Genomic DNA, 115,343 nt, shown 5'->3' with positions numbered 1-115,343 from the left:
CCGAGGACGAGCGCCGGGTCCGGGTCACCACCGCCGAATCCGACCCCGTCCTGCCGCTGCGGCTGTCCAACCCGTCCCTCGCGGTGTTCGCGCCCGAGGCGTACGACAAGAAGGGCACGGTGAACGTCGTCGGCACCGCCACCGGTCCCTTCGAACTCACCAGGACCGACGGCGACACCGCCGCCACGCTGAACCGTTTCGACGACTACTGGGGCGGCCGGGCCCAGGCCTCCGGCGTCACCGCCAGGTTCGTCTCCGACGGCACCGCCCGCGCCAACGCCCTGCGCACCGGCGAGGTCGACATCGCCGAGTCCCTGCCCGTCGCCCAGATCGCCTCCCTCGACAAGGACGACGTCCACGAGGTCGACACCGCCCGCAACACCAGCCTTTACCTCAACACCAGGTCCGGCGCCTTCACCGACGCGGGGCTGCGGGCCGCCGCACGCGAGGCGATCGACACCTCGGTCATCGCCAAGGGCGCCTACGAGGGGTACGCCGTCCCCGCGCAGGGTCTGTTCGGTCCGGCCCTGACCTGGGCGGCCGGCAAGCGCGTCGAACCGGCCGGGCGGGCGCGCGCGACCCGCCCCGACGGCGAGAGCATCACCCTCGCCACCTACAGCGACCGGCCCGAACTGCCGGAAACCGCCCAGGTACTCCAGCAGCAGCTGCGGAAGGCGGGGTTCAAGGTGAAGCTGGAGGTCCGCACGTACGCGCGTCTCGAAGGCGACCTGCTGGACGGCACGTTCGACGCGGCGGTCTTCTCCCGCAACATGATGCTGGACACCGGGGACCCGGTCACCGTCCTCGCGAGCGACTACACCTGCGACGGCTCCAACAACCTGTCGTTCCTCTGCGACAAGAACGTGGACAAGCTGGTCGCCGCCGCGCAGGCCGAGTCCGGCACCGCCGAGCGGCAGGACGCCGCCATGAAGGCGGAGGCGGCCGTCCTCGGCACCGACTCGGTGATCCCGCTGGTGCATCTGAAGCTCGTCGCGGGCATCGCGACGGAGGTGCAGGGCGCGCTGCCCGATCCGTACGAGCGCACCCTCATAGGGACGGGAACCCGGCGCTGAGCAGCTCGAAGACACCCTCGATGAACGGAGCGGCCGCCGCGCTGCGCGCCCTCGCGCGCAGCAGCGCCCCGGCGCTGCTGTGGCGGACCGTGCTCGTGGCCTGCCTGGTGTGCGGGATCGGTCTGCTGCCGTGGCTGTCGCGCACCGACCCCGCGCTGACCGTGCTCCGCGCCCGGTCGGCGGACCGCGACCCCGATCCGGAGACCCTGCGCGCCATCCGGGACCAACTGGGCCTCGACGACGGCCCGCTGACGCTGCTCGGCCGCTGGCTGGGCGGTCTGCTGCACGGGGACGCGGGCACGTCCTGGGTGTCCGGCGGCCCGGTGCTGCCGGGCCTCGTACCGGCGCTCGGCGTGTCGCTGCTGCTGATGGCCGGGGCCCTGGCGGTCGCCGCGGCCACGGCCGCCGCCGTCTGCGCCCGTACGCTCCGGCTGGGCGCGCGGGGCAGGCTCGCCGACCGTCGTCCCGGCGGGACGGCGACGGCCGTGCTGGCCGCCCTGCCCGAGTTCCTCGTCGCCTCGGTGCTGGTCTCGGTGATCGGTGTGCAGCTGGGATGGCTGCCCGCCCTGGGCTGGTACGGGCCGCAGTGGATGGTGCTGCCCTCGCTCGCTGTCGGCCTGCCCGCCGGAGCGGTCCTGGGACGGATGCTCGACGACCTGCTGCCCGGCGCGTTCGCGGAGCCCTGGGCCGTGGCCGCCGCGGCACGCGGTGTCCCGCCGAAGTCGGTGGCGGGGCAGGCGGTGCGCCGCTGCGTGCCCGGACTGCTGCCCAATCTGGCACTGTTCGTGGTCGGACTGACCGGCGGCTCGGTCGCCGTCGAGCAGATCTTCGACATCCCCGGCATCGGCCGGCTCACCCTGCACGCCGCCCTCTCCCAGGACCTGCCCGTCCTGCAGAGCGGCACCCTCGCCCTCGTCCTGCTCGCGGCCGCCGCCGGCGCTCTCGCCCGGGTCGCCGCCCGGCTGCTGATCGGCCCGGCGCTGCGCGACGGCGCCCTGCAGTCCCTGCACCGGCCCCGGCCGCCCGCGCCCCGCACGCTCCCCCTGCTCTACGCGGGACTGCTGGTTGCCGTCATCGGGTTCGGACTGCCCCGCGACCCGATCGCCCTGGACACGCTGGCCCGGCTGCAAGCCCCCACGCCGGAGCACCCCTTCGGCACCGACGCCCTCGGCCGCGACGTGCTCGCCCGGATCTCCCACGGCGCCCTGACCACCCTCGGCACCGCCTTGGCAGTGAGCGCCGCCGCCCTCGTCGTCGGGCTGCTGCTGGGGCTGCTGCCGAGGCTGTCCAGGCCGCTGGTCGACACCCTCAGCGCCGTACCGCCCGTACTGGCCGGGCTCCTGGTCACCGGCATCACGGGCAGCGGGTCCTGGACACCCGCGTTCGCCGTGGCCGTCGTGGCCTGGTCCCCGCTGGCCGCGCACACCTCCGCCCTGCTGCGGCAGGAACGCGCGACCACCCATCTGACGGCCACCCGGGCGCTGGGGGCCGGCCGCTGGTACCTGCTCGTGCACGAACTGCTGCCCGCCGTCGCGCCCCCGGTCGCCCGGCACGCCCTGCTACGGCTCCCCGGCATCGCGCTGAGCCTGGCCGCACTCGGCTTCCTCGGCCTGGGCGCCCAGCCGCCGTCTCCCGACTGGGGCCTGCTGCTCGCCGAGAACCAGCCGTACGCCGAGCGTGCCCCGTGGGCCGTCCTCTTCCCCGCCGCCGTACTCGCGCTGCTCGGGGCGCTCGCGGTGACAGCCGCGGGCGGCGCACGGCTGCCCCGGCGGCGCACACGGCCCTCCGGTCCGGCCGGACCGCCCGCGGACCGGGTCGCACCGGCCCCGCCGCAGCGACCGGGACGCCCCACCGCCCACCTGACGTCCGTATCCGCCTCACCGACGGAAGAACGATGACCGACCTCATCTCCCGTGTGCTCTCCCGAGCCACCCGAACCTCCGACGCCGCCACGCCCAAGCGCCCGCAGGAGAGCACCTGGCGGCTCTGCAAAGAGCTGTCGCCGCTGCTGCGGCTGCTGATCCTCACCCAGCTCGCCTTCAACATCGGCTTCTTCGCCGTCCTGCCGTTCCTCGCCGAGCACCTGGGCACGGCGATCGGCATGGCGGGGTGGCTGGTCGGCTTCGTGCTCGGGCTGCGCACGTTCAGCCAGCAGGGGCTGTTCGTGGTCGGCGGCTGGCTCGTCGACCGGTTCGGGGTGCGGCCCGTCGTGCTGGCGGGCTGCGTGCTGCGGATCGCCGGGTTCGCCTGGCTCGGCTACGCGGAGGCGAGCTGGACGGTGATCGGGGCGGTGCTGGTGATCGGTTTCGCCGCGGCGCTGTTCTCCCCCGCCGTGGAGTCGGAGGTGGCCCGCCAGGCAGTGGCCTGGGAGGAGGACGGGCACGGGCCGCGCACCCGTGTCCTCGCCCTGTTCAGCGTGGCCGGCCAGGCGGGTGCGTTCGTCGGGCCGCTGCTCGGCGCGCTGCTGCTCGCCGTCGACTTCCGCACCGCGTGTCTCGCCGGTGCCGCGGTCTTCGTGCTCGTCCTCGTCGGGCACCTGTGGCTGATGCCGCAGCACATCCCCGGCCGGGTCCGCGTCCGGGAGCGGGGCGGGGCCCGTGCCCTGCTGCGCAACCGCCGCTTCCTCGCCCTGTGCTGTGCCTATGGCACCTATCTGCTCGCCTACAACCAGCTGTACCTCGCCCTGCCGGACGAGGTGCAGCGCGCGGCGGGCTCCCAGGCGCCGTTGTCCTGGCTCTTCGCACTGTCCTCGGTACTGGTGGTGTTCACCCAGCTGCCGGTGACCCGCTGGGCGGGCGACCGGCTCGATCTGCGCCGCTCCATGACCGCGGGGCTGCTGCTGATCGCGTCCGGTTTCGCGGTGGTGGCCGCGGCCCGGCCGGCCGGCTGGACGGGGGCCGCCGGACTGCTCCCGGCCGCCGGCTTCGTGATCTTGCTCACCGTGGGGCAGATGCTGGTGGTGCCCGCCGCCCGCGCCTGGGTGCCCGACCTCGCCGCGGAGGGCCGGCTCGGGCTGTACATGGGGGCGCTGTCGTCCGTCTCCGGGCTGATCGTCCTGGCCGGCAGCGCGGCCACCGGCTTCCTGCTCGACCTGGGCCTGCCGGCCGCCGTGCCGTGGCTGGTCCTCGCGGCCGTACCGGCCCTGGCGGTGGCCGTGCTGCCGCGCCGTGAGAAGGGGGCGGGCGCGGCGGCCTGACACGGGCGCCGGTGTCCCAGGGCAACCGGGCGCGCGGGAGCGTCACCCCGGCGTGCGAGGTCTTCGCTCCGGGATTTTCCGGAACCGCACCCTGGGAAGACACCGCTGCGGAGATCGGTGGTCACGCCGCGCCAGTATCCTGGGTCGGCTGCGGCACCCCCCACCAATCCCCGTGCGTAAGCGGGGAGTTCGGCCTGCGGCGACGACCTTCCCACACGCATGAGACGAGGACGAGTGCTGCTAGCGGGCCGCTACCGGCTGGAAGTTGAGATCGGGCGCGGTGGAATGGGAGAGGTCTGGCGTGCGTACGACGAGACGCTCGCCAGAGCGGTGGCCCTCAAGCTGCTGCTGCCCCAGGACACCGACGCCACGGCAACCTCCCGGTTCCGTCTGGAGGCGCAGACCGCCGGGCGTCTCAACCACCCCAACGTGGTCGGCGTCCTGGACTTCGGCGAGTACGACAACCGGCTGTACCTGGTGATGGAGCTGGTCGAGGGCGACAGCCTCGCCGGGGTGCTGTCCGGCTCCGGCCCGCTGCCCGCCGAGCAGGTGGCCCGGCTCGCCGCACAGGCGTCCGCCGGGCTCGCCGCAGCGCACGGGCAGGGCATCGTGCACCGGGACGTCAAACCCGCCAACCTGCTGCTGGACACCCACGGCACGCTGAAGATCGGCGACTTCGGCATCGCGCGGTTCCTCGACGACCCCGGCGCCGCGCTCACCGCCACCGGCCAGATCGTCGGCACCGGCCTCTACCTCGCGCCCGAACGGGCCCTGGGCAAGCCCGCGGGGCCCGCCTCCGACATGTACTCCCTGGGCTGCGTGCTCTACCAGCTCCTCAGCGGCCGCCCGCCGTTCCAGGCCGACACCGCCGTCGCCCTGCTGCACCAGCACCTCGACTCGGCGCCCGTGCCGCCCCGCGAGCTCGGTGTCGCAGGGCTTCCCCCGGCGTTCGAGAACTACCTCCTCGGGCTCCTCGCCAAGCAGCCCGAGGACCGGCCCACCGCGGAGCAGGCCGCCGAGTGGTTCGCCGGGGGCGCCTGGCGGGGCCTGCCCGAGCCGCTGCCCGAGGTCTCACCGCCGCTGCGGCCGAAGCCCCCGTCCGCGCCGGCGCACACCGGCCCCGGCCCGTACGCGGCTGCCGAGACCAGCCACCCGACCACGTACGCACTGCCCGCGACCACGGGACACCGCACCGCCGCCCGGGCGGCCCAGGCGGGACGGTCGGGCCGCTCCCGCGGGCGCGGCGGGCTCGGCAGCCGGTCGAGAGTGGCCGCGACGGCCGCCGCCGCGGCGCTCTTCCTCGCCGCGATGCTCCTCGGCATGCGCTGGTTCTCGCCCGACACGACCACCGAGGGCACCGACCCCGACGCGTCCCCGACCGCGAGCAGCCCCGCCGCCACCCCGTCCGACGACTCCGCCTCGCCCATCACCTCCGATCCGGCGGCCGGCCGGCAGATCGCCACCACGCCGACCACCGGCACCGTGGCCGACGTCACTCCGTCCACGCCGCCCGCCTCCCCGACCCCTTCCCCGCCGGCGTCCGGCGCCCCGACCCCGACGCAGGGGGCGGGCGACGCCGGGCCGGAGCAGCCGAAGCCGGAGCAGCCGGTCCAGGCCGGGGAGGGCGACGACGGCGGGGACGACGGGGGCGACGACTGACGGGGGTCCCCGAAGCGTCCTCGCACCACGAGCGCCCGAGCACGTGGATCAGCCGGGGATGCGCCGGTGTGCGAGCGGGCGCCCCCTCGCGCGCCCCTTGGGCGGCTTGTCATCGCCCTTACCCCGGCCTTATTGTCACCAGGCCTTGGTGAACGGGAAATCCGGTGTGATGCCGGTGCGGCCCTCGCCACTGTGAATCGGGAAGTCCGGCTCCGGCCCCTCAGGGGGCAGCCACTGGGTCCTTGCGGCCCGGGAAGGCGGAGTACGGGCGGTGGTACCCGTCAGCCAGGAGACCGGCCAAGGCACGTCAACCATCCACGAGGTGCTGGAGAGGGTCTGCTGAGCCATGCACATAGCCGAGGGTTTTCTTCCTCCGGCGCACGCGGTCGCCTGGGGCGTCGCGTCGGCGCCGTTCGTCGTCCACGGAGTCCGGTCGCTCACCCGTGAAGTGCGCGAGCACCCCGAGAGCACCCTGCTCCTCGGGGCGTCCGGCGCCTTCACGTTCGTCCTGTCCGCCCTGAAACTGCCGTCCGTCACGGGCAGTTGCTCGCACCCCACCGGCACGGGCCTCGGAGCCATCCTGTTCCGGCCGCCCATCATGGCGGTGCTGGGCACCATCACCCTGCTCTTCCAGGCGCTGCTGCTCGCGCACGGCGGCCTGACCACGCTCGGTGCCAACGTCTTCTCCATGGCGATCGTCGGGCCCTGGGCCGGATACGCCGTCTACGCACTGCTGCGGCGCTCCAACGCGCCGCTGATGGTCGCGGTGTTCGCCGGTGCGTTCGTCGCCGACCTGTCCACCTACTGCGTCACCAGCGTGCAACTGGCGCTCGCCTTCCCCGACCCGGGCAGCGGATTCCTGGGCGCGCTCGGCAAGTTCGGTTCCATCTTCGCCGTCACCCAGATCCCGCTCGCGGTGAGCGAGGGCCTGCTGACCGTGCTCGTGATGCGGCTGCTGGTGCAGTCGAGCAAGGGCGAACTGACCCGGCTGGGCGTGCTCCTGGCCAAGAAGCAGTCACGGACCGAGACCGAGGCGGTGGCCCGATGAGCAGGAACACGAAGATCAACCTGGTGCTGCTGCTCGCCGTGGCCGCGCTGGCCGTGCTGCCCCTGGCGCTGGGCCTCGGCGACCACAAGAAGGAGCCGTTCGCGGGCGCCGACGCCGAGGCCGAGACGGCGATCACCGAGCTGAAGCCGGACTACGAGCCGTGGTTCTCGCCGCTGTACGAGCCGCCGTCGGGCGAGATCGAGTCGGCGCTGTTCGCCCTCCAGGCGGCCCTCGGCGCCGGGGTCCTCGCCTACTACTTCGGTCTGCGCCGGGGCCGCCGGCAGGGTGAGCAGCGGGCGCTGGAGCGCGAGGCCGGCAGCGCGCTCACCGGGGCCGCAGGGAAGTCCGCGGCGGAACGGGACTGAGCCGGGGTGCTGCCGATCGACGCGGCGGCGCACAGCAGTCGCTGGCGCCGCCGCCACCCCGTGGACAAGGCCGTGCTCGGACTCGGCCTCACCCTGCTCGCGATCTCCCTGCCGCCCTGGCCGGGTGCGGCCCTGGTGCTCCTGAGCGCCCTGGTGGTGCTGCTGGGGCCGGCCGGCGTGCCCGGGCGGCGGCTGTGGCGGGCCTACCGGGTGCCGCTGGGCTTCTGCGTGACCGGCGCGCTCACGCTGCTCGTCCAGGTGGGCGGTCCGGGCGGCTTCGTCTCCCTCGCCGCTGACGGGCCGGTCCGGGCCGGGGAGTTGCTGCTGCGGACCTCGGCGGCCTCCCTGGGCGTGCTGCTGTTCGCCTTCACCACGCCCATGTCCGACCTGTTGCCCCGCCTGGTCCGGGCGGGGATCCCCGCGCCGGTGGTCGACGTGGCGCTCGTGACGTACCGGATGAGCTTCCTGCTGCTGGACTCCGTGCGCCGTATCCGGGAGGCCCAGGCGGCCCGGCTCGGTCACACCGGCCGGGCCGCGGAGTGGCGTTCGCTGGCCGGGCTCGGCGCCACCGCGTTCGTCCGGGCCTTCGACCGGGCGACCCGGCTCCAGGCCGGACTCGCCGGGCGCGGCTACGACGGCACCCTGCGCGTCCTGGTGCCCGAGGCCCGGGTCTCGGTGCGCTTCACGGCCGCCAGTTGCGCGCTGCTCGCGATGCTGGCCGCCCTCACCTTCGTACTGGAAAGGCCGCTGACATGAGCGAGCCCGCCCTCGTCGCCCTGCGGGGCGCGTCCTACGCCTACGAGGACGGCCCCACCGTGCTCAGCGGGCTCGACTTCGAGATCCGAGCGGGTCGCGCGCTCGCGCTGCTCGGGCGCAACGGCAGCGGGAAGACCACGCTGATGCGGCTGCTCTCCGGCGGACTGCGGCCGCAGGAGGGCCGGCTGACGGTCGAGGGGCAGCCGGTGGCGTACGACCGCAGGGGTCTGACCCGGCTGCGGACCACCGTGCAGCTGGTGGTGCAGGACCCGGACGACCAGCTGTTCGCGGCCTCCGTCGAGCAGGACGTGTCGTTCGGGCCGCTGAACCTCGGCCTGGACGACACACAGGTGCGGGCGCGGGTGGCGGAGGCGCTCGCCGCGCTGGGCATCACCGCCCTGGCCGACCGGCCCACCCATCTGCTGTCCTACGGCCAGCGCAAGCGCACCGCCATCGCGGGCGCGGTCGCCATGCGGCCCCGCGTGCTCGTCCTCGACGAGCCGACGGCCGGACTCGACCCCGACGGCCAGGAGCGGCTCCTCACCACCCTCGACGGACTGCGTACCGCGGGCACCACGGTGGTGATGGCCACGCATGACGTCGACCTCGCCCTGCGCTGGGCCGACGACGCCGCGCTCCTCACCCCGTCCGGCGTGCGCACCGGGCCGGCGGCCACGGCACTGGCCCGCCCGGACCTCCTCCGCGAGGCGGGGCTGCGTCTGCCGTGGGGCGCCGCGGCGGCGGAACTCCTGCGCGCCCAGGGGCTGCTGTCCGGCACGGAGCCCGGGCCGCGTACCCCCGACGAACTCGCCGCTCTCGCGACCGCACGGCAGGGGGCCTCCGGAGGCTGAGGGGCGCCCCCCGGGTCCGGTCCCCCTCGCCTGCGGCCGTCGGGACGGCTCGGTCAGTCGAAGTAGGACTGGAGCGAGCCGCGGCGCCGGACGTCCAGGGTCGCGCAGTGGAACGAGCCGCCGAAGGGGGCGTAGTGCAGCAGGTCGCACGGGATCGGCTCGAAGCCCCACTTCTCCAGCGCGCGCAGCATCCCCGTGTGGTGCCGCTCCGCTATCACCTGCTTCTCGTCCAGCATGAGCACGTTCATGCTGAGCCACTTGCCGCACATCGACGTGATCTTGAGCAGCCGCTCGTCGATCGGGTCGGGCTCGGGAGCGACCAGGACGTCCCAGGAGCCGAGGACGTCCGGCAGGCGGTCGGCGTCGATGTACTCGGGGTTGATCAGCACCTTGCCGGGCGCGAGCAGGACGAACGTCGTGTCGATGTGCATGGGCGTGCGGCAGCGGCTCTCGATCTCGTGGATGCGGTACTCCGGGCCGAGGTGGCGGCGCAGCCAGTCGATACCCATCGCGTTGGTGACGTTGCTGCGGGTGACGAACAGGTCCCGTCCCGCCCGGACGAAGTCCGCCGCGTCGAAGACGGGCTCGAACTCGGTGAGGATGTACCGCATGGGCTCGCCCGGCCCCGGAACGCGAAAGTCCGGATCGAACAGCTCGTCGGTGAGCTGCGGCCTGGGGGCCGCCGTCCAGCGCGCGCCGCGCCGGAAGTAGTCCTTGAGGACCGGTCGGTAGGAGTGCGTCTCGAAGTACCGGCAGGGCCACGCCATCGGCGTCTCGATGATCTCGTCGCCGATCACGAGCATGCTGTCGCGCGGGCAGGTGTTGCAGAAGCCGCGCGAGGTCCAGTCGGGGGTGCCGAAGCGGCGCCGGTGGTCGACCGCCTCCGGCCGCCGGACCGTGACGCCGAGGGACTCCAGCAGGGCGACGAAGGCGTCGATCTCCTGCTGCGCCTGCTCGACGAGCAGCCGCGGATACCGGAGGCCGGACGCGAGCCCCTGCAACCGCCCCGCCCACGGCGGCACGTTGCAGGTCACCACCGCATGGTCGGAGGGGATCGTCGCGCCCTCCAGGCGCCCGACGATGATCTCCTCCAGCGGATCCCACTCGGTGTGCGAACGGACCGGCGACACGAGCTGCTCCGCGCCCTCGCCGCTCGCGGGCGGTACTCCGGGAGTGTGCAGGAGGGTCATGCTCACCACCTCTTGGATCGCAAGCCATGTGATACGCCGCCGCAATGACCGGATCACTCGACGTGACCCACCGGATACGCACGCGTCAACGGTCCCGGTAACCCTTCAGGTGCCCGCAAATGCGCTTGTCCACGCTCGCCGCACCGCACTACGGTGCCGAGGTGGATCGCTTCACACGTTCATGGGACGCACTGCGCGCGGCGGTTGACGACCTGTCCGACGAGGACTTCGGGCGGCCCTCGGGATGTACGGGCTGGCTGGTGCGGGACCTGGTGTGCCATCTGATCGTCGACGCCCAGGACGTCCTGATCACGCTGGCCACCCCGTCCGACCGGGAACCGACCCGTGACGCGCTGACCTACTGGAACATCTCCGACACTCCGCCCACGGGGGACGACCCGCTCGACGCGCTGACCGTCCGGCTGGCCGCCGCGTACGAGGATCCGCACCTGTTGAAGTTCCATCTGGACGACGTCGGCTCCGCCGCCGGGCGCGCGGCCCTGCTCGCCGATCCGGCCGGCCGGGTCGGCACCCGCGACGAGATTCTCACCGTGGGCGACTTCCTCGACACGTACGTCATGGAGTGGACGCTGCACCACCTCGACCTGATAGCCCATCTCCCGACCGCGCAGCAGCCGCCCGCGGAGGGGCTCGCCCGTTCCCGGGAGATGCTGGAGCGGATCGCGGGGAGCCCGTTCCCGACGTCCTTCCACGACGTGGACGCGCTGCTCGTCGGCACCGGGCGGCGGTCGCCGACCGAGGCGGAGCAGGCCGGGCTCGGCGAGGCGGCCGCCAGGGTGCCGCTGTACCTGGGCTGACTCCGCGGTCGCGAAGAGGCTGCCTCCGGGCCCCCGTCGAAGGACTCCGTCCGAGGTGGGAGCATGGTCCGCATGGACATCCGCCGCAGGAACAACGTCAACGTCACCGGCCCCGAAGGCGCGCCGGTGCTGCTCCTGGCGCACGGGTTCGGCTGTGACCAGAACATGTGGCGGCTGGTGGTACCGGCGCTTGCCAAGCGCTACCGAGTGGTGCTGTTCGACTACGTCGGCTCCGGCGGCTCGGACCTCTCCGCGTGGAGCGAGGAGCGCTACTCCTCGCTCCAGGGCTACGCCGCTGACGTCGTCGACGTCTGCGAGGAGCTGGACCTGCGGAAGGCGGTGTTCGTGGGGCACTCGGTGAGTGCCATGGTCGGGGTGCTGGCGGCGCAGGCGGCGCCGGAGCGGATCGGGGCGCTCGTGATGGTGACGCCCTCGCCCTGCTACATCGACGACGAGGGCTACCGCGGCGGCTTCAGCACCGAGGACATCGACGAACTGCTCGCCTCCCTGGAGGCCAATTACCTGGGCTGGTCGTCCGCCATGGCCCCGGTGATCATGGGCAACCCGGAGCGTCCGGAACTCGGGCAGGAGCTGACCAACAGCTTCTGCGCCACCGACCCCGACATCGCCCGGGTCTTCGCCCGTACGACGTTCCTCACCGACAGCCGGGAGGACCTCAAGGGCGTGTCCGTGCCGACCCTCGTGCTGGAGTGCGAGCAGGACGCCATCGCGCCCCGCGAGGTCGGCGCCCATGTGCACGGGGCGATCCCCGGCTCCCGCCTCGTCACGCTCGACGCCACCGGGCACTGCCCGCAGCTCAGCGCGCCGGAGGCCACCACCGGGGCGATCCTCGATTTCCTGGAGTACCTGAAGTGATGTGCCGTACGGGCGGCGTCCCGGAGCCCGCCGGAACAGGCGGCGAGGCGAGCACGGACGCGGCGTTCACCGCGCTGCTGGAGGACAGCGCGGAGGACCTGTACGAGTCCGCGCCCTGCGGTTACCTGTCCACGATGATGGACGGCACCATCGCCAAGATCAACACCACGCTGCTGGAGTGGCTGGGCCTGGACCGTGAGGCCGTCGCGGGCCGCAAGCGCTTCGCGGACCTGCTCACCGTGGGCGGGAAGCTGTACCACGAGACGCACTTCGCTCCGCTGCTGCGCATGCAGGGCGAGCTGCGGGGCATCGCCCTGGAGATGCGGCGCCGGGACGGTGGCCGGCTGCCGGTGCTGGTCTCCGCGGTGCTCAAGCGCGGTAGCGAGGGCGAGCCGCTGCTGATCCGGATCACCGTCTTCGACGCCTCGGACCGCCGCGCCTACGAGCAGGAGCTCCTGCGCCGCCGCGAGGAGGCCGAGCGGGCCCGCGCCGAGGCGGACGAGGCCCGGCGGCAGGCCGAGGCGGACCGGGCCAGGCTGGCCGACGCGCTCGCCGTGCTGCAGCGTTCCCTCGTGCCCGACTCGCTGCCCGCGGTGCCGGGCCTGGAGACGGCCGTGCACTACCACACGGCCTCGCCGGACCAGCTCGGCGGCGACTTCTACGACCTGTTCCCGGTCACCGGCGACCGGTGGGCGTTCTTCCTCGGCGACGTGTGCGGCAAGGGCCCCGAGGCCGCCTCCCTCACCTCGCTGACCCGCTACACCCTGCGTGCCGCGGCCCACCACGACCCGGACCCGGCGTCCGCCCTGGCCACGCTGAACGCCGTCCTGCACGAGCGGTACACCGGCGACGGCAACCCCCGGTACTGCACCTGCATCTTCGGGATCATCGAGCCGGGCGGCGAGCACGGGCGGACGGTGGTGCGCCTCGCCTCCGGCGGCCACCCGCCGGCGCTCGTCCTGAGGTCCGACGGCCGCGCCGAGTACCTGCCCACCCCGGGCGGCCTGCTCATCGGCGTCGTCCCCGGCGCGCCGATCGGCACGGCCGAGACCGTCCTCGACCCCGGCGACACGGTCGTGCTCTACACCGACGGCCTCACCGAGGCCCGCACCGGCCCCGGCCGGGACGACCTGTACGGCGAGGACGCCCTGCACACCTTCGCCACCGACCACGCGCCGGGCGCGCCGCACGAGGTGATCACCGCCCTGACCGGGCTGCTGGAGAGCTTCGGCGACGGTCTGGACGACGACACCGCGCTGCTCGCGCTCGGCGTTCCCACCGCCCCTTCCTCCCCAGGCCCCGTAACGAGTCACACCTCATGAACCCGCTCACCGTCAGACAGCACGACACCGCGGCCGGCGCCGTTCTGCACGTGGCCGGCGACCTGGACTACGACCAGGCCCCCGTCCTGCGGGGCAGGCTCGACCAGCTCTCCCTGTCACCGGGGCAGTGCCTGGTCCTCGACCTGTCCGGCCTGGGGTTCTGCGACTCCTCGGGCATCACCGCGCTCCTCGCCGCCCGCCAGCACGCGCTGGCCGCCGGGGCCGACGTCGTCCTGGCCGCCGTACCGGCGAACCTCATGCGCGTCCTCACCCTCGTCGGTCTCGACCACGTCTTCACGCTCCGCCCGGGCTCCAGCGCCGCGTCCTGAACCGCACGGAACGCCCCGGGGGCGGCGACCGCTCCCCCGGCCCGCCCGCCGTGCCCCCGAGCGCTCCCCGCACACCACCGCCCGGCCGGAAAACGCTTGGACTCGGCGGTCGGTATCGCGGGACACTTCCGGACTCGACCCGAAACCTCACGCATCCGTTGCGGTGATGGCCCCTGCCCGCACGCGCGGCGCGGCGGGCGGCCACAGGACGACACAGGGGTGGGATGGAAACGCCGGAAACACACAGGGTTTTACCGGGCAGGCGCTCGGTGCTTCTCGCACTTCGCCACTACGGACGGGAGTTGTCCCGGCTCCGCCGGTGGTCGGCTCCCGCGATGCTGCTCTCGGCGCTGGGCAACATCGGAATCAACTACGTGGCGCCGCTGATCGTCGCCAAGCTCGTCGGCGACATCGCCGGGAACGAGGACGTCACGGCGGGCTCGACACTGCCGTACGTGCTCGCCTTCGCCGGTGTCCTGCTGACCGCGGAGGCACTGTGGCGCGTCGCCCTGCACTGCCTCACCCGTCTCGAAGCCCTGGGCATCGAGCACCTCTACGTGATCGGCATGGACGAACTGTTCGCCAAGGACGCCACGTTCTTCCACGACAACTTCGCCGGCTCGCTGACCAAGCGGGTCCTCAGCTTCGCCTCCCGGTTCGAGCAGTTCGTCGACACACTGACGTTCCAGATCGTAGGGAGCTTCGTGCCACTGGTGTTCGGCGCGGTGGTGCTGTGGCGTTACGAACCGCTGCTCGTCGTCGGTCTCCTGGTGATGATCGCCCTGACGGCGGTGCTGGTCGTGCCGCTCATCCGGCGCCGGCAGGCGCTCGTCGACCGGCGTGAGGAGGCGATCGCGCGGGTGTCGGGCCATGTCGCCGACAGCCTGATGAACATGGACACCGTGCGGGCGTTCGCCGCGGAGGAGCGCGAGGCCGCCGAACACCGGTCCCGGGTCGCCGTGTCCCGACGGCTCACCATGCGGTCGTGGGACTACGGCAACCTGCGCATCGACACGCTGGTCGCGCCGATGTCCGTCCTCACCAACGCGATGGGCCTGCTGCTCGCGGTGACGCTGGGCGGCGGCGCGCACGGCGTGGAGGCCATCGTGGTGGCCTTCGCCTACTACAACAACGCGACCCGGATCATGTTCGAGTTCAACCAGATATACCGCCGACTGGAGAGCTCGATGACGGAGGCCGCGCAGTTCACCGAACTGCTCCTGACCCCGCCGACGGTGCTCGACCCTCCGGCACCGGAGCCGCTGCGGGCCCCGTCGGCCGACGTCCGCTTCGAGAAGGTGACCTTCGCGCACCGGGGCGGCCGGCCGCTCTTCGAGGGGCTCGACCTGGCCGTGCCGAGCGGGGCGAAGATCGGTCTCGTGGGCCGGTCCGGCGGCGGCAAGACCTCGCTCACCCGGCTGCTGCTGCGGATGACCGACATCGACAGCGGCCGCATCCTGGTCGGCGGCCAGGACATCAGCCGGGTGCGCCAGGCCGACCTGCGCGGCCGGATCGCGTACGTGCCGCAGGACCCGGCGATGTTCCACCGCACGCTGCGGGACAACATCGCCTTCGCCCGGCCGGACGCCACCGACGCCGAGATCCGCCGGGCGGCCGAGGCGGCCCATGTCACCGAGTTCGCCGACGCGCTGCCGGACGGCTTCGACACCATGGTCGGCGAGCGGGGCGTCAAGCTGTCCGGCGGGCAGCGCCAGCGGGTCGCCCTTGCCCGGGCGATCCTGCGGGACGCGCCGATCCTGCTGCTCGACGAGGCGACCAGCGCCCTGGACTCCGAGAGCGAACTGCTCGTCCAGGAGGCGCTGTGGCGGCTCATGGACGGGCGGACCGCGCTGGTGGTGGCGCACCGGCTGAGCACGGTCGCCGGCATGGACCAGCTCGTCGTCCTCGACCGCGGCCGGATCATCGAGCAGGGCACCCACCAGGAGCTGCTCGCGAACGGCGGTGCTTACGCGAAGCTGTGGCAGCACCAGTCGGGTGGCTTCCTGGACGACACCCCCGGTCGGGCCGAGGTGCTGTAGCGCAGGCGCTCACCTCCGCTTGAGGGCCCGCGCCCGGGCCGCCAGAGCCTCCAGCAGGAGGTCCACGGCCGGTTCGAAGGAGCTGTCCGCCATCGCGGGCAGCTCCCGGCGGACCATGGTCAGGGACGGGTACGTCGCCGGATCCAGGCCCTGGTAGACGTCCCGCCAGGACCGGTGGTCGGCCTCGCGCTGCTGCGGTGGGAGGGCGTGGAACGCGGCCTCCGTGGCGGCGTGGCTGAGCACGGTGTCGATGAAGGCCAGGTAGAGCCGGGCGGCGTCGGCCGGCGGGAAGCCCGCGGTGAGCAGCAGGCCGATGCCCGTCTCCACGGCGCGGATCTCGTTCGGGCGCCGGGTCACTCGGTGGGCCGCCATGGCCGCCGCGCGGGGATGGGCGAGGTAGCCCGCACGGACCCTGAGGGCCATCTCGCGCAATGAGGCCACCCAGTCGTCCCCGGCCGTGAAGCCGACCATCGCGTCGCCGATGATCCGGTCGGCGATGGCGAGCACCAGGTCGTCGGTGTCGTGGAAGTAGCGGTAGAGGGCGGTCGGGTCGCAGCCCAGGGCCGCGCCGAGGCGGCGCACGCTCAGCGCCTCGGGCCCGTGCTCGCCGATGAGCCGCAACGCGGTCTCCACGATCAGGTCCTCCGACAGCAGGACCCCCGAACGGGTCGGCCGGCGACGCCGTCGTTCCTGCGGGACACGGGTGGTCATGACCCGGACTCCTCTCCTCGCACACGGACGGCTCCGCGCACCGGCGGCGCCTCGCGCACGGACGGTTCCTCACGTGACGCAGTGAACGGCCCCGTTCGCCTTACGTCAACAGGGTTGACCCAATGTGGACACCGGCTGTTCCATCACAGTCCCGCGCGGCTCTTCCCACCCCTCCCCCCGAGGAGCCCTTCATGTCCTCCGCACCGCCCTCGCCACGCCCCGCGCTGCGCCGTTCCCTCGGCGTCGTCGACGGCGTCGCCATCGCCGCGTCCAGCACCGCGGCCACCACCAGCATCGCCATCGGCATGGGCACGATCGCCACCATCGTGGGCCTGCAGGCCCCGGCGCTCCTGCTGCTGGCGTTCCTGCCGGTGCTGGGCATCGCCCTCGCCTACGCCCGTCTCAACCGCTCCGAACCCAACTGCGGCAACGGCTACACCTGGGTCGGCAGATCCCTCGGGCCCTGGCCCGGCTTCCTGACCGGCTGGGTGACGCTGGTCGGCTCGGTCGTCTTCTGCGCCTACACCAGCGCCATCATGGGCTCGGTCGTGCTGGCCTTCGCCAACAAGGCCGGTCTGCGCAGCCTGGCCGGCATCGCCCTCGACCCGACGTCCACCGGCGTCTGCACGGGGGTCGGGCTGGTGATCCTGCTCGCCCTCACCGCCCTGGCGGTCACCGGTGTCCGGGGCGCGACCCGGTTCCAGTTCGGGTTGCTGGTCTTCGAGTACGCGGTGCTGCTCGGCTTCTGCGGCTGGGCCCTGGTCACCGGCGACCACGCGGTCTCCCTGTCCTGGTTCAACCCGTTCGAGATCTCCAGCGGCACCGCCTTCGCCCAGGGCATGGTCCTCGCGGTGTTCTTCTTCTGGGGCTGGGACGCGGCGTTCAGCGTCACCGAGGAGACGAAGGACCCGGGCGACTCGGCGCGGGGCGGACTCATCGCCCTGTTCGCGATGCTCGGCCTGTTCCTCTTCGCGTCGGTGGCCTTCCAGCGGGAGATGAGCCTGGCCGAACTCGTCCGCAACGGCCCGCAGGCCCTCGGCCACCTCGGGGAGAAGCTGGCCGCCGAACCCTGGGCCACCCTGCCCCTGCTCGCCCTGATGTTCTCCGCCGTCGCCTCGGTGCAGGCCACCCTGATCCCCACGGCGCGCGGCCTGCTCGCCATGGGCCGCGACCGCACCATGGGCCCGCTGTGGACCCGGGTCCACCCGCGCTACGGCACTCCGGCCGCCGGGACGGTCGTTTTGATGTCCGTCGCCGCCGTGATCGCCGTGGGCGCCTTCGCGATCCCCAAGCTGAGCGACATGCTGCTGGCCGCCGTCAACGCCATCGGCCTGATCGTGGCCCTCTACTACGGCCTGACCGCGATCGCCTGCGCCGTGCGCTTCCGCGCCGCGCGGCACGAGGGGATGCGCGAGGCACTGCTCGCCGTCGCCGTGCCCGCCCTGTCCGGGCTGGTGATGCTGGGCCTGGGCGGCTACCTCGGATACTCGTACCTGACGATGAGCGATCACTTCGAACTGAGCCCGGACAACGGCTGGTTCATGTTCTCGCTGCCCGCCGTGATCGTGCTCGCCGGTCTCGTCATGGCCGCCGTGGCCAAGTACGTCCGGCGCTCGTCCTACTTCACCACCGGGCGCGGCACCGACGCCGAAGCCCTCACCCTGCCGATGGACCGCACGGCGGTCTGACCCTCCTTGGAGTTCACCCCGATGTCACACTCCCCTGCCCAGGGACCCGCGGACCTCGTCCTGACCGGCGGTCCGGTGCACACCGTCGACCCGGCCCGCAGCCGCGCCACCTCGGTGGCCGTGCGCGGCGGGCGGATCCTCGCCGTCGGCCACGACGAGGTGCGCGAGCTGACCGGGCCGCGCACCGAGGTCGTCGACCTGGCCGGGAAGCTGCTGCTGCCGGGCTTCCAGGACGCCCATGTCCATCCGATGGGCGCGGGCCTCGAACTCGGCCAGTGCCACCTCGGCGACACCGTCGACGCGGGCGAGTACCTGCGCAGGATCGGGGCGTACGCGAAGGAGCACCCGGACGTCGAGTGGATCACCGGGGGTGGCTGGTCCCTGGAGGCGTTCCCCGGCGGCTCCCCCACGGCCGCCGCCCTCGACGCGATCGTCCCGGACCGCCCCGTCTTCCTGCCCAACCGCGACCACCACGGCGCCTGGGTCAACAGCCGGGCGCTGGAGCGTGCGGGCATCGACGCCCGGACCCCCGATCCCGTCGACGGCCGGATCGAGCGCGACGCCGCGGGCAACCCCACCGGAACGCTCCAGGAGGGCGCGGTCCACCTGGTCGGCAAGCTGGTGCCGCACCCCACGCCGGAGGAGCAGCTCGCCGGTCTGCTGCGCGCCCAGGCCGTGCTGCACTCCCACGGCGTCACCGCCTGGCAGGACGCCATCGTCGGCACGTACGCCAACCTGACCGACCCGGCCCCGTCCTATCTGACGGCGCTGGACCGGGGTCTGCTCACCGCGCGGGTCGTCGGCGCCCTGTGGTGGGACCGTGAGCGCGGCGCCGAGCAGATCGCCGAACTCGTCGCCAGGAGGGAGGAGCTGAGCCGGGACCGGTTCCGCGCCGGGACCGTGAAGATCATGCAGGACGGCATCGCCGAGAACCACACCGCCGCCATGCTGTCCCCCTACCTGACCGGCTGCGGCTGCACCTCGGACAACAGCGGCATCAGCTTCGTCGAGCCGGGCGAGCTGCGGAAGTACGTCACCGAACTGGACGCGCACGGCTTCCAGGTGCACTTCCACGCGCTCGGTGACCGCGCGGTGCGAGAGGCGCTCGACGCCGTGGAGTCCGCCCGGGCCGCGGGCGGCCGCCGCGACACGCGGCACCACCTGGCGCACCTCCAGGTCGTCCACCCCGACGACCTGTCCCGTTTCCGCGCGCTGGGCGCGAGCGCCAACCTGCAGATGCTGTGGGCCGCCCACGAACCGCAGATGGACGAACTGACCCTGCCCTTCCTGGGGGCGCAACGCGGCGCGTGGCAGTACCCGTTCGGGGATCTCCTGCGCGCCGGTGCGACCCTCGCCGCCGGGAGCGACTGGCCCGTCAGCAGCCCCGACCCGCTCCAGGCCATCCACGTCGCCGTCAACCGCCTCTCCCCCGAGGCTCCCGAGGGCACCCCGGCCTTCTTCCCGGAGCAGCGCATCGACCTGGGCACCGCCATCGCCGCCTACACGGCGGGCAGCGCCTACGTGAACCATCTCGACGCCACCACCGGCAGCATCACCGTCGGGAAGGCGGCCGACCTCGTCGTCCTCGACCGCGACCCGTTCGCGGGTCCGCCCGAGGAGATCGCCGCCACCCGGGTCCTGGAGACCTTCGTCGACGGCCGGCGGGTCCACACCGGCACCTGAGGCGTGGTCCAATGCTCTGCGGGTTTCCGTGCGCGGAGGGGGATGAGACACGGTGGGGTCGTCGGGGCACGGAGTCATGCGGTCCGTGATGTGGGTGCTGCTCGCGGTCGTGGCGCTCGGCATCGGGGTGGCGTCCGCCTTCCAGATCCGTGGGGCGCTGGAGCGGGAGCGGGAGTACCGGGGCGCACCGGCCTGCTCCGCGGTTCCCGTCGAGGCGTCGGGGTGCGTGTGGGAGCAGGAGTTCACCGTGCGGCGCGCCGCCATGAACCGCGGTGAGCGGGGCGAGTCCCCGGAGGCGGAGCTGGTGCCGGCGTCGGGCGAGCCGTGGGAGGTGACGTTCCTGCGCACCGAGCCCGTGATGTCCGAGATGCAGCCGGGCGAGAGGGTCGTCGGTGTGATCTGGCACGGTCGGGTCGTCGAGGTACGGGACGCCGAGGGCCGGCGGCAGCAGACGTCCGAAGGGCCGGTGGGATGGCCAGAGGACCGTCTGGGCGGTGCGCTGGCCTGCACCTCGTTCGGCCTGGCGGCCCTCGCGGGCGGGCTGTGGCCCCTCTTCGCGCGCGGGCGGCCACGGCACGCGACCGCGGCGAAGATGGTGCGGTGGCACGGCGTGGCGCTGGGCGGCACGGCGATCCTGACGCTGTGGGCGCAGGCGGCCAACGAGTGGCCGTTCTGGGCCCTTCCGGCGATCTGGGGGCCGCTCGCGCTGCTGATCCTGACGTCCATGACGGCCTTCACCCTCGGCGCGCTGCGCGGCGACCTGGACGACGACGCGCCCGCCCCGCTGGAGCCCCGGCCGCAACCCTCGTGAGGGAATGACGCTCAGGTCTGCCGGGCGTGCACGGGGCTGTGGGCGACGTCGTCCGGGCAGGCGCGGTGCTGCTCCCCGGTCCGCCGGTCGCGCCGCCAGTCGTACGCCGCCAGGGCCAGCGACGCGGCCATGCCGACGAGCCCGGCGACCATCGCGAGGAAGAGGGCACCGCGGTAGTCGTCGCTCCTGCTGCCCAGCACCAGGTAGTAGAGGCCGGGCAGGGCGGCGGTGCCCACCGCTGCGCCGAGCCGCTGCCCGGTCTGCAGGGCGCCGCCCGCCGCTCCCGCCATGTGCACGGGCACGTCCCGCAGCGTCATGGTGATGTTGGGGGAGATCACGCACCCGCCGCCGACGCCGCCGAGGAACAGGACCGGGGCGGCGATCCAGGGCGCGATGTCGAGGGGCGCGAAGCGCAGCAGCAGCGCGGCGCCGCCGAGGCCCAGGATCACGCCCGTGAGCCCCCCCACGGTGAGCAGCCGGCCGAGCCGGTCCACCAGCCGCCCGGAGACGGCGGCCGCGAACGCCGAGCCGAGGGCGAAGGGCGTCACGGCGAGGCCGGATTCGAGCGGGGAGAAGCCGAGACCGTGCTGGTAGAAGAGGGCGAAGACCAGCCAGACGCCGCTGAAGCCGATGAAGTAGAGCGTGCCGACGCCCGCGCCGACCGCGTACCCGCGCACGGTGGTGAACAGGCGCGGGTCGAGCAGCGGCTGGGTACCGCGCTCCACCAGGCGGCGCTGCCGGCGGGTGAAGACGAACAGCAGCCCGGCGCCGGCCGGGAACATCCACCACAGCCGGACGAGGCCACCGGTCTCCGCCTGCACCAGCGGATACATGAGGGCGAGGACACCGAGACCGAGAAGCACGACGCCGGGCAGGTCGACGTACCCCCGGCCGGAGCGCCGGGTGCGGGGCAGCAGGCGGCGTCCGAGGAGAACCGCGAGGATGCCGATGGGGACGTTGACGTAGAAGATCCACCGCCACCCCTGGGCGCCGTCGGCCAGCGCGAGGATCAGGCCGCCGGCCAGGGGGCCGACCCCGGAGGAGATGCCCACGGTGGCGCCGAAGAAGCCGAAGGCGCGGCCGCGTTCGGAGCCCCGGAACATCTGCTGGATGAGCGCGGAGTTCTGCGGGGCCATGAAGCCGGCCGCCAGGCCCTGGGCGAGCCGGGCCACCACCAGCAGCGTGATGTTCGGCGCCGCTCCGCAGGCCGCGCTGAACAGCACGAAGCCGCTGAGGGCGACGAGGAAGATACGGCGCCGGTCCAGCGCGTCGCCGAGCCGGCCGGCGGTGACGAGGGCCAGGCCGAAGGAGAGGGCGTAGCCGGACACCACCCACTGCACCTCGGCCGCGGAGGCGTGCAGCTCCTGCTGGATGGTGGGCAGGGCGACCGCCACGATCGACACGTCCAGCAGGCTCATGAAGCCGGCCACCAGCGTGACCCACAGGGCCCGCCACCGCTTCGGGTCCGGCTCGTACCCGTCCTGTGTCCCGCCCCGGTTACGGCCGCCCGCCGCCGACGCTGTCACTTGGGCTCCTCTCACCAGGCACGCACCGGCGAATCAAGTTCCCCCGCCGGGGCACGGGCACACACCCGTCCCGCAGATCCTCCCGGACGGTGCGGCGACCCGCCTCTCACACCGAGCACCCGCACATCACGTTCCGTGGTCGGCCGGACGCCGCGCGAAGGGGCTCGTTTGAGCGCACGAGATCTGTGCAGGCGTTGTGCTTGGAGTTGCGACCGGCGAAAGGAACCACGTGATGGCTGCGACCGACAACGACGAGTCGGTGGACCCCGCGGCTGTGAGACGACACCGGGTGCTGTTCCGGGCGATCGAGAAACGCCGTCACCCGAAGCTGCGCCGCAGCGACATCACGGTGACCGACGACGCGGCGGTCAAGCGCGCCACCAAGGCCGCCGCCCTCGGCAACGCCATGGAGTGGTACGACTTCGGCATCTACAGCTATCTGGCGTCGACCATCGGGAGGGTCTTCTTCCCCTCCGGCAACGACACCGCCCAGCTGCTCGGGTCCTTCGCGACGTTCGCCGTGGCCTTCCTGGTGCGCCCCCTGGGCGGCATGGTCTTCGGACCGCTCGGGGACAAGGTCGGGCGCAAGCGCATCCTCTCCCTCACCATGATCATGATGGCGGTGGGGACCTTCGCCATCGGCCTGGTCCCCTCGCACGCCGCGATCGGTCTGTGGGCCCCGGCCCTGCTGATCTTCTTCCGGATGGTGCAGGGCTTCTCGACCGGCGGGGAGTACGGGGGCGCCTCGACGTTCATCGCCGAGTACGCGCCCGACAAGCGGCGCGGCTTCTTCGGAAGCTTCCTGGAGCTCGGCACACTGGCCGGCTACGTCGGGGCCTCCGGCCTCGTCGTCCTCCTGCAGACCCTCCTCAGCGACGACCAGATGCTGTCGTGGGGCTGGCGCGTGCCGTTCCTGGTCGCGGCCCCGCTCGGCTTCATCGGGCTCTACCTGCGGCTCAAGCTGGACGAGACGCCCGCCTTCCAGAAGCTGGAGGGCGGCCAGGCGAGGGCGAGCGAGGCCGCCGACGCCGTGGAGACCTCGGCCGCCGCCGACCTCGGCAAGATCTTCACCCGGTACTGGCGGCCGCTGCTGCTGTGCCTCGCGCTGGTCGCGGCGTACAACATCACCGACTACATGCTGCTGTCGTACATGCCGACGTACCTGTCCGACGAGCTGGGCTACGGCACCAGCCACGGCCTGCTGATCCTGGTCGTGGTGATGGTGCTGCAGATGTGCCTCATCAACCAGGTCGGGCGGCTCTCGGACCGCTTCGGGCGCAAGCCGCTGCTGATGACGGGGATGCTCGGGTTCCTGTTCCTCTCCCTGCCGTCGTTCTGGCTCATCAGGCAGGGCGACGTCGTCCTCATCACCCTGGGCCTGCTGTTGATGGGGCTCTCCCTGCTGCCGATGCTCGGCACGATGTCGGCGGCGCTCCCGGCGATATTCCCCACGCAGGTGCGCTACGGCTCGCTCTCGGTGGCCTACAACCTGGCCACCTCGGTCTTCGGCGGTACGACACCGCTGGTGATCACCGCTCTGATCAGTACCTTCGACTCGACGCTCATGCCGGCGTACTACGCCACCGGCGCCGCGGTCATCGGCGTCATCGCCGTGCTGTGCATGCGCGAGACCGCCAACCAGCCGCTGGCCGGTTCCCCGCCGTCCGTGGAGACGGAGGCGGAGGCGCGGGAACTGGTCCGGGCGCAGTCGCCGCAGCCCAAGTTCTGACCGGTGTGCGGGGCCCCGTCCGCGACCGCGCGGACGGGGCCTTTCGTGGTTGGGCACGGGCAGACCGGGAACGCGGTGCGCGCTACGACCCCCGAGGCGAGGCCGGTGAGGCGATGACCGAGTACGAACGTTCCCGCACGATGCCCGCACAGCCCGAGCACGTCTTCGACGAGGCCGCGAACGTCGGCCGGCTGGACAGCTGGCTGCCGGAGGCCCTGCACGTGGAGGCCGGGCGGCTGCCGGCCGTCACCGTGCACGAGGACCGCACCGACGAGGACACGTCCGCCCTGTTCCGAGCCCGGCCCGACCAGATGCGGCTCGAATGGGGCACCCGTGACCAGGGCGCGTACGCGGGCTGGCTCCAGGTCGCCGGGCTCGACGGCGGGGCCAGTGAGGTGACCGTGCACCTGTCGTTCTTCGACGACGGCCACGACCCGGGCGAGCAGGCCGTCACCGACGCCCTGGACACCAGCCTGCGGCGGCTGGAGGAGCAGGTGCGGCTGCACGTCGACCACGCGGCCGGCTGAGCCACCGTGGCGCGTGGCAAGCGGTACGCCGTCGCGGCGTCCGGGCAGTGGACCGACGAGGAGGAGGGGCGGCGCCGGCTGCCCTCCGGTGAGGTGCACGCCTGGGAGCCGGGCCGCAACGAAACGGTCTGCGGCCTGTCCCTCAGCCGTTCCCGGCTGGTCCGCTTCCCGCACGTCGCATGGCCGGACACCTTCCCCGAGTCCGGCGGCGCCGCGGACCGGGTGCGGCGCCAGTGCCCGCGCTGTGCCTCGGTGGCGGGCCGCCGCGGCCCCGACGCCCGCCCACGGTGGCACCGCACCGACCCCCGTCCGTGAGCGCCGCCGCGCCGGCGGTGCCCGGCGTGACGGCAGCCCCGGCGACCGTCCGCGTCGGCGGACGCGGAAATCTCAAGGGGCGCCGGCGTCCGCCCCGGGAGCAGGTCCGCGGTCGTGGCCGTCGCACATCGAGGCGGCGCCGCACGCGGCGGCCCGGGGGCGGATCGGGACGCCGTTGGTGCGCAGCACCTCCCGGACGTCCAGGATCAGGGGGAACACCTCGCGATTGCGGTCCTCGCCCTGCTCGTCCCAGGCCCGCTGCTCGGCCTCGACGGCCATCCGGTCCTCGGCGAACACCCGCTCGGTGAAGCGCCTGATGAGCGGCCAGGCCAGCTGCAGAGCACCGGGAACCCGCGGCTTCTCGATCATGAGCAGGCCGAAGGTGTGACATCTGCGCTGCTCGGCGTCCTCGGGCACATAGGCGGCCCAGAGCCGGAAGGCCGGCCGCTCGGCGTTCTCCGGGACCAGGTCGAGGGTCTGGTACGGGTACTCGGTGCGGATCGTCATGACGTCGCGGGAGTCGCTGCCGCCGATGCCCTCGGCGGCCAGCAGGCCGGCCCCGCGGTTCCGTTTGCCCCCGGCGTGGCTGAACAGGTACCTGGCCTCCACCGACCGCTCGTCGGTCCGGGAGCCGAGCAGTTCGGGACGGAGTCTGCCCACCACGCCCCGGTGGAGGAACTGGTGGTTCATGTCGAGGAGGTTCTCGTGCATGAACGAGTAGTGGCAGCGCACGGTCCGGGAGTAGGTCATCGCCTTGTACCGCGGTGATCCGAAGGCCGGCAGATCGGGCAGCGGGGTGACGGCCGCCTTGTCCGGGTCGCCGGGGAAGGCGAACACCAGCCCGTACGCCTCGCGGACGGGGTAGCCGCGCACGCCGCGCGGCGGCCTGCCGTCACCTTTGGAGAGGTACGGGATCTGCGAGATGCGGCCGTCGCCGCGATAGGCCCACGCGTGGTAGCAGCAGCGCAGCGCCTCGCCCTCCACGACGCCCATGCTGAGCGGCACCTGACGGTGTGCGCACCGGTCCTCCAGCGCGTACACGGTGCCGCTCTCCCCGCGGTAGAGCGCGATGCGCTCGCCGGCGAACGCCGTCGCGAACGTCCGCTTGCTGCGCACGTTCTTCGACAGTGCGACCGGGTACCAATGGTCGGGGTTCGCCCCGACGCGCCGGAGGTCGACCATGCCGGTACTCGGATCGCGGTGCGCCGAGGGCCATTCGGTCCCGGCGGAGAAGGCCCCGGCCTCGTCGGTCTCGGTCATACCTCTCCCTCGCGCGTACGGGCAGCGACAACCGCGCGTCGCATCGGGCAGCACCGAGCTGCCGACGCGGGCGCCCGGCACCGTCCATCCTCACCGCGGCGCGCGGTTCACGCCCTCTCCGGCGCGTACGGACGGGTGAGCCCCCTCCGGGCCGCACGACGGCGGAGCGCCGGATCACAGGTCGAGCGCGGGCAGTCCTGCCAGACCGGTGTCGAGCATGATGCGGTCGACGGACTCCCGCAGCGTGCTGTCGGGGCCGATGACGGTCTCGACGCCACCGGGCAGCAGGTCCAGCTCCCGGTACCAGTCACGCAGCTCGGCCTCACCGAACTCGTTCGCGATCGGCTTGGTGGCGTGGCGCAGGAGGGTCTGCTCGAAGGGCACGTGCAGGTAGTACGAGTGGGTCGGCCCCCGGTGGTCGGCCCGCAGCCGGGCGAGCATCTCCCCGTAGCGGTCGGCGTACAGGAGCCCTTCGACCACGACGTGGTACCCGGCATCGAGGGCGTATCGGGCCGTCAGGTCGATCAGGCCGATGTTCGCGGCGCCGGGCCGGTCCCTCTCCCGCAGCACGACGCGGCGCAGGTTGTCCTGCCCGACCAGTGCCAGCCCACGGCCGAAGCGCTCACGCACCCCGGCCGCCACGGACGACTTCCCCGCCGCACTGTTGCCCCGCAGCAGGACCAGCCGGGTCTGTTCGGTCCCCACCATCACGCGCGCCATCCTACGAGCGGCGGTGACGGCGTTCAGTCGCTGCCGGCAACCGGCGACGGCCTCTCCCCCGGTGCCGGTCCCGACGCCCACAGCCAGGTGCGCCTGCGGGTGCGGCCGACGACGTCCGTGCTGTGCGCGGCCGCCACCGCCGTCATGAACGGCCATGCGAGGAAGGTCGTGCCGAGCTGGGCGACGGCCCCGTCCGTGCCGATCGCGACGACCGCGAGCTCGGCGGGGAAGACGAGCGCGCCGAGCAGCGCTCCCGTGAGGGTGAGCCCCCACGGACGGGTGATGACACGCGCCGCGGTGGCCAGTCCCCCGGCGAGGATCAGGCCCATCAGGGCACCGGCGAGCAGGCTTCCCCCGGTGAGCAGCACGCCGTAGCGCACGTCGCGGGCGGCGAGCTCGGTGTCCCCTCCCCCGGAGGAACTCCACCAGGGCCACCCCCAGGGCGAGAGCAGCCCACGGGACGCCCGGAACGCACGCCATGAGCAGGCCCACTCGCACCGCGCCCCGCCGGGCCCCCTCCACGCTCGACGTCAGGGCCTCACCAGTCCGCCGACCCACCAGTCGTGAGGCTTGCCGTCGTTGGCGATGCCGCGGTTGCGCAGCGTCCCTTCGACGGTGAACCCCAGCCGCTCGGCGACGGCACGCGAGCCGGTGTTCCCGGTCATGGCCCACCACTCGATGCGGTGGACGTCGAGCGTGGCCCACCCCCAGTCGCAGAGCGCCCGCGCGGCCTCGACCGTGTAGCCCCGGCCCCGCTGCTCCTTGACCGCCCAGTAGCCGAGTTCGTAGACGCCCAGGCTCACCCTGGTGAGGCAGTACGAGCCGACGAGGGCCGAGGTGTCCTTGCGGAACGCTCCGAGGATGTAGTTGTCGTCGCCGGCCCAGCCCTGGGGCCACTCCTCGCAGACCCGCTTCTCGGCGTCCTGGCGTCCGAAGGGCACGGGAACCGGTGTGTAGAACTGGATGTCCTCGTCCTGGCAGGCGTTGTACACCGCGTCCGCGTCGCCCGGCCCGAAGGGCCTCAGCACCAGACGCCCGGTCTCAAGAGTCACTGGATCCACCGCGTCAGTATGAGCGCGGCCCGTCGCCCTTCACCATCGATTTCCGCGGCGGTCCGGGCCGCCTTGCGTTGCCTGCGGGTGCCGGAGCCGCGCGGCCCCTCAGGGTCGAGGGGATGTCCCGCGCCCGGCGGTCCCGTTCGCGGGCGAGAACACCCTCTTCGTCCTCGACCGGCATCCGCTGCGGGGTCCCGGCATCCGGATGCACGGCCTCCCGGCGGACTACGTCGTCTCGATCCGCAACGGCATGATGCTGACGAAGCTGGCCCGGATCGCGGTGCGCGAGCACCGCGACGGCGTGGGCAGCGCGGCGCCGAGCACCCCGGGCGGATGAGGCCCGGCGCCCGCGTCTCGCCGGTTCCGGGTCAGCGCTCGGGGACGCGCAGGGCCAGGAGGGCGACGTCGTCGTCGTTGCCGGAGGGGCGGACGCGGCGCAGGAGCTGGTCGGTGAACGAGGCGAGGGGGCGGTGCGCGAGGGCGGCGGCGTGCTGACGCAGTCGGTCGAGTCCCTCGTCGATGGTGTGGCGGGGCGCTTCGATGAGGCCGTCCGTGTACAGCACCAGGGTGGAGCCGGGCGGCAACTGCGCGGTGGCGTCCGGGCGGCGGGTGCCGGTCTGGGTGCCCAGGAGTATGCCGTGGCCTTCGGTGAGGTAGCGGGCCAGGCCGTCGTGGCTGATCAGCAGCGGCGGCGGGTGGCCGGCGTTGGTCCAGGACAGTTGCCAGTGGCCGTCTTCGGCCGGCTCCACCCGGGCGAAGATCGTCGTGGCCATGGTGACGTCGGTGATGTGCTGGATCGCCTCGTCGAGCCGTTCGACGATGCGGCTGGGGGGTTCGTGCTGGGACCAGGCGTAGGCGCGGAGCATGTTGCGGACCTGCGCCATGCCGGCCGCCGCCTCCAGATCGTGGCCGACGACGTCCCCGATGGCGAGGGCGGTGGACGCGTCCGACAGGGGGAAGGCGTCGTACCAGTCTCCGCCGACCTGTGAGGCGTCCGGTGCCGGCAGGTAGCGGACGGTCATCTGCAGGCCCGAGACGCCCGGCATCTGCGGCAGCAGATGGTTCTGCATGGTCTCGGCGACCTTGCGCTGGCGCTGGTAGAGGCGGGCGTTGTCCACGGCGAGGCCGGCCCGGCGTGCGATGTCCTCGATGAGGGGGAGATCGACGGGCGTGAAGGGCGCCTGGTTCTCGTCGCGGCCCAGGGTCAGCGCTCCCAGGACCGCGCGGGTGCTGCGGATGGGCGCGATGGCCGCCGAGTGCATCCCCGTGACGTCGAAGAGACGGCGCTGCTCGACCGCGATGCCGGAGTCCGGCGGCCCCTGGTAGGTCAGCGGACCGGCCAGGTTGGAGGCGACCCCGCGCAGGGCCCTCGACAGGGGCATCGGGGACTCCTCCGGGATCGGCGGCATCGGTCCCTGCAGATCCTCGTGATGCGTGATCGTGTCACCGTCGGAGTGGACCACGACGGCGCGCCACACCTCGTCGCGCTCGGTGATCAGGTCGACGACCGCCCAGTCCGCGAGGCGGGGCAGGACCAGGGTGACCAGCCTGCGCAGCGCCTCGTCGACATCGAGTGTGGACGTCAGCTGCGCGGTGGTCTCGGCCAGCAGCGCCAGCCGGTGCAGCTCCGACAGGGGCTGCGCCACCGGTTCCGGCCGCGGCTCCGTGGCCTGCGGGTGGTGGGGTGTGTGGAAGACGACGAGCGTGCCGGCGTGCCGGCCACCTACGTCGTACGGCGTGATCAGCCAGGAGATCCGCAGCAGGGTGCCGTCGCCGCAGACGAACCAGTCCTCGTCGGCCTGGGCCGTGCGCCCGGCGTGGAAGGCCAGCCGCATGGCGCACTGGGTTCTCGGCAGGGGTTGCCCGTCCCGGCCGCGGTGCAGCAGATCGTGCGCGTCATGCCCGAGCAGGTCGTCGGCGGACCGGCCCAGGAGCTGCTCGGCGCGAGTGTTCGCGGCGATGATGCAGCCCTGCTCGTCCACGACGTAGGCGCCCGCGCCGATGGCTTCCAGGGTCCCGGCCAGCACGACGGACGCTGTCGGCACGGACAGCCCGTGAACGGCCTCCGTGTGCTCCGGCCCCGTCATCGCGGCCTCCCTGCTGATCGGGCCGGCGTCCCTGTCGCCGGCATGCCCTGGTTACCTGCCCTCCCCGTATGCCCATACGACGCGAGATTCCACGTCACGGAGCGGCACCGGGTCCTTGCGCGGGGTCCGTGATCACCGGATGCGAGCCGCTGACCTGTGGTTACCGGGCATCGGGCAGAGCCGGCGAGGACGCCTGCTCAGGTCGGTTTCACATCGGTGTGCAGCAGGTGGTGGTCCGAGGACGGCGTCGGTTGCACGCGATGCCTGAGCGGGACGAAGCCGCGCAGGAACACGTAGTCGAACTTGCTCTGCCAGTCGGTGGTCGGCAGGCAGGTGCCGGTGGGCGACGGCCGGCACTGCGGGTCCGCGTCCGTGGCCAGCGCCCAGATCCGAGCGAGCTCCGGGGCATCCGGCACGGCGTTGAAGTCGCCGAGGAGGATCGCGCGATCGTGCCGGGCGGCCTCCGCTGCGAGGACGCGCGTCTGCTCTGCCCGGACCGCCTCCTGACGCCGTTGCGCGAGATGCGTGTTGAAGACCCGGACGGGCTGTCCGGCCACGGTGGTGGTGACGGCCATGTACCCGCGGTCCTCGGATCCACCGTCCGGATACTCGACGTTGACGGGGTCCGTCATCGGTGCGGCCGAGAGGATCGCCTGGCCGAAGGCCCCCGGACTCCACGGCGCTCCCCCGCAGCGGCCCCATTTGCGCAGCACGGACCCGTACTCGACGTGGTAGGCCAGCCCGTGGAGGTTCTCCAGATACTCCCGGATCCTCTCCACATCACGCACGCACGCCTCTTGCAGGCCGATGACCTGGGGCGCGTACGCGGCGATGTCCGCGGCCCGGTCGACGTCGCTCACCTCGCAGGGGTTGCAGATGTTCCACGTCATGACCCGGTTCGATACGACGTCCCCGGCGGCTGCGGCATGCCGCGGCCCGGCGAAGAGGCCACCGTTCGGTGCGCTGGGACCGACGAGCACCATGCAGACCGCCAGTACGGCGCCCACCAGCAACCGCGCACTCGTACCTCTGCCGAGCACCCTCGCCTCCTCACCGGTGGACACACCTGGCCTCTGATATCTCCAGCACGAGGTTATGGGACCGGGGCGTCGGAAACACACGTGTACTCCCCTTTCACCTTCCGGCTCACCGGTCCTGGCGCCTTCGCCCCGGAGGGATCAGGCTGTGCGTAGGGTGGCCGGACTGGTGATCGACCCGGGTGGTGGCGATGGAGTGGCAGAAGTTCGCCGAGGAAATGGCCCTGCTCGCGCGGACCCTGCTGAAGCAGGACTCCGTGCAGCAGACGCTGGACGAGATCGCGGCGTCGGCCGTGAAGCTGGTGGACGGCTGCGACGCGGCCGGGATCCTCGCGGTGCGCAAGGGCCGCGCCGTGACACTGTCCTCCTACGGGGACATGGTCGAGGAATCCGACCGTCTCCAGGGCGAACTGGGCGAGGGGCCGTGCTTCGATCTCGCCCGTCGCGCGGACCAGGAGCGCGTGTTCCGGGTCGCGGACATGACCCTGCCCCAGCCGGACTGGCCGCGGTACGCCGAGGCCGCGCGCGGACTGGGTATCGGCAGCATGACCGGGGTCCTGCTCTACACCCACGAGGAGGACTTCGGCGCGCTGAACCTGTACGCCCGCCGCCCGGGGGCCTTCACCGAGGACATCGCGACCGCCGGCTGGCTGCTGGCCTCGCACGCCGCGGTCGCCCTCGCGGACGCGCGCACGATCGACCAGCTCGAACACGCCCTGGAGACCCGGCACGCCATCGGCGAGGCCATGGGCATGCTCATGGAACGCCACGGGATGAGCGACGAGGACGCCTTCAGCGTGCTGCGCAACATCTCCCAGCACCACAACATCAAACTGCGCGACGTCGCCCAGCAGATCCGGGAGAAGCACACCGACGGTCCGGCTTGATCGGCTGCGGCTGGGGGCCGCTGAGTCGTCGGTCTTCCTCCCGGTGACGATGCCGGGGACGGCGGTGAACTCGTGGGCGGCGGCCAGATGTCGGGGGGCGGTGAGCGTGGTGGCGCCCTGGCGGGTGATGTCGCGGGCCCAGGTGCGCCGCTGGTGGGCGGCAGGCTCGATGTCGAACGCGGAGGTGGCGGCAGGCTCGATGTCGGGCGCGGGAGTGAGGGTGTAGTGGGCGCGTCGTGCCGTTCGTAGGCGTCGGACCGCGCGACGACCCCGAGCAGGTGAAGCTCTGCATCTTCCTCGGCTGTTCGTCCGGGAAGTCGTCACTGGCGATGGGGGTGCTGTACGCCGAGGGCTCACGGCGCTACATCGAGGCGCTGTCCACGTACACCCGCCGACGCATGGCGCAGGCACCGCGCGTGGCGGTGGACAGCGTCGAGCACGTGCCCGCGGCCCTCGCCCTGCGACTGACCTGCCCGGTGTGCGCGGTGACGTTCTACCCGCCGGGCGCGGAGTCGCTGACAGCGCTCCCCTCTCTCGGGGCCGGATTCAGCTTCCGGGGTACGCGGGGCGGGCCGCCATGCCCCCAGCCCGGTGTCGGGGGTCCCCCGCGGTGCATCCGACGTCGTCAGTGGCCTGCGCTGAGTTCGCCGGTGAGCTTGCCGTGGAGCTGGGCGCTGGGGGTGTTGAGACCGGTGATCTCGACGGTCTTGCCGCGCTGGGCGTACTTGTTTTCGATGGCGTCGAGGGCGGCGACGGAGGAGGCGTCCCAGATGTGTGCGGCGGACAGGTCGATGATGACGTTCTTCGGGTCGCCTGCGTAGTTGAACTGGCCGACGAGGTCGTTGGAGGAGGCGAAGAACAGCTCGCCGGTGACCCGGTAGACGACGGTGGTGAGGTCGGGGTCGGTGACGGCGGTGACCTCGGCGAGGTGGGCTACACGCTTGGCGAAGACGACCATGGCGGTGACGGAACCGGCCACGACACCGATGGCCAGGTTGTGCGTGGCCACGACGACCGCGACGGTGATCGCCATGACGGTGATCTCCCCGGCGGGCATCCTCTTGAGGGTCTTCGGGGCGATGGAGTGCCAGTCGAAGGTCGCGAACGACACCATGACCATGACGGCGACCAGAGCGGCCATGGGGATGTCGGAGACCACGGGGCCGAAGACGATGCACAGCACCATCAGGAACGCGCCGGCGAGGAACGTGGACAGCCGGGTGCGGGCGCCGGAGACCTTCACGTTGATCATCGTCTGGCCGATCATGGCGCAGCCGCCCATGCCGCCGAAGAAGCCGGTGACGATGTTGGCGATGCCCTGGCCGACCGACTCGCGGGTCTTGTTCGAGTGGGTGTCGGTGATGTCGTCGACCAGCTTGGCCGTCATCAGCGACTCCATCAGGCCGACCAGCGCCGTCGCGAACGCGTACGGCGCGATCGTCGTGAGCGTGTCCAGAGTGAAGGGCACGTCCGGAAGGCCTGGCACGGGCAGGGAGGACGGCAGGGCGCCCCTGTCGCCGACGGTCGGGACCGCGATGGCCGCGCCGACGGTGATCACGGTCAGGATCACGATCGAGACGAGCGGGGCGGGTACGACGGTGGTGATCTTCGGGAAGAGGACCATCAGCGCCAGGCCGCCGATGATCAGCGGATACACCGGCCAGGGAACGTTCGTCATCTCGGGGACCTGGGCCATGAAGATCAGGATGGCCAGGGAGTTGACGAAGCCGACCATCACCGAGCGGGGGATGAACCGCATCAGCTTGGCGACACCGAGCGCGCCGAGGATCACCTGGAAGACGCCGGCGAGGATGACGGCGGCGATCAGGTGGCCGAGGCCGTGCTCCCGGTTCAGTGGCGCGATGACCAGGGCGACGGCACCGGTGGCCGCGGAGATCATCGCGCGCCGGCCGCCGACGATCGCAATGGTCACGGCCATGGTGAAGGAGGCGAACAGCCCGATCGCGGGGTCGACACCGGCGATGATCGAGAACGAGATCGCCTCGGGAATCAGGGCCAGGGCGACGACCAGGCCGGCCAGCACCTCGGTGCGCCAGACCTTCGGATCATTCAGCCAGTCGGGCTTCAGGCCGCGCAGACGCGCGGCCGGGGACACAGCAGAAGCGGCAGAAGACAAGGGAGACGGAACCTGTCGTGCTCGGGCACGCGCCGTTCGGCAGGCCGAGGCGTGCGGGAAGAACGCGAGGTGGCCGGGCCGGCACCCCACGGACGGCCCCGCGAAGCCGCGGGCCGGAAGTCGAAGGAGGGAGCGGGGACCTGACACGAGGGCGCGGCCGGGCTCACATCCGAGGTCGAAATGTCACGGCGGGCAGACGGCGGCGCCGGGCGTCATGGGCTGGCGCACGCTTCTCCCCTGCAACAATCCGAACTTCGCCGGGGGCACCATCGGCCCCGACACGGCAACGGCGGGGCAGCGGCACGCCACCCTCACCACCAAGAACTCTACCCTAACGTTAGAGTAGTGATCGGCGGCGCCCACCCGGTCCCGCTGACAGCAGCTAGAGAGGCCAGGGGATCACCGGCGTGGACGGCAAGCACATGCAGATCGGTGAGGTCGCCGCACGGACCGAGCTCTCCTTGCGTACGATCCGCCACTACGAGGAGACCCGTCTGGTCGTCCCCTCCGCGCGCTCCCAGGGCGGCTTCCGCCTCTACACCGAGACCGACGTGCAGCGGCTCATGGTCATCCGGCGCATGAAGCCCCTCGGCTTCACCCTCGACCAGATGCGCGACCTCCTGGACGCCACCGACCGCCTCGACGCCGACACCGGCCTCGACGCCGACGAGCGCGAAGCCCTTCTGGAGCGCATCCGCGGCTACGAGCAGACCGCCATCGAGCAGATCGACAAGCTCCGCGTCCAGCTCTCCCGTGCCGAGGACTTCGCCACCACTCTCCGCACACGCCTTGAGGACAGGGCGAAGTGAGCGGGGCGTTTCCGGCAGGCGGGTCGTCGGGCTGTGCCGCAGCGACCGGGATCTCTTCCCGCACCTCCTGGTCGACCCCCAGCTTCCACGGCTGGAACCAGTGGCGGCCCTGCGCCCAGGGCCGCCACTGACAAAGACGAGGCCAGTACAACCACTCCTGACGTCGGCTTCTTTCGCGTTCCTGTCGCGGATGCCTCACCTTCGTATGTGTGCACGGATGCTCGGTGCGGACGGCGCGAACGGGGCGGCGTGCTGGTGTCGTGGCCCGTCAGACCGCGGCGATGCCCTCCATGCCGGACTCGGCGAAGGCGGGCAGACCCTCGGCCGTCGTGACCTTGGTGAGGGCGCCGTTCGCCTCGACGCGGAAGCCGTCTACGGTGCCGGAGACGGCGTTCTGGACGTAGACGAACTCCTCGTCCTCGGTCACGGCGAGGTCGATGACGCCCTGCGAGCCGGCGGAGGGCGGGGTGGCGACGCCCACGTCGTTGGTCAGGGAAAGCGTGCCCTGCTGGTCCATGCGGTAGCCGGTGACGGTGGAGTTGCCGGTGTTGCCGCCGTAGAAGTAGTCGCCGGCACGCACCAGCCAGCACAGGGTCTCCTGGCCGCTGGCCAAGGGTTCCTGAAGGACCTTCAGCTTGCCGTCGTGCTTCACCTTGTACGTGGTGACGGTGGACTTCTCCGCCTCTGCTACCAGCATCCGCGTCCCCGTCTTGTCGAAGCTGATCGCGAACGGGACCCCACCGGCCGACTTGTTGACGACCGGTTCGGCGACGGTCGGCAGACCGTTCCGCTTCATCGGGAAGACCTGGACGGTGTTGTTGCCCTTGGTGGTGACCACCAGGTTGCGTCCGTCCGGGGTGAACTCGACCTCGCCCGGTGAGGTGTCGAAGCGCGGGATGTCCTCGTTGTCGAGGCCCAGGGAACGGTGAGAACCCTTCAGCGGCTTCAGCCCCCTGCTCGTGATCTTGAAGCCCTGAACGCTGCCCGCACCGCCCGCGTTCATGACGTACGCGATCCTGCCGCGCACCGTGAGGCTCGCCGGGAACTCCCCGCCCGATTTCACGACACGCCGGTCCTTCAGCTGCTGCCCCTCGACGCGGAACGAGGTCACCGTGCCGCTGCCCGCGTTGACCGCCAGCAGCATCCCCGAGGCGTCGTCGTAGACAAGTGAGCCCTGGGAGGCGAGCGAGTCGGTGGGGGCGTCGACCTGATCGCCACCCCTCCCGCCGGTCGCATAGGTCCCCGAGGGGCTGAGCTTTCCGTCGTCGCTCCGGGCGAACACGTGGATGGTGTTGCCGTCCAGCTCGTTGCCCTGGACGAAGACAGCGTGGTCGGCGCCGGCGACGCTCCCGGAGTACTGACTGGCCGAGGCCAGAGACACCGCCACCGTGGCGGCCCCGGCGATGGCGAGGGCCCCGCCACCGATCACGATGCGCCGTGTTTTGGACCTCGCCCGGTGACCGCCGCGCGTCCCGGCAGGCTGGCTCGTGCGGTGGTGACCACTGCTGTGCATGTTCACGTCCCGTTCCTCGATGGGTGTGCGCCGTCTGTGCGCCCTGGATCCGCGACCGCGGACGGCAACAGCGTTGCCGAAGGGAACAGCGTGACGACGCGGAACGGCGGTCGCGTCAGACTCTCGTAAGAGACTCCTCCTGCACGACGCCACTCAGGAAAGGGGGTGGCAGGTCGCGCAGCATCACGCCGATCGCCAGGGGGAACAATGGCTGCAGCCTGGGGCGTACTTGGGGAAGATCGCGCTGAAGCTGGTTCCAGGTGGCCGCGCCCGGGGGGCTGCCGTGTCAAGCCTGGGTAAAGATCACAGGCCAGAACTGCTGTTCCGCCCGAGGAGTCTGCCGCACAAGGTGCAACAGGTCCGCCAAGAGCCATACTTGACCTTGCGGGGGACACTCCGTGGTGGCTCGACACGGGAGAGGCAACAATCGGGTGGGCAACAACAGCCAGGGAGTGGGGAAGGTCGAGGTACGGCTCAAGTGGGACCCGAGTCCCTGGGACCAGCCACCTCACCATCTCGACATCATCGCCACGACGTACTCGACGGATGCTCCCCACGGGCGACCTGTCTACGTCGTCCACTTCGACAGCCGCTCACCGGACGGCACCATCAACATGAGCCGGCACAGCCAGACCGGTCAGGGCCTCGGCTACGTCGAGGTGATGACCCTGGAGCTCGATCGCCTCGCTTCCTCCTTCGCACGGGTGGTCGTGGGCGTGGCGATCCACCAGGACAGCGGCCCCAAGACATTCGGCGACATGACGAACGCCGGAGTGCTCGTTGTCGAGGGGTACAGGGAGCTTTTGAAGGACGACTTCGCGCGGGTCGCCGGATCCACCGCCGTGACCGTCGCGGAGTTCACCCGGGACACCTCCGGAGCGTGGCAGTTCCACGAGATGGTCCGAGGGTTCGACAGCGACCCCGTGGTCTTCGCCGCAGAGATGGGCAACGCCCCGTAACGCACCGAAAGCGCCACCGGCAGCGAGGCGGGTGAGCCGGGAGGCCATCGGGGCTGACGCCCTCGGCCTGGGCCGCGTCGGCGAGGGCCGCGGCAGCGGCTCTTCCGCCTGAGCCTTGTCGTCGGCGGCCTGGGCAACCATGTCGTCCGGGGTACAGGCGACGAACCGAACCGGCCGGGTTTACCGCGCGGGAGGACCCGTGTGCACGCTGTGGTCGCTTCCGCCGGACCTTACTGTCGGGGGTCGGTTCGCCGTTGTCCCGCCGGATTTGTGGTGGCCTGTTCCGCAGCCCTGGCCTGGGGTACAGGACGAGTGATCCACCAGCAGGCCGCGGTCCAGGGCCCGGCCAGGACCAGCGAGGCCAGGACGTCACTGGGGTAGTGGGCGCCCGCGTACAGCCGCTCGAGGGCGACTGCGGTCGTGATCACTGCGGCTAGGACCACGGATGTGGCGCGCCACCCCGTGTGGCGGGTCGCCCTGAAAACGATGATCGCCGTGCAGGCGGTGAGGGCCAACGTCGCCGTGACGTGACCGGAGGGGAAGCTCGCGGTGGGCGGCAGATCGCTGCTGAGGTGCGGTACATCCGGGCGGTCACGTGCTACCAGAGCCACGGTGACGAGGAACAAGGTCACCTGACCCACCAAGGCCAGGCCGAGCAGTGCGACCGGCCGCCAACTCCGGGTGACGGCCACGGCGAGCGGACCGACCACCGCCACCGCGGCGGTGATTCCCAGCGTGCCGCCGAGGATCTGCAGGCCCGTGGCGATATCGTCCAGCCGCGCCTCGCGCGCACCCGCCAAGTCGTGCACCACGGACCGGTCCCAGCTCGCCGGGCCCGAGCCCGGACCCGCGTCCTTCGCCAGGAGTCCCAGCCCATAGAGGGTGCCGAGGGTCAGCAGCCAGACCACTCCCAGTTCGGCCGCAGCGACAAGCGGACGCGGCAGCACGGGATGGTGGCGTTCGGGTACCGGGCGCAGTCCGGCTGCCGAGCCGAGAACCGGAAGTCCGGACGGCACGCGGGAGCGCTCCATCCCACCGCCCTGAGCGCCCCTCGGCAGCGGGTGCCCGAGCAGGCGGTCATGCGGCCAGTGCCGGAAGGCGACAGCGGTCACCGCCAGCCAGACGGCACCCAGCAGCCAGCCCGCGACGACGTCACTGAGGTAGTGCACCCCTAGGGCCATGCGGGTGACCCCGACCAGGACGACGACCATGACCGCCACGACGGTGGCGAACCGGCGCGCCGTCCGGTTCATCGCAGGGAGGAACACCAGCAGCAGAACACCGTAGGACACCAGGGAACTCAGAGCGTGCCCACTGGGAAAGCTCAGGCCGGAGGATGCGACCAGGGGCTCGTCGACAACCGGCCGCAGCCGGCCCACCAACGCCTTGACCACTGAGATCAAGATCCAGGCGCCCACTGCGGCTACCGCCACGTACAGGGCGGCACGTACCTGACGCCGCAGCAACAGCCACACGACGCCGACGCTGGTCACCCAGGCAAGTGCCGGGCTGCCTCCCAGATCGGTGACTACCTGCAGCGCCTTCACCACCACGCCGTGATCGGCAACGGCGTCGTTGAGTCCGTCGGCCACCGCCTCGTCCGTCTGTCGCAAAGGCCCCCACTCGCCGCGCACCAGGAACAACAGCAGCACGAACCCCATCGTCGCCAGCAACAGCAGCAGCGCCGCCCCGGTGGTGGGACGCGTCATCGTTCGCCCGTCAGGCATCGCTGTCCTCCCGCCTCGCGACCGACGTACCCGAGTCCTCACGCGCCCTCCCGGATCGGGTCGGACGGGTGACGACGTCGAGGTGCCACTCAGAGCCGGCAGGGAAACATCGACGGGACGCAGCCCTTCTTCTCACTGATGCCGAGGAAACCACCGTGCTCTCCCGAAACCGTCCCGGTCCACGTGCCGGTCGGTCCGCTGTGGGGACGCCCGCAGGTCGGTCGATCACGCCGCCCTTCCTGGGCGGGGCTCGGTCGGGCCGGGGTGGTCGATGCGTACGCTGGGGCGCGTGCAACTGCTGCCAGAACCCGTTCGTCGGCTTGCCGCCTGGTGCACCGTGATCCTCTTGGTCGCAGGTGTCGCCTATGTCACGATCCAGGTGTTCGTGGCGCTCCGACTGGCCCTCGTTCCCGCACTGCTGGCCCTGCTCGGCACCGCGCTGCTCCGCCCCGTGCACCGGTCGCTGGTAGTGAAGGTGAAGGCCAATCGGTCCGTCGCCGCCGGTCTCACCTGCGCCGCTGTCCTCGCCGTGGTCGGCGGCGCCGTGTATGTAGCCACGGCCGCACTGGTCGACACCTGGGGCCAGATCGTCCTGTCAGTGCGGAGGGCGGTGCGGCAGCTGGCCGATCAGTTCGGTGCGTCGGGCACCTCCCTCGAGGATCTCGCCGATGACGCCCTCGACCTGCTGGGCAGGTTCGGCGGGACAGCCGCGTCCAGCATCGTGGCCGGGGTCGGAGCCGCCGCTCAGGTAATCGGTATGACGGTGCTCGCCCTGCTGCTGGTCTTCTTCTTCCTGCGCGACTCCGACCGCGTCGTCGGCGCCCTTCGCTCGCTCGTCCCGCGAAGCAGCGCCGACATCGTCGAGGCGATGGCCCGGCGGGCGTTCCAGGGCGTCGAGGGGTTCATGCTGGGCACCACCGTGGTGGCCCTCATCGACGCGGTCTGCATCACCGCCGGCCTGCTGGTCCTGCGCGTGCCGGGGGCCTTCGGGCTCGGCGCCATCGTCTTCATCGGTGCCTATGTCCCCTACCTCGGCGCACTCACCTCCGGGACCGCGGCCGTGCTGGTGGCCCTCGCCGACCGTGGGCTCGCCATTGCGCTGTGGGTGCTCGGGGTGGTGCTCGTGGTTCAGGTACTCGAAGGGAACATCTTCCAGCCGATGGTCCAGAGCCGGACCGTGCGCATTCACCCGGCAGTGATCCTGCTGGCGCTCACCGCGGGCGGGGCCGTGGCCGGGATCATCGGTGTGCTCCTCGCGGTGCCGGTGACCGCCGCGGCATTCGGCGTCGTGCAGGAACTCCATGAGCGATTCTCACAGCCCGAAGGGCCCGCTGAAACGGGGCCCTCCGCAAAGCCGGCCGCGGACTAGGGGGGGTGTCCGCCGACGAGCATCCGACCCACGCGCCGCGCTACTGCCGGCGTCCGGCTCCCATCTCACACTGGCAGAGGGAGGCTCCAGGTGGGCAAGGGCTCCGTGATCAGTCGCTGCTCGTTCGTTCCACCGCTGCTCGTTCGTTCCACTTTCCGGAAGGGCTGTGGACCAAGCCCCGGACAGCCCCGGCAGCGGGGGCACGGGGTTTGAGGAAGCGTGTGCGACGTGTTGGCGCCCGGCCGGGAGGGAACCCGTTGCAGATGCCGGCCGCCGAGCCTCGCCCGCTGCGCCTCACCGCCGACGTGGTCCGTCTGTCGGTGCTCAGCAGCGCCGTGGTCCTGGCCCTCGGCTCCCGTGACGGGGCCGTGATGCTGACCCTGCTCTTCCTGGCCCTCATGGTGCCGCGGATCACCCGGCTCCCGGCCCTCGTCGACCTCCTGGTGTGTGCCGTGCTGACCTGGGCGACCTGGTCGGCGGTAGGCCGCTGGTACCGGGTGGCCGACTGGTACGACACGCTCGTGCACTCGGTGACGCCCGGCGTAGTGGCCGTCGCTCTCCACCTGCTGCTGTCCCGCTGGCGGCTGTTGCCGGCCCCGGGAGACCGGACACTGCGTCGAGCCGCTGGTCCTGTGGTCACGGCCGCTGTGGGGGCCACCGTCGCTGTGCTGTGGGAGTTGTACGAGGGGCTTGCCACCCAGGTCTTCCACGCCGGCATCCCGGTCGGATACACCGACACCCTGGTCGACCTCGCAGTGGGCCTTGGCGGATCCGTCGTCGCAGGAGTCGTGCTGACATGGTGGGCGGCCCGACGCTCCTCGGCACCGTAGGTCCGCACCGGCAACCGTCAGGCAGGCAGGCGTTCGACGACCTTTCCCGTCGTGGCGTCGACGACGTGGACCGTCGCCTCGTCGTCGGCCACTCCGAGGACGCTCACCCTCCACACCGGCACGCCGTCGCGCTCTTCCAGACGGACGGCGGTGACGGTCTCACCGTGGTCGGCCGCCTCCCGAGCCGCTTCGTCCGGAAGGATCCGCGCTCTGTCCAAGCGCTGGGACAACGCCTGCCGTTCTGCGTCCGTGAGGGCAGGGGAGGAACTCGTCCCCAGCACCTCACCACGGGTGGCGCCCAGCCGCACGGTGTGAAGCTGTTCGTCCTTGCCCATGACCCGGCTCTCCCACACGGGTGAGTCCGACTCAGGTCCCCTGAGCTCCAAGGCGGCCAGTTCACCGGCGGGCACCTCGGCCACGGACAGCCGGATGGCCCGATCGTAGGGAACCTCCACCATCCCGAACCGCTCAACGGGTTCGTTCAGCGGATTGTCACGACCACAACCCACGAGCAGCGACACAGCGGTCAGCGGCACGCACAGGGCCAGGGCGAGCCGCTGCCACAGGCGCCCGCCGCAGAGGCGAGAAGTCACTCTCATCACTTTCATGCGTGCCGACTATCCCTCCTCGCCGGAACGAATCACGCCGTGCAGTGCCGACCGGTGGAACCGCGCGGCGCTGGTGATGACACCCAGGCCATGCGGGCCCGTGCAGGTCACGTACCGCGGACTCGGGCAACGCCGACGCGTTGTGCGGCTGAGGGCGGTTCAGGCAGCCGGGGACGTGCGGGTGCGGGCGACGGGTAGTGCGGCCAGGGAAACGATGGCCAGCAGAACGATCAAGCCCCCTGAGGTGACGTCGTTGAAGCGCGCGGCATCGGTCATCGAAGTGTCCCCATAGCCCAGTGCGAACGGTGCCCCTACCAGCCATGCGCCGACTGCGGCGATGAGCAGGTCGGATGGGATGCCGGGGGTTCTGACCAGACGGGTTGCCGCCGTCAGGAAGACGAGCACGCAGACGAAGATCTCGTTCAGACGGGCGTCGCTCGTCGGGTCCCCGGGCGGGTAGTCGAGCACCCAACCGGCCAGGAAAAGCCACACCGCTACCAGCAGGAGCACGACGCTGATGAGGAAGGCCCTCAGGATGTCGGCGCTCTCCGCCCGGGAAACACGCCGAGCGTGCACGTCGGAGCCGACGGAATGGTCCCGCATCGTCCATCCCCCTCTGCCACGAGTCGCCGAACAGGCCAGTGGGTGCCATGGCCGGAGGCGACCGCGGCGCCTTCTCCAGGCCGACCATGTCATGACCGCCGAGCAAGGCCGCCTCCGCGGGTAGCCGGTGCGCGCGGCCACAAACGGCATCGGACCGTCCACGCCCTCGCCGCCGAGGCAGAGCGTTGCCGCAGGGCAGCCGGCGAATGGCACGGCGGCAGTCGCAGGTCAGGCGGGCATCCGCAGGCGCGACGCTGCGGCGACTGAGTCGGGCGCCGCAGCGAAGGTGGTGTATCCACGAACGGCATACGCCCTCTCCTCGCCCTCGACGAAAAAGACATTCCCATGTTTCGCGACATAAGGCGCGGGATACTACGGGCTCGCCTTCTTCACCCGAAGGACCGGGCATGCCCGTACAACGGCCCCCGCCCCACACATGGCAGAGGTGCAGACATGTCTCACGCGCCCCGCGGCGACGCCGCGAACACCGTGTCCACACCGATGCGAGGGCCGGGGCCGTGCCCGTCACAGAAGCTTTCCGGCGGAAGCGGACGGCCACCCACGGCAGTCGTGACCGGCGCCTCCTCCGGCATCGGCGCGGCCGTGGCGCATCGCCTGTCCGCCGAGGGCTGGCGGCTCGTCCTCAACGGACGGGACACAGCACGCCTGAGGGACGTGGCCGTCCGGACCAGGGCCTCGCACTTCCCGGCAGATCTCAACGTGCCCGGCATCGAACAGCGGCTGACCCGGTTCGCCCTCGATCAGTCGGGGAGCGTCGACCTGCTGGTGGCCGGTGCCGGTGTCGGCTGGGCCGGCGACTTCGTGAACATGCCCCCGTCTGCGCTCACGGAGGTCATCGAAACGGATCTCCTCGCCACGCTGCGTCTGGTGCAGCAGGTGGTGCCCCATATGGTGGAGCAGGGCCGTGGGCGGATCGTACTCATCGGATCCGTCGCGGGGGTGGTGGGGGTGCGGGGCGAGGCCGTGTACTCGGCGGCCAAGGCGGCGGTGAACACCTTCGGCGACGCCTTGCGGTACGAGTTGCGCGGCACCGGCGTGGGACTCAGCCATGTGGTACCGGGCGTGGTCGACACCCCCTTCTTCGAGCGGCGCGGAGCCGCCTACCCGCGGTCCAGACCCAGGCCGGTACCCCCCGAACGGGTGGCGGACGCCGTATGGACCGCGGTCAGCCGAGGCAAGGACGAGATCTACGTTCCCGGCTGGCTTCGTCTGCCGGCGCGCGTGCACGGCGCCGCACCGGCCGTGTTCAGACGTCTCGCCTCCGTCTTCGGCTGAACGGCTGTACGGCGTGCTCACCGTGGTCCTCGCCCTGCTCGCGGCGCTGTGCAACGCCTCGGCCTCGGTGCTGCAGCGGCGGGCCGCGGCGGACGGGACAGAGGGCGCGACCGGGGCGCGGGAGGCCCTGCGGTGGCTCGGACAGGCGCTGCGGCAACCCTACTGGGTGGCGGGCGCCGTCCTGCTCGCGCTGACCACCGTTCTGCAGGCCGCCGCTCTGCGCCTGGGCAGTCTTGCCCTCGTCCAGCCGCTGATGGCGGCCGAGCTCCTGTTCACGCTGGTAGTCGGCAGCGTGATCTTCCGACGGCGTCCGGACACCGGGACGTGTCTGGCGTTCGTCGCTCTCGCCGCCGGGTTGGCCCTGTTCCTGACGGCCGCCGCCCCGGCGGCCGGCCGGTCCACGGCCTATCCGGAGCGGTGGCTCCCGGCCGCCGTGGGAGTGCTGGGTGTCGTGCTCGGCCTGACGGTGGCCGCCCGCCCGCTCCGGGGCGCATCTCGCGCGGCGCTGCTGGGGCTCGCGTCAGCCGTGTGCTTCGCCGCCACCGCCGCGCTGCTCAAGGAGACGACCGACCGCCTCCGGCACGGAGTGGGCGCTCTGCTCGCCGCCTGGCCCGCGTATGCCACAGTCGCCGCCGGAGTCGTCGCCTTCCTGTTGTTGCAGGGCGCTTTGCGGGCCGGGACACTGGCCGCCTCCCAGCCAGCCCTTACCCTCGGTGACGCCCTGACGAGTGTGACACTGGGGTGGGTGCTGTTCGGGGAGCGGATCGCACTGGGAGCGCGCGTGGTGCCGGAGCTGATCGGCGTGGTCCTCATGGGAGCGGGAAGCGTCGGGCTGGCTCGTACGCTGGCGAACACGGGGACCTGGGACACGCGGACAGAGGTGCGGGGAGTCCCGACACGGACGTCCGAGGAGCGGCGCGAGAGCCGTCCGGAAATCGACGGACCGGCCTGGAGCGACGGGCACGACTCGGACGAGGGGAGGCACGGTCCGTGACCGGCCGGCTCGGCTCCTCGGGCGCACGGACCGCGGCGACCGTGCTGACTCCCGCGGTCGTCGGCGCAGCGGCGCACATCGTCCCTGCGGTCACATGGATCCCCGCGGTGCGCCGCTGTTGTTTCCCCCGCCTGGCGGGCATGGGCCGTCCCGATCATGTCGCCCTCACGTTCGACGACGGGCCGGACCCCGCGTCCACCCCCCTCTTCCTCGATGCTCTGGATGCCCTCGGGGTCAAGGCGACCTTCTTCCTTCTCGGCAGCAGCGTCGTACAGCACCCTTCCCTGGCTCTGGAGACCGTCCGCCGGGGGCATGAACTGGGCGTGCACGGCTGGACCCACGAGCGTCCCTGGTTGCCCACTCCCGGTGCCGATGCACGCCTTGTGCGCCGCACGGCCGGCTTGCTCCACGACCTGACGGGTCGCTGTCCGTGCTGGTACCGGCCGCCCTATGGCATCCTCACCTCCGGCCGCTGGGCCGCCGCTCGCGCGGCCGGCCTGCGCTGCGTGCTGTGGACGGCCTGGGGCCGGGACTGGACGTCGGTGGCCACACCCGCGTCGGTGGTCACCACAGTCGCGGCCGACTTGCGTGGCGGGGGGACGGTGCTCCTGCACGACACGGATCGGGTGTCCGCCCCTGAGTGCTGGCGGGCAGCCCTCGCCGCCCTGCCCGAGATCGTCTCCGCCTGCCGCGCCGCCGGCCTCACGGTGGGGCCACTCGCGGAACACTGGGCGGAGAGCACCGGCATGCGGTGAGCCACGTGCCCTTCCGGACCCGTCGGAGGGTTCAGGAGGGCCTCCGTTCCTCTGACGCTCTCGCACCAGCGCCTCCCGCGAGGGTGTCCCGGGAGACCAGCGAGAACACGAGGCCGGCGAGAAGAGCTCCCACCATGCCCACCGCGACGTCAGCGAGGGTGTCGGTGTAACCGACCCTCATCGAACCCGGCGCGATCCTTTCGACGACCCATTCATACATTTCCCACAGAACGGCACCGACTGTGCCCGCCATGCCGACGAGAACGACGATCACCCACCACCGGGCTTCAGCCGCAGCGTCCCACAGCGGCGGACCACCGATTCTCAGCAGTGCGAAGAAGGCGACCACGGAGCCGGTAGCGGTCAGCAGGAAATGCACCAGCGCATCAAGCTCCGCGACCCGCCGGTAGATCTCACCGACGTCACACCACATGGCACCGACGACGACAAGAGAGAACGCCGCCTCGTAAGCGTGCGGCACCCGCAATGCGATGACCGCCAGGAGGAGGACGATCGCCAGCAGAAAGCGCAGCGCGGCCAAGTGACTCAGCACGACGACGGCGACCAGGGCACTGCCGGCCAGCATGAGAAGGGCCGACCAGGTCACTTTACGCGCCACGGCTCTCCTCCGACGTTCGGGTGGGTGCTCACCACCTCGCGCAGACATGGAAGGGCTGCCCGCATCGGCGGCCCCTCCATCGCAGTGCGCCTTCAGCCTTCAGCGCACGGTCCGGATCACTTGCGCTGCATCCGGGCGAGGGAAATCGTCACCAGCCCCAGCAGACAGGCGACGCCCCCCGTGATGACGTTGGTGACGACCGGCCCCACGGAGTCCGGCGCGTCGGACACGGCCCAGGGCGCGACGATGGTCCACACGCCGATGGCCGCAGCGACCCAGCTCAGACCGTGAGTTCGCTCGTAGGCCGAGCCGAAGCCCAGCGAGAGCACAGCCAGCGCAAGCCCGCTGATCAGGTTGCTCACCGTCAGCGCAGGGGCGTCGTAGAAGCCGACGGCCCAGGGGGAGATGGCAAGGTACAGGCCCGTCAGCAGGCTCAGTCCCTCGGTCGCCTGTGCGGCCGGCTTCGTCGACGCCTCGACGTAGCGTGCCTGCAGTTCCATCAGATCCGGGTGCTGCTCGATCCTCGAGGGTTGTGTGGTCACGTGAGCCACTCCCTTCGTGCGAGTTCTGGACAGCCCATGGAGTCACCCGCTTCGCCACCGGTGAATCGTCCGGACCCAGCGGAATGGTCGGCCCGGCACCCTACTCCGTCTGCTCGGCCTCACGACGGGGCGCGGGACGGCTGTGGACGTACAGTTCCTGACGGTTGCCGATCTCCAGGTGCTGGGGCAACGGAAGTTCGTAGCGCACGGGGCGGCGGTGGTCGGCCAGTTGACGGGCGGGATTGTAGACGCGGTTGAACTTCCACAGCATCCGGGCGAAGTTGGTCTGCCCGCGGGCGAGGTTGCCGCCCAGTACGCGCAGGGCGCCCAGCGCGGTCCGCAGCCCCAGGTGCTTGCGGTTGATGACCGCCTGGGTCCTGACCAGTTCGCGGTAGAAGACGTCCAAAGGCAGGGTGGTGGGCACCACGGCGTGCTGAATGTCGAACAGCCGGTAGTCGCGGGTGGTGAGTTTGCGCGACTCGGTGTGCCAGATCTCGGTGCCGGGGTAGGGCGTCATCACGGTGAGGTGCACGATCTCCGGGACGGCCAGGGCGAACTCCCGGACGAGGCGGAAGCGTTCCTCGTCCCATGCCGGGTCCACGATGAGGTTGATCGCGACGTTGATGCCGAGTCGGCGCGCCACCTCCAGGGCACGGAAGTTGTCGTCGGGGGTGACCCGCTTGCGGTAAAGGTCCAGTCCCTCGGCGTCGATGGCCTCCATGCCGAGGAACATGTACTGCAGCCCCAGACGGGTCCACCGCTGAAAGACCTCTTCGTTGCGCAGCAGAACGTCGCTGCGCGTCTCCAAGTAGTACTGCTTACGGATTCTGCGGCGCTCCAGTTCCGCGGCGATGGCGTGCCCGTGCTCGGGGCGGATGAAGGCGACGTCGTCGACGATGAAGACGTTGGGCTCCTGGATGCTCGCCATCTCCGCCCCGGCCGCCTCCGGGGAGGCCTTGCGGTAGCTGCGGCCGTAGAACGTCCAGGCGGAGCAGAACGAGCAGTCCCACGGGCATCCCCGGGTGAACTCGATGGATGCGCACGGGTCGAGTTCCCCGATGAAGTACTTGCGCCGATGGCGCATCAAGTCGCGTGCGGGCACAGGGCTGTCGATGCCGTGCAGCATCCGGGGTCCGGGTCCACGGCCCGCCGGTGTGACGATTCCCGGCACAGTTTCCAGACCGCCGTCCCGGACGGCCGCGAGCAGCAGGGGCACGGCCGGTTCCCCCTCGCCGCGTACCACCGCGTCCACGGCTCCTTCGCTCTGCGCGAGGACGTCCTCGGCCACGAAGGACACGCTGTGACCGCCGAAGAAGACGAAGCACCCCGGGTCGGTGCGCTTGGCCGCACGGGCGATGGCGATCGCCTCCGGGATGTTGGCGAGATAGTTCAGGGACACGCCGAGAGCGTCGGGCCGGAAGGAGGAGAACGTACGGGCCAGTTCCTTCTCGCCGGTCACCTGGAGATCCACGACTCTCACCTCGTGACCCGCGTCGCGGGCCGCTCCGGCCACCCTCTCCAGGCCGAGCGGCTCCAGGCGCAGGAAGATCTCCGAGTACATCAAGGCGCTGGGGTGAACCAGGAGCAGACGCATGGTCACCTCGGGATCCGGCTGGAGGGAAACGAGGGCGGGAACGCTGCCATCGGGCCGGCGGGTGCCGGACACGCGGCCGGAGCGAACGGTGCCGCGTCCCCGGCCGACGGACGCCGAGGCCCGCCGGCACAGGTGCCGGCGCCGAGGGCCAAGGACTCTTGTTCGACGGACTCGGTCATGTCGCTCCTTCGTACGTCCCGGTCGGCGTGGGCGGTCCCATGCCACTCCGGGCCGGCACCGACCCGCCGGTACAACAGGAGGGCACCAGTCCCCTCCACCTTCGCAGCAGCCCACCGGCCACGTCCCGCTCAGTGCATACGGAAGGGTGACCCCGTCCGCGGCCGTGCAGGGGTTCTAGCGGCGCGCCACGGCCACTCCGGCCGCGCCGATGGCGGCCCCCAGTCCGACGACGGCGAGGACACGCAAGGTCCGCTCCTTCAAAGGCGGGGTCGGTACCCGCAGTGCGCCCCGCTTGAGCGGGCGGGACGCGGCTCCAGCCCCCTCGCCTCGGGCCAGTTTCATGACCTCGGCGACGTGCAGGGCCTGCCGTCCGGTGCCGGCGTCCTTGATCTGCGTCTTGCAGGAGAATCCGTCGGCGACGACCAGACAGTCGTCGTCCGCGTCACGGACGGCCGGCAGCAGGGCCTGTTCGCCGCAGTCCATGGAGATGTCGTACTTGCCGTCCTCGAAGCCCCACGATCCGGCGAGTCCGCAGCACCCGCCCTGAAGGTTCCGCACGGTGAGGCCCATCTTCTCCAGCAACTCCTGCTCGGGGCTCATGCCGCCGGTCGCGCGGTGGTGGCAATGGCCCCACAGCAGCGCCTTGCCGTCGAGCTTCGGTGGCTCGATGCCGAAGCTCTGGAAGAACTCCGGGAAGTGGTAGGCGTTGCGGGTCAGCCGCCGGGCGTCGTCGTCATGGGGCAGCAGTTTGGGCAGCTCGTCCTTGAAGACGGCCAGGCAGCTCGGTTCCATGCCGACGATCGGGGTGCCGGCCCTCAGGTGCGGGCGCAGCGTGTCCAGTACACGGTGCAGGTAGCGCTCGGCGGCGCCCAGGAAGCCGTAGTCGTACAGTGGCCGTCCGCAGCAGATGTGGTCCTCGGGCATGACGATCCGCCAGCCGGCCGCCTCGATCGCCTCCACGCAGGCCACGCCGACACCGGTGTGGAAGTAGTTGTTGAAGGTGTCCGGGAACAGGACCACCGGACGTCCGGAGGGGTTGGCGGTGCCGCCCCGCCGGGCGAACCACTCCTGGAGTGTCATCGGCGCGAAGCGCGGCAGCGGGCGGCGGCGGTCGATGCCCGCTGCCAGCTTCGCGAGGCGGGCGAGCCCCGGCGTGTGCGTGACGAGGTTGGCCACCTCCGGCATGCGGGAGGCGATCCTGGCCGCCTGGTCGATGAATCCGAACGCGTAGGCGTGGCGGGGGCGCCACCGGCGGGCCGACTTGTAGTGGTGGTGCAGGAACTCCGCCTTGTAGGTGGGCATGTCCACGTTGACGGGGCAGTCGTTGGTGCAGCCCTTGCAGGACAGGCAGAGGTCGAGGGCGTCCTTCACCTCGGTGGACTGCCAGCCGTCGGTGATGACGTCGCCCTTGAGCATTTCGTACAGGAGCCGGGCCCGGCCGCGGGTGCTGTGTTTCTCCTCGCGGGTCACCTGGTAGCTGGGGCACATCGTCGTCTCGGCCCGCGGCACGCGGCACTTGCCGATGCCGACGCAGCGCAGGGTGGCGTGGGCGAAGTCGCCGCCGTCTTCTTGGTAGGCGAACTTCACCGGCTGCCGGGGCGGGTTGTAGTCGGTGCCGAGTTTGAGGTTCTCGTCCATCCGGTAGGCGTCGACCACCTTGCCGGGGCTCATCTTGCCCTGCGGGTCCCAGATCGCCTTGAACTCGCGCATGGCCTGGACGAGTTCCGGACCGTACTGCTTCTCCAGCAGTTCGCCGCGCTGCTGACCGTCGCCGTGCTCGCCGGAGAGGGAGCCGCCCATGTTCACGCACAGGTCGGCGGCCTCCTCCATGAACGCCCGGTAGGTGGCCAGGCCGTCGGCCGTACGCAGGTCGAAGCTGAGCCTGCAGTGGATGCAGCCCTGGCCGAAGTGGCCGTACATGGCGCCGGTGATGCCGTGTCGGTCCATGACCTTGCGCAACTCACGGACGTAGGTGCCGATGCGGTCGGGCGGCACCGCGGAGTCTTCCCAGCCGGGCCAGTGGTCCTTGCCGCCGGGCGGGAACGCGGTCGATCCGAGGCCGCTCTCGCGAATCGCCCACAGGTGTTCGCTGGTGCCGCCCTCCTGCTTGCTCTCGGCGATGCGGATGCGGTCGGGCGCGTACCCCTTGTCGTCGGTGAGCCACCGTGTGAAACCCTCCGCCCGGCTGACGGACTCCTCGGCGGTGTCCGCGCCGAACTGCACCACCAGCCACGCCCCGCCGCCCGGGCGCGGCAGCTCCTCGATGTCCTCCGCGTTCATGTTCTCCAGCTGCTGGTCCCGGATCAGCAGGTCGTCGAGCGCTTCGAGACCGATCGGCTTCCACCGTTCGACGAGTTCGGCGCAGTGCTCGGCGGCGTCGGCGAGGTCGTCGTACTCGACCACGACGGTGGTGCGCTGGAGCAGGCCGGGCGTGAGCATGAGCGTCGAGCGCAGCACGGTCGCGCAGGTGCTCTCGGTGCCGACCAGTGCGCGGGCGACGTTGAATCCGCGTTCGGGCAGGAGTTCGTCGAGGTTGTAGCCGGACACCCGGCGTGGCACCTGCTGTTCGGAGTGGAAACCCGCCCGGATGGCGTCGGCGTACTTGTCGCGCAGGTCGCGCAGCGCGGCGTAGATCTCGCCCTTGCGGCCTCCCTCGGCGATGATCTCGTCAAGGTGCTTCTCCTCGTCCACGCCGACCCAGAAGCGTTCGCCGTCGTAGGTGACGACCTCCAGGGCGTGCACGTTGTCGCTGGTGCGCGGGCCGGGGCCGTACAGCTGCGACTGCACCGAGTGGATGCCGCAGGAGTTGTTGCCGATGTTGCCGCCGATCACGCAACGGGAGTGGGAGGAGGGGTCGGGGCCGAAGATCAGGTTGTGGCGGCCGGTGTGGCGGTTGAGCTCCTCGTTGATGACGCCCGGCTCGCAGGTGACCAGGCGGCGTGGGACGTCCGTCTCGCCGATGCCGGTGAGGTACTTCGAGTGGTCGATCACGACGGCTTCGTTCACCGTTTCGCCGGACAGGCTCGTACCGCCGCCGCGGCTGAGGACGGGCGCGCCGAAACGGTGGCAGATCTTGTGCGCCGCCACCACGTCGTCGAGGGTGCGGGGCACGACGACCGCGATCGGGACCTGCCGGAAGTTGGAGGCGTCCTGGGCGTAGAGCGCGAGCGAGCCGGCGTCGAAGCGGACCTCGCCCTCGACCGCCTTGCGCAGGGCTTGTTCCAGTTTGCCCATCTCGACGGTGTGGCGGGCCCGCGGCGGTCCCGCGATCTCCGGATGCGTCCTCGCCGGGATGTCGCGCGTCGTGCGGCGTGTTGCCTTCGCCATCGGGTTCAGATCTCCTTAGTACGCCTGGTCAGACTGGTTGCGCCGCGTAGACACGGTGGGGCTCGGCGTCCGCCCACTTGATCTCCAGCCCGAGGCCCGGTCGCCCGGGGTCGGGGCGCAGGGCGCCCTCATCGGGGGACAGGGTGCCGTCGAACAGCAGTCGCTCCACGCGCACGTGGTCGTGGAAGTACTCAAGGTGCCGCAGTCGGCGTACGGCGCAGAACGCGTGGGCGGAGAGCGCGGGGGCGCAGTGGGCGGACAGGTCGAGGTGGCGAGTCGCCGACAGGCCCGCCACCTCCAGCAGCGCCGTGATGCCGCCGCAGCGGGTGATGTCCGCCTGGAGGCAGTCCACGGCGGGGGGTTCCACGAGATTGACGAAATCCCGTGCGGTGAAGGCGTATTCGCCCGCCACGATCTCCAAGCGCTCCGGGCCCCGGTCGCGGAGCATCCGCAGTCCTTCCAGGTCGGCCGAGCTGACGGGCTCCTCCAGCCACCGCACGTCCCACTCGTCATGGAACCTGCGTGCCCAGTACAGGGCTTCCTTGCGTGAGAGGGCCCCGTTGGCGTCCGTGAAGATCTCCGTTTCGTCACCGACCGCCTTCCGTACGGCCGTCAGGCGGTGCGGGTCCCATTCGGGCTCGCGGGAGGTCTTGAGCTTCACCCGGGGGATGCCCTGGCCGACCCATCCGGCGAGCTGGTCGGTGAGCCGGTCGATCGGGTAGTTCGTGAAGCCTCCGCTGCCGTACACCGGTACCCGGTCGTGGTGGGCGGGCAGAAGACGTACCAGCGGCAGGTCCAGCAGCCTCGCCTTGAGGTCCCACAGGGCGACGTCGACGGCGGAGACGGCCATGGCTCCGACACCCGGGCGGCCCGCGTTGCGGATCTGCACGCCCATGCGGTGCCACAGCGCAGGCGGCGCGGTGACCTCCTGCCCGTCCAGCAGCGGGGCGAGTTTGGACACCACGAAGGAGGCGACCGACACATCTCCGTAGGTGTAGCCCAGTCCGCTTCTCCCGCCCGCGTGCACCCGAACCAGGACCATGGTCGTGGAGCCCCACTCGAGCGTTCCGTCCTGTTCCCTGCCGTCGGGGCCGTCGGTGGGCACCTCGAAGGCGTGCACGTCGACCGCGTCGATCCGGCATCCGTCCAGATCCGCTCCGTCGGCAGGGGCACGACCGGTCACGGGTGCCTACCCGGCAGGTGCTCGGCCAGCTCGGTGATCTTCTGACGCGCTCCCTTGACGGCGATGCCCACTCCCTCCGGGTCCCGCACGGCCGCCTTGGCGGCCTTCTTGCCCTGCGTCTTGTTGATGTGCGGCGGGATGGGTGCGATCTCGGCGTCGACCTTGAACTCCAGCACCACCGGCCGGTCACTGGACAGCGCCTCGTCCCACGCCTTGCCGATCTTCTTCGGCTTGTCGCAGTAGATGCCCTTCAGGCCGATGAGTTCGGCGTACTTGGCATACGGGATGTCCGGGATCTCCTGCGAGCCCCGGAACTTCGGATCACCGGACATGGCGCGCTGTTCCCAGGTGACCTGGTTGAGGTCCTGGTTGTTGAACACGCAGAAGACGAACGGCGCCGGGCCGGACAGCCGGTCCAGGTACCGCTTGACGGTGATCATCTCGGCCATGCCGCTCATCTGGAACGCGCCGTCCCCGACGAAGGCGATGACCGGCCGGTCCGGGTGGGCGAACCGGGCGGCGATCGCGTAGGGAGTGCCCGGCCCCATCGTGGCCAGCGTTCCCGAGAGCGAGGCCTGCATGCCTTTGCGCAGCTTCAGGTGCCGAGCCCACCAGTTCGTGCCGGAGCCCGAGTCGGCGGTCAGGATGACACCGTCCGGCAAGCGGGGCGAGAGTTCCGCGGCCACGGCCTCGGGGTTGATGGTCCCCCCGAAATGCTGGCCGGCCCGCTTCCGGCAGAGGGCGTTCCACTCGGTGACGTCCTTCTCGATCTTCTCCCGCCATGACCGGTCCTCCTTGCGCCGCAGCAGAGGGATGAGCGCCTTCAGGGTCTCCTTGGAGTCACCCACCAGATGCGCTTCCATCGGGTAGCGGATGCCGATCATGCGCCCGTCGATGTCGATCTCCACACCTCGTGCCTGCCCCTCGTCCGGGAGCCACTCGGAGTACGGGAAGCTGCTGCCGATCATGAAGAGGGTGTCGCAGCCGCGGATCATGTCGTCGCTGGCCTTGCTGCCGAGCAGGCCGATGGGGCCGGTGACGAAGGGCAGGTCGTCGGGCAGCACATCGCGGCCGAGCAGGGCCTTGGCCACGCCCGCGCCGAGCAGTTCGGCCGCCTCCACGACCTCGCTCTCCGCGTGCGCCGCCCCTTGGCCGATGATCATGGCGATCTTGCTGCCGGCGTTCAGAATGCCCGCCGCCCTGCGCAGCTCCCCCTCGTCGGGCAACAGGCGCGGGCGGCTCCAGCCGACGCTGGAGAACACCGAGCCGTGCTTCTTCGGCGGCGAGGGCTGGGCATCCTCCTCCTGGATGTCGTTCGGGATGATGATCGTGGCGACCCCGCGCGTGGTCAGCGCGGTCTTGAAGGCCCGGTCGATGACGTGCCGGGCCTGCCCCGGGTGCACCACCATCTGGCAGAACTCGGACACGTCGGCGAACAACTGCTGAAGGGCGATCTCCTGCTGGTAGTGCGTGCCGAGGGACAGCCGCTTCTGCTGGCCCACCACGGCGACGACGGGCTGATGGTCCAGCTTGGCGTCGTACAGACCATTGAGGAGGTGGACGGCGCCCGGCCCCGACGTGGCGACACAGCAGCCCACCTCACCGGTGAACTTGGCATGCGCGCACGCCATGAACGCGGCCATCTCCTCATGCCGCGCCTGAATGAACTCCGGCTCACCCTCGGCCCGGTCGAAAGCACCCAGCAGACCGTTGATCCCATCGCCCGGATAACCGTAGACCCGCCGCACACCCCACTCGGCCAGACGTTGCAGCACGAAGTCGGCGACCAGTGTCATGACGTACTCCCTCCGGGCACCTCTGTGCCGTCACCAGTGGGTCACCCGTGCGCCGGACGCGTAAACGGTGGGCGCCGGTCCACCACTCGCACGGACCGGAACGGTGTCCTCACCCCTTCACTCCCCTGGCGGGCGGTATCTCGCGCCCCCCGCGCACGGCCTGTTTCATGGCGGCAGAGGCGGGTGACTCCATGGCGCGGAAGAGACAACACCGTCCTGCGAGGACGCGCTCGGACACGTCCGCGCGTCGTTGAAACAGCGGCGTCCGGTGCGGCCTTGCGGGCAACCTGCTGACCGCTCGCCCGGTGTTCAGTGACGGCGCCTCATGTGTGCCGCCGCACGTCCCTCGCCCGGCCCGACCCCCTATGAGGCTCATGCCCGCCACAGCCGCCGCCCCGCTCCCGCACAGCGACACCACCGCCGCGTCGGAGCCCTTCTCGGACCGACTCGACGCGCTGATGCGCGAACTCGCGCAGCAGCCCCCGGGACCGCGGCGGGACGTCCTGCGGGACCAGGTCATCCGTATGCTGTTGCCGCTGGTCCGCCGGGTCTCACACCGTTTCCGGCGCCATGGAGAGGACTTCGACGATCTCGTCCAGGTCGCCTCCGTCGGCTTGATCAAAGCCGTCGACGGCTATGACCCGGATCTGGGGCACGCCTTCCTCTCGTACGCGCTTCCCAAGCTGACGGGTGAGATCAGGCGGCATCTGCGTGACCGCACCACTGCCGTGCGCCTCCCCCGTTCCCTTCAGGAGGCGAGCGGGCCGGTCTTCCAGGCGGTCGAAGAACTCGAGCAGCGGCTCGGCGGCGGCTCGCCCACCCCTGAGCAGATCGCCGAGCACACCGGGCTGAAACCGGACCGGGTGCTGTCCACCCTGCGGGCGCTGCACGAGTGCCGCCCACGATCCCTGGACGAACCGGTGAGGTCCGACCAGGAGTCGCCGCTGGCCTTCTTGCTCGGCTCCGAGGACGCGGCGCTCGGCCGTGTCGTCGACACCGTCGCGCTGGTGACCCAGGTGAGACAGCTCCCGGAGCGGGACCGCCGAGTCCTCTACCTGCGCTTCTACCAGGAACAGACCCAGCAGCAGATCGCGGACGTCATCGGCGTCTCGCAGATGCAGGTCTCGCGGATTCTGCGGCGTTGTCTCGGTCGACTCCGAGAAGCTCTTCTGGCGTCCGAGTCCGAGTCCGAGCCGTGCCCGGGAGGCGAGGGGAAGGTGCGGCAGAGGCCGGTCCGCGACCGGGCCACCCGGCCACCGGGCCGGCCCGGTGGCCGACTCCGCACGGCGATGCCGGACCGTCTCACGCGGTCCGGTGGCGCGGCGCGTCCGGCGACTACGGGTGCGCCCGCGGCCTCCACGTCGGCTTCTGCCTCCGCTCCGGCTTCGGCTCCCACCCCGGCTTCGGCTTCTTCCCCATCTTCGGCTTCCACCCCGGCTTCTGGCCTGGCGTCGGCGGCACCGGGCCACCCCACGTCCGTCAGAAGGCAGCCCGTTCACGCCGCCGGAAGAGGCCGCCGAGCAGGTGGCCGCCACGGCGGTGGAGGACCCGCGCTACGGCAAGGTCACCGCCGTGAGGCTGACGAGGGGCAAGGAGGACAAGCCCGTCTGGTCGGTCGGTGTCACGACCATCCGTCCGGAAAACACGCACATCTACCAGGTCGACGCTGTGACCGGCGAGGTGGTCCGCAGTCGGACGACCAAGCCCGGCCCGCCGCCTTCGGCCACGGCTTCGCCCGTCGAACGAAGGTGACCGCGTCATGGTGTCCGAGCCCGTCGTCCGTGTCGTGTGGGGGGCCACGCTCACGCTGTTCCCCGACGTCCTGCTGCACCGCCTGCTGCGGACACCGCCGGGCCGGACGGGCCGGACGGCCGTTCGCGCGCTGGGCGTGCGCCATGTCCTGCAGGGAGCCGCCCCCACCCGAGGTCTGCTGTCACCCGCCTGGAGGACGGCGCTCGACGCGTCGCACGCCGTGAGCATGGCCGGCCTGGCACTGCGCAGCGAACGCTGGCGCGGCGCGGCCCTCACCGACCTCTGCGTGGCCTGCGCGTTCACGCTGAGCTCGGTGCGCGGTGCCCGTGCCGGACGCGTCGGCGACGGGCACGGGTGATGCCGACCGTTTCCGGCCATCCCCGCCGGGAAAGCCCCTGCTCCATGGTGGAACGACCCCGAAGGCGATCGCAGATGTTTGATGTGCCCAGCCCTCCCCGCGTCCTGCGGGAGTACTCCGTGCTCGCGGACGGCGAGCGTGGCGCCGTCGTGGATCCGGAGGGCAGGGTCGTGTGGCTCTGTGCGCCGCGCTGGCACAGCGACGCGGTCTTCTCGGCGCTGATCGGGGGCAGCGGACACTTCGCGTGGACGCCCGTGGATCCCTGGCACGTATGGGGCGGCACGTACCAGGAGGGCACGCTCATCCGGGTGCACCGGTGGGTGAGCGCGGACTCCGTGATCGAGTGCCGTGACGCCCTGGCCGTGCCGGCCTCGCCCGACCGTCTCGTCCTGCTCCGCAGGATGCGGGTCATCAGGGGTGCGGCGCGCACGCGGATGGAACTCGACCCGCGTCCCGGCTTCGGCACGCGGCACCTGCGGGAACCCCGCCTGGAAGACGGTGTCTGGACGGCGACGGGCGGCGGGCTGCGGATGCGGCTCCTGGGCGCACCGCGAGCCACGTGGGATCCCCGGGCCGGGTTGCGCGGCGACTTCCGCCTGGAAAACGGCGAACAGCACGACCTCGTGATGGAGCTGTCCACCGCTCCCACCGGGCAGCGGCTCAATCCGGACGAGCTCTGGGCCCGCACCGAGCAGGAGTGGCGACGCGCCGTCCCGGACTGCTCTGCTCTCGCCGCCCCACGCGACGCCCGGCACGCGTACGCGGTGCTGCGCGGGCTGACCAGCAGCTCGGGCGGCATGGTCGCCGCCGCCACCACGTCCCTGCCGGAGCGGGCCAACTCCGGGCGCAGCTACGACTACCGCTACACCTGGCTGCGGGACCAGTGCTACGCGGGCCTCGCCGTCGCCGCGCACGGGCCTCACGAGCTCCTGGACACCGCCGTGGAGTTCACCGCCGGCCGCATCCTCGCCGACGGTGACGGCGTGCACCCCGCCTACACGGTCACCGGGGAGCCGATGCCGAAGGAGAGCCCTCTGTCACTGCCCGGCTATCCGGGTGGTGCCGACCGGATCGGCAACAAGGCGGCCTCGCAGTTCCAGCTCGACACCTTCGGCGAAGCCCTGCAGTTGTTCGCGGCCGCCGCCCGCCACGACCGGCTGACCAAGGACGCGCTGGATGCGGTGCGCGTCGCGGTCGACGCCGTGGAGCGCCGGTGGCGGGAGCCCGATGCCGGCCTGTGGGAGCTGGAAGAACGGTGGTGGACGCATTCGCGGCTCAGTGTGGTCTGCGGACTGCGCCGGATCGCGGACGTCCTGCCCGGCACACAGGGCCGACGGGGGGCCGAGATCGCCGAGTCCGTCCTGGCCGAGACCCGCCGGCGCTGCCTGCACCCGGACGGGTACTGGCGCCGCGCGGCCGACGACGACGGCCCGGAGGCGGCTCTGCTGGTGCCGCTGGCACGCGGGTGCATGGCCGCCGACGATCCCAGTACCGGGCTCACCCGCGCCCGCATCGAGGAGCGGCTCGCCCAGGACGGCTATCTCTACCGTTTCGAGCACCCGGGAAAGCCGCTCGGCGAAGCCGAGGGCGCCTTCCTGCTGTGCGGGTTCCACATGGCGCTGGCCACGCACCACCTCGGTGACCGCGTCGGCGCCTTCCGCTGGTTCGAACGTACCCGGACGGCCTGTGGACCGCCCGGGCTGTTCGCGGAGGAGTACGACGTACGTCAGCGCCAGCTGCGCGGCAACCTGCCCCAGGCGTTCGTCCACGCCTTGCTGCTGGAGTGCGCCGTCCGGCTCAACGACGCCTCGGTCCTGCCCTTGTGAGGCTGCTGCCGCAGTCCGGCGGCGAGCGCCGAGCCGACGCCGCCGGCCAGGGCCGCGCCCAGTGCGATCGGCCTGCGGTGACGTGACAGCCACAACTGCACGCTGTGCTCGTGGGCCTCGTCGTCGAAGACGCCGTGCGCGCCGTGGTCGCGTCCGGCCGCGCTGTCGACGGGTTCCCAGAGGTTGACCGGGCGGGACGGGTCGACGGGATCGTCCGTCTGCTGCGAGTCGTACGCCGTTCGTGCAAGGTAGCGGTCCAGCAGTCCGGCGGCGAAGCGCTGCCCGAGCAGGGTGGCGACGGTGGAGCCGCCCACCCAGTGCTCACGCCGCGCCGCGTGGTCGGCCGCGTAGAGGACGCCCCGGGCGGCGACCTCCGGCTGGTAGACGGGAGACACCGGCCGCGGGTGCCGGGACAACCGGGACAGTACCCAGCTGAACTGCGGGGTGTTCAGGCCGGGCAGCTGCACCATGGTGACGCGCACGCCACTGCGATCGTGCAACAGCTCGCACCGCAGGGACTCGGTGAAGCCCCGGATGGCGCTTTTGGCACCGCAGTAGACGGACTGCAGCGGGACACTGCGGTACGCCAGCGCCGAGCCGACCTGCACGATGGTGCCCCGGTCGCGCGGCATCATCCGGCGCAGGGCCGCCTGGGTGCCGTGCACGAAACCGAAGTAGGTCACCTCGGTGGCCCGCCGGAACTCCTCCGGCTTGACCTCGGTAATCGTGGCGAAGACGGTCGAGAAGGCGGCGTTCACCCACACGTCGATCGGGCCGAGTTCCGCCTCGACCCGTTCCGCCGCAGCGTCGACGGCCTCGGCATCCGCGACGTCGACCACCAGGGGCAGCGCGCGGCCACCCGCTTCGCGCACGTCACGGGCGGCGCCCTCCAGGCCCTCCTCGCCGCGGGCGAGCAGCGCGACGGAGGCGCCGCGGGCGGCGAAGGCCCGGGCCGTGGCCCGGCCGACGCCGCCGCTCGCCCCCGTCACGACGACGACCTCGGTCTTACCGCGCTTGTCCGTCATGACTTCCCCCGGCCCGGCAGGTGCTCGGCGTACTGCGTCACCTTCTGGCGTACGCCCTTGGCCGTGATTCCCGCCCTCTCGGGGTCGTGCAGAGCGGCCTTGGCGGCCTTCTTGCCCTGCTCGGCCATGATGTGCGGCGGGATCGGGGCGATCTCCGCATCGACCTTGAACTCGAGCACGACCGGGACCTCGGAGGCCAGCGCCTCGTCCCAGGCGGCACCGATGTTCGCCGGGTCGTCGCACACGATGCCCTTGAGGCCGATCAGCTGAGCGTAGGCCGCGTAGGGGATGTCGGGGATGGTCTGCGATCCGGGGTACTTGGGGTCACCGGACATGGCGCGCTGTTCCCAGGTGACCTGGTTGAGGTCCTGGTTGTTGAACACGCAGAAGACGAACGGTGCCGGGCCGGACAGCCGGTCGAGGTACCGCTTGACGGTGATCATCTCGTTCATACCGTTCATCTGGAAGGCCCCGTCGCCCACGAAGGCGATCACCGGGCGGTCCGGGTAGGCGAACCGCGCCGCGATGGCGTACGGCGTGCCCGGCCCCATCGTGGCCAGGGTGCCGGACAGCGAGGCTCGCATGCCTTCCCGGAGTTTGATGTTGCGGGCCCACCAGTTGGTGCCCGAGCCCGAGTCGGCGGTCAGGATGGCGTCGTCCGGCAGCCTCTTCGAGAGTTCGGACGCGACGGCCTGCGGATTGATGGTGCCGTCGAAGTGCTGGGCGGCCCACCGCTCACACAGGTCGTTCCATTCGACGACGTTCTTTTCGATCTTCTCCCGCCAGCCGCGGTCCTCCTTGCGCCGCAGCAGAGGGATGAGCGCCTTCAGGGTCTCCTTGGAGTCACCCACCAGATGCGCTTCCATCGGGTAGCGGATGCCGATCATGCGCCCGTCGATGTCGATCTCCACACCTCGTGCCTGCCCCTCGTCCGGGAGCCACTCGGAGTACGGGAAGCTGCTGCCGATCATGAAGAGGGTGTCGCAGCCGCGGATCATGTCGTCGCTGGCCTTGCTGCCGAGCAGGCCGATGGGGCCGGTGACGAAGGTCAGGTCGTCGGGCAGCACCTCACGGCCGAGCAGGGCCTTGGCCACACCCGCGCCGAGCAGTTCGGCCACCTCGACCACCTCGGCCGACGCGCGGGCGGCGCCCTGCCCGACGAGCATGGCGACCTTGCTTCCCTCGTTGAGGATGTCGGCGGCCTTGCGCACCTCGTCCGGGTCGGGCAGGACGCGCGGGCGGCTCCAGCCGACGCTGGAGAACACCGAGCCGTGCTTCTTCGGCGGCGAGGGCTGGGCATCCTCCTCCTGGATGTCGTTCGGGATGATGATCGTGGCGACCCCGCGCGTGGTCAGCGCGGTCTTGAAGGCCCGGTCGATGACGTGCCGGGCCTGCCCCGGGTGCACCACCATCTGGCAGAACTCGGACACGTCGGCAAACAGGCGTTCGAGATCCACCTCCTGCTGGTAGTGCGTGCCGAGGGACAGCCGCTTCTGCTGGCCCACCACGGCGACGACGGGCTGATGGTCCAGCTTGGCGTCGTACAGACCATTGAGGAGGTGGACGGCGCCCGGCCCCGACGTGGCGACACAGCAGCCCACCTCACCGGTGAACTTGGCATGCGCGCACGCCATGAACGCGGCCATCTCCTCATGCCGCGCCTGAATGAACTCCGGCTCACCCTTGGCCCGGTCGAAAGCACCCAGCAGTCCGTTGATCCCATCGCCCGGATAGCCGTAGACCCGCCGCACACCCCACTCGGCCAGACGTTGCAGCACGTAGTCAGCGACTTGATTCATGGACGTCTCCTGGTCGGTTCATGCGGACAGTGCGCCTCTGGGTCCCTCCCCCCATCGGCCCATAAACCGGCTCGTGCCGGGCTGTTTCAGTGCTTTCAGGGGCATACGCGCAGGCCCAGGGGGCGGTCGCGCGTTCCGCAGGGAGGCAGCCGCTGCGCGGGCAAGCGCCGCCTCCCTGGGTCCCTTGCGCGCAGGCAAGCGCCGGCTCGGCTCCCTGCCGCTGCCACATTCACCGTGTTCTGCGACGCCGCCGACGTGATGAGCCAGTCGGGCGACTCGCCGAGCCGGCTGCCGCCGTCACCTCCGACCAGCCCTCCCCCCCCCGACCCCTGCCTTGCGCATCCTGCTCGCGGCACCGGGGTAGGGGTGCCGGTGCGCGACCCCGGGCCCCGGTGAACCGACCGGCTGGCTCAGCCACCGGAGCTCACTGCGCGCGGCCCATTCCGCGGCCGCCCGGCGACGGACGTCGACACCTGTTCACCCGGCACGGAAAGCGGCCGCCCCCGGCTGGGCCGGAGGACGTGGCTCCCATGGTGCACGGGGCCCCTACTCCTCCTCGTGACCACTGCGGCTTTCCCGCTCCTCCGTCTCGGTCTCCCGCTGTGTCTCGTCGCCGTGTGACGACGAGTCCTGGGCCCGCTGGGCCAGGCCCGGTTCCATCCCCGCCACCGCGCAGTAGACGACGGACACCAGGAAGGCGGTCACCGGCCAGGCGAGCACGCCCCGGACGAAGTGTGCGGCCGCCCCAGGCCTGCACCGCCGAAGAGCCCACGGAGACCAGGCTGAGCGAGACGCCCAGCGCCGTGACGCTCGGTTCCTTCTCCAGCGGCCTGCGGAAGCTTCTCGACGCCAGTAGTTCGAGCACGCTGAACGCGACGGCCGCGCCCAGCGCGAAGTACGCGAAGTAGAGGAGATGCGCTGTTCCGGGCACCTTGGCCTCGACGTTCAGGAGGCCCAGGGCGACAGTGATCGAACCCGAGAACCCGTAGGCTGCCCGTTGTTGCGGAGCAAGGCCCGCACCCCGTGTGCCAGGTACCGGACACGCATGTCGCTGGTCTCCTGATGAGCCGATCGACCGACGTGTACCGCCGCGGCCTGCTCATTCTGCGCACGAGGTCGACTCTTCACCGCGGAACCCGGCGTGCCGCACGGGCGAGTCGCTCGGCCTGGGCTCCCTGGTCCCGCACGGGCTCGCGGTGCCGGCGCGGCCCGGCCTACATCTTCTCCTTCCAGCCCTTGCGGACCAGCCAGGCATTGACCGGCCAGGCCGTGAAGAACCCGAACACCATCGACACCTGCATCAGCATCCAATAGGTCGCCGTCGTCTTGGGAAGCCCGGGCGCGAAGAACAGTTCCTGGTAGATCCACATCCCCAGGAACAGGCCGACCTGGAAAGCGATGATGGACAGCGTGTCCGCCTTGACCGCGGCCCAGATCCCCCTCGCACGGCCGATTTTCCGCATCGGCACAATGGTGAAGTACTGGAAGACCACGCCCAGGACCCAGGCGAAGACGAAGTCGAGCGCGAAGTCGGCGTAGAGCGCCTTGCCGGCGATCGTCAGGCCGGTGGCGAACACCAGCCACTCAGCGGCGATGTCGCCCAGGGTGCAGCCGGCACCGCAGTGGCTGATCGCCTTGGAGAGCACATTCCACCTGGGCATCCGCTCGGGATCCGGCGCTCCCCGCTTCTCCAGGACCGGCTGGGAGTTCCGCCGCCCGTGGACCACGTAGAACCACACTGCGACGGGTCCCCAGTACAGCGCGGTGATCGGGTAGACCAGATTCATGATCCACATCTTCTGGCGGTAACCACGGCCGAAGATGTCGACGGTGATGAACAGGGCGCCGGCGAACGCTACGGCAAGGCTCGTCCAGCCGAGCGCCTCCACCCAGGCCGCCGGTTGTGCGTGATGTTCCATGTCCCCGCCCTTCGCATCGGCTGGTGCTTACGGGCCCTGGGAGTACCCGGTGCACACCCGGAATCCCCCGCTATTTTGCATAGAGCAAATAAGGTGGGGCACCCGGGTCGTGCCAGAGGAACAGCCCGAGGTGCTCGCAAGCCCCGGCATCGCCTCCGTCGTGCAGGAAGCGGGATATGCCATGTTCACGACCCAGACTCACCAGGCAACCGAGGAAGAACTCGTCCGTCGGATGGCCGCCTGTCCCCCGGGTCCGGAGCGGGCGGAACTGCGAGAGGCCGTGATCAGAGCCTTCCTTCCGGTCGCCCGGCGGATGGCCCGTCGCTACGGCTCACCGATCGACAGTCGCGAAGACCTCTACCAGGTGGCCTGTCTCGGTCTGGTCAAGGCGGTCGACCGCTTCGACCCCGAACGTGGTCACGCCTTCTTGTCGTACGCCGTTCCCACCATCGACGGCGAGCTGAAACGGCACCTCCGTGACCACACGTGGGAAGTGCACGTACCCCGCCGTGTGCAGGAAAGGCACCGCCGGGTCCGCCTCGCCCAGGAAGAGGTCAGCCGGACCGGGCACTCCCAAGGTGACAGCATGCACGAGTTGCAGCGCGTGGCCGGCATCTCCGAGTCGGAGCTCAGACTGGCGCTCCGGGCCGACCAGGCGCGCAACCCCGTCTCCATCGACGAGCAGCGCGGCCCGGCGAGGAACCTGTCCCTTGCCGACACCCTGGGCGCCGACGACCCGGCCCTCGATCACGTCACCGATGTCGTGGCGTTGAACTCCCTCATCACCGAGCTGTCCGACCGCGAGCGTCGCGTACTGAAGCTCTACTTCCTCGATGCGCACACCCAGCGGGAAGTCGCGGCCATCGTGGGCGTGTCCCAGATGCAGGTGTCCCGGCTGCTCAGCCGATCCTGTGCCTTCCTTCGGCGTGCCATGACGGAATGCTGAGCGGGCGTACTGCGCCCTCGCTACTGGCCTCGGTCCGCCGCTCGACGCGATCGCCCTGGCGGGAGGGCGACGCCCCCGCCGCGGTGCTGGGCGTCACCGACCCACCGTCGCGGGGGGGGGCGGGACCTCATGGGCCTCCAGCATCGTCCCCCGTCCGGCGTATGGTCTCGCCACCGCTTCGGTGTACGAGGTTCCGCGCTGCAGACGGCCGGGCACCGCCGGGCGCAGCGCCTCGCAATGGCGAGCCAGTGGCATCTCGCCCATGGTGAGTTCCGGTCGGCACGGCACGGCCGCCCCCGGCGCAGGCCGTCGAACCAGTCGCAGGCCGGATGCGAACGACCTTCTTGCGTTGCTCTGAGCAGCGCCCTCGCACTGACCTGCGGTCCACCGGTGCGCAGCTGGGAGCAACTCGGCTGCCGTACCGGGCTCCAGGAAGCGGAGCTCCGTAGCGCCATCGCCTGGCCCAACAGCGTTTGAGGCACCGGACCGATCCCTGGCCGGCGGCTCGAAGCACCTCCACTTCCTCTCTCCCTCGCGCGGGATGGCTACGTGCCGCCTGTCCCCCCGCCACCGTTTCGGCGATGTGCGGCGGGGGGACCCATGCCAGGCTTCGGAACGGACAGTGGCGGATGAGCACGCAGCGCAGTCGCCGCAGTGGCTACAGGAGGGCGAAGACACGGTGCCCGTGGCTGACGACAACGGATCGCCCCGGTCCGCCACGCGCGGCGAGCGGCTGGTGAGCGTGCTCGACAAGCGCCTGCCGGTCGGCTCCGCGGGCAAGGAGTTCCTACGCAAGGCGTTCCCCGACCACTGGTCGTTCCTTCTGGGCGAGATCGCCCTGTACAGCCTTGTCGTCCTCGTGGTCACGGGTGTCTACCTGACCTTCTTCTTCGACCCCAGCATGGCGGAATCCCCGTACACCGGCTCGTACGTACCCCTACAGGGCGTGATGACGTCGGAGGCCTACGCCTCCGTCATGCACATCAGCTTCGACGTCCGCGGCGGTCTGCTGATCCGTCAGATGCACCACTGGGGGGCACTGGTGTTCGTGGCCGCGATCGGCGTGCACCTGCTGCGCGTCTTCTTCACGGGCGCCTTCCGGCGACCGCGGGAAGTGAACTGGACGATCGGCGTGACCATGTTCATGCTGGCGCTGCTGGAGGGCTTCTGCGGATACTCGCTCCCCGACGACCTGCTTTCGGGGACCGGCCTGCGCACGGCCCAGGGCATCATGCTGTCGATCCCGATCGTCGGGACCTACCTGTCGTTCTTCGTCTTCGGCGGCGAGTTCCCCGGTGACGAGATCATCCCGCGTCTGTACGTGGCCCACATCCTGCTGCTGCCCGGGGTGCTCCTGGCCCTCGTGGCCCTCCACCTGACCTTCGTCATCTACCACAAGCACACCCAGTGGGCCCGGCCCGGCCGCACCAATCGCAATGTGATCGGCAAGCCGTTCTTCCCGCAGTACACCGCCAAGTCCGTCGGCCTGCTGTTCACCGTCGGGGGCGTCCTCGCGCTGATGGGCGCCCTGATGCAGATCAACCCGATCTGGACGTTCGGTCCCTACCGGCCCGACAAGGTCTCCATCGACTCCCAGCCGGACTGGTACGTGGGCTTCCTGGAAGGCGCGCTGCGCCTGACACCCGCCGCGGAGACCGACGTGGCCGGGCACACCATCGTGTGGGACGTCTTCCTGCCCGGTGTGGTGCTGCCGACCGCCCTGTTCGTCATCCTCTACAGCTATCCGTTCTTCGAACGGTGGATCACCGGGCCGATGCCCGAGCAGCACCTGTGCGACCGCCCGCGCGATCAGCCCACCCGCACCGCCCTGGGTGTCGCCGCCGTGTCCGCCTACGCCATCCTGCTCCTGGCCGGCGGGCAGGACGTGATCGCGCTCGTCTTCCGCATCCCGCTGGAGGTGATCACCTACACCCTCCGCACCGCCCTCTTCCTGGTGCCGTTCCTGTCCTACCACGCCACGAAACGAGCCTGCCTGGGGCTGCAGGCCGCCGACCGCCGACGTCTGCTGGAAGGACTGGCGACCGCCGAGGTGCGGCAGAACACGGACGGTGGCTACCAGCAGGCACGCACGCTGCTTCCGTCGGCCGAGGCCTACCGCATCCTCGTGCGCGCCGAGCCACGACCACGGGCACACGGCACGGAGGTCTGGCGCTGGTTCCGCAAGCACCGCCTCCGCAACGCGCTCAGCCGGTGGTACTTCGGCGAGCGGGTCGAGATGCCCGCCACATCGTGGCAGCGGCGCCGCGTCGAAGCCGTACGGGCCGGCCCCGGCGAGGCGGACGAGACCGGCGAGTCGTGAGCGAGGAGTTCCAGTCCGGACGGACGAGACCGCCGCGGGCGGCAGGACCGGCGAGGGCCGACGGCCCGGCCTTCGGGGCCCGGGGACGCGAGGCCGGGGGCCGGCCCGCGGCAATCCGTTGACGGGTCCGCAGCGGGATGTGGCGGGAGCGACGGGACGCACCGAGGCCCCGCCCCGCCTGGGATTCTTCTCGGGCGCCTCCGTGGGAACCGGCGGCAAGGCATGCGAGGTAACACGCCAGGAGGGAAACTCCCTCATCGAGCAGCGCAAGCCGCTGGGCGGGCGGGAGCCGGAGGGGTTGGCTGAGGGGGTCGACGGTTCGCCCCGCAGGCGGGTTCCGCCCCTGCGGGCGCACCGGCCGGGGCGATCTCTCGACGTCGAAGACGAGCACACCCGAGGCCCGGATCACCGGATCAGCGGACGCCCGGGTCACCACCGCGCACCGCGAGGGGCAGGGCGTCCACGGCCTGGCGCTCCTCGCGTTGGATCCACGACCAGGTGACGACCGCCGCGGCGATGGCGAGGGGCAGCATGCCGACGATCATGGCGAGGCCCTCGGCCTGGTGCCCCGACGCGATCACCCCGAGGGCGGGAATGTCCAGCAGCGGTGCGGCGAGGAACAGGTAGAGACACCGGCCGGGATCACTGAGGCGGTGCCGGGTGCGGGCGATGACGGGCACCCAGAACACGAAGGCGGCCAGGAGCAGGGCCAGTTCCGACGCGGCGGTGACGCCGGTGGGCACGGGGAGCACCAGGCCGGCGAGGACCACCCACGCGTGCACCAGGACCAGCAGCGGCAGGGCGAGGCCCGGAGGCAGACTCACCCGCTGCCACAGTGGCGCCCGCCGGGTGAGCCGGACGACGCCGGGCACCACCGCGGCCAGCATGAGGCCCGACACGGCCATCATGGCCACGGCCGACAGGTGCGTTCCGTGGGTCGAGTGGTCCATCGCGCTCACTCCTCCCGCGCCGTCGTGCCGCGTACCGCCAGTGCCGCGGCCACCAGCAACACAGGGCCTGCCACGGCCAGCAGCCACCAGCCGTAGACGAAGGACAGGGCGACGAGCAGGAAGCCGAACGCTGCGGGCGCCACCGCGCCTGCCGAGCGGTCCGGCACCCGGTAGCGGACGTGCTGGTCGGGGCCGGCGCGGGAAGAGACGAGCACGAGGAGGGCGGCCAGTTCCAGCACCACGACGACGCTGCCCCACAGCCAGTACACCATCGTGTTCTCGCCGTACACCACGAGCACGGTGAGGAGCAGGGCGTTGAGCAGGCCCCAGCCGGCCACGACCACGAAGGACAGGTGCCGCTTCACGACCGGCTCCCGCCTGCCGCGGCCTCCTGCTCCCCGCGCTGTCGCAGGTCCAGCAGGGGCGCGAAGCTGGTGATGGGGGGCACCGGGTGCTCCGGGGTGAAGTTGAACCTGGGGGGCGGCGACGAGGTGGCCCATTCCAGGCTGTGGCCGCCCCACGGGTCGTCCGGGGCCTTCTCCGCGATCCCCAGCGTCCGTCGGCGCAGGGTCCACAACACGTTGACGGCGAACACGGCCATCGCAGCGGCGAGGAAGGCCGCGCCGATGCTGGACAGAAGGTTCATCCAGCCGAATCCCTCGAAGGCCGCGTAGGTGGCGACCCGGCGCGGCATGCCGAGGTAGCCGAGCGCGAACATGGGCAGGAAGGTCACATTGGTGCCGATCACCAGCAGCCAGAAGTGCAGCCGGGTCGCCCCGTGCCCCAGCATCACGCCGGTCACCTTCGGGAACCAGAAGTACACCCCGGCGAACAACCCGAAGGCGCTGCCCGCGAACAGCACGTAGTGCAGATGGGCCACCACGAAATAGCTGTCGGTCACGTGGTAGTCGATCACGGGTGTGCCGACCATGATGCCGGTGAGCCCGCCGATCAGGAACTGTGGGATGAACGCCAGAGCGAACAGCATCGGAGGAGCCAGTCGCAGCCGTCCGCCGACGATGGTGCCGATCATGGCGAAGTACTCCACGCCCGCGGGGACGAGCAACGCGATGGAGGCCAGGGAGTAGTAGTCGTTGGTCGCCTGGCCGGTGGCGAACATGTGGTGGCCCCACACGCTCATCGACAGCGCGGCGAACACGAGCAACGACAGCACCGTGCCCGTGTAGCCGAAGAAGCGGCGCCCGGAGAAGACCGCGAGCACCTCGGCCACCGCGGCCAGATACGGGAAGAACAAGACGTACACGACCGGATGGCCGTAGAACCAGAACAGGTGCTGGTATCCGATGTTCCACACGTTGTGGTCGAAGATCGACGGGTCGGCTCGCCCGGCGGCGAGCAGGACGAGCGCCGCCAGCAGTGCCGGGAAGGCGCCGATCACCATCAGGGCGCTGGCGATCATCGACCAGGAGAACACCGGAAGGCGCAGCATCGTCATGCCGTACGTGCGTTTGCGCAGCACGGTCCACAGCACGGTCCAGCCCATGATGATGGTGCCGGTGGTGGACAGGAACACTCCCGCGATCCACAGATCGGACCCCACGCCCGGCGAGTTGACGCTGTCGGCCATCGGCGGATAGGAGAACCACCCGTCGGCGTGGGCTCCGAGCGGGGTCGCGAAACCCGACAGCATGACCAGGGCGCCGAGCGCGTAGAGCCAGTAGCCCAGCAGTGTCGAGCGCGGCATGGCGATTCCGGGGGCCCCGATCTGCAGGGGCACGAGGTACACGCCCATCCCGAGCGCGAACGGGGTGACCACCATGTAGATCATGCCGGAGCCGTGGATGGTGAACAGCTGGTTGAAGGTGTGGGTGCTCACCAGATGCTGCTCGGGCTGGGCCAGCTGGGCGCGCATGGTCAGGGCGAGGGTTCCCATGGCCATGAGCAGCACCAGAGCGGTGCCCATGGTCAGCACGCCGATGCGCTTGTGGTCGGTGCTCGTCACCCAGCCCAGCCATCCGCCCGAGGACACCGGCCGCCCGCCGGTGTCCTCCTTCGTCGAGGTGGACGAGACCGTCATGCGGCGGCCCCTTGTCCGCCGTCCTGCAGCCAGCGGTCGTACTCCTCGGGCGAGACGGCCTTCAGCCAGAAGTGCATCTTGTAGTGGAGCTGGCCGCAGAACTCGGCACACTTGCCCATCCAGCGGCCTTCCTTGTCCAGGGTGACGGTGAAGGTGTTCATGTGGTCGGGGAAGGCGTCCATCTTGTAGCGCAGGTGCGGGATCCACATCGAGTGGATGACGTCACGGGAGGTCAGGTGGAACTCCACCGGGCGACCGGTCGGTACGACCACCGTCGGCAGGTCGTCTCCCCTGCACGTCCCGTCGACCTCGCGCGAGTCGGGCGCCTGGGGGTAGCTGAAGTTCCAGCACCACTGGAAGGCCGAGACGTCGACCCGAACGGGCCGCTCGGCCGTCTGATGGTGTTCCCGGTTGTTCTGCCAGGCGGTCCAGGCCACCAGGAACACGGCGAACGCGGCCAGGACGCCCACGTAGTAGGCCTCGAGACGCGGGCGTTCGGCACGCACGGAGGGGGTCACCCGTCGCGCTGCCCGGCGCATGACGAGCGCGTAGCCGAACAGGGCGGCGACCACGAGGAAGACCACGGCGGCGACGATCGCCTCCAAGGCGAAGGTGTCGCCGAAGACATGACGTTGCTTCACTGAGCCACCATTTCCGAGTCGTCGGCGGCGTTCCGTCGAACGCCTCTGCCCGGGCACGTCCACCGTTCGAGAGCGAGGCCATGCGGACATTACGGACAAGTCGTTAGAGCTGCGAGCTGACACACCGCCACCGGGGGTGCCCTGGGCGTTCACGCCTGACACCCGGCCGCCCGAGCACTTCCGCTCCGGGCGAGTGGCCTCGTAGGGCGCGGGTTCACCGGCCTCGCATGCCGGCTGCCGCGGTCAGTGCCGTGCTCCGCGGGGAGGTCCCCCGGCGTGACGGTCGCTACTCTGCGTCGCCGCGGTCCGGCTCCGGCAGGTGCCGCGACTCCTGGCGCCGGCCTGGAACCACCTCAGCCGGGCCGCCTCGGCGCCCTCAGTTCAGAACCAAGTGCAAAATTTGCCTGATGCAATGAAGGATCCCGCTCAGTCATGCGTACTCCCCTGTGATCAAACCGCCCTATCTCTGGAGGCACCATGGGCATATCCCGAGCCAAGGCCGGCAGCGTCTTCACCGTCGGCGCCCTGGGTCTGACCATCGCCGCACTGGCCTACCCGGCGATGCTCGGAGTGGAGAACACGGCCACATCGCCCGACCGGATCATCGCCAACACTCCTTATGGGCCCCTCACAGAAGCCGATCGCGACTTCGTGGCCAAGGTCCGCGCAGCCGGGCTGTGGGAACACCCGCTGGGCTTGCTGACGATGCAGCGGGGTACGACGCCGGAGATGAAGGAGGCCGGTGAGCACTTGGTCGTCGGCCATGGCCGACTGGACGCCACCTGCCGAAAGATCGCCCCGGAGCTGAACATAACCCTCCCGAACCAGGCCTCCCCCCAGCAGCAGCAGTTCGTGGCCACCGTGGACGGCAGCACCGGCAAGGAGTTCGACTCCCTGGCGGTGAACATCATGCGCGTCACGCACGGTCAGATCTTCCCCGTCATCGCCAAGATCCGCGCCAACACCAGGAACAGCCTGGTACGCCAGCTTGCCGACCAGGCCAATGACACGGTGCTCGACCACATCACCGTTCTGGAGAAGACCGGGCTCGTCAATCATGAACAAGTCAATCTGCAGCAGACCAGCCCAGCCAAGCTGCCCCAGGAGCAGACAACCCCGCCGCCCCCGCAACCGGGGTCACCGATCCTCACCCTGAAGATTCCCGAGGGCCTGGAGGACCTCCAGACCAACGCTCCGAGTGCTCCCACCCCCTCTCCCCCGGCAGGGGGCTGACAGAGAGCCGCAGCCTCGCAGGGCGGCGGCCGGTCGCCCTGTTCCCAAGCGAAACGGATGTACGGCCCCCCGCGGTACTGATCACCGAGCGCCAGGCCGGCCACGTGCGTCTCCCGTCGTGATCCCCGAGCCGATCCGTCTCAGCCCCTTGGTCGATGTCGTCGCGGCTGCGCTCCACCCGCACAAGCCCGCGTTTATCTCCCAGACGGCGGTGAAACCCATGTCAGCCGTCGGAACGCGAACGGGCAAAGTGTCGCGAAGCCGAAGGCGAGAGGGGCAAACATCGTGGGAAGAGTGACTGTGGCACTGTTTCGCAGGGGTTCCACGCGTGGCTGCGCGGTCCTGCTCACCTCAGCCGTCCTCGCACTGACCGGCTGCGGTTCGGACGAGGGCTTCGATCCCCAGCAGTGGGACGCGCCGGGGCAGAACGCGAAGGTCGGTTCAGTGCTGGTCCGCTACGCGCACATCGCGGAACCGCGCGGTGGGCCCTGGCGACCGGGAGACGATGTCCCCGTCTACATGTGGCTCTACAACAAGGGGCCTGAGACGGATCGGCTGATGAGTGCCTCGACGCCGGCGGCCCGCTCCGTTCAGATGGTGGACGGACAGGGCGAACCGCTGTCGGGCGGTTTCTCCCTCCCCGTCGACGACCTCCAGGAACTCGAGTCCGGCAAGACTCATCTCGTCCTGCGCGATCTGCGGCAGGTGGTACGAGGCGGCGACTTCCTGGAGTTCACCGTGCGATTCGAGAAATCGGGAAGCGTCTCCTTCAAGCTGCCTTCACAGATTCCGGCCTACGACTCCAGCCCTTCGGCCGCGGGGTGAACAGCGGTCAAGTGACCGCCGGCCCGACCGGTTCCGGACGTACCTTGTCGCTGGAGCAGGCATCGCGGTCATCCGTACGGCACTGAACCACGTCCTCGGACGCGAGATCGCCCAGGAGCGGGCGGAGAGCGCGGAGGGAAGGAAGCCTGCAGCCCGTCAGGTGGAGCCGTCGGTGAACAGGCCGGCGCACCGTTCGTCGTCGTCACCGGTCAGCAGCAGCACCTCGTCGCCCGCCCGCAGCTGCGTGGATCCGCTCACCGGGACCAGGCGGCCCTCCCGAACGACCACGCTGATCCATGTGTCCTCGCCGATGTCGAGTTCGTCCACCCTGCTTCCCTCGGCCGTGGAGTGCCGCTGGACCACATGGCGGGAGACGCCTTCCGGCTTGTCCCGCAGCCGGACGCCGAGTGCCCACGGTTCCAGTTCCACGGACCGCATCGGTACCCGGCACCCCCGGGCCACCGTGGGCACCAGTGAGCCCTGGACGAGGACGGAGAAGACGACGACCACGAAGATCACGTCGTAGAGGCGGTCGGCGTCCAGGGCGCCGGAGCTGACGATGTAGCTGCCGAGCAGGACCGGCACGGCCCCCTTGAGTCCGGCGAAGGCCAGGAACACCCGTTCCCCCACGGTCAGGCTCATCGGCCACAGCAACACGGCCATGACCACCGGGCGGACCAGGAAGGCGAGCACCACGGCCAGCACCAGTCCGTCCACCCACGCCCCTTCCCCGGCGAAGGTCCACAACGGCACGGTCAGACCGAGCATCGTGAACGCGACGATCTCACCGAGACTGCCCAGAGCGGTGTGGAAGCGCTCGATCTCCCTCTTGTACGGGGCGCGGACATCCCCCAGCAGCACACCGGCGAGGAAGACAGCCAAGAAGCCCGAGCCGTGCGCGACCACGGTCACCCCGTACACGGCGAACGCGCCTGCGAGCGTGCGCAGGGGGTACAGCCCCTCGGCGGGCAGCGGCACCTTCTGGATGAACCACTTCAGCGCCCAGCCGCCGGCCACGCCCATGACCCCGCCGATGGCCATCTCCTGCGCGAAGAGCACGGCGGTGTGACCGGCGGTGGTGAGGGCCGATCCGGACGAGCTGCCCAGCAGCCCGGCCATCAGGGCGATGCCGACGGGGTCGTTGAGGCCCGACTCACCGGGCATCAGCGTCCCTGTCCGGCCGGTGATCTTCCGGCGGCCGAGCACGGAGAAGACGACGGCGGGATCGGTCGGTGCCAGCGCCGTACCCAGCAGCAGGGCCGGTCGCCAGTCGAGACCCAGCAGATAGTGCGCGGCGGCGGCGAGCAGGCCGGCGGTGGCGAACGTGCCCAGTACGCCGATCGAGAGGGCGGCCCGCGCCTCCGGCTTGAAGCGCCGCCATCCGATCTCCATACCGCCCTGGAACAACAGCACCACCAGGGCGACGGTCACCACGTCCTGCACGGTTCCCATGGAGAGCCGCCGCAGGGACGGGAAGACGTCGACCGCGACGGCCGCGACCACGAGGAAGAACACCGGGGCCGGGACACGCGTGCGTTCGCTCAGCCGGTTGGAGAGCACGGCCGCAAGGCCGGCCACCGCGACGACCAGGATGGCCAGCCCGAACGACCACGTGCCCTCCACCTGCTGAGATCCTTCCTGTCCTGGTCCTCATCCGCGGCACCGAGCGGGGCAGAGCGCGGCGGTCCGGGCGTGCGGGGCGGTCAAGCCCGGCGTCCACGTCCGGAAGGGCTGCCGACAGGATCTCGGCCAGATGCGGTGGGATACGACCGGTTCCGGTCTGCTGCATCGACGACTTTGCCGTACGCCTGGGCCGTTGAGACGCGCGGGCAGCCGCGTCTTCCCTTCCTCCCAGGGTGTCTCCGGTCGGGCGGGGTCAGACGGGCGCGACAGCCGGTCAGGACCCCTTTCCGCGGCCGGTCAGAGCGTCCCTGACACGATCGACCATGCCCGCCCCCGGGGCCAGCAGCTTGTTGGCGGGCGGGGTGTCCGGAGCGGAGGGGTGCGGCCGGGTCGGTGCGGTCTTCTTGGCGTGGCGCACCTTGTCCCCCAGCTTCATCAGCTCCTCCTCGGACGTCGCCTCCCGCAGCCGGGGGAAGAGATCGTCCTCCTCGTCGCGGACGTGCGAGCGGATCTCGGTCATCAGTTCGCCGATGAGCCGGTCGAACTCCGGGTTGTCGGGCTCAACGCCTTCGAGTTCCTTCATGGTTCGTTCGGCCCCGGCATGGTCCTCGATCTCTTTGTCGGCGACGAAGTCGCCGTCCGGCAGGAACGCGCGCACTGCCGGGTACAGGTAGGCTTCCTCGGCCACCGAGTGCCGCACCAGCTCGATCACGGCCTGGTCCGCGTACTCCTTGCGCTGCTTCTCGCCAGGGGCCAGGGCCTCGATCTTCCCGAACAGTTCCTCGACCTCGCGGTGATCAGTCACCAGCTCCGCGATGACGTCTCCTCCATGCCCCATGGTTCGGACCTCTCTCGTTCTCCGGCAGGGCAACGCCCGGTGGGTATCCCTGCCGTCTCGCGGGCAAACGAGCCGGCGGCGTTCGGAGCGGGGAGCGGCCGTGCGGGCGCCCCGGCTCGCGCTGTAGGCGCTCAGCGTGCTGCGAGCACGGCACAGCTCGCTCCGGCGAAACCCGGCCGTCACGGTGCAATCGAGTCGCCCGCTCGCCCAAGCCTGCGGGGCTGGGCGTGCACGCCTGGTCTCCGGTACGCCGCGCGTAACACGGTCCTCCGCGCCAGCCTTGTCGCGGTCACAGGACGTCAGCTCATCGGTCGGCCCTCGGCGAACGCGTTCCGCGTGTGCGGCGACGTCTTCGAGGTGGGAGTGGTCCAGCCGGCTCGGTACCCCTGACCACCCCGGAGCAGCGGCCGGGCGCCGCGCTGGACCGGCGCTTGGACGCGAGGTGGGTAGCCCGCTCAGGTGTGCGCAGCGCCCAGGTGGATCCCGACGGGTAGGCCTCCACCTTCGCGGCGCGGCGACAGTGGGCAGTGTCGCGTAAGCACTGGTACCGGTTTCAAAATGACGGCCAGGGCTTTCGGTCCTTCGGATCCGCACCGTCGGCCCTCGCGCTCTGCGGGCTCGCCGATTTGCCGGCCGTCGAGGTCGAGCAGGGTGACGCCTGGGTGGCCGCGGAGAGAGCATGGAACTCGGACGGTGAGGTAGCAGGGGACGTCTCCGCGGCCCTCTCATCGCCGGTGCGTCCCGCGCCGCGTCGACGGAAACGAGGGCAGGGGCACCGCGGCCGTCGGGCGCACGAGGCCGGCCGGGTGAGCCGGATCTCCCTTCCGGAACGGCCCGGCGGGACCGAGGGAAGAAGCACCACTCCCCCATCTCGCCCGTGTGCGCCGCGCCGGAGGCCGAGCGCCGGTCCTGTGTCCGACGCACGTCCTCCCCTGGTTCTCGCGAAAACGCTGCGGGTGCCTCATTCCGCCTGCCACCCGCAGGGGAAGGCATGCTTCGGCGGAGCGGCGTGTGCGGACGTGGCTTTGGCGAAGGGCGAGTCCGCGCGCCCCGCAGGGAGGGGGCATGCTGCGAGGTGTCGAGTGGCGGACGGCCCTGGTCGCGGCGGGGCGGCCGGGGGTGACGCGAGGGTGACCGGGCCAGTGCCTGAAGGGCGACGGGCGGGCGCCGATGCTTCCGGGCGTTCGGTGCGGCGTCGCCGACAGCGTTCACCGAGGGGCGCGCGTCCCGGGTCTGCGGGTCCGGTGGGCCCTCTTCAGGGGCTTCTGGGGCAAACCCCGAAGCCGGGTCCGACAGCCCGGCGCGCAGTTGACTCAGACAGTGCTTCAGCAGCCTGGACACGTGCATCTGGGAGACACCGACGGCCTCCGCGATCTGCTGCTGCGTCTGTTCCCGGAAGAACCGGAGATACAGGATGTGCTGTTCTCTCGCGGGAAGCCGACTCAGGGCGTGCCGCAGTGACAGGCGGTCCACCACGAGGTCCAGTCGCGGATCGCTGTCACCGATCAGGTCGGCCAGGGCCGGGCCCGTCGTGTCGCCACCCTCGGGGCTCGAGTCCAGGGAACGTGGGTGCCGCGCCCCTTCCGAGCGCATCGCCTCCCGTACGGCTTCCTCGGACAGATCGCAGGCTTCGGCGATCTCCGCAGGCGTCGGCGCATTCCCCGGTGTGCGTTGTTGCAGTTCCTCCCGCGCCCACCACACACGCTGCCGGGCCTCCTGGACCGGGCGGGGCAGGCGCACCAGGCCACTCCTGTCCCTCAGGTGGCGCTTCACTTCCCCGGTGATGGTGGGCACTGCGTAGGACAGGAAGGCGTGCCCTCGGTGGGGGTCGTAGCGGTCGACGGCCTTGACGAGTCCCAGGCAAGCGACCTGGAAAAGGTCCTCCTGGTCCTCACTGCCGGTGATGCGGAATTTTCCGGCGATGCGACGGGCCAGGGGCATGAGCTGACCGGTGACCCGTTCGCGCGCCACCTGGCGCTCGGGCCCGGGGGGCAGAGTGGCGACGCTGCACACCAGTTCATCGATGCGCTGGGGGGAGGAGAGCATGTCGCTCTGCTCGATGGGTTCAGCGAGGATGCTGTCGGGCTTCATGCTGATCCCTCTGACTATGGAGGAGTGGTCGAACTCACGAGTCCCCCCTCTTATTTAGCCTATGCAAAGGTCATTTTGTGCGCTCGTCGCGCGACCCGCAGTCGGACAGCCGCCGGATGGGTGCCGCACACCGCTTGGCGCCCCCGCCCGAGGGGCCGCGTCAGGATCCGCCCGCGCGACGCGGGCCGGCAAGCACTGCCGAATCGAGTCAGCCTCACCCACGCGGCCCGCCGGTTTCGTGGCACGGCCATGGTGAAACCCGGCCTGTAGTACGGCCGCCCGCTCAACGGAATAGCGGGCGCCATGGCACACGACCACTGTGAGGCGATGAACGTGACCACTTCTGTGAAGGAAATGCTGGACACCTACCCCGCTGACCTGGGCGGTGTAGACCGCGAGGCAATGGCGAAGTGCATCCAGGAGTGCATCGCCTGCGCGCAGGCGTGTACCGCGTGTGCGGACGCCTGCCTGTCGGAGCGCATGGTCGAGGACCTGACCAAGTGCATCCGTACGAACATGGACTGCGCGGACATCTGCAACACCACGGCATCGGTGCTCTCCCGTCACACCGGCTACGACGCGAACATCAGCCGAGCCGTGCTCCAGGCGTGCGCCACCGCCTGCAAGGCTTGCGCGGAGGAGTGCGGTAGCCACGCGGACATGCACGATCACTGCCGGGTCTGCGCCGAGGCCTGCCGCAGCTGCGAACAGGCATGCAACGCACTGCTCGCGGAGCTGAGCTGAGGTCCCACGCCACTGTGGTCACCGGACGGCTGCGGATACGCCGCACCCTCCCCCTCAGCGGCTGTCCGTCGGCGTATGGTCGCCGGGCTGATCGGCCTTGCTTCGTCCACGAGAATGTCGTGTACAAGGTGCTGCTGGTCTCGTTGCTCACGCTCGTCTTTGACACGCACGCACTCTGACCAGCAACAGACAAGTCCTCAGTGGGCCGCCTGCGGGTCTACCCGTTCCGGCGCCGCAGGGCACCGAGGACCGGTCTGTCCGTGAGGAGCCGCGCCCCTTTCGGCCGCGATCACCTGGTGGACAAGGCGGCGAGAGCGGCCACTCGGGCCATCACGTCGCCTCGGAAAAGCTCGCGTCCGCGAGCGATACGGCGCTCCCGTTCCGCGCCGTCCGTCGACAACCGGCCGAGGGCTTCCAGCAGAGCCGTACCGTCCGCGGCGGTCTCCGACACACCGAGCGCTTCCATCCGTCGCACGCCGTCGGCCCCATGACCAGGAAGCGGACGATAACTCACCACGGGCAGCCCGGAGGCGAGAGCCTGTACGGCGGTCTGCCCGGCGGCGTTGTCGACAAGGACGCGGGCCGCACGCAGCAGGCCGGGCATGTCGGTGACCCAGTCCGGTACCAGAACTCCCGGAATGCCGCCCATACGGGCCCGCAGGCGCTCATTCCCACCACAGAGCACGATCGGCAGCAAACCGGCGGCGGCCAGCAGTCGAGCGGTTCCCCCCAGTTCCGAGGCGGCTCCCCATGCACCTGCGGACAACAGGACGGGAGGGCGCCCAGGACCGTGGGCGGCGAAACGCTGCCGCCATGCCGGGGCACCGGCGGCCGGAGCGAAGAACTCGGGTGCCACGACCGGACCTGTCGTCTCGACGGGCACCGTGATGCTCCGGCTCACTTCCCGCGTGGCCTCGTCGGTGAGGCACAGGTACAGGTCGTTGCCGGGATGGAGCCACTGACGGTGGACGGCGAAGTCGATCAGGAAGACAGCACTCGGCGACCGCAGTCGTCCCTGGTCCCTGAGGTGACCGGTCAGCTGCGCGGCAAGATGGAAGACGGGAACCACAACGTCGGTCCCCGTCCGCTCCGCCAGCGCCGTCAGACGGCCGCCCGCCAATCGGGCGAGGGGAAGACCGCTGGGGCGGTGTTGCGTGCCAGGGCGCAGGAACGCCTCGTACAGGCCGGCGTACGCCCAGGGGAAGTGCCGTACGGACGCTTGGTAGAAGAGGCGCAGCCCGGTGCCCAGGCCGCCCGGCAGCAACTTCAACAGGTCCACGATGTGCGCGTGATGACCCTGGCGTCGGGCTCGCCGGGCGAGTTCACGGGCCACCGTGTCGTGACCCGCTCCCATGCTCGCACTGACGATCAGTATCCGCAGCGAGCCGCCCGCCGACGCGCAGCGCCGGCGCGGTACCGGAGATGGTGAGTGCACGGCATGATGGGTCTCCGCCCGTTGCGCTGCTGAAACGCCCCTTGCCGTTCAGCCCTCGGCTGCCGCGCTGGGCCCGCCTGGGCGCTGCGGCCTCGCCTCGGCCCGAAGCCACCGGTCCCCTCACGCATCTCCAGTCCGGCGGTGTCATCGCTCAGGGCCGTCGGCCGCGCCAGGGGCGAGAGCAGCGGCCATGAGCGGCTACCCGTGCGCCAGCCAGAACGGGAAAGGCAAGGGCCGCCTCGCGTCACTGCTCGGCCGACAGGTGCCGTCGGACGGGCCCCGCGGGAGTGCCGCCTCGCTCACGCCGCGGGAACGGATTTCCCTTCCCCATGACTGTGGTAGCGCAGCAGGAGCATCGCGGCATCGTCGTGAGGCGGTCCGGCGGAGTGCTGTGCAAGATCTTTACGCAGAGCCTTCAAGGCGCGGTGGGCGTCCGGGGCGTCCAACAGGTGCGCCCGCTCACCGACGGGATAGAAGCCGCCCTCCTCGTCGCGGGCCTCGGTGACACCGTCGGTGTACAGCAGCAACTGCTCACCTGGGGCGAAGCCCACCCCGTAGGGAACCGGGCTCTCGCTCGCATGCGCACCGAGACCCAGCGGAAGCGCAAAGGCGAGCGGCTCTGGGAACTCGACCGCGCCGTCCCCGCGCACGACCATAGGGGCCGGATGTCCGTAGTTGAGGAAGACTGCCTCATGAGCCGTTCCTATCTCGGCGAGGATCGCGGTGACGAACTTCTCCCCCTCCAACTCCCGGGCCATGCTCCGCTCCAAGCGCTCACCCACCCCCGCGAGGTCGGGTTCGTCGTATGCCGCCTCCCGAAAGGCACCCAGCACCACGGCCGCTGTCTCCACTGCGACCAAACCCTTTCCTTGGACGTCCCCGACGATCACTCGCACGCCGTACGGGGAGGCCACCACCTCGTACAGGTCCCCGCCGATCCGCGCCTCGGCGACCGCCGAGGTGTACGACACCGCCACCTGCAGTGGGCCCGCAGTCAGGGGTACGGGCCGCAAAAGCACCCGCTGGGCGACCTCGGCGATCGACCGCACGCTGGCCAGCTCCGCCTCCCGGCGCGACCGCGACACCGCGGCCGCGACCCCGACACCGGTCACGCCCGCCACGGAGGCCAGCGCCGTGTAGCCCCTGCGCTCGTGAAACAGCCCGTCGTACAGCCCGAGGGCGACGCACAACACTAGGGCCGCGAGCCCGAACACCGCCGTACGGCGCCACCCCCCGACCAGCCCGGCGAAGGCCGGTCCGAGGGACACCAGTGGCAGAAATCCGACACCGGGGCCGGCCAGGACGTCCACCACAGCCACCACCGCCATCACCACGACCGGCATGCAGGACAGCAGCGTCCAACTCGACGGCGTCTTCTGGTCGGTCATGCGGTACTCCTGCAGGGTCGCGGCTGTCGAGAGCCGCCGGACTTCTCTGCAGGCGCCCCTCCTCCACTTTTAGACTATGCAAAGGCGGCTTCCGGGGGACGACTCTCACCCTGGGTCCTTTACCCAATCGAGTCCCAGGGCTGTTATTTCCGATGCACGAAGGCGGTCATGCCCGACCGGGACACCGCACCCTGCCGCCCCCGGCCCAGCACCAGTTGGCGACGACTGGCCCTGATCCTGCCGATCTACGTACCGGAAGCGGGACTTGCCCCCTCTCTTCGGCAAGCGACTCCTGCTGCGGCACCACCCCGGACGCGGGCCGACTGGTACCTCTCCGACTGGTACCTCATCCTGCGCGCCCGACCGAAAACGCTGGTCCAGTTCGGCAACCGCCCGGAGGCGGTCACCACCCGCTTCCTACCAGCCGAGGAAGGCCCATCCGCCAGTGAGTGCGCAATTTCTCTCGAAGACGTACTGGCGATCTATTTTTGCTCTGTGCAATGATCTGATCGCGGGGCTGACCGGCGGTCGGTCGGCACAGGACAACCCTCCAGCCGTCGGTCAGCCTCCTCGCACAGACAGAGCCGCGAGTACGCAGCACTTCCCGGGAGGAACAGGTGACGTGACCATCCCAGAGCCGGACAGAGAAGGAACGCCGGACGACCCTGATGCCATGCCATCCATCAGCGACGAGATCTGGCTGCAATTCCTGACGGACGACGAGCGAGCCATTCGCGAGTCCGCTCCCAGAGAGCCCTCCGCACAGGAGCGGGCACCCGCTCGGCACCCCAGCCGTCCCGACACCGGCCCGGAGGGCCGCTGCAGTCCACCTCCGGCCCACGCTCCGACAGACAACAGGGCGGACACGGTCGGTGACCTGTGGCACCCCGACGATCCACAACCGGCTTGGCGAGAACTCGACGGTCGCGGCAGGCTCCGCCGGTGCGGTCGCGTGATCGCCACGGCCGCGGCCATAGGTCTGGCCCTCGGGGCCTGGTCCTGGCTGTCCACCACAGCGGGCACGCCGCGTAACGAGCCGGGCGGCGGTACCGTCCAGGAACTGGAAACGGCGCCGAAGGCAGTGCCTACGCCAAGCCCCGCGCCGCCAGGCACTTTTGAGGGATCGTTGCAACAGTGATCACTGACGTGTGTCGGCGGGCAGTTCACACATGCGCTCGACCGGGGTCTCCCAGGCGAACGTCTTGCGTTGGCGGCTGTTGAGTCGGCAGCGACAGCACTCCATGCCTCAGCGGAAAGTCTTTCGGCACGTGTTGTCCGAGTCACCCGACGGTCCCGCCGGACCTCTCCCGTCGAAGGAACCCGGCCCGCCAAGACCGGACGTGCCGACCCTCGGCCGCGGCAGCATCAGGTCGGTCAGGGCCCTGAGGGCTGCGGACGTCACAAGGTCCGTTTCCGCCAGGCGGATGATGAGCTCAGCCAGGACGTGACACGGCTGATGTCGGAAGAAGAGACGATGCCGGCCAGCCGGCTCCCTTCCAGTACGAGGGCGCGGTGGGTGGGATTGGCCTGCAACTCGGGAACCAGCCGGGCGAGCGGGTCGTCGGGACGAGGAGTCGGCAGGTCGTCGACCGGCACCATCACGTGGGTGACGGGGACGGAGGGCCGTTCCTTCTCGGCGACCACGTCGGCGCCCTTGAAGGTGACCAGGCCGGCCGCGGTGTTGTCGGCGTCGACGACGGGGAAGGCCGAGTGGCGATAGCGGAAACGGGGGTCGGCCAGGAACTCGCTGATCGTGGTGGCGGCCGGGACGGTCACGGGGTCGGGTGTCATCGCGTCGCTCACCGGTATTCCGCCCAGCAGTTCCCGCAGTTTCGCCTGGCCGCCCTCCGCCGTGGCCACCGCGATGACGAACCAGCCGATGACCACCAGCCAGATGCCGCTGAAGAGGGCTCCGACCAGGACGAGGTACAGGCCGACAGCCACCAGCACCCATCCCAGGAACCGTCCCGCAGCCGTGGCCACCACGGTGGCGCGTAGCGGGCTACCGGTTTTCCACCACACCGCCGCTCGCAACAGCCGGCCGCCGTCCAAGGGCGCGGCCGGCAGGGCGTTGAAGACGGCCAGCAGGATGTTGATCCCCGCGAGCCAGGCCAGCGCCTCCCCCACGAGTCCGGCATCGGAGAACGCGGCCAGCAGTCCGGCGGCCAGAGCGAAGAGCCCGCCGAGCAGCAAGCTGACCAGCGGCCCCACGCCGGCTATGCGCAGCTCCGCTCCGGGGGTGGTCGCCTCGCTCCTGAGCCGTGCGAGTCCGCCGAGCAGCCACAGGGTGATGTCCTCGACGGACACTCCGTTGCGACGGGCCACCAGCGCGTGGCTGATCTCATGGGCCAGCAGCGACAGCAGGAACAGCGCCGCGGTCACCCCTGACGCGAGCCAGTACTGCCATGCCGGGCGGTCAGGATGGGCCTCACGGAAGCTGCCGCCTGCCAGCCCCAGCAGGATCAGGACGAAGATGAACAGGACGCTCCAATGCACCCCCACCCGGATACCGGCCACACGGCCCAGTGAGAATGTCGCCCGCACAGCAGCCACCTCCCGGTTCGCCCGCGATGTCCATGTGGGGAGGGCGGCGATGCCGATGGGCTCGTACCGTGAGCCTGCGTCCTGTCCCGCAGCGGTCGGCCACCTGGGCTCCCGGAAACAGCCGAACCTCTGATGGCACCTACGCGCGAGATGAGTACGTCAGTGCCCGAAGATGTGCCGACCGCGACGGCGGCGGCCTGATCGGGACGGCTTCGGGCGCCGTCCTTCTCGCTCTTCTGTCGCCGGGCCGGCCGACGGGGATGCGGAGACCTCATGCATGCGACGACGATGCCGTTTCTGTCCGGCCGCGAGCATCGCCAGTCCGAGACAGAAGATCAGCGTCAGTGCCACGCCCGAGAGGAAGACTCCAGGCGGGGTCAGCGTCGCGATCTGGTTGCCGAAGATCTCCACCGCGTAGTCGGGGCCGCCCGAGAAGTTCTCCACGACGGCGATGGCCGCGAACGCGCCGGTGGCCAGCACGAGCAAGAGCGCCAGCAGGAGCATTGCTCTTACCCTCCTCTGCCTCTTTGCCCCCTCCTCGTGTCCTTGTGACGGATTACCCCCGAGTCAGGCGCCTGACACAAGTTTCGGGATCCGCCACAGTTCGGCGCCGGTTTGCGCGGCTGTCGGGCGGGCACCCCGGCCGCATGAGCACGCGGGACGAGAGAGCGTCCGGCGCGAGACATCGGCGAAGTCCCCGCCGGCTCTTCGCGGCACTGGTGACCGCACCGTTGCTCGCGGGCTGCGTTGTGGTCGGGGACCGCGACGACCCGAGCGCGTCGCGGACTTCTCCGGGGGCCGCGCGCGACGTACCGCTCAGGGTCATCGAGCGGGACGGCAGGACGCTGGCGTTCGTCCCGGTCAGCATCGAAGGCCGGGGGCCCTTCTCTTTCGCCCTGGACACCGGGGCCTCCACGAGCGTCGTCGGCGAGGAGGTCGCCGACCGTGTGGGCCTGGAACGCACCGGCGAGCGACGCTCGGTGAGCGGGATCATCGGCACCGGGGAGGTTCCCGTCGCCCGGGTGGACCGGTGGGAGGTCGGCGAGATACGTCTCGACCCGGGTGAGGTCACGGTCATCGACCTGGGGCCGCCCAGGGGAAGCCGAGGCATTCAGGGCCTGCTCGGTTCGGATGTGCTCAGCGACTTCGGCTCGATCACCGTCGACTACGACGACGGCACCCTCACCCTCCCCGCCACGTGACGACGCCTACCGGCGCACGGCTGTCCCTGTCCGCTCGACACCGGAACATGTCCGGAGAGATCCTGAAAAAGTAGACGCACGGGGTTGCCGTCCGGGCGAAGAGGAGCACCGAAATGGAATGGTGGAGCTGGCTCATCATCGCGCTCGCGATCCTCGCCGCCGTCGCCGTCTGCGTCGCGGTGCTCCAAGCGCGGCGCCGGTCCGGTGGAGTGATAGCGCAGGGTCGCCGTCCCCCGGGCGAAGGGGAAGGACGGACGTCATGACCGTCTACATGCGAGCCGGCGAGATCGCCAAGAAGCCCGTGGTGACCCTGGCGGGGGACGACATCGGCCAGGTCAAGGACCTCGTCTTCGACTCCTCGACCGGCGACATCCGATGCTTCACCCTCGCCGGCCGCGGCCTGCTCGCCGGTCCGCTCCACCGCGCGTTGCTCTGGAGGAACGTCCACGCCCTGGGACCCCACGCGGTCATGGTCCGCGACGAGAACGCACTGGAGGAGGACGACACCGCCGCCGGGCCGGGCGAGGACGAGCGCGCCGGGGTCGACGTACTGGGTGTCGCGATCACGACCCGCAGCGGCACACGGCTGGGAACCGTCACCGACGCTGTCATCGCGACCGGCCGGAATCCGGCGGTGGCGGGCTACGAGGTGGAAACCGCCGAGCGCCGACGTGTTCTCCTGCCCGTCGCCGGCCCCGTCACCGTTTCCGGTGAACGCATCCTCGTCCCCGACGCCACCGCAGAGCACAGCGCGGGGGACCTCGGAGGGTTCGGTGCCGCCGCGGCGGGGCTGCGCGACCACCTCCCTCACGACCCGCAGGAGGGCTGACCGATGCTGCTCAGCAGAGCCCAGGGCAGGGCCGTCGTGGACCTGGCGACGGCCGAGACCATCGGAACGGTCGCCGCGTGCACCGTCGCCCCTTCGCCGTCGCGTATCTCCGGTCTGCGCCTGAAGACGCGGGGACGCGGACATCACTCTCTCCACTGGGAAGACGTCCAGTCCTTCGGACCGGACGCGGTGTCCATCGAGGAGGCCGACCGCATCCGCGACGAGAAGGACATGGACACCGGCGATCACGCCCACGCCGTTCACGACCCCGTCGGCAAGGCCGTTCTGACCGAAACGGGGCTCGAGAAGGGCACCGTGATGGACGTCGAGTTCGACGAGCAGTCAGGACGCGTCGCCCACCTGCTGACCGGTGAGGAGCAGATCCCGGGCGACCACCTCATCGGAGTCGGCAGCTATGCGGTGGTGGTCACCGCCCCGCAGTGACGCGCATCGGAATCTCCTGTTCTGCCGGCCGCACAGCGATGCCACCCTTGCGGCACTGCTCGACGGCTCATGCCCGGTGCCTCGCACATGCCAGGAGCGCCCACGGTCGATCGCTCTTGAAGGGCTGAGTTCGCACAGCTTCAGACAGCGGGCCTTCGCGGCGCGCCCCGGATGCAGGCCCAGGCGGTGGTGGCAGGGTCTCGAGGAGCGACTCTCCGGCCGCCAGTGCCGCGTCGAAGTCCCCGGTCGCCGCGATCGACGACGCGGCCTACTCCGTGGAAGAAGCTGTCGGCGTGGTTCTCGGCAGCCGTGATCGGCAAGGCTGCTCTCGCCCCCGCTCACAACGACCAGCCCAGCACGTCCATGACCGCAGACCGGCCGGGATGCCGCGGAGCACGGGCGCCTGCAGCCCTCGCCGTCTGTCCCGTTCCTCCGACCGGACCAACGGCTGAAGCACCACAGTGGTGGCGTGGCATGCCTGACAGCATCGAATGTGTGCCACCCGAACCAGAAGGAACGGCATGAAACTTCCCATGAGGACATCGAATCCGTGGCGCAGGGCGGTCACGTTCATGGTGGTGGGCTGTCTCGCCGCTGTCTGGGGCGTCACCGGGTGCAGCAGTGAGGAGAACGGGTACAACCCCCCTGGTGCCAACGCGCGTGTCGGTCCGGTCCTGATTCGTTACGCCCATATCGCCGAACCCCCAAACGGCCCGTGGGAGACGGGGGACGACGCTCCCTTCTACGTTTGGTTGTTCAACCAGGGGCAGAGCACCGGCAGGCTGCTCGGCGCGGAGACGACCGTCGCACGGTCCGTCGACATCGTGAACGCCGACGGCGCCGTACGAGGGCCGGTCGCACTCCCTTCCGGCAAACTCGTGGAGCTGGAGAAGGGGCGCGCGCACCTGGTGCTCAGAGACCTGCGCCGGCAGATCCGGGGCGGAGACTATGTATGGATCACCCTCCGCTTCGAACGCGTCGGCGAGATCGCCCTGCAGGTGCACTCCCAGATCCCCACATACGTCGACGACGACGCCACCGACGCACCGGGACTGACATCCCCGTCACCGGAATGACGGTTGCGCCGGTGCGATGGCCGAGGGGGATGAGCGAGCGGGTAACCGCCCGTACCGCGCAACGCTTCCATGAAGTGAAACCCAGGCGGCAACGACCGGCGCGGCGCGAACCCGGCCGGGGGCGACACAGGGCAGTGATCATCGCTTGGTACGCCCTGGGGCTGTCGGGGCTGGCACTGGCCGCGGTGTGGCTGGCTGTGCGGATCACCCCGCTGCAACCGGTGTCCGCGGCAGGCCAGACGGTGCGCGTGGGCGCCGCCCCGCTCGGGTGGAGCCTGTCCGGCCCCGGTCAGCTCGATCTGTTCGGCCAGACGATCCCGACAAAACCGCACTTCGACGGGCCGATCAGGCCCCGGCTGGAGCTGACCCGCATCAACGAGGACGCGGAGGTGGCCCGCCTCCTGCGGTCCGGCGATCACGAACGGCTCACCCTGGAGGTGGGCCGGAAGCTGGCATCGGGCTGGATCCGCTACGGCGCGTGGGAGACCGCGGTGGCCGCCGGGCTGGTTACGCTTCCGCTGCTCGCCTGGACGGGCCTGCGCCGCATACCGCCCGGCAGGACCGTCCTGGTCCTGGCCACCGGCCTCGCCCTGGTCACCGCGGTCAACACCGTCGGTCTCCACCTGATGGCCTCGGACACCCCGCAGGTGCTGCGCGAGGTACGGTCGCTGCGAGATCTCGTCGGCGCCAGCCCTTTGGCCCCGGTACCCAGGGCCGAAGGCCCGCCCCTGGGCGAGGTGCGGGCGGTGGCCCTGGGAGACTCGACCGCCGCGGGCACCGGCAACCGCCCTCTGCCCGACCCCAGCGACCTCGACCGGGCATGTCAGCGCAGTGCGGACTCGTACCCCCAGGCGCTGGCCCGTGCCAACGACTGGAAGGTACTCAACCTCGCCTGCTCCGGCGCCACGGTCCGCGACGGCGTCCTGGGTGTACAGATTCTCGGAGAACGGGTGGCCCCACCCCAGTTCGCCCAGGCGCAGCGAGCCACCGAGGCGTTCGCCGTCATGGTCAGTGTCGGGGCCAACGACGTGCGCTGGTCGGACCTGGTCCAGCTGTGCGCGATCTCTCCGTCGTGCGACGACCGTGCCTCAACGGCGTTCTTCCAGAACCGCCTCGCGCGCTTCGCCCTGGACTACCGCACGCTCCTGCGCCGCCTGGCCGCCCTCCCCCAGCACCCGACGGTGCTGGTCAACGAGTACTACGACCCCTTCGGCCCGGACGTCAGCTGCCTGAGCGATGAAGGTCTCACCCGGCGCAAAGCAGAGGTGCTGAGCTCACGACTGGCCGCCCTCAACTCGGTCCTGCGCCAGGGAGCCGAGACCGCGGGCTTCACCACGGTGAAACCGGACTTCGAAGGACACCGCCTGTGCAGTGCCCAGCCGTACGTCCAAGGGCCGGCGGACCGCGCCCCGCTGCACCCGACGGCCGCCGGAGCCCTGGCCATCGCCCTCTCCAATCAGCAAGCCCTCCCCGCGGACGCCCAGCTACTGCCGACAGGGTCAGCTTTTCCCCGTTAAGTCCAATAGGCCTAGAGTTTGAAGGGATGGCAACGCTCGCAAGCCAGCTCCGAGAGCGTGAGGTGACCACCATGCCGGAGACCACGGACCGCACCAGCGCCAACGCGGGGACGAGATCCCGCAACGAGGCGGGCGAGAAGGGGACGACGCTGAAAGGCCGCAGGGGTACCGACGCTCCTGGCGGGATGCGCGGGGACACCACTGTCGCGGACAGGGTCGTAGCCAAGATCGCGGGCATGGCCGCCCGCGAGATCCCCGAGATCCACAACCTCGGCGGAGGAATGGCCAGGGCGTTCGGGGCAGTGAAGGAACGCGTACCCGGCGCGAGCGGCGACATCACCCGAGGGGTCAGCGTCGAGGTGGGTGAGCGTCAGGCGGCTGTGGACCTGGACGTCATCGTCGAGTACGGCGCCTCCATCGTCGACACCGCCGGGGACGTACGCGCCAACGTCATCCAGGCAGTGGAGAACATGACCGGCCTGGAAGTCGTGGAGGTGAACATCGCCGTCCATGACGTCCATCTGCCCGACGAAGAGGAAGAGTCCGAGGGCGGCGGAGGGCGCGTCGCCTGATCGTCGCGCCCCTGGCGCTGGAGGACCGAGCCGCTTCGGTCAATCAGGAAGATCGAGTTGGCGCAGTGGGGTGCCGTCGTCAGCGGCATGCTCCGCTTCCCTGCGCAGGCGGGACCGCTCCTCGGCGCTCGGCTTGCCGAACCGCACCAGGGCCCGGGCCAGCACCTCCTCGTGCGGCTGTCCGTTCCCCGTGCCGTCGGTGCGGGGGTGGCTGCTGGTGGTCATCTCGGGATCGCCTCGTTCGCCCACTTCGGCGGGTCTCCTTGCATTTGCCGCTGCCCGGAAGGAGTGGGACAGCTCAGCTGGACGTGAAGGGTGCGGCCGGGCGGCTTCTGTCCGGAAGGCCAGCCCGTCGTTTCGGCGATGAGGGGCAGCCGTTCGCCTGCTCAGCCGGCGGGAGCCCCTTCAACTCCGTGCAGATTGCCGTAGCTCGGCAAACTGCACGGGCCCGAAACGGCCACCGTTGAACGGACGCGACACCCTCTTCGGCCGGACCGCAGGGGTATCCACTCGACAAGCGTCCGTGGCAGGGGCCGCAACGGTCAGGACGGGTGTCAGCGACAAGGGGGCCCGGCGGTATGCCCCGACTCCGCTCAGCGCCTGTGGTCCGGAGGGTCGTCGGGATCCTCCTGACAGCGCTTGCCTGCCTTCTGGCCGCACCGGCCATGAGCACGGCGCAGTCGTCGTCGGTGCTCGTCACGCGGGTCGACGGCACGATCACCCCCGTCATCGCTGATCACCTTGAGGAGGGGCTGCGCGCGGCCGGGCGGGAAGGGCACGCGGCCTATGTGATCGAGATGGACACCCCCGGGGGTCTGCTGCAGTCGACCCGGGAGATCGTGCAGGGGTTTCTCGCCTCGGACGTCCCCGTCATCGTGTACGTCACCCCGCCGGGCGCCCGCGCGGCGTCCGCGGGTGCCTACATCACGATGTCCGCGCACGTGGCCGCCATGGCCCCCGGGACCCATATCGGGGCCGGCACCCCGGTGACGGGCCAGGGCGAGGAGGCGAGCGAGAAGGTGGTCAACGACTCGGTCGCGTTCGCCGTGTCCATCGCCGAGCAACGGGGCCGCAGCACCGACTTCGCCCGGGACATGGTCCGTGAGGGCACCTCGGTGTCCGACCGTGAGGCCGCCCGCACCGACGTGGTCGACCTCGTGGCGTCCTCACGTGGGGCTCTGCTCGACGAGGTGGACGGCCAACGAGTCGTCGTGGGCGCGCAGGGCGCGGAGCACGAGGTCGTGCTGAACACGGCGGACGCCCGGGTCGAGACGCACGACCTCGGGTTCTTCGGTGAGGTCCGGCAGTTGCTGGCCAGTCCGGAGCTGGCGTTTCTCTTCCTGTCGATCGGGACCCTGGCCGTGATCTATGAGCTGGCGAGCCCGGGCGTGGGGGTGGGCGGCGTCATCGGTGTGGTCCTGCTCGTGCTCGGCTTCGTGGCGCTGAGCGTGCTGCCCTTCAACGTCGCCGGTCTTCTGCTGCTGTTCCTGGCCGCGGCCCTGTTCGCCGCGGAGGTGCTCACGCCCGGGGTCGGTGTCTTCGCCGCGGGCGGGGCCGTCGCCCTCGTCTTCGCCGGGATCCTGCTCTTCCGCGGTGAACTCGGGGTCGATCCCGCTGTGCTGTGGCCCACCGCGGTGGCGGTCGGCGGTGGCGCGGTACTCGCCGGGCGGCTGGCCTGGCGAGCGCGCAGGGCGCCCGCGACCACAGGGCACGAGGGCCTGCTGGGCCGCGTTGCCGTCGTGCGCCGGGTCGAGGGCGAGACCGGGCAAATGTTCCTCGACGGCGCCTGGTGGGCCGTCCGCGGGCGCACCGCCCCCGTCGCCGCAGGACAGCGCGTACGCGTCGTGGAAGTCGCGGGGCTCGAACTCCTCGTCGACGCCGACGACGGCCCCCGGAACGAACAGGAGGACAGACCATGGACACCGGATTGATCGGCATCATCATCGGCGCGGTCGTCCTGCTCATGCTGCTGATGGCCTCGGTGAAGATCGTGCCCGAGTACGAACGCGGGGTGATCTTCCGCCTCGGCCGGATCATCGGCGCCAAAGGGCCCGGCCTCTTCTTCATCATCCCCGTGGTGGACCGCATGGTCCGCGTCTCCCTGCGGACCATCACCATGGACATTCCCCCGCAGGACGTCATCACCAAGGACAACGTCACGGTCCGGGTCAACGCCGTCACCTACTTCAACGTCGTCGATCCCAACCGCTCCGTCGTGGCCATCGAGGATCATGTTCAGGGCACCTCACAGATCGCCCAGACCACACTGCGCAGCATCCTCGGCCAGGTCGATCTCGACGAGCTGCTGATCAACCGGGACGAGATCAACCAGCGGCTCCAGCGCATCATCGACGGCGTCACCGACCCGTGGGGCGTCAAGGTCACCCTCGTCGAGGTCAAGGACGTCGAACTGCCCGAGGCCATGCGCCGCGCCATGGCCCGCCAGGCCGAAGCCGAACGCGACCGGCGCGCCAAGGTCATCCACGCGAAAGGCGAGTACGAGGCCGCCGAGACCCTCGCGGACGCGGCCGACCGCCTCGAAGGCCACCCCGCGGCCCTCCACCTGCGGATCCTGTCCACCATGGCGGAGATCTCCGCCGAACGGAACTCCACCCTCATCTTCCCGCTGCCGATGGAGATCTTCCGCCTCGTCGACATGCTCCGACAGCCGAAGGAGCCGTCCGGTGCCGACCCCGTCACACAAGGGCCGAGGTGACGAGCATGAACCCCGAGATGAACGACGGACGCATCATCGCGCAGCTCGAACGGCGCCTCGCGCAGGACGATCCGTCGCTGGCCGCCGTCATGGACGCCCTCAACCAGCAGTTTCCCGACGAGCCCCGCGACGGGACCACCGACAGCCAGAAGGAAACCGACCGCCAGGAGAGAACTGACAGGCGGGAGGCGACCGACCGCCAGGAGGGAACCGACAGCCAGGAGGAAGAAGACGAGCGACACAATCGGTGGCTGATCACCATCACCGTGTTCGTCATCATCGTCTTCCTCGGCCTCTTCATCACCGCGGTGCTCAACAGCAATCCGCACCGCGCAGGGAACCCGGGTCCCCCGCAGGGGCTCGCTCAAGCCGTATCCGTACACACACCCGCCTGACGTGGAGCAGTCCCCTTGACAGCTTTTGCATAATGCAAAGGTATGGAAGGGGCAACAATGCGCAACAGCCAGGCGGTCACAGACCCCCAGCCCGCGAAGCGATGGACCGGGACCGCGCCGAGCGGTCTCCGACCCCCGCGCACCCTGGGGGGTTGGGGCTCCGCGCCCTGGGCCCTGATGGTCCTCGCCGTGGTCGTCGGCGCCGGGGCCGGCGGGGGCTCGGTCGTCTTCCGCTGGTGCATCGAGACCTTCACACGCCTCTTCTCCGGTCATGCCGACTACGCGGCCTCCCCCGGCTCCGGGAACCCGTACGTGCCGTGGCTGGGTCCCTGGTTCGTGCTCCTCGCCCCCGTCCTGGGCGGCCTGTTGTACGGGCCGTTGGTGCACCGGTTCGCCAAGGAGGCACGGGGGCACGGCGTACCCGAGGTGATGCTGGCCGTCGCCCAGCATGGAGGCCGGATCAGCCCCAAGGTCGCCGTCGTCAAGACGCTCGCCTCCGCGCTGACCATCGGATCGGGCGGCTCGGTGGGCCGTGAGGGCCCGATCGTGCAGATCGGCTCGGCGCTCGGCTCGACGCTGGGCCGACTGACGAAGGTGACCGAGGGGCGGATGAAGCTTCTGGTGGCCTGCGGCGCGGCGGGCGGCATCGCCGCCACCTTCAACGCTCCGCTGGCCGGCGTCTTCTTCGCCATGGAGCTGATCACGGGCACCTTCAACGCGGAGGCTTTCGGCGCGACGGTGCTCGCCAGCGTGACCGCAAGTGTGATCGGCCGGGCGGCCTTCGGGGACGTGGCCTTCCTGAACCTGCCCGACTTCCACGTCGACCACCTCGTCCAGTACGGACTGTTCGCTCTGCTGGGCATCGTCGCCGCCGTGATCGGAGTGGGCTTCTCCCGGTTCCTTTACGCGGTCGAGGACGCCTGCGACTGGCTCTGGCGCGGCCCGGAGTGGCTGCGTCCGGCGATCGGCGGGCTGCTGCTCGGCCTGGTGCTGCTCGCCCTGCCGGAGATGTACGGCGTCGGCTACCCGGTGCTGGAGAAGGCCACCGGAGGCGGCTACGCAGTCGGGTTCCTGCTGGTGCTGCTGGCGGGCAAGATGCTGGCGACGAGCCTGACCATCGGCATCGGCGGTTCCGGCGGGGTCTTCGCCCCCAGCCTGTTCATCGGGGCGATGTTCGGTGCCGCATACGGCATCGGGGCGCACGATCTGCTGCCCGGTACGGCCGGGCCGGTGGGCGCGTACGCGCTGGTCGGCATGGGCGCCGTCTTCGCCGGCGCCGCCCGTGCGCCGATCACCGCCGTGGTGATCCTCTTCGAGCTGACCGGCGAGTACTCGATCATCCTGCCGCTGATGCTGGCGATCGTCCTCGCCACCGCCACCAGCCGCCTGCTGTCGCACGAGACCGTGTACACGCTGAAGCTGCGCCGGCGCGGTATCGATCTCGACGGCCCGGCACCCGGGGCGCGCATCGGCTCCCAACAGGTCGGCACCGTCATGGAGCCCCTTCCCCCGCCCCTGCCGTCATCCACATCACTCCCCGACGCCGCGGACCTGTTGAGCCTGTCCGGCCACGGCGTGCTGCCGATGGTGGACGAGGCCGGAGCCTACGTCGGAGTGGTGACCGCCCAGGCCGTTGCCGAGGCCCTGGCCGAGCAACCGCAGGCCGCGCCCGCACGGGTCGGGCAGCTCGCCGAACCGTCGGCAGTCGTCGTCGCGGACCAGCCCCTCGCACAGGCGCTGCACGCCCTGCTGTCGGCGGCAGGCACCGGGGTTCCGGTCCTCGACCGCGCGCACGGCGAGCCTGTCGGCTGGCTCAGTCACCAGAGCGCCCTGCGCGCTGTGCAGGCGCACGCGGCGACCGCCTGATGGCGCGCCCGGCCGGCGTGGTCGGCAAGCCCCACGGTCACCCGACTCCGCGATCCGCGCGGCCAGAGAACAGCGGCGACGCGGCTCATACCGGCAGACAGCACAAGCGCTCCGACGACAGCGAGCACCGGAGCAACACGGCACAGCGCAGGGCCCCTTCCGGCAAGGGGGCGACTCCTGGCCGCCGCCATCGGCTTCGATTCCATAACGGTAAAGAATATGCAATGGTTCCGCGAAGCAAAGGTTGCATAGGCTCAAGGTTGGCCCCAAGGCCGGGGCCCGGCCCGAGCGAGTCGAGGGCCGACCGCGAACGAACGTCCGGAGAGGTCCACCGCGTGACGCACACCGACAGCGCGCCCCGCAGAAGATTCCCACCCGGAGGGCGGCGGCCCCTCCGATCTCCACGGAGCTGGGCGCCTGTCAACTGCGGTCGCCTGCAGTCGACTTCACCCCGCCCATCCCCGGCCTGAACGCGAGCTGCTCCTACCTGGCGAGCGCAGACACAGCGGGAATCGCACCGGCAGCCGTGCATGACTTTCCTCGGCTCGGGATCGAGACGCATTGCGAGTTCCGTTCCGAAAACTCCTCGTCGATCCGACACGGAAGCGCACCCAGGAATCCCGGGAATTCACCAAGACGGATCGCCGAGAATTCGACCGAGAACACTTGAACCCTCGAACAGCTCCGGCGGATCTCCCGCCGGAGTCATTCAGGCGTGCGCCCATTCACTGTCGGACGGAAACCCTGATCCTGCACCTTTCCATTCCCCATAAGAAGCGTGTCAAACGAGCGAATTTCCGGATCGTTATCGCAGCGTAACGCGACACGGAGATGCCTGAAATGTCGCCCCGCTATGCCCCTCTTTGGCTGGTTCCAGGCCGTCACCGGGCATCCCGGATATGAGTGTTGTGAGAGATTCATGCGCTGCGCATTTCAACTTCTCCATCTAGGTTTGTCGCACATGAAAGTCAGCAAGGAAACGGATTCGTCCTGCCAGGTATCGCCCCTCGGCTCTCCTGATACTGCAGACGGCGCCACGATGTGGCGCATCGCCCGTGATACGGGGGTCCTCGACCTCAACTCTTCCTACGGTTATCTGCTGTGGCGCCGCGACTTCTCCGGCCCTTCCGTCGTGGCACGTGACGCGCGCGGCCGCACCATCGGATTCATCACCGTCGGTCAGCGACCCGCAGCCCGCGGCGAGCATGAAGTCCTGTTCGACGAGGACCTGTTCACAGAGGGTCTCGGGCATGCGCCCGAGGTTCCGTACCTCATCGGCCCCGCGGCCCGACCCGCCTCCCAGAAGGACGTACCGCAGTGACTGTCACCCAGCCTTCCCTGTCCGTCTTCGAGACGCTGGAGTCCGAGGTCCGTAGCTACTGCCGTGGTTGGCCCGTCGTGTTCGACCGTGCCCAGGGCAGCCGTCTGCATGATGAGGACGGTCGCGCTTACCTGGACTTCTTCTCCGGTGCCGGAGCGCTCAACTACGGGCACAACAACCCGGTGCTCAAACGCGCCCTGCTGGATTATCTGGAGCGCGACGGTGTCACGCACAGCCTGGACATGAGCACGACCGCGAAGCGAGCCTTCCTGGAGCGCTTCCAGGATCTCGTGCTGCGCCCGCGCGGCCTGGCCCACAAGGTGATGTTCCCCGGCCCCACCGGCACCAACGCCGTGGAGGCGGCACTGAAGCTGGCGCGCAAGGTCAAGGGCCGGGAAGCGATCGTCTCGTTCACCAACGCCTTCCACGGCATGTCCCTCGGCTCGCTGGCCGTGACCGGCAACTCCATGAAGCGTGCCGGTGCGGGGATTCCGCTGGTGCACGGGACCCCGATGCCGTTCGACAACTACTTCGACGGCCGTGTCCCTGACTTCCTGTGGTTCGAACGGCTGCTGGAGGACCAGGGATCCGGGCTCAATCAGCCCGCCGCCGTGATCGTCGAGACGGTCCAGGGCGAGGGCGGTGTCAACGTGGCCCGCCCGGAGTGGCTTCGCGCTCTGGCGGACCTGTGCGAGCGGCGTGACATGCTGCTGATCGTCGACGACGTCCAGATGGGCTGCGGGCGGACGGGACCGTTCTTCTCGTTCGAGGAGGCCGGAATCGTCCCCGACATCATCACCCTGTCCAAGTCCATCGGAGGCTACGGCCTGCCCATGGCCCTGACCCTCTTCAAGCCCGAACTCGACGTCTGGGAGCCCGGCGAGCACAACGGCACCTTCCGTGGCCACAACCCCGCCTTCGTCACGGCGACGGCCGCCCTGGACGCGTACTGGGCCGACGGCGACAGCATGACGCAGCAGACGATCACCCGCGGCGAGCAGACCGAGGCCGTCCTGCGCGAGATCGTCGCCGAGCACCCTGGTACCGGCGCCCGCCACCGTGGCCGGGGGCTGGTGTGGGGCCTGGAGTTCGACGACAAGGGATGGGCGTCCCGGGCGTGTGCCCGCGCCTTCGAACTGGGCCTGCTCGTCGAGACCTCGGGCCCGCAGGACGAGGTCCTCAAACTGCTGCCCGCACTGACCATCACCACGGACGAGCTCGACGAGGGCCTGCGCATTGTCGCCCGGGCCGTACGCCAGACCGCCTGAGGAGACGACGACACCATGATCGTGCGATCGCTGACGGGCGTCGAAGGCACGGACCGCGACGTACCGCCGAGACCGGCGTCCACCCCTTGCTCACGGAAGGATCCTGACATGACCGACCTCTATCCGACCCGCGGTGCCGCCGAGGTGATGACGCCCCGCCAGGACCCCGTGCTCTGGGGCGAGCCCTCCGAAGACCTGCGCGGCTTCGAACGGGACGGCTTCCTCACCGTGGATCAGTTGCTCACCCCGGCCGAGGTACTGGCCTACCGGGCCGAACTGACGCGGCTGATCGCCGATCCGGCCGTGATCAACGACGAGCGTGCCATCGTCGAACCCTCCTCCAAGGAGATCCGCTCGGTCTTCGAGGTCCATCGCATCAGCGAGGTCTTCGCCCGGCTCGTCCGGGACCCCAGGGTCGTGGACACCGCTCGCCGGATCCTCGGCTCCGACGTGTACGTCCACCAGAGCCGGGTCAACGTCAAGCCGGGCTTCGGAGCCAGCGGGTTCTACTGGCACTCCGACTTCGAGACCTGGCACGCCGAGGACGGCCTGCCCCGGATGCGCACGGTCTCGGTGTCGATCGCGCTGACCGAGAACCGTGACACCAACGGCAGTCTGATGATCATGCCGGGGTCGCACCGGACCTTTCTCGGCTGCGCGGGGGCTACGCCGAAGGACAACTACAAGCGGTCGCTGCGGATGCAGGAAGCGGGTACGCCCTCGGCCTCGGGGCTGACCGAGATGGCCCTGGAGCACGGCATCAAGCTCTTCACCGGCCCCGCCGGCTCGGCCACCTGGTTCGACTGCAACTGCATGCACGGATCCGGGGACAACATCACTCCCTACCCGCGCAGCAACGTCTTCATCGTCTTCAACAGCGTCGACAACCAAGCGGTGGAACCCTTCGCCGCGCCGGTGCGGCGACCGGAGTTCATCGCGGCCCGCGACTTCCTGCCGGTGAAGTAGCTTCTCTCCCCCGGTTCGGCCGAGGGGGGCCAGAAGGCCGCTCATGGCCCGGAAGGCATCCGCCCGTCGCCCCTGTCGAACCCCGGGCCCTGGGACTGCTGTGCCACCACCTCGTCCGCGAGGCCGCCCTCATCACGGCCCTGCGGACCGCGTGTGCCGCCGTGGTCACACCGGTGGCCGACAGAATCTGATCCGTACCGTGGACCGTCGGGGCTGCCCGTTCGTGGCCCCGGCGACGGCCGTCGGGGGCAGGCCGTCCGCCGATTCGGACATCAACCGGCCGGGCCGACAGCCGGCGGTCCGGTGTCGGCAGAACCTGCCCCCGGCCCAGACGCCATCGGGAGCGCCGTGCACCTTGACGGCCATCCGGGCCACACCGCGTCCTCCTGCGGGCACCACAGCCCCTGTGCCCGCAGGCGGCCTGTGCCGTCGCCCGTCGCCGGCCGGTCACCGGCGCCCGAGGTGCGGACGACGGGTTCCGGTGACGACCGTTGCGGGCCGCCCAAGTTGCGGGCGCGCGGTCCAGGCACAGCCTTACCTCCAGGGGGGCGGGAGTGGTGACGCACAGGCCGGCCGGGCCGACTGGTGGCGTGGGTCGCCCACTCGGGCACCGGTGACCGCGCTCACCAATACTGTGCCGAGGAAGATGGCGGCCATGCCCTCGACGCCGCCGCCCGCACCGGCTCGGGTCCGCGAGGTCGCTGCGCGTCACAGCGAGCACGACGTGCCGTACGCCAAGAGCGTCCAGAATCTCCAGATGCTCCCAACGACTGCGGTTCCCCGCCCTGTCCGTCGGCCGCCACGAGCAGAACGGCCGGCACGGGTCCGCCGTCCGGCGTGGTGGTGACGAGCCGCTCGTACCCGGCGCGTCCACGAACGCGAGGTCCTCGCCACCCAGCGACCGCTCGTACGGGCGACAGCCCCCGGGCACGTCGGGCCGGTGCGGTCTACGTGTTTCGAATCGCTCCCGGCCAGGCAGCGAGGGTGCACCGGCTCCGCATTCAGGGAACGTCCCCCAAAGCCAGATGCGTGGTCAGACCGGCTCGGTCGGCAGCGGTCCGGAGCTCCGAGCTGGCGCTGGTGAACAGCACGTCGACATCAGCCAGCGGCAGGGTCTGGCGAAGAGCCAGCAACGTGTAGAGCCCCGGGGTGTCACAGAACGTGATCCCCGACAGGTTCAGCACCAGCAAGCCTGCGGTTGAGTGGGCGGCGAGTACCGTCACATCCTCACGCAGTCCCGGCGCGGTGTCGACATCGAGATCTCCCGCGAGGTGCAACACCAGTCGCGGCGGAGAACCTTCTCCGACCTCCCGATGGACGGACAGTCTCGACGACAATGCCGCCTCTTGGGGTTCTTGCAGCAAGGCCGACTCATCGCCACCCACCGGCACGGCATCGACTGTCTCGTCATCTCGCGGGGTGGGTCGAGGTGGTGGCATCGGCTTTCCTGACAGCTCGGCAACAGGTGCCGACCAGGCTTCCCGGCGCTCCAGGAAGCACCCAGCAGTGCCTCCACGCCGTCATCTTTGCACAGGGCAAAGACCGCATCAACCGCCTGCGGAAACTTTCGACCCGCAGGCGTGAGAGATCGACACCTCGGCCGGTCTGCTCTGGGGCGGGCACACCCCATGCCCCCCACGCAGAGTCCTCATCGCCGAACGGACAGCCTGCCCCGAGGTTCGCGAGGGCGGCGGGAAGCGGGCCACGGCACCATGCCGGTCACGAACGGGGCACCCGCATCAAGCCCGGACCCTGCGCATGCACATCGAGGCGGTCGCCGAGGAGTCGACGGGCATCACCGACACCCCGAGTGGCACACCGCGGTCGTTCTGAAGGACGAGGATGTTGCGGTGCCGACCGCAACCCGATCAACCGGCGCCGTCCCGTCGGCGGGTGGACGGGACGGTCAGCCGGTAGGAGCGCACGACCGCGACGACCGTCGCCGCGGCGAGAGCGGCGACCCACCCGGCGAGTCCGAGCAACGCACGCAACGCCCCCACGCCCGACCCGACACCGCGCGGCGGCACCCGTCCCTGCGGGTCGTAGACGACGGCAAGGGCGTCGCCTGGGCGGGTGGCCTGCCCACACCCGCGCCAGACTCGTACCCCCAGAGGCACCCCACGCCGGTCGGCCACCGAGCAGAGATAGCGGCCGCGGCCTCCCCCCAACGCCCCCGCATCCCGCACCGACGTCACCACCACGGACTGCACCCGACCCTGTTCCGCCAGGACGACACCGGCGGCGGCCTGCGGCGCCTGCGCCGCGAGGCACAGCGCGAGCACGACGACGACACCCACCAGCGCCCGGCCCGCCCGCACCACGATCAGGTAGACAGCGAGCGCGAGCGCACACACCAGGCCGACCACGCCGTCGGTCAGCCCCGGGCGCCCCGTCCAGGCCCCGACGACGGACGTGCCGACGATGCCCACGACGGCCGACAGCGCCACGAACACACCCTCTGCGACCAGCCACCACGGCGGGAAGCCGACGAACTCGGCAGGCCCCCACACAGTGGCACGCAGATGCCCCATCAGCTGGGGCTCGACATCGCGTGGCGAGCGACACCACCAGCGCATGTGTCACTCACCCTTTCCCGTCCCCACGCGGAGAACCGCGCTCACATTTCCCTTGCATTATGCAAAACGTGGAGGAGTCCGGGAAGAGCGGGCATGTCCGCCACTCGGCCAGCGCGGCGCGTAAGCGGCCGGACGCTTACGCCTCGCGTGCCCCTGCCACGTCCGCCCCCCAGCCGAGCGGATGCGGTTCCGAACCGTCCGCGTCGGGAGCGGGCGGCTCCCCTCCCGCCTCGTTGAAGGCGCCCAGCGCCTCGACGAGCGCCAGCCGCTGTGTCGGCCTGAGCCGTGCGACGATCCCGGCGATCTCCTCGCGTCGCCTGGCGGTGACCTCCTCGACGGTGCGCCGCCCCTCCTCGGTCAGCTGCAGCAGGGTCTCGCGGCGGTTGCCGGGGTTGGTCTGGCGGTCGGCGAGCCCGGCGTTGATGAGCCGGTCCACCATGCGCATGGCCGTCGAGGGTGCCACCTGGAGCAGGTCAGCGAGGACGACCAGTTTGGTCGCCCCGCGGCTGGAGAGGACGACGAGCATCCGGAACTGAGCGAGGGTCACTCTGTCCTCGACCGCGGCGAGCGAGCGGGCGGAGACGGCCACCAGCAACCGGGACGCGGTCAGCACCGCTCGGGTGACCTCGTCTACATCGTCCATGGCCCCCACAGGGGTCTCGTACTGCGGCATACGTCCTTTGTATCGCGTCGAAGCACCTGCTCACTCATACGTCGCGAACAGATTTTCCCTTCTCATGACCATGGAAGCGCAGCAGGAGCATGGCCCCGTCGTCGCGTGGAGGGCCTGCGGTGTGCCGTACCAGGTCCTCCCGCAGGGCTTCGAGGGCGCGCAGGCAGGCGGCTGCGGGAAGCCGACCGTGCTGTCCTGGCGTACCACCATGGGGTGAATGACCGTGGTTCAGGCCCTGCGCTGCGGGCCCGAGCGAGACCAGCGGCTGGAAACCCACCGCGCGGCCCGCCGCGACGTCCGCCACGGGCATCGCGCCCACAGGCAACACGGACAGGAGTCGGGCCCCGGACGCCTGGCGGCTCGTGGTCATGACGTCCTCATGAGGTGGCTCGGCGCTCGAGAGCCGCCTTCGACGTCCGACAGCCCCGCATTTAGACTATGCAATGGTTTCCTGGTGATGGCGCACCCCGCACCGGCCCTTCACCCAGTCGAGGCCGAAGACCGGAACCTCCGACGACACTCCTGGAAGGCAACGATGCCCCACAGAGAGACCCACGAGACCAGACCAACGCTTCCGACCGGCTGGCGGCGCCTGGCCGCGCGGGCACCACTCCTCCTCTTCCGTGTCGGGCTCGGACCGGTTTTCGGCAAACGGTTCCTGCTTCTGCACCACGTCGGGCGCAGGACGGGCCTCGACCGCCACGTCGTCCTCGAGGTCGTGTCACATGAGGCCGTACCCCTCGGCTGGACCGTCGCCTCCGGCTTCGGTCCCGGCTCGGACTGGTACCGCAACCTGCGAGCGCATCCGAAGACCGTTGTCCAAGTCGGCAACCGCTACCACGCAGTCACCGCCCGCTTCCTCTCCCCCGACGACGGCGCCCGGATCATGGCGGACTACTCCCGTCGACACCCCCGCACGGCCCGCCGTCTCTGGGCGTTCATGGGCCTGCCCGCCGACGGCAGCGAGACGTCGTTTCTCGACGCCGGCCGCGCCATACCGTGCGTCCGCCTCGAAGCTGCCGACGGGCACCGCCCGCAGAGCCGCGGACGCGAGTGACGTCTTGGCCGGAGGCACGCGGGGACCCGCATGAGGACGCCGAAGGGATCCCCGGCATACCAGCGGACCAGCCATCGGCCGCGGCAACCTCACGGGCGACATCTGATGAGGAGGGCCCTACGAGCACGGGATCTCGCCGATCCTCACCCCATCCAGGTGCCTGTCAGCGCAGTATAAAGAACGTGTAGGGTTCCCACTGGTGTGCCGGGAAGCCTGGTCGGCGATGTGAGGACAAGTCTCTTCGTCGGTCGGGGGTTTTGGTCATGGTTCTTGTCGTGGTTTTCGGGGTGGCGCTGCTGATCGCGGTGCTGCTGTCGGGGCTTGCCGCCCGGACTGTCTTGTCCACCTCGTTCCTCTTCCTGGTCGGCGGGGCGCTCGTCAGTGACGGCTTCCTCGGGCTGATCCACATCACGCCGGACAGCGACATCGTGTCCGTCACGGCCGATCTGGCGCTGTTCGCGGTGCTGTTCACCGACGGCATGCACGTCTCCTTCCCCAAGCTGCGGGAGAACTGGCGCAACCCGGCCCGCGCCCTCGCGCTGGGCATGCCGCTGGCGTTCGTCGGCATGGCGCTGATCACGCACTACCTGGTAGGTCTGGACTGGACGACGTCCTTCCTGGTCGGCGCCGTCCTCGCGCCGACCGACCCGGTGTTCGCCTCGGCGATCGTCGGGCGCAAGGAAGTCCCGTCGAAACTGCGGCAGTTGCTGAACGTGGAGAGCGGAATCAACGACGGGCTCGCCCTGCCGGTGGTCCTCGTCCTCATCGCCGCGGCCGGGCCGACCTCCGGGCATGCGGAGGCGTCGCTCGGGAAGATCGCGCTGGAACTGGTGCTCGGCCTCGTCTTCGGCCTGGTCCTGCCCTTCGTGGTGATCGAACTCGTACGGTTCAGGCTGCTGGGCGCCGAGCCCAAGCTTCAGCCGCTGCTGCCTCTGGCCATCGGCGTGACCCTGTACGCCCTGTGCCACCTCACGCACGCCAACCCCTACCTCGCGGCGTTCTCCGCGGGCGCGGTGCTCACCGCGCGGTCGCTGGAGGCGAAGGAGGCGTTCGAACCGCTCGGCGAGATGCTTGCGGAGCTGGCCAAGTTCGCCGCCCTGCTGGTGTTCGGGGCGCTGCTGACGCCGCAGTTGTTCGGCGACCTGTCCTTCGGCGGCTACGTCGCCGTCGTCCTCGCGATCGTGCTGATCAGGCCGGCCTCGCTGCTGCTGTCACTGGTCGGCACCCGGTTCACCCGGCAGGAGAAGCTGGTCGCCGCCTGGTTCGGGCCCAAGGGGTTCGCCTCCGTGGTGTACGGGTTGCTGGTGCTCCAGGCCGGGATTCCGCAGGGCGAGGAGGCGTTCACCCTCATCGCCGTGTGTATCGCCTTCTCGATCATCGCCCACAGCTCCACCGACGTACCGATCGCCCGCCTGTTCAAGGTCGAGGACATCGCCGGCATCCCTGGTGATGAGTCGGCTCCCGTTCCCGCTCGCGACACCCGCTGAATCGTCCGCCGGTTCCACTGACTTCGGGGAATCGGATCAGGTAGACACGATCTCGGAAGTCTCCGGCGGCAGCCGAGGCGGCACCGCCAAGGGCTCATCACAGCGCCCCGTGCGCTCGCTGCCACGCCCCGTCGGCGGGCCCCTCTCATCTCAGTCCCCACCACCATCCGGCACCGGCCGTGCCGCGTGCCGAGCCGCCGGGTTGGCGATCATGTGTCGTGGGTCGCCGACCCGGTTGATCGCCGACTCGACGGCTGCGATCCGGTCGGCCAGGAGGCCGAGGGCCCCCACGGCTCGGGTGAGCTGGTCGTCCTCGGGGCCGCCGAGCGACTGGGCTCGGACGTGGGCCGCCTTCAATTCCGTCCAGCGTGCCGACTGTTCGGCCGTGAGGGTGCCTCGCAGTTCGGCCAGCTTGAGCAGGTTGGCCTCGGCTCCCGTGGTGAGGGTCTGGGCCTCGGCCCGGTAGTGGTCCTCGATCAGCGCGGAGAGTTCGGCGTCGTTCATGACGGGCTGGACACGCTGGGCGATCTTGTTCATGGTGCGGTAGGAGCCCTGGAGCCGGAAGGGCGGTTCCGTGCGGGTCGTGTCCGACTGGGCCGCCGAGGCGATGTACGCCGCGTTCACGGCCAGGACCGTCTCCCGGGCGGTGAGCAGGTGCCGGAGCACGGCCAGGACCGGTTCCAGCTCCGCGGGGGTGTACGGGTGCGTCAGGCGGTCCGCGCGGGCCGCCGGGTCGTCCTGGGCGAGGCGGATCAGCAGGTCGAGGTCGGCGCGGTCGCGGCCGGCGAGCGGGGCGAGGACCGGGTTGGCGGTGAGGGCGTTCTCGACGAAGCTGAGCGCGAAGTGGTCGTCCTTGCCGGTCAGGACGTCGCCGAGGTTCCACACGTCGGCGCGGTTGGCGAGCATGTCGGGCACCTGGAAGCGGCTGCCGGACTCGGTGTAGGGGTTGCCGGCCATGCAGACGGCGAAGCGTTTGCCGCGCAGGTCGTAGGTGCGCGGCTCGCCGTCCCGCACGCCCTCGATGCGGCGGGTGGCGTCGCAGAGGGGGATGAACTTCTGGAGCAGTTCGGGTGAGGTGTGCTGGATGTCGTCGAGGTAGAGGAGGGTGTTGTTGCCCGCCGCCAGCGCGAAGTTGATCTTCTCGATCTCCTGGCGGGCGGTGGTGTTCGGGGCCTCGGCCGGGTCGAGCGAGGTGACGGTGTGGCCGAGTGCCGGGCCGTCGACCTTCACGAGGATCATGCCGAGTCGGTCGGCGACGTACTCCATGAGGGTCGTCTTGCCGTAGCCCGGCGGGGAGATGAGCAGGAGCAGGCCGCCGGTGTCGGTGCGCTTGGACTCGCCCGTGGTGCCGAGCTGCTTGGCGAGGCTGTCGCCGATGAGCGGGAGGTACACCTCGTCGATGAGCCTGCCGCGTACGAACGCCGACATCACGCGGGGCCGGTACTCGTCCAGGCGGAGACGGGCACGTTCGGCGTCCACCAGAGCGGCGCGGCGGTGCTGGTAGGCGCGGTGACCGGGGACGTCGTGCGTGCGGAAGCGCCGCGTCCGCGCCAGGAGTTCGTCGATACGGACCGTGAGGGCGCGGCCGGTGATGCGGGGGTGAATGCCGAGCAGGCCCGTGACGGTCTCCGTGAGCGGCGCGTCGGACTCGTAGCGGGTCAGGCCGGGGCAGAGTTCGGCGGCCACCGCCTCGGCCAGGTCGCCGGGGGTGAGGTCGGTGCCGGTGGCGGTGGTGTACGCCGTCAGCCATGCCTCGACCAGTTGCTCGCGGGCGGCCGGGTCGGTGAGGGCGGTGAGGTCGTCGTCGTAGGCCGATGTCCCCACGGTGCGCCGGAACTTGTCCAGCAGGGTGCGAGTGCCGGCGCTGATGACGAAGCCGTCGGGTCCGGTCGTGAGCTCCTCGAACAGGTAGGCGGCCGCCGCCTCTCCGCCCGCGACGTCCGCCAGCTCCCGCTGCAGGTCGGCGATGGCGGGGGCCAGGCCGAAGGTGTCCCGGGCACGGGCGAGGGACACCGCGCGCCGGGTCCAGCTCTGCCGCTCCTCGTCCGTCGTGCCGTGCGCCCAGAACAGCTGGGCGGCGGCCCGTGCGCCCGGTTCGTGACGCAGCGGACCGGCGCCCTCGTGCAGGCGCAGGAGCGCGGTGAGGATCGCTGTCGCGTCGTGGTCGTGGACGCCGCGCTCGTGGCCCTCGTCGTACGCCTTCTCCGCGGCCTGCCGTACGAGCGTCGGCAGGTCGGCCTCCGCCAGGGCCTCGGGGCCGTGTTCGTCCAGGAGGCGGGCGGCGAGGTGCTCGGCGCGGTAGACCTCCACAGACTCCGAGGGCAGGGGGCGGTCCCAGTAGGGGCGAGTGGTGGCGGTGAAGTCGGGGTCGGTGACCGGGGAGCGGTAGTCGGTGCCGGTCAGGGCGAAGGCGAGAGTGTCGCCGTGCGGGACGAGGGTGAGGTCGAGGGGCTGGGCGTTGACGGCGAAGTGGTGGGTGCCGAGGCGGATCGTGCGGCCGTCGTCGGCGTAGAGGTCGGTGCGGTCGCGCAGGACGCGGAACGCCTCCTGGCGGGCGGCCTTGAGGCGGCCGTCCAGTTCCTCGGCCCTCACGTGGTCGCCGAGGCCGCGTAGTTCGCCGGCGATGCGGCGGACCTTGGCGGGCATCGGGTCGGAGGTGAAGAACGTGGCGACCGCGTCCGCGTCCGGCAGGGCCGTGGCCCGGCGGACGACGGTCCGCAGGACGCGGGCCGCCGAGTCGGCCAGGCGTTCGGCGCGCCGGGCGCGGGCGTCGGCGAGGGTCTGTTTGCGGGCGGAGAACGCTTCGTGGACCTCGTCACGCTTGTCGGCGAGGGTGGCCAGGAAGTCGTCGAACTCGGCGAAACGGGACTCCAGGTTCTCCGTCTGGACGAGCAGGCGGGCGAGCTGTTCGTCGCATGCCTCCGGGCTGCCCGCGGCGGCGAGCGCTCCGGTGACGGCTTGGCCGAGCAGGGCGAACTCGGCGGCGAACTCGGCTCGTCCCTCACGCTCGAGGAGTGCGCGGCGACGGCCGTCGAGGGCGGCGCGGGCCCGGTTGACGCCGCCGAGGACCTCGGCGACGCGCTCCAGGATCGCGGTGCGGACGGTGGCGTCGGCGATGTCGAGGCCGGCGACGACCTCGGTCACCGTGCGCAGCCCGTCGGCGAGTTCGTCCATGCGGGCGGCCACGGGCACGGCCTCGGCCACGGTGGCGATCGACTCGGCGTCGGCGACGAGCCGCTCGACGTCCGCGTGGTGATCGGCGAAGGCGTCCTCACGGCCGAGGTGAGCCACCGCCCGACGGCCGAAGGCGTCGAGGTCCGACTCGGTATCGGCGGCGAGTTCCTCGATGCGGGCGGTGTCCGCGTACCGCATGTCCTTGAGGGTGAGCAGATGACCTTGCGCCTGGTGCAGTTCGGTCAGGCCGCTCACCCAGCCCGCCGCGCTGCGCGGAGACTCGCCACGCAGCCGTCGTACGACCCCGGCGACCCGCTCGGTGGCTTCGGTGAGGGCGTCCGCGGCCTGCCGGGTGAGGGCCTGGACGGTCTCGAACTCGGCCAGAACCTGTTGTGCCGTGTCGCGCAGTTGGGTCAGCGGCGTGCGGAGGTCGCCGAGTTCGGGATCGCTCAGCCAGTGGTGGGTGTCGGCCGCCCGCGCGCAGGCGGCCAGGAGCGCCTCGTACACCTCGCGCGTGGGGGTCGTATCGGCGACGGCTCCGGTGATGGAGAGGCAGTCGGAGATGCCACGCACAAGGTCGGCGTTGCCGATCCGAGCCAGGGGGCCGGTACCGACCGGCTGGGCGGCGGCGTAGGTGTCCGAGACGTACGGGGAGTTCCACAGCTGCACGGGGTGGACGCGCCGCGGTTCGGCGTTGTCGGCCCGGAGGACCGCGAGTGCGCCGTCGTCGAAGAGTGCCCAGCCGTTGCAGGGCAGGGGGTTCGCCATCTCCTTGCGGATCGTGTTGTACGGCAGGAGAAGGCTGCGGCCCTCCGCGCGCGCCTGGAAGGCGTAGAGCACGTCTTCGCCGTTCGGGGAGTGGATCTCCCGCTCGAACTCCAGCTCGGCCGTGTCGAGTTCGTACGTCTTGTGGGTGCCGGTGGCCAGGCAGTAGCCGCCGGGGAAGGCGATCCCCTGGTCCTCGGGCAGGCGGCGGCAGGACCGACCGATGCCGTCGAGTCGGACGACGGCCCTGGTGAGGGTGTTGAACACCAGGTGACGGTCGGTGTTTTCCTTGTAGGGGCGGACGCGCAGCAGGATCAGGGCGCCCACGCGTGCGTGCGCGATGTCCGCGTCCGCGAGGGACTGCAGCGGTTCGTCGACCGGCTCGGTGTGGACACCGGCCCCTGTCTCGGTGTCGTCGTCGACCTTGACGGTCAGCACGCCGCCGACCGTGGACACGAACACCTCGCCGTTGATGGAGACGTGTGGGTGGCGGCCGAGGATGTGGTCCTCGCGGGTGCTGTCGGTCCATTCGAGGTCCTGAGACGGCGGGAGGACGTGGTCGCGCTCGCCCCGCGCGTCGAGGAAGGTGGCTTGTCCCTCGTCCGACAGGGACCAGCGCAGCACCCGTGTGTCGTCCTCCCTCTCACCGGTTCGGAAGACGGCGAGCAGCTTCCCCTCGGTGCGCACGAGCCGGAGCAGGCCGGCCTGGCGGTAGTAGCGGTGCAGGGCGGCGAACTCGCGGACGAAGGCGGGGTCGTCGAGCAGGCCCGGGACGGCGTCGTCGGGCAGCCGTCCCAGGTCGCGGTCGTGCAAGGTCAGGACGTCGCCGACGCGCGTGGCCGCCTCCCGGCCCGGGACGGCGTTGGAGCCGACCAGCAGCACATCGCCCACGGCCACGATGTCCCGGAGTGTCGCCGCGTGCTCGGTGCGCAGCCGCTCCGTGCCGGCGAGTTCCAGCCGCGTCGAGCCGAACTCCTCGCTGCGGCGGGCGTTGAGCGCCTCGGCGCGGCGGGCGAGCTCGGCGGCCTGGGCGGTGAGGCGATCGCGCAACACCTCGTACGTGCCCGTGTCCACAGAGTCGTACGTGCGGGTGTCCGGGCCGATCGTCGTGCCGGTGTCCGGGCCGATCGTCATGGCATGCCTCTCAGGAAGTCGGTCAAGGCCGGTCCGGAGCCGCCGTCCCCTGTGCGGCGGCTCCGGACGCAAGGGGCGGGTCAGGCGTGGACGGCGCTGCCGTTCAGGGTGGTGAGCGGCTTGTCCGCCAGGCCCAGCTCGCCGGCCCGGTCGAGCAGTTGCTGGAGCTGCCCCGAGTCGGCCCCGCCGGTCTTCATCAGCTTCATCAGCAGGGCCGAGACGGTCAGGTTCTGCACGTCGGCCGTGGAGACCGGGCCGAGGATGCGGCCCAGGTCGTCGGTGAAGCTGGAGGTGCCGTCCAGCCAGGGCCGGGCCAGGGCCTGTGCGGTCTCACAGTGCTGGACGAAGCCGTCGACGCCCTTGCCGAGCGCGATGGAGGACATCAGCCGGTCGAAGAAGACGGACTCGCCGCCGACGATGCTGATGTCGGCGCTTTCCAGACCGGTGGCGAGCACGGTCGCCTGCGCCTCGGCGACCTGCCGCTGCACGTCGAGTCCGGCGAGGCGGATCTCCTTGTCCGCCTGCACGCGCAGCCGGTATTCCTCGTGTCCCCGCGAGGCGTCGTCGAGGGCGGCCATGGCGGCGGCCTTCTGGGTCAGTCCCTCGGCCTCGGCCTTGAGCTTCTCGCCGATGGCCGCGGCGTCCGCGAGTGCCTGGGCCTGCGCGCCTTCCGCCTCGGCCCGCAGCCGGGCCTCGGTGGCGGCGGCCTCCGCGCGGCCGGCCTTCTCGGTGACGTCGGCTTCCTTGTCACGGACCTGGACGGCGGCGAGCCCTTCGGCGGCGGCCTCGGCCTGGCTGCCCTCGGCGAGGCGGAGCTTGGCCTGCGCGTCGAGGTCGGCCGTCTTCAACCGGGCCTCGGCCAGCGTCAGTTCCTCGGCCGCACGGTGTGTGGCGGCCTGCTCGGCGGCCTCGGCGGCCTTGATGTCCTTGACCAGCTTCTCCTGCGCCTCGGCCTCGGCGGCGATGATCACGGCCTGCCGGTGGCGCTCCGCCTCCTCCACGGCCCGCAGCTTCTTGATGGACTCCTCCTGCTCGGCGACCGTCCGGTCCACGGCGACACGCTCGCGGATGACCTCGGCGATGTCCCGCTTCTCCGCCTCGACCTCCTTCTCGGCGGCGATCCGGGTCAGCTGCGTCTCCCTCTCCCTGCCGATGACTTCGAGGAGCCGGTCCTTCTCGATGCGCTCGCTCTCGATGGCGATGACCCGCTCACGGTTCTTCGCGGCGACGGCGATCTCGCGGGCCTGGTTCTCGCGCTGCACGCCGAGTTTCTCCTCGGTGGCCAGGAAGGCGCCCTGTGCCCGCAGCCGCTCCTCCTCCACCACCCGCGCCGTCTCGGCCTCCTCCCGGGCCCGAACGGTCGCGATCTCACGCTTCTGCTTGATCTCCGCATCCGCCTGCCGGCGCTCCAGCTCCAGAATCGCCTCGCGGGCGTCGACGTTCTGCCGGGTGATCTCCTTCTCCTCGTGGCGCTGGAACTCGTTGGTACGCACGTGCTCCACGGCCGTCAACTCGGTGATCTTGCGGATGCCCTGGGCGTCGAGGACGTTGGCCGGGTCGAGCTGGGCGACCGGAGTCTGCTCCAGGTAGTCGATCGCCGCGTCCTCCAGGTGGTAGCCGTTGAGGTCCACGCCGATGACCTCGATGATCCGGTACCGCAGCTCCTCACGCTTGGTGTACAGGTCGGTGAAGTCCAGCTGCTTGCCGACGGTCTTCAGCGCCTCGGAGAACTTCGCGTGGAACAGCTCCTGCAGCGTGTCCCGGTCGCTCGCGCGGGCGGTGCCGACGGCCTGCGCGACCTTGATGACGTCCTCGACGGTCTTGTTGACCCTCACGAAGAACGTGATCCGGATGTCGGCACGGATGTTGTCCTGGCAGATCAGCCCGTCCTTGCCGGTCCGGGTGATCTCGATGGCCTTCACCGAGATGTCCATCACCTCGGCCTTGTGCAGCACCGGCAGCACGACCTGCCCGGTGAAGGTCACGTCGACCTTCCGCAGCTTGGAGACGATCAGCGCCCTGCCCTGCTCCACCTTGCGAAACAGCCGGGAGACGAGCAGTACGGCGAACAGGGTGACGGCGACGAACACACCGGCGCCCAGGAGGATGACAGTCATGACGAACGTCCTTGAGGCGTGAAGGAATCGAAGCGTGAGAGGACCGGCGGCAAGGACCGACGGCGGCACTGCTCAGACGGCGCGGTCCACCTGGTCCCGTACCTGGCCGCGGTCGGGCGGGCCGGGTTCGTCGGGGAAGAGCCGATGCAGGGGACGTACGAACAGGCAGGTCAGTCGCCATGCGGCGGGCAGAGCCGCCAGGGGCAGGGCCATGCGCAGCAGCCCGGTCGCGGAACACGGCGGCGCGCACACGGCCAGCAGGAGGACGCCCCCGACACTCAGCAACCAGGCCACGGCCGTCAGCGTGGAGACGGCCACCGCCACCGGGACGCCGCCCATGCCCCAGGCACGGAGGTTCGCGTCCGCGTCGAAACTGCCGACCGAGGTGAAACCAGCGGCGACCAGGAGCCAGAAGCACAGCACCACGACGAGGGCGGTGGTCAGCAGGATCGTGGGCGGGCCGGTGGCTGCCGAAAGCAACATCCGCATGCCCAACCCCCCGTCTCTTCCGCACTGCCCGTCAACCGCACTCGGCGGCGCTCCACTCGCTCAGGCTCCCGGTGCCGGACACCTCTGCCGGTGTCCGGCACCAAAATCCCCCGTAGTGCCCCCCGCACCCCATCCTGCATCGCCGGCGCACGCCCGCGCATTGCCGGATTCCGGCAGTGTTGTCTAGGGTCTGCATGCCGGTCAGCTGCTAAGAAGCCGTCAGCGGCGCAGTAAGAACTCAGGGTCGACATGGCGGAGTTGGAAGTTCCGGTGGAATATCTGGAGGGTTATGCCCGGATACTGTCCGAGGCCGCGGCCATGCCGGTCGCGGGTGAGGACCGGGTAGACGACGGCGGCCGCGTCGCCATCGGCCGGCCCCAGCCCGGCCCCGGCGGTGTCGTGCACTCCGCCCAACGCGGCGGCCTACGTCGCCGACTCGGTCACCGCCGCGCCCTACCGCTACCGTGCCCGCATCCTGGTGCGGGCGCCGACCGCCACTGTCGCTGAGCGGATCTCGCCGAGCACCGGGACCATCGAAGCGGCAGATGGCCATGGCCGAACTCGTCGTCAACACCCTCGGCCCGCTCACCCCGAACCGGATGCCGGTCGAGCGGGGATCGTCGATGCGGCGCCGCCGTCGGCTTCGTCCTGGGCGGTGTGCTCACCGAGTACCTGGACTGGCGCTGGACGTTCTTCGTCAACATCCCCTTCGCGCTCGTCGCGGCGGCCGGCGCCTGCTTCGTCATCCGTGAGCCCGCGGGCGGGCGCAACCGGAGGGTCCCAACGGCGAGGAACTGTTCGACGTCCCGGGCGCACCGCACCCGGACGAGAGCACACCGGCGCCGCCTCGCCTGATGGCCATGTGGGACAGCATCCTGCCGGCCTACTCCGACCGCAGCCGCCTCATCCCGCCGAACTCGTGATCCGCGTGAACGGTGACGTACTGCCGACCATGCTGGTCGACGGATACGTCGCCGGCGTGTGGCGCCCCGCTCAGGAAGGGATCGAGGCGACCGCCTTCCACCCCCTACCGGACGAGACCTGAGCGCAACTCGCCGCCGAGGCCCGCTCCCTGACCACCTTCCTCGCCGACCGCGAACCGCACGTCTACCGCCGCTACGCCCACTGGTGGCACAAGCTGCCAAGCGCCCAGCCTCGGCTGCTCCCCGGGAAGTGAGACGGCACGCATGGATGGTGGATCGGCGGGCGTTGGGGCCGTCAGGCACATGGTGAGCAGAGGCAGGGGGTGACCTGCGTGCTGGGCCACAGACCTCGGGCTCCGCATAACGGTCCCATATCGCTCGCTGGCATTTTCGACCATAACTGCGAGTCATGTGACACGCATCACTAAAGACTTAGCAAAGAACGTGGTAGAACTACGCAACTCCGCAGGTGGCACCACTCGACGCCACAGTGCGGAGCGGTCGGCATGCACCGGCAGCACGACCAGGGTGATCACGATCCGCATCCACGGACAGCCCACCCAGCGTCGCCGATCGGACAACGGCGTTCGTTCCGAGACCGCACATCGACCGGCGGCACTTCCCCTGTGCCCCGGGCTCGCACCATCGAGGTAGCAACTGTGTCACTCGACTCCGTCACCCAAAACGTCGACGAAGCCGTCAGCGATTTCTTCGAACCGATAGCCAAGTGGCTCGGAGACGTCGTCTTCTACGCTGTTCCCGTAGGCGGAACGGATCTTCCCCTCATCGTCGCCTGGCTCGTCGTCGCCGGTCTCGTCTTCACCGGCTGGTTCGGGTTCGTGCAGGTCCGCAAGTTCAGACTCGCGCTCGACGTGGTGCGCGGGAAGTACGACGAAAAGGGGTCGACCGGCGAGGTCAACCACTTCCAGGCCCTGACCGCCGCCGTCTCCGGCACGGTCGGCCTCGGAAACATCGCGGGTGTGGCCGTCGCCGTCTCCATCGGCGGCCCCGGCGCGACGTTCTGGATGATCCTGTGCGGCCTGCTCGGCATGGCCTCCAAGTTCGTCGAGGTCACCCTCGGCGTGAAGTACCGCGAGGTGCACGCCGACGGCACCGTCTCCGGCGGCCCGATGCACTACCTGCCCAAGGGCCTCAAGGAGCGCTTCGGCAGCGGCGGCGCCAAGCTCGGCAAGGTACTCGCCGTCCTCGCCTCGATCATGATCCTCTTCTTCGGTCTGTTCGGCGGCAACCTGTTCCAGACCAACCAGAGCTACGCGCAGATCTCCTCGACCTTCGGCGGCGAGGACGGCTTCCTGGCCTCCTCCGCCGGCGCCGTCCTCTTCGGCCTGGTCGTCTCCGCGCTGGTCGGTCTCGTGCTGCTCGGCGGCATCCGCTCCATCGCCTCGGTCACCAGCCGGCTCGTGCCCGCGATGGCCGCCATCTACATCGTGGCCTGCCTGGTCGTCATCCTGAGCAACGTCACCGCCGTGCCCGACGCCTTCCAGACCATCCTGCAGGGCGCCTTCGAAGCTGAGGGCGTCGCCGGCGGTGTGCTCGGTGCCCTGATCATCGGCTTCCAGCGCGCCGCGTTCTCCAACGAGGCCGGTCTCGGCTCCGCCCCGATCGCCCACTCCGCGGTCAAGACCAAGCACCCCGCGAGCGAGGGTCTGGTCGCCCTGCTGGAGCCGTTCATCGACACCGTCGTCATCTGCACGATGACCGCGCTGACCATCGTCATCGCCAACCCGGCCAGCTGGGCCGAGGCCCGCGCGGGCGAAAGCATCGGCGGCGTCACCATCACCTCCGACGCCTTCGAGACCGTGCTGCCCTGGTTCCCGGCCGTGCTCACGATCGCGGTGCTGCTGTTCGCCTTCTCCACCATCCTGACCTGGGGCTACTACGGCCTCAAGGCCTGGTCGTACCTGTTCGGCAAGAGCAAGGCCAGCGAGACCGTCTTCAAGGCCGTCTGGAGTCTGTTCGTGATCCTGGGCGCCCTGATGTCCCTCGACTCGCTGATCAGCCTCGCCGACTCCGCGCTCTTCCTGCTGTCGGTGTTCAACATCATCGGCCTGTACCTGCTCGCCCCGGTCGTCAAGCGCGAACTCAACTCCTTCCTGGAGTTCGTCCGCGCCCGCAAGGCCGGTGAGATCGGCGACGACGGCGACGAGGACCAGGAGTCGGTGAAGACCACCGTCTGACCGCCCCCGGCGGCCCGGCTCCAGCACGGGCCCGTACCCACCTCGCGCCTTGGTGGGTACGGGCCCGTACGTCATGCCCGTCCACTGCATTTCCGCAGTTGGACCTATCTCGCCGCCCGCTTCACCCGCGCCCGGCTCAATCCGGACCTGGCCTGGGCCGACGTCCTCGCCCTGGCGACCCTGGCAGGAATCGGCTTCACGGTCGCCCTGCTCATCGGCGAGCTCGCCTTCCCCGGCACGGCCGTCGGCGAGCACGTCAAGGCCGCCGTTCTGATCGCCTCACTCACCGCCGCCCTGCTGGCCGCCCTGCTCCTGCGCCGCAGGAACGCCGTCCACCGGCGCCCGTACGAGGAGGAAAACCTCGACGAGGACGCCGGCGGCATCCCCGACATCTACCAGCGCACCGAAGCGGGCGGCACCTGACCTGGCCACCGCCGTGCCGTCACGGAGATCGACACCGGCGAGGGCAAGGTCTACCTCGCTTCCGCCGTCAGCTCGATCGCCGACGACGGAGGACCCGGCCCGAGCGCCGGGCCCCAGGCACGGGCCAAGGTCTACTTCATTCCCGTGGTGGCGATTCCCTTGACGAGATAGCGCTGGCCGACGAGGAAGACGATGAAGACCGGGATCAGCGTGACGACGGACATCGCGAACAGGGATCCCCATGAGGCTCCGCTGGTGGCGTCCACGTAGTTGCGCAGGGCCACGGGCGCCGTCTGCAGTTCCGGCTTGGTCAGGTAGATCAACTGGCCCAGGAAGTCGTTCCACGTCCAGATGAAGGTGAAGATCGCGGTGGTGGCCAGGGCCGGCAACGAGATCGGCAGCAGGATGCGGAAGTAGATGCGCCAGTACCCGGCTCCGTCGATCTTGGCCGCCTCGTCCAGCTCGGTGGGGAGACTCCGGAAGAACTGGATCATCAGGAAGATGAAGAAGGCGTCCGTGGCCAGGAACTTGGGGACGATCAGCGGAAGGAACGTGTTCACCCATTCGATCTTGGAGAACATCACGTACTGCGGAATGATGAGTACGTAGATCGGCACCATCAGGGTCAGCATCATCATGCCGAAGAAGAACGCCCGTCCGCGGAACTTCAGCCGCGCGAAGGCGTAGGCCGCCATGGAGCAGCTGACCAGGTTGCCGAGCAGTGCCCCCAGGACGACGACCGCCGAGTTCATCAGGTACACCCCGAACGGGTGCGACAGCGCGTTCCAGCCGTCGGCGTAGTGCCCGAAGTCGGTCTCCGTGGGCAGCAGCGAAGGCTCACGGAAGATCAGGGCATCGGGTTTGATCGAGCTGGCGATCATCCACAACAGCGGGTAGACCATCACCAGCCCGGCGGCGATCAGAAGGGCGTGCCTGATGAGCGCGCGCACTCGAGGCACCCGCGTGCGACGGCGTGGGGCACGAGCAGGTGAAGGAGCGTCTTCGACCCTCGGGCGTGTCATCTCACTTACCGTCACCGTAGAACACCCATCTCTTGCTGAAGTAGAAGTTGATTGCGGTCAGAAGTCCGACGATCACCACGAGGAGCCACGCCATGGCCGAGGCGTATCCCATGTGGAGCCGGCCGAAGCCCTCCTGGTACAGGTACAGCGAGTAGAAGAGGGTGGAGTCCGAGGGACCTCCCGTGCCCCCGCTGACGACGAATGCCTGGGTGAAGGACTGGAAGGTGTTGATGACCTGCAGGACCAGGTTGAAGAAGATGATCGGGGTGAGCAGGGGCACGGTGACGTGCCAGAACTGCTGCCATCGGCCGGCGCCGTCGAGTGCGGCGGCCTCGTAGTACTGCTCGGGGATCTGCCTCAGGCCGGCCAGGAAGATCACCATGGAAGAGCCGAAGGTCCACACGTGCAGGACGATGAGGCTGTACAGCGCGGTCTCGGG

Annotated in this window: 97 protein-coding genes, 6 pseudogenes and 1 riboswitch (2 of these 104 only partly in view); of the genes and pseudogenes, 58 read left to right on the top strand and 45 right to left on the bottom strand. The window is 70.5% G+C overall.

The features are described 5' to 3' along the window. From A4E84_RS37180 to A4E84_RS37145, 8 genes are all read left to right on the top strand, one after another. Positions 1–1,073: the 3' portion of an ABC transporter substrate-binding protein gene (locus A4E84_RS37180; protein WP_062930752.1), read on the top strand. Its footprint begins 427 nt before the window's first position; the window shows 1,073 of its 1,500 coding nt (coding positions 428–1,500); its start codon lies beyond the left edge, outside the window; the stop codon is at positions 1,071–1,073. Positions 1,074–1,093: 20 nt separating this feature from the next. Then, positions 1,094–2,971: an ABC transporter permease subunit gene (locus tag A4E84_RS37175; protein ID WP_062930751.1), complete on the top strand. Its 1,878-nt coding sequence runs from the start codon at positions 1,094–1,096 to the stop codon at positions 2,969–2,971. After that, entirely contained in the window at positions 2,968–4,269 is a 1,302-nt protein-coding gene (locus tag A4E84_RS37170; protein ID WP_062930750.1) for an MDR family MFS transporter, read from the top strand. Before A4E84_RS37175 ends, A4E84_RS37170 begins: the two co-directional genes overlap by 4 nt. Positions 4,270–4,503: 234 nt before the next feature. Beyond that, entirely contained in the window at positions 4,504–5,928 is a 1,425-nt protein-coding gene (locus A4E84_RS37165) for a serine/threonine-protein kinase (protein ID WP_063827542.1), read from the top strand. Positions 5,929–6,057: 129 nt separating this feature from the next. Then, positions 6,058–6,244, top strand: a riboswitch (cobalamin riboswitch). Positions 6,245–6,274: 30 nt separating this feature from the next. After that, positions 6,275–6,976 (top strand): energy-coupling factor ABC transporter permease, encoded by a 702-nt coding sequence (locus A4E84_RS37160; RefSeq protein ID WP_062930748.1) that lies wholly within the window; start codon positions 6,275–6,277, stop codon positions 6,974–6,976. Continuing rightward, complete coding sequence (locus A4E84_RS37155; RefSeq protein WP_062930747.1) at positions 6,973–7,341, top strand: energy-coupling factor ABC transporter substrate-binding protein; 369 nt, start codon at positions 6,973–6,975, stop codon at positions 7,339–7,341. Before A4E84_RS37160 ends, A4E84_RS37155 begins: the two co-directional genes overlap by 4 nt. A 6-nt stretch (positions 7,342–7,347) precedes the next feature. Continuing rightward, positions 7,348–8,097: a cobalt ECF transporter T component CbiQ gene (gene cbiQ, locus A4E84_RS37150; RefSeq protein ID WP_062930746.1), complete on the top strand. Its 750-nt coding sequence runs from the start codon at positions 7,348–7,350 to the stop codon at positions 8,095–8,097. Further along, entirely contained in the window at positions 8,094–8,948 is an 855-nt protein-coding gene (locus tag A4E84_RS37145; protein WP_062930745.1) for an energy-coupling factor ABC transporter ATP-binding protein, read from the top strand. The genes cbiQ and A4E84_RS37145 overlap by 4 nt, the downstream gene beginning before the upstream one ends. Positions 8,949–9,001: 53 nt before the next feature. Here A4E84_RS37145 and A4E84_RS37140 read toward each other — a convergent pair whose 3' ends face one another. After that, positions 9,002–10,138 (bottom strand): amidinotransferase, encoded by a 1,137-nt coding sequence (locus A4E84_RS37140; RefSeq protein ID WP_062930744.1) that lies wholly within the window; start codon positions 10,136–10,138, stop codon positions 9,002–9,004. Positions 10,139–10,299: 161 nt separating this feature from the next. Between A4E84_RS37140 and A4E84_RS37135 the strand changes: the two genes are divergently transcribed. From A4E84_RS37135 to A4E84_RS37115, 5 genes are all read left to right on the top strand, one after another. Further along, the gene (locus A4E84_RS37135; protein WP_062931791.1) at positions 10,300–10,956 is read left to right on the top strand and encodes a maleylpyruvate isomerase N-terminal domain-containing protein; all 657 of its coding nucleotides are present in this window, start codon (positions 10,300–10,302) and stop codon (positions 10,954–10,956) included. Positions 10,957–11,028: 72 nt separating this feature from the next. Then, complete coding sequence (locus tag A4E84_RS37130) at positions 11,029–11,832, top strand: alpha/beta fold hydrolase (RefSeq protein WP_062931790.1); 804 nt, start codon at positions 11,029–11,031, stop codon at positions 11,830–11,832. Then, positions 11,832–13,154, top strand: a complete 1,323-nt coding sequence (locus A4E84_RS37125) for a PP2C family protein-serine/threonine phosphatase (protein ID WP_062930743.1) — start codon at positions 11,832–11,834, stop codon at positions 13,152–13,154. Before A4E84_RS37130 ends, A4E84_RS37125 begins: the two co-directional genes overlap by 1 nt. After that, positions 13,151–13,483, top strand: coding sequence for an STAS domain-containing protein (locus A4E84_RS37120; RefSeq protein WP_062930742.1), 333 nt, complete (start codon positions 13,151–13,153; stop codon positions 13,481–13,483). The genes A4E84_RS37125 and A4E84_RS37120 overlap by 4 nt, the downstream gene beginning before the upstream one ends. 224 nt (positions 13,484–13,707) lie before the next feature. Next, complete coding sequence (locus tag A4E84_RS37115; RefSeq protein ID WP_167455428.1) at positions 13,708–15,522, top strand: ABC transporter ATP-binding protein; 1,815 nt, start codon at positions 13,708–13,710, stop codon at positions 15,520–15,522. Positions 15,523–15,531: 9 nt separating this feature from the next. Here A4E84_RS37115 and A4E84_RS37110 read toward each other — a convergent pair whose 3' ends face one another. Further along, complete coding sequence (locus A4E84_RS37110) at positions 15,532–16,233, bottom strand: TetR/AcrR family transcriptional regulator (RefSeq protein WP_062930740.1); 702 nt, start codon at positions 16,231–16,233, stop codon at positions 15,532–15,534. A gap of 191 nt (positions 16,234–16,424) precedes the next feature. On the opposite strand from A4E84_RS37110, the gene A4E84_RS37105 reads away from it, so the two are divergent. From A4E84_RS37105 to A4E84_RS37095, 3 genes are all read left to right on the top strand, one after another. Beyond that, complete coding sequence (locus A4E84_RS37105) at positions 16,425–17,921, top strand: APC family permease (RefSeq protein WP_062930739.1); 1,497 nt, start codon at positions 16,425–16,427, stop codon at positions 17,919–17,921. 21 nt (positions 17,922–17,942) lie between these two features. Beyond that, a complete protein-coding gene (locus A4E84_RS37100) occupies positions 17,943–19,604 on the top strand; it encodes an amidohydrolase (RefSeq protein WP_062931789.1) in 1,662 nt (553 codons plus the stop codon). A 76-nt stretch (positions 19,605–19,680) separates the two neighbouring features. Beyond that, a complete protein-coding gene (locus A4E84_RS37095; protein ID WP_237305071.1) occupies positions 19,681–20,415 on the top strand; it encodes a hypothetical protein in 735 nt (244 codons plus the stop codon). An 11-nt stretch (positions 20,416–20,426) separates the two neighbouring features. Here the strand turns inward: A4E84_RS37095 and A4E84_RS37090 are convergent, their stop codons facing one another. Then, on the bottom strand, positions 20,427–21,941 hold the full coding sequence (locus A4E84_RS37090) for an MFS transporter (RefSeq protein WP_107308435.1): 1,515 nt from the start codon (positions 21,939–21,941) through the stop codon (positions 20,427–20,429). A 232-nt stretch (positions 21,942–22,173) separates the two neighbouring features. Here A4E84_RS37090 and proP point away from each other — a divergent pair, with 232 nt between their 5' ends. The 3 genes from proP (at position 22,174) to A4E84_RS37075 (ending at position 24,512) form a co-directional block, all read left to right on the top strand. Further along, positions 22,174–23,670: a glycine betaine/L-proline transporter ProP gene (gene proP, locus A4E84_RS37085; protein WP_062930738.1), complete on the top strand. Its 1,497-nt coding sequence runs from the start codon at positions 22,174–22,176 to the stop codon at positions 23,668–23,670. Between the two features lie 113 nt (positions 23,671–23,783). After that, positions 23,784–24,197, top strand: a complete 414-nt coding sequence (locus A4E84_RS37080; RefSeq protein WP_062930737.1) for an SRPBCC family protein — start codon at positions 23,784–23,786, stop codon at positions 24,195–24,197. Between the two features lie 6 nt (positions 24,198–24,203). Then, positions 24,204–24,512 carry a hypothetical protein gene (locus tag A4E84_RS37075; protein ID WP_062930736.1) on the top strand — a complete coding sequence of 103 codons (309 nt, stop codon included), beginning with the start codon at positions 24,204–24,206 and terminating at the stop codon, positions 24,510–24,512. Between the two features lie 72 nt (positions 24,513–24,584). On the opposite strand, the gene A4E84_RS37070 is transcribed toward A4E84_RS37075, so the two are convergent. The 4 genes from A4E84_RS37070 to A4E84_RS37055 all read right to left on the bottom strand — a co-directional run bounded on the left by A4E84_RS37070 (position 24,585) and on the right by A4E84_RS37055 (position 27,553). Next, entirely contained in the window at positions 24,585–25,772 is a 1,188-nt protein-coding gene (locus tag A4E84_RS37070) for an aromatic ring-hydroxylating oxygenase subunit alpha (RefSeq protein ID WP_062930735.1), read from the bottom strand. A gap of 174 nt (positions 25,773–25,946) precedes the next feature. Then, the gene (locus A4E84_RS37065; protein WP_062930734.1) at positions 25,947–26,492 is read right to left on the bottom strand and encodes a P-loop NTPase family protein; all 546 of its coding nucleotides are present in this window, start codon (positions 26,490–26,492) and stop codon (positions 25,947–25,949) included. A 23-nt stretch (positions 26,493–26,515) separates the two neighbouring features. Continuing rightward, positions 26,516–26,872 carry a hypothetical protein gene (locus tag A4E84_RS37060; RefSeq protein WP_062930733.1) on the bottom strand — a complete coding sequence of 119 codons (357 nt, stop codon included), beginning with the start codon at positions 26,870–26,872 and terminating at the stop codon, positions 26,516–26,518. Between the two features lie 150 nt (positions 26,873–27,022). Then, entirely contained in the window at positions 27,023–27,553 is a 531-nt protein-coding gene (locus A4E84_RS37055) for a GNAT family N-acetyltransferase (protein WP_062930732.1), read from the bottom strand. 199 nt (positions 27,554–27,752) lie between these two features. On the opposite strand from A4E84_RS37055, the gene A4E84_RS37050 reads away from it, so the two are divergent. After that, a complete protein-coding gene (locus A4E84_RS37050; protein ID WP_418082246.1) occupies positions 27,753–27,884 on the top strand; it encodes a hypothetical protein in 132 nt (43 codons plus the stop codon). A 31-nt stretch (positions 27,885–27,915) separates the two neighbouring features. On the opposite strand, the gene A4E84_RS37045 is transcribed toward A4E84_RS37050, so the two are convergent. After that, positions 27,916–29,634 (bottom strand): SpoIIE family protein phosphatase, encoded by a 1,719-nt coding sequence (locus A4E84_RS37045; RefSeq protein ID WP_062930731.1) that lies wholly within the window; start codon positions 29,632–29,634, stop codon positions 27,916–27,918. A 197-nt stretch (positions 29,635–29,831) separates the two neighbouring features. Continuing rightward, the gene (locus tag A4E84_RS37040) at positions 29,832–30,617 is read right to left on the bottom strand and encodes an endonuclease/exonuclease/phosphatase family protein (RefSeq protein WP_062931786.1); all 786 of its coding nucleotides are present in this window, start codon (positions 30,615–30,617) and stop codon (positions 29,832–29,834) included. Between the two features lie 245 nt (positions 30,618–30,862). Here A4E84_RS37040 and A4E84_RS37035 point away from each other — a divergent pair, with 245 nt between their 5' ends. Beyond that, positions 30,863–31,558 (top strand): GAF and ANTAR domain-containing protein, encoded by a 696-nt coding sequence (locus tag A4E84_RS37035; RefSeq protein ID WP_062930730.1) that lies wholly within the window; start codon positions 30,863–30,865, stop codon positions 31,556–31,558. Between the two features lie 625 nt (positions 31,559–32,183). Here A4E84_RS37035 and A4E84_RS37030 read toward each other — a convergent pair. Then, the gene (locus A4E84_RS37030; protein ID WP_062930729.1) at positions 32,184–33,674 is read right to left on the bottom strand and encodes a SulP family inorganic anion transporter; all 1,491 of its coding nucleotides are present in this window, start codon (positions 33,672–33,674) and stop codon (positions 32,184–32,186) included. Between the two features lie 428 nt (positions 33,675–34,102). Between A4E84_RS37030 and A4E84_RS37025 the strand changes: the two genes are divergently transcribed. Beyond that, positions 34,103–34,504 carry a MerR family transcriptional regulator gene (locus A4E84_RS37025; protein WP_174569487.1) on the top strand — a complete coding sequence of 134 codons (402 nt, stop codon included), beginning with the start codon at positions 34,103–34,105 and terminating at the stop codon, positions 34,502–34,504. Between the two features lie 268 nt (positions 34,505–34,772). Here the strand turns inward: A4E84_RS37025 and A4E84_RS37020 are convergent, their stop codons facing one another. Further along, the gene (locus A4E84_RS37020) at positions 34,773–35,933 is read right to left on the bottom strand and encodes a lactonase family protein (RefSeq protein ID WP_062930728.1); all 1,161 of its coding nucleotides are present in this window, start codon (positions 35,931–35,933) and stop codon (positions 34,773–34,775) included. A gap of 515 nt (positions 35,934–36,448) precedes the next feature. Here A4E84_RS37020 and A4E84_RS37015 point away from each other — a divergent pair. After that, entirely contained in the window at positions 36,449–36,976 is a 528-nt protein-coding gene (locus tag A4E84_RS37015; protein WP_062930727.1) for a TerD family protein, read from the top strand. A gap of 230 nt (positions 36,977–37,206) precedes the next feature. Here the strand turns inward: A4E84_RS37015 and A4E84_RS37010 are convergent, their stop codons facing one another. After that, positions 37,207–38,703: a phosphatase PAP2 family protein gene (locus A4E84_RS37010; RefSeq protein WP_079129277.1), complete on the bottom strand. Its 1,497-nt coding sequence runs from the start codon at positions 38,701–38,703 to the stop codon at positions 37,207–37,209. 289 nt (positions 38,704–38,992) lie between these two features. On the opposite strand from A4E84_RS37010, the gene A4E84_RS37005 reads away from it, so the two are divergent. Both A4E84_RS37005 and A4E84_RS37000 read left to right on the top strand, forming a co-directional pair. Continuing rightward, positions 38,993–40,072: an AI-2E family transporter gene (locus tag A4E84_RS37005; RefSeq protein WP_062931784.1), complete on the top strand. Its 1,080-nt coding sequence runs from the start codon at positions 38,993–38,995 to the stop codon at positions 40,070–40,072. 263 nt (positions 40,073–40,335) lie between these two features. Next, on the top strand, positions 40,336–40,902 hold the full coding sequence (locus A4E84_RS37000) for a DUF2238 domain-containing protein (RefSeq protein WP_062930725.1): 567 nt from the start codon (positions 40,336–40,338) through the stop codon (positions 40,900–40,902). 17 nt (positions 40,903–40,919) lie between these two features. On the opposite strand, the gene A4E84_RS36995 is transcribed toward A4E84_RS37000, so the two are convergent. Both A4E84_RS36995 and A4E84_RS36990 read right to left on the bottom strand, forming a co-directional pair. After that, positions 40,920–41,495 carry a PepSY domain-containing protein gene (locus A4E84_RS36995; RefSeq protein WP_159029673.1) on the bottom strand — a complete coding sequence of 192 codons (576 nt, stop codon included), beginning with the start codon at positions 41,493–41,495 and terminating at the stop codon, positions 40,920–40,922. A gap of 174 nt (positions 41,496–41,669) precedes the next feature. After that, positions 41,670–42,113, bottom strand: a complete 444-nt coding sequence (locus A4E84_RS36990; RefSeq protein WP_062930723.1) for an SPW repeat domain-containing protein — start codon at positions 42,111–42,113, stop codon at positions 41,670–41,672. A 453-nt stretch (positions 42,114–42,566) separates the two neighbouring features. Here A4E84_RS36990 and A4E84_RS36985 point away from each other — a divergent pair, with 453 nt between their 5' ends. Genes A4E84_RS36985 through A4E84_RS36975 form a run of 3 tightly spaced genes read left to right on the top strand, consistent with a single transcriptional unit; the run spans position 42,567 to position 45,158 of the window. Beyond that, positions 42,567–43,409: an SDR family NAD(P)-dependent oxidoreductase gene (locus A4E84_RS36985; protein WP_062930722.1), complete on the top strand. Its 843-nt coding sequence runs from the start codon at positions 42,567–42,569 to the stop codon at positions 43,407–43,409. A 13-nt stretch (positions 43,410–43,422) separates the two neighbouring features. Beyond that, positions 43,423–44,403 (top strand): DMT family transporter, encoded by a 981-nt coding sequence (locus tag A4E84_RS36980; RefSeq protein WP_063827541.1) that lies wholly within the window; start codon positions 43,423–43,425, stop codon positions 44,401–44,403. After that, the gene (locus A4E84_RS36975; protein WP_062930721.1) at positions 44,400–45,158 is read left to right on the top strand and encodes a polysaccharide deacetylase family protein; all 759 of its coding nucleotides are present in this window, start codon (positions 44,400–44,402) and stop codon (positions 45,156–45,158) included. The genes A4E84_RS36980 and A4E84_RS36975 overlap by 4 nt, the downstream gene beginning before the upstream one ends. Positions 45,159–45,189: 31 nt before the next feature. Here A4E84_RS36975 and A4E84_RS36970 read toward each other — a convergent pair whose 3' ends face one another. From A4E84_RS36970 to A4E84_RS36945, 6 genes are all read right to left on the bottom strand, one after another. Further along, the gene (locus tag A4E84_RS36970; protein ID WP_159029672.1) at positions 45,190–45,777 is read right to left on the bottom strand and encodes a DUF2238 domain-containing protein; all 588 of its coding nucleotides are present in this window, start codon (positions 45,775–45,777) and stop codon (positions 45,190–45,192) included. A gap of 116 nt (positions 45,778–45,893) precedes the next feature. Continuing rightward, the gene (locus A4E84_RS36965; RefSeq protein ID WP_237305070.1) at positions 45,894–46,319 is read right to left on the bottom strand and encodes an SPW repeat protein; all 426 of its coding nucleotides are present in this window, start codon (positions 46,317–46,319) and stop codon (positions 45,894–45,896) included. A 100-nt stretch (positions 46,320–46,419) separates the two neighbouring features. Beyond that, positions 46,420–47,913 carry a hopanoid C-3 methylase HpnR gene (gene hpnR / locus A4E84_RS36960; protein WP_062931782.1) on the bottom strand — a complete coding sequence of 498 codons (1,494 nt, stop codon included), beginning with the start codon at positions 47,911–47,913 and terminating at the stop codon, positions 46,420–46,422. Between the two features lie 354 nt (positions 47,914–48,267). Beyond that, complete coding sequence (locus tag A4E84_RS36955; RefSeq protein ID WP_062930719.1) at positions 48,268–51,420, bottom strand: FAD-binding and (Fe-S)-binding domain-containing protein; 3,153 nt, start codon at positions 51,418–51,420, stop codon at positions 48,268–48,270. A 28-nt stretch (positions 51,421–51,448) separates the two neighbouring features. Continuing rightward, the gene (locus A4E84_RS36950; protein ID WP_062930718.1) at positions 51,449–52,603 is read right to left on the bottom strand and encodes an enolase C-terminal domain-like protein; all 1,155 of its coding nucleotides are present in this window, start codon (positions 52,601–52,603) and stop codon (positions 51,449–51,451) included. Beyond that, entirely contained in the window at positions 52,600–54,399 is a 1,800-nt protein-coding gene (locus A4E84_RS36945) for a thiamine pyrophosphate-requiring protein (protein WP_062930717.1), read from the bottom strand. Before A4E84_RS36945 ends, A4E84_RS36950 begins: the two co-directional genes overlap by 4 nt. Positions 54,400–54,764: 365 nt before the next feature. Between A4E84_RS36945 and A4E84_RS45930 the strand changes: the two are divergent. From A4E84_RS45930 to A4E84_RS36925, 4 genes and pseudogenes are all read left to right on the top strand, one after another. After that, a pseudogene (locus A4E84_RS45930) lies at positions 54,765–55,550 on the top strand (sigma-70 family RNA polymerase sigma factor); the annotation flags it as partial. A gap of 373 nt (positions 55,551–55,923) precedes the next feature. Continuing rightward, positions 55,924–56,151: a PepSY domain-containing protein gene (locus tag A4E84_RS43165; protein ID WP_062930715.1), complete on the top strand. Its 228-nt coding sequence runs from the start codon at positions 55,924–55,926 to the stop codon at positions 56,149–56,151. 7 nt (positions 56,152–56,158) lie between these two features. After that, entirely contained in the window at positions 56,159–56,509 is a 351-nt protein-coding gene (locus A4E84_RS42640) for a hypothetical protein (protein WP_062930714.1), read from the top strand. Positions 56,510–56,583: 74 nt separating this feature from the next. Then, a complete protein-coding gene (locus A4E84_RS36925; protein ID WP_418082245.1) occupies positions 56,584–58,335 on the top strand; it encodes a glycoside hydrolase family 15 protein in 1,752 nt (583 codons plus the stop codon). On the opposite strand, the gene A4E84_RS36920 is transcribed toward A4E84_RS36925, so the two are convergent. From A4E84_RS36920 to A4E84_RS43160, 3 genes are all read right to left on the bottom strand, one after another. Further along, complete coding sequence (locus A4E84_RS36920) at positions 58,236–59,360, bottom strand: SDR family oxidoreductase (RefSeq protein WP_062930712.1); 1,125 nt, start codon at positions 59,358–59,360, stop codon at positions 58,236–58,238. The two genes, A4E84_RS36925 and A4E84_RS36920, sit on opposite strands and share 100 nt — an antisense overlap. Beyond that, positions 59,357–61,159, bottom strand: coding sequence for a thiamine pyrophosphate-requiring protein (locus A4E84_RS36915; protein ID WP_062930711.1), 1,803 nt, complete (start codon positions 61,157–61,159; stop codon positions 59,357–59,359). The genes A4E84_RS36920 and A4E84_RS36915 overlap by 4 nt, the downstream gene beginning before the upstream one ends. Before the next feature lie 546 nt (positions 61,160–61,705). Then, a complete protein-coding gene (locus A4E84_RS43160; RefSeq protein ID WP_159029671.1) occupies positions 61,706–61,879 on the bottom strand; it encodes a hypothetical protein in 174 nt (57 codons plus the stop codon). Positions 61,880–61,893: 14 nt separating this feature from the next. On the opposite strand from A4E84_RS43160, the gene A4E84_RS43155 reads away from it, so the two are divergent. Continuing rightward, the gene (locus tag A4E84_RS43155; RefSeq protein WP_159029670.1) at positions 61,894–62,067 is read left to right on the top strand and encodes a hypothetical protein; all 174 of its coding nucleotides are present in this window, start codon (positions 61,894–61,896) and stop codon (positions 62,065–62,067) included. 306 nt (positions 62,068–62,373) lie between these two features. On the opposite strand, the gene A4E84_RS36910 is transcribed toward A4E84_RS43155, so the two are convergent. Then, positions 62,374–63,078, bottom strand: coding sequence for a DUF4396 domain-containing protein (locus tag A4E84_RS36910; protein WP_062930710.1), 705 nt, complete (start codon positions 63,076–63,078; stop codon positions 62,374–62,376). Positions 63,079–63,127: 49 nt separating this feature from the next. Between A4E84_RS36910 and A4E84_RS36905 the strand changes: the two genes are divergently transcribed. Then, on the top strand, positions 63,128–64,024 hold the full coding sequence (locus A4E84_RS36905; protein ID WP_237305068.1) for a sigma-70 family RNA polymerase sigma factor: 897 nt from the start codon (positions 63,128–63,130) through the stop codon (positions 64,022–64,024). Between the two features lie 685 nt (positions 64,025–64,709). Further along, positions 64,710–66,344, top strand: a complete 1,635-nt coding sequence (gene qcrB, locus A4E84_RS36900) for a cytochrome bc1 complex cytochrome b subunit (RefSeq protein WP_237305067.1) — start codon at positions 64,710–64,712, stop codon at positions 66,342–66,344. Positions 66,345–66,757: 413 nt separating this feature from the next. On the opposite strand, the gene A4E84_RS45015 is transcribed toward qcrB, so the two are convergent. From A4E84_RS45015 to coxB, 4 genes are read right to left on the bottom strand one after another with little or no spacing between them, the layout of a single operon-like run. Next, entirely contained in the window at positions 66,758–67,294 is a 537-nt protein-coding gene (locus A4E84_RS45015) for a hypothetical protein (protein ID WP_237305066.1), read from the bottom strand. A 5-nt stretch (positions 67,295–67,299) separates the two neighbouring features. Then, on the bottom strand, positions 67,300–67,659 hold the full coding sequence (locus tag A4E84_RS36890) for a hypothetical protein (protein WP_062930708.1): 360 nt from the start codon (positions 67,657–67,659) through the stop codon (positions 67,300–67,302). Continuing rightward, a complete protein-coding gene (locus A4E84_RS36885; RefSeq protein WP_062930707.1) occupies positions 67,656–69,332 on the bottom strand; it encodes a cytochrome c oxidase subunit I in 1,677 nt (558 codons plus the stop codon). Before A4E84_RS36885 ends, A4E84_RS36890 begins: the two co-directional genes overlap by 4 nt. Further along, a complete protein-coding gene (coxB, locus tag A4E84_RS36880; RefSeq protein ID WP_062930706.1) occupies positions 69,329–69,973 on the bottom strand; it encodes a cytochrome c oxidase subunit II in 645 nt (214 codons plus the stop codon). Before coxB ends, A4E84_RS36885 begins: the two co-directional genes overlap by 4 nt. Before the next feature lie 477 nt (positions 69,974–70,450). On the opposite strand from coxB, the gene A4E84_RS36875 reads away from it, so the two are divergent. Further along, positions 70,451–71,206, top strand: coding sequence for a DUF4142 domain-containing protein (locus tag A4E84_RS36875; RefSeq protein WP_062930705.1), 756 nt, complete (start codon positions 70,451–70,453; stop codon positions 71,204–71,206). Positions 71,207–71,500: 294 nt separating this feature from the next. After that, entirely contained in the window at positions 71,501–72,031 is a 531-nt protein-coding gene (locus A4E84_RS36870; protein ID WP_237305065.1) for a copper chaperone PCu(A)C, read from the top strand. A gap of 156 nt (positions 72,032–72,187) precedes the next feature. Here A4E84_RS36870 and A4E84_RS36865 read toward each other — a convergent pair whose 3' ends face one another. From A4E84_RS36865 to A4E84_RS45920, 4 genes and pseudogenes are all read right to left on the bottom strand, one after another. Next, positions 72,188–73,654: a cation:proton antiporter domain-containing protein gene (locus tag A4E84_RS36865; protein ID WP_062930703.1), complete on the bottom strand. Its 1,467-nt coding sequence runs from the start codon at positions 73,652–73,654 to the stop codon at positions 72,188–72,190. A gap of 274 nt (positions 73,655–73,928) precedes the next feature. Continuing rightward, complete coding sequence (locus tag A4E84_RS45010; protein ID WP_062930702.1) at positions 73,929–74,492, bottom strand: hemerythrin domain-containing protein; 564 nt, start codon at positions 74,490–74,492, stop codon at positions 73,929–73,931. Between the two features lie 455 nt (positions 74,493–74,947). After that, positions 74,948–75,163, bottom strand: a pseudogene (locus A4E84_RS45925) (hypothetical protein); the annotation flags it as partial. 685 nt (positions 75,164–75,848) lie between these two features. After that, positions 75,849–76,433, bottom strand: a pseudogene (locus A4E84_RS45920) (sigma-70 family RNA polymerase sigma factor); the annotation flags it as partial. Between the two features lie 477 nt (positions 76,434–76,910). Between A4E84_RS45920 and A4E84_RS36855 the strand changes: the two are divergent. After that, positions 76,911–77,327, top strand: a complete 417-nt coding sequence (locus A4E84_RS36855; RefSeq protein ID WP_062931779.1) for a four-helix bundle copper-binding protein — start codon at positions 76,911–76,913, stop codon at positions 77,325–77,327. Positions 77,328–77,616: 289 nt separating this feature from the next. Here A4E84_RS36855 and A4E84_RS36850 read toward each other — a convergent pair whose 3' ends face one another. The 4 genes from A4E84_RS36850 to A4E84_RS43800 all read right to left on the bottom strand — a co-directional run bounded on the left by A4E84_RS36850 (position 77,617) and on the right by A4E84_RS43800 (position 83,198). Beyond that, complete coding sequence (locus A4E84_RS36850) at positions 77,617–78,681, bottom strand: MGDG synthase family glycosyltransferase (protein WP_062930701.1); 1,065 nt, start codon at positions 78,679–78,681, stop codon at positions 77,617–77,619. Positions 78,682–79,061: 380 nt separating this feature from the next. Further along, positions 79,062–80,150: a PP2C family protein-serine/threonine phosphatase gene (locus A4E84_RS36845; protein WP_062930700.1), complete on the bottom strand. Its 1,089-nt coding sequence runs from the start codon at positions 80,148–80,150 to the stop codon at positions 79,062–79,064. Positions 80,151–81,548: 1,398 nt separating this feature from the next. Further along, positions 81,549–82,694 carry a site-2 protease family protein gene (locus A4E84_RS36840; RefSeq protein WP_079129272.1) on the bottom strand — a complete coding sequence of 382 codons (1,146 nt, stop codon included), beginning with the start codon at positions 82,692–82,694 and terminating at the stop codon, positions 81,549–81,551. A gap of 159 nt (positions 82,695–82,853) precedes the next feature. Further along, complete coding sequence (locus A4E84_RS43800; protein WP_063827540.1) at positions 82,854–83,198, bottom strand: hypothetical protein; 345 nt, start codon at positions 83,196–83,198, stop codon at positions 82,854–82,856. Positions 83,199–83,413: 215 nt separating this feature from the next. On the opposite strand from A4E84_RS43800, the gene A4E84_RS36830 reads away from it, so the two are divergent. The 6 genes from A4E84_RS36830 to A4E84_RS36805 all read left to right on the top strand — a co-directional run bounded on the left by A4E84_RS36830 (position 83,414) and on the right by A4E84_RS36805 (position 88,334). Further along, entirely contained in the window at positions 83,414–83,896 is a 483-nt protein-coding gene (locus A4E84_RS36830) for a retropepsin-like aspartic protease family protein (protein WP_159029669.1), read from the top strand. A gap of 259 nt (positions 83,897–84,155) precedes the next feature. After that, a complete protein-coding gene (locus tag A4E84_RS36825) occupies positions 84,156–84,725 on the top strand; it encodes a PRC-barrel domain-containing protein (protein ID WP_062930698.1) in 570 nt (189 codons plus the stop codon). A gap of 3 nt (positions 84,726–84,728) precedes the next feature. Next, positions 84,729–85,169: a PRC-barrel domain-containing protein gene (locus A4E84_RS36820; RefSeq protein WP_062930697.1), complete on the top strand. Its 441-nt coding sequence runs from the start codon at positions 84,729–84,731 to the stop codon at positions 85,167–85,169. Between the two features lie 533 nt (positions 85,170–85,702). Continuing rightward, positions 85,703–86,245, top strand: coding sequence for a copper chaperone PCu(A)C (locus A4E84_RS36815; protein ID WP_237305064.1), 543 nt, complete (start codon positions 85,703–85,705; stop codon positions 86,243–86,245). A gap of 134 nt (positions 86,246–86,379) precedes the next feature. After that, positions 86,380–87,762 carry an SGNH/GDSL hydrolase family protein gene (locus tag A4E84_RS36810; protein ID WP_237305063.1) on the top strand — a complete coding sequence of 461 codons (1,383 nt, stop codon included), beginning with the start codon at positions 86,380–86,382 and terminating at the stop codon, positions 87,760–87,762. A gap of 26 nt (positions 87,763–87,788) precedes the next feature. Further along, entirely contained in the window at positions 87,789–88,334 is a 546-nt protein-coding gene (locus A4E84_RS36805) for an Asp23/Gls24 family envelope stress response protein (protein ID WP_237305062.1), read from the top strand. A 39-nt stretch (positions 88,335–88,373) separates the two neighbouring features. Here the strand turns inward: A4E84_RS36805 and A4E84_RS36800 are convergent, their stop codons facing one another. Then, on the bottom strand, positions 88,374–88,559 hold the full coding sequence (locus tag A4E84_RS36800; protein ID WP_159029668.1) for a hypothetical protein: 186 nt from the start codon (positions 88,557–88,559) through the stop codon (positions 88,374–88,376). A gap of 440 nt (positions 88,560–88,999) precedes the next feature. Between A4E84_RS36800 and A4E84_RS36795 the strand changes: the two genes are divergently transcribed. The 7 genes from A4E84_RS36795 to thpD all read left to right on the top strand — a co-directional run bounded on the left by A4E84_RS36795 (position 89,000) and on the right by thpD (position 96,866). Then, the gene (locus tag A4E84_RS36795; RefSeq protein ID WP_062930694.1) at positions 89,000–90,265 is read left to right on the top strand and encodes an NfeD family protein; all 1,266 of its coding nucleotides are present in this window, start codon (positions 89,000–89,002) and stop codon (positions 90,263–90,265) included. Further along, positions 90,250–91,050, top strand: coding sequence for a slipin family protein (locus A4E84_RS36790; protein WP_062930693.1), 801 nt, complete (start codon positions 90,250–90,252; stop codon positions 91,048–91,050). Before A4E84_RS36795 ends, A4E84_RS36790 begins: the two co-directional genes overlap by 16 nt. Positions 91,051–91,055: 5 nt before the next feature. Then, on the top strand, positions 91,056–91,445 hold the full coding sequence (locus A4E84_RS36785; protein ID WP_062930692.1) for a DUF3040 domain-containing protein: 390 nt from the start codon (positions 91,056–91,058) through the stop codon (positions 91,443–91,445). Between the two features lie 177 nt (positions 91,446–91,622). Next, on the top strand, positions 91,623–93,311 hold the full coding sequence (locus A4E84_RS36780; protein ID WP_062931775.1) for a chloride channel protein: 1,689 nt from the start codon (positions 91,623–91,625) through the stop codon (positions 93,309–93,311). Between the two features lie 961 nt (positions 93,312–94,272). Next, the gene (locus A4E84_RS36775; RefSeq protein WP_418082244.1) at positions 94,273–94,632 is read left to right on the top strand and encodes a GNAT family protein; all 360 of its coding nucleotides are present in this window, start codon (positions 94,273–94,275) and stop codon (positions 94,630–94,632) included. Continuing rightward, the gene (gene ectB, locus A4E84_RS36770) at positions 94,629–95,900 is read left to right on the top strand and encodes a diaminobutyrate--2-oxoglutarate transaminase (protein ID WP_062930690.1); all 1,272 of its coding nucleotides are present in this window, start codon (positions 94,629–94,631) and stop codon (positions 95,898–95,900) included. Before A4E84_RS36775 ends, ectB begins: the two co-directional genes overlap by 4 nt. Before the next feature lie 108 nt (positions 95,901–96,008). Further along, the gene (gene thpD, locus A4E84_RS36765) at positions 96,009–96,866 is read left to right on the top strand and encodes an ectoine hydroxylase (RefSeq protein WP_062930689.1); all 858 of its coding nucleotides are present in this window, start codon (positions 96,009–96,011) and stop codon (positions 96,864–96,866) included. Between the two features lie 1,001 nt (positions 96,867–97,867). Here thpD and A4E84_RS41640 read toward each other — a convergent pair. From A4E84_RS41640 to A4E84_RS36750, 3 genes are all read right to left on the bottom strand, one after another. Beyond that, complete coding sequence (locus A4E84_RS41640) at positions 97,868–98,257, bottom strand: STAS domain-containing protein (RefSeq protein ID WP_159029667.1); 390 nt, start codon at positions 98,255–98,257, stop codon at positions 97,868–97,870. Positions 98,258–98,734: 477 nt separating this feature from the next. After that, a complete protein-coding gene (locus A4E84_RS36755) occupies positions 98,735–99,442 on the bottom strand; it encodes a hypothetical protein (protein WP_237305061.1) in 708 nt (235 codons plus the stop codon). A gap of 136 nt (positions 99,443–99,578) precedes the next feature. Further along, complete coding sequence (locus tag A4E84_RS36750) at positions 99,579–100,115, bottom strand: MarR family winged helix-turn-helix transcriptional regulator (RefSeq protein ID WP_062930686.1); 537 nt, start codon at positions 100,113–100,115, stop codon at positions 99,579–99,581. 64 nt (positions 100,116–100,179) lie between these two features. Here A4E84_RS36750 and A4E84_RS43150 point away from each other — a divergent pair, with 64 nt between their 5' ends. The 3 genes from A4E84_RS43150 (at position 100,180) to A4E84_RS36740 (ending at position 102,659) form a co-directional block, all read left to right on the top strand. After that, positions 100,180–100,332: a hypothetical protein gene (locus tag A4E84_RS43150; protein ID WP_159029666.1), complete on the top strand. Its 153-nt coding sequence runs from the start codon at positions 100,180–100,182 to the stop codon at positions 100,330–100,332. Positions 100,333–100,650: 318 nt separating this feature from the next. Continuing rightward, positions 100,651–101,172: a nitroreductase family deazaflavin-dependent oxidoreductase gene (locus A4E84_RS36745; RefSeq protein WP_062930685.1), complete on the top strand. Its 522-nt coding sequence runs from the start codon at positions 100,651–100,653 to the stop codon at positions 101,170–101,172. 263 nt (positions 101,173–101,435) lie between these two features. Beyond that, positions 101,436–102,659, top strand: a complete 1,224-nt coding sequence (locus A4E84_RS36740; RefSeq protein ID WP_062930684.1) for a cation:proton antiporter — start codon at positions 101,436–101,438, stop codon at positions 102,657–102,659. Between the two features lie 150 nt (positions 102,660–102,809). Here the strand turns inward: A4E84_RS36740 and A4E84_RS36735 are convergent, their stop codons facing one another. The 3 genes from A4E84_RS36735 to A4E84_RS36725 all read right to left on the bottom strand — a co-directional run bounded on the left by A4E84_RS36735 (position 102,810) and on the right by A4E84_RS36725 (position 110,338). Then, positions 102,810–107,732 carry a DNA repair ATPase gene (locus A4E84_RS36735; protein ID WP_062930683.1) on the bottom strand — a complete coding sequence of 1,641 codons (4,923 nt, stop codon included), beginning with the start codon at positions 107,730–107,732 and terminating at the stop codon, positions 102,810–102,812. Positions 107,733–107,812: 80 nt separating this feature from the next. Next, a complete protein-coding gene (locus A4E84_RS36730) occupies positions 107,813–109,849 on the bottom strand; it encodes a flotillin family protein (protein WP_062930682.1) in 2,037 nt (678 codons plus the stop codon). Between the two features lie 72 nt (positions 109,850–109,921). Further along, entirely contained in the window at positions 109,922–110,338 is a 417-nt protein-coding gene (locus A4E84_RS36725; protein ID WP_062930681.1) for a hypothetical protein, read from the bottom strand. Between the two features lie 627 nt (positions 110,339–110,965). Here A4E84_RS36725 and A4E84_RS42635 point away from each other — a divergent pair. The 4 genes and pseudogenes from A4E84_RS42635 to A4E84_RS41630 all read left to right on the top strand — a co-directional run. Continuing rightward, positions 110,966–111,112: pseudogene (locus A4E84_RS42635) on the top strand (MFS transporter); the annotation flags it as partial. Beyond that, positions 111,112–111,515: pseudogene (locus A4E84_RS36710) on the top strand (DNA glycosylase AlkZ-like family protein); the annotation flags it as partial. The pseudogenes A4E84_RS42635 and A4E84_RS36710, both read left to right, overlap by 1 nt. A gap of 405 nt (positions 111,516–111,920) precedes the next feature. Then, positions 111,921–113,459: an alanine/glycine:cation symporter family protein gene (locus A4E84_RS36705; RefSeq protein WP_062928155.1), complete on the top strand. Its 1,539-nt coding sequence runs from the start codon at positions 111,921–111,923 to the stop codon at positions 113,457–113,459. A gap of 102 nt (positions 113,460–113,561) precedes the next feature. Beyond that, positions 113,562–113,882, top strand: a pseudogene (locus tag A4E84_RS41630) (Na+/H+ antiporter NhaA); the annotation flags it as partial. Between the two features lie 131 nt (positions 113,883–114,013). On the opposite strand, the gene A4E84_RS36700 reads toward A4E84_RS41630, so the two are convergent. Further along, positions 114,014–114,832 carry a carbohydrate ABC transporter permease gene (locus tag A4E84_RS36700; RefSeq protein ID WP_063827538.1) on the bottom strand — a complete coding sequence of 273 codons (819 nt, stop codon included), beginning with the start codon at positions 114,830–114,832 and terminating at the stop codon, positions 114,014–114,016. A 73-nt stretch (positions 114,833–114,905) separates the two neighbouring features. Continuing rightward, positions 114,906–115,343, bottom strand: partial view of a carbohydrate ABC transporter permease gene (locus A4E84_RS36695; RefSeq protein WP_062930677.1) — the 3' end only. The gene runs 474 nt beyond the window's last position; the window shows 438 of its 912 coding nt (coding positions 475–912); its start codon lies off the right edge, out of view; its stop codon occupies positions 114,906–114,908.

This window comes from Streptomyces qaidamensis (assembly GCF_001611795.1).
GTDB classification, from domain to species: Bacteria; Actinomycetota; Actinomycetes; order Streptomycetales; family Streptomycetaceae; genus Streptomyces; species Streptomyces qaidamensis.
Note: the sequence above shows the minus strand (reverse complement) of the source record. Positions and strands in the feature narration are given on the sequence as shown.

Excerpts from the sequence above, each read along its gene's own strand:
- A4E84_RS36800 (WP_159029668.1), bottom strand. The coding sequence starts at position 88,559 with ATGACCACCAGCAGCCACCCCCGCACCGACGGCACGGGGAACGGACAG.
- A4E84_RS36805 (WP_237305062.1), top strand. The coding sequence starts at position 87,789 with ATGGCAACGCTCGCAAGCCAGCTCCGAGAGCGTGAGGTGACCACCATG.
- A4E84_RS37120 (WP_062930742.1), top strand. The coding sequence starts at position 13,151 with ATGAACCCGCTCACCGTCAGACAGCACGACACCGCGGCCGGCGCCGTT.
- A4E84_RS37050 (WP_418082246.1), top strand. The coding sequence starts at position 27,753 with ATGCACGGCCTCCCGGCGGACTACGTCGTCTCGATCCGCAACGGCATG.
- A4E84_RS37070 (WP_062930735.1), bottom strand. The coding sequence starts at position 25,772 with ATGACCGAGACCGACGAGGCCGGGGCCTTCTCCGCCGGGACCGAATGG.
- A4E84_RS37065 (WP_062930734.1), bottom strand. The coding sequence starts at position 26,492 with ATGGCGCGCGTGATGGTGGGGACCGAACAGACCCGGCTGGTCCTGCTG.
- A4E84_RS36820 (WP_062930697.1), top strand. The coding sequence starts at position 84,729 with ATGCTGCTCAGCAGAGCCCAGGGCAGGGCCGTCGTGGACCTGGCGACG.
- A4E84_RS37170 (WP_062930750.1), top strand. The coding sequence starts at position 2,968 with ATGACCGACCTCATCTCCCGTGTGCTCTCCCGAGCCACCCGAACCTCC.
- A4E84_RS36735 (WP_062930683.1), bottom strand. The coding sequence starts at position 107,732 with ATGACGATCGGCCCGGACACCGGCACGACGATCGGCCCGGACACCCGC.
- A4E84_RS36945 (WP_062930717.1), bottom strand. The coding sequence starts at position 54,399 with ATGACACTGGTCGCCGACTTCGTGCTGCAACGTCTGGCCGAGTGGGGT.
- hpnR (WP_062931782.1), bottom strand. The coding sequence starts at position 47,913 with ATGCGTCTGCTCCTGGTTCACCCCAGCGCCTTGATGTACTCGGAGATC.
- A4E84_RS37000 (WP_062930725.1), top strand. The coding sequence starts at position 40,336 with ATGCCGGCCGCCGAGCCTCGCCCGCTGCGCCTCACCGCCGACGTGGTC.
- A4E84_RS36850 (WP_062930701.1), bottom strand. The coding sequence starts at position 78,681 with ATGGGAGCGGGTCACGACACGGTGGCCCGTGAACTCGCCCGGCGAGCC.
- A4E84_RS36825 (WP_062930698.1), top strand. The coding sequence starts at position 84,156 with ATGACCGTCTACATGCGAGCCGGCGAGATCGCCAAGAAGCCCGTGGTG.
- A4E84_RS37100 (WP_062931789.1), top strand. The coding sequence starts at position 17,943 with ATGTCACACTCCCCTGCCCAGGGACCCGCGGACCTCGTCCTGACCGGC.
- A4E84_RS37140 (WP_062930744.1), bottom strand. The coding sequence starts at position 10,138 with ATGACCCTCCTGCACACTCCCGGAGTACCGCCCGCGAGCGGCGAGGGC.
- A4E84_RS37105 (WP_062930739.1), top strand. The coding sequence starts at position 16,425 with ATGTCCTCCGCACCGCCCTCGCCACGCCCCGCGCTGCGCCGTTCCCTC.
- A4E84_RS36730 (WP_062930682.1), bottom strand. The coding sequence starts at position 109,849 with ATGACTGTCATCCTCCTGGGCGCCGGTGTGTTCGTCGCCGTCACCCTG.
- A4E84_RS37035 (WP_062930730.1), top strand. The coding sequence starts at position 30,863 with ATGGAGTGGCAGAAGTTCGCCGAGGAAATGGCCCTGCTCGCGCGGACC.
- A4E84_RS37155 (WP_062930747.1), top strand. The coding sequence starts at position 6,973 with ATGAGCAGGAACACGAAGATCAACCTGGTGCTGCTGCTCGCCGTGGCC.
- A4E84_RS37010 (WP_079129277.1), bottom strand. The coding sequence starts at position 38,703 with ATGCCTGACGGGCGAACGATGACGCGTCCCACCACCGGGGCGGCGCTG.
- A4E84_RS45015 (WP_237305066.1), bottom strand. The coding sequence starts at position 67,294 with ATGGACCACTCGACCCACGGAACGCACCTGTCGGCCGTGGCCATGATG.
- A4E84_RS37175 (WP_062930751.1), top strand. The coding sequence starts at position 1,094 with ATGAACGGAGCGGCCGCCGCGCTGCGCGCCCTCGCGCGCAGCAGCGCC.
- A4E84_RS36725 (WP_062930681.1), bottom strand. The coding sequence starts at position 110,338 with ATGCGGATGTTGCTTTCGGCAGCCACCGGCCCGCCCACGATCCTGCTG.
- A4E84_RS36775 (WP_418082244.1), top strand. The coding sequence starts at position 94,273 with ATGAAAGTCAGCAAGGAAACGGATTCGTCCTGCCAGGTATCGCCCCTC.
- A4E84_RS37130 (WP_062931790.1), top strand. The coding sequence starts at position 11,029 with ATGGACATCCGCCGCAGGAACAACGTCAACGTCACCGGCCCCGAAGGC.
- A4E84_RS36875 (WP_062930705.1), top strand. The coding sequence starts at position 70,451 with ATGGGCATATCCCGAGCCAAGGCCGGCAGCGTCTTCACCGTCGGCGCC.
- proP (WP_062930738.1), top strand. The coding sequence starts at position 22,174 with ATGGCTGCGACCGACAACGACGAGTCGGTGGACCCCGCGGCTGTGAGA.
- A4E84_RS37080 (WP_062930737.1), top strand. The coding sequence starts at position 23,784 with ATGACCGAGTACGAACGTTCCCGCACGATGCCCGCACAGCCCGAGCAC.
- A4E84_RS36790 (WP_062930693.1), top strand. The coding sequence starts at position 90,250 with ATGGACACCGGATTGATCGGCATCATCATCGGCGCGGTCGTCCTGCTC.
- A4E84_RS36925 (WP_418082245.1), top strand. The coding sequence starts at position 56,584 with ATGTTTGATGTGCCCAGCCCTCCCCGCGTCCTGCGGGAGTACTCCGTG.
- A4E84_RS36855 (WP_062931779.1), top strand. The coding sequence starts at position 76,911 with ATGAACGTGACCACTTCTGTGAAGGAAATGCTGGACACCTACCCCGCT.
- A4E84_RS36915 (WP_062930711.1), bottom strand. The coding sequence starts at position 61,159 with ATGAATCAAGTCGCTGACTACGTGCTGCAACGTCTGGCCGAGTGGGGT.
- A4E84_RS36745 (WP_062930685.1), top strand. The coding sequence starts at position 100,651 with ATGCCCCACAGAGAGACCCACGAGACCAGACCAACGCTTCCGACCGGC.
- A4E84_RS36885 (WP_062930707.1), bottom strand. The coding sequence starts at position 69,332 with ATGACGGTCTCGTCCACCTCGACGAAGGAGGACACCGGCGGGCGGCCG.
- A4E84_RS36985 (WP_062930722.1), top strand. The coding sequence starts at position 42,567 with ATGTCTCACGCGCCCCGCGGCGACGCCGCGAACACCGTGTCCACACCG.
- A4E84_RS36780 (WP_062931775.1), top strand. The coding sequence starts at position 91,623 with ATGGTCCTCGCCGTGGTCGTCGGCGCCGGGGCCGGCGGGGGCTCGGTC.
- A4E84_RS42640 (WP_062930714.1), top strand. The coding sequence starts at position 56,159 with ATGGTGTCCGAGCCCGTCGTCCGTGTCGTGTGGGGGGCCACGCTCACG.
- A4E84_RS36910 (WP_062930710.1), bottom strand. The coding sequence starts at position 63,078 with ATGGAACATCACGCACAACCGGCGGCCTGGGTGGAGGCGCTCGGCTGG.
- A4E84_RS37115 (WP_167455428.1), top strand. The coding sequence starts at position 13,708 with ATGGAAACGCCGGAAACACACAGGGTTTTACCGGGCAGGCGCTCGGTG.
- A4E84_RS37095 (WP_237305071.1), top strand. The coding sequence starts at position 19,681 with ATGCGGTCCGTGATGTGGGTGCTGCTCGCGGTCGTGGCGCTCGGCATC.
- A4E84_RS43150 (WP_159029666.1), top strand. The coding sequence starts at position 100,180 with ATGACCATGGAAGCGCAGCAGGAGCATGGCCCCGTCGTCGCGTGGAGG.
- A4E84_RS36785 (WP_062930692.1), top strand. The coding sequence starts at position 91,056 with ATGAACCCCGAGATGAACGACGGACGCATCATCGCGCAGCTCGAACGG.
- A4E84_RS36920 (WP_062930712.1), bottom strand. The coding sequence starts at position 59,360 with ATGACGGACAAGCGCGGTAAGACCGAGGTCGTCGTCGTGACGGGGGCG.
- A4E84_RS36755 (WP_237305061.1), bottom strand. The coding sequence starts at position 99,442 with ATGCGCTGGTGGTGTCGCTCGCCACGCGATGTCGAGCCCCAGCTGATG.
- A4E84_RS37040 (WP_062931786.1), bottom strand. The coding sequence starts at position 30,617 with ATGGTGCTCGTCGGTCCCAGCGCACCGAACGGTGGCCTCTTCGCCGGG.
- A4E84_RS36845 (WP_062930700.1), bottom strand. The coding sequence starts at position 80,150 with ATGACCGACCAGAAGACGCCGTCGAGTTGGACGCTGCTGTCCTGCATG.
- A4E84_RS36955 (WP_062930719.1), bottom strand. The coding sequence starts at position 51,420 with ATGGCGAAGGCAACACGCCGCACGACGCGCGACATCCCGGCGAGGACG.
- A4E84_RS36990 (WP_062930723.1), bottom strand. The coding sequence starts at position 42,113 with ATGCGGGACCATTCCGTCGGCTCCGACGTGCACGCTCGGCGTGTTTCC.
- A4E84_RS37125 (WP_062930743.1), top strand. The coding sequence starts at position 11,832 with ATGTGCCGTACGGGCGGCGTCCCGGAGCCCGCCGGAACAGGCGGCGAG.
- A4E84_RS43800 (WP_063827540.1), bottom strand. The coding sequence starts at position 83,198 with ATGCTCCTGCTGGCGCTCTTGCTCGTGCTGGCCACCGGCGCGTTCGCG.
- thpD (WP_062930689.1), top strand. The coding sequence starts at position 96,009 with ATGACCGACCTCTATCCGACCCGCGGTGCCGCCGAGGTGATGACGCCC.
- A4E84_RS37160 (WP_062930748.1), top strand. The coding sequence starts at position 6,275 with ATGCACATAGCCGAGGGTTTTCTTCCTCCGGCGCACGCGGTCGCCTGG.
- A4E84_RS37110 (WP_062930740.1), bottom strand. The coding sequence starts at position 16,233 with ATGACCACCCGTGTCCCGCAGGAACGACGGCGTCGCCGGCCGACCCGT.
- A4E84_RS37045 (WP_062930731.1), bottom strand. The coding sequence starts at position 29,634 with ATGACGGGGCCGGAGCACACGGAGGCCGTTCACGGGCTGTCCGTGCCG.
- A4E84_RS36795 (WP_062930694.1), top strand. The coding sequence starts at position 89,000 with ATGAGCACGGCGCAGTCGTCGTCGGTGCTCGTCACGCGGGTCGACGGC.
- A4E84_RS36750 (WP_062930686.1), bottom strand. The coding sequence starts at position 100,115 with ATGCCGCAGTACGAGACCCCTGTGGGGGCCATGGACGATGTAGACGAG.
- A4E84_RS37145 (WP_062930745.1), top strand. The coding sequence starts at position 8,094 with ATGAGCGAGCCCGCCCTCGTCGCCCTGCGGGGCGCGTCCTACGCCTAC.
- A4E84_RS36740 (WP_062930684.1), top strand. The coding sequence starts at position 101,436 with ATGGTTCTTGTCGTGGTTTTCGGGGTGGCGCTGCTGATCGCGGTGCTG.
- A4E84_RS45010 (WP_062930702.1), bottom strand. The coding sequence starts at position 74,492 with ATGGGGCATGGAGGAGACGTCATCGCGGAGCTGGTGACTGATCACCGC.
- A4E84_RS36815 (WP_237305064.1), top strand. The coding sequence starts at position 85,703 with ATGAGGACATCGAATCCGTGGCGCAGGGCGGTCACGTTCATGGTGGTG.